Here is a 115,343-nt window from a genome sequence, read left to right on the forward strand (position 1 = left end):
CCCTCCGGACTCTTCACCGAGAAGCTCATCTCGGCCGGTTGGCGCGCCATGCCGATCCGTGCCAGCAACTTCAAGAAGTTGGGGTAGGTGCGATCGTTGAAGACGATAAAACCGGTGTCGATGGCATAGCTGCGGCCAGCCTGATTCACATCGACAGTGGCTGTATGCCCCCCCAGAGTCGGCGCCGCCTCGAACAGGGTGATGTCATGGAGTTTGTGGAGCAGAAAACCGGCGGTGAGCCCCGAGATCCCTGAACCGGCGATGGCGATCTTTTTCTTCATGAATGGCTTCCTTTCGATACGAGTGCGCGGCCAAGGCGCAGCCAGAGCCCCACCGGCAGCGCACCAAGCAGGCGCAGCAGCCAGATGAAACGGCGGGGAAAGTGGATTTGGTGACGACCGGCGGTCAGCCTGTCCATGATGGCGCGGGAGGCCTGCTCCACCGTCACCAGACAGGGCATGGGAAAATCATTTTTGGCGGTCAGCGGCGTCTGGACAAAGCCAGGGCGGATCAGAGTCACCCCGATCCCTTTGCTGGCCAAATCGAGGCGCAAGGTATCCGCCAGATAGTCGAGGGCCGCCTTTGAGGCGCCATAGGCCTCGGCTCGTGGCAGCGGCAGCCAGCTCACCGACGAGCTGACGATGGCCAGCCGTGACCCAGCCCCGAGCAACGGCAAGAAGGCGGCCAAAGCATGGCCGGTAGCGGTCAGATTGGTATCGATGACACGGGCAAACAGCTCGCTGTCAAACCCATCGCCGACATCCATGTACTCGCAGTTGCCTGCGTTGAGGATCAGCAGATCGAGGAATGGCAGCGTAGCAGCCACCCCGTTCATAGCGGCCAGATCCCGGGCATCGAACTGCAGCGGCGTGACACCGTGCAGCCCCAGCGCCTGCAGCCGTTCACCATCGCGGCCACAACCCCACACCTGCCAGCCTGCCCGCCGGTAATCCAGCGCCAGTTGACGACCTATGCCAGAGGTCGCGCCTGTAATAAGCACTCGGCCGCTCATGCGCCAAGCCTCATCTTGATAGTGCGCACCACGGGCCCGAGCAGCGGCAACTGCTCGTAGAGCATGGCGCCCAGGTCAAAATAGTCCCGGTGCTGGCACACCTTGCCCGCCTCGTCGAACTCGAGGCGGGTGGCCCCCTCCACCGTCACCGGCTCACCACCACGCAATCTGGGGTGAGAGAAGGTCATGGTCCAGCCGAGCCAGGCCTGCTGCCCTTGTTGCTGCTGACTGGTGATGACGAAACGGCAGTAGGCGAGGCGCTGATAGAGGGCGGCAAAATAGTCGCCAAGGGCAGCCAGCCCCTCGATACGGTGGGCCGGATCGGTAAAGACCACCTGTTCGGCATAGACCTCGGGCAAGCGGTGCAACTGCTGTTTGTCCAGTTGCTGATAGAGGCCAATAAAGCGGGCCAGCGGCTCGTTCATCCTATTTCTCCAGAGAGCGAAACATCTCGATGGCTCTCACCCGGGCAACGGCGTGATCCACCATGGGTGCCGGATAATCCTGTCGCCCCTTGAGTCGCAGCCAGTCGTGGGGCTGATGCACATAAGCGGCGGGAATATCGGCCAGTTCAGTTACCCAGGTACGGATAAACTCCCCTTGTGGATCAAATCGTTGCCCCTGAGTGGTGGGGTTGAACACCCGAAAATAGGGCGCCGCATCGGCACCTGTGCCCGCCGCCCACTGCCAGCCGCCGTTGTTGGCCGCCAGATCGCCATCGATGAGCCGACTCATGAAGTAATCCTCCCCGAGCCGCCAGTGGATGTGGAGATCCTTGGTGAGAAAGCTCGCCACTATCATCCGCAGCCGGTTGTGCATCCAGCCGGTGGCGTTGAGGCAGCGCATCGCCGCATCGACGATGGGGTAGCCAGTGCGCCCCTGGCACCAAGCGGCGAAGGCATCCGGGTCCCAGCTCCACGGCAAGGCCGCCGTCTCCGCCTTGAAAGGGCGATTCATCGAAAGAGTCGGGATCAGCACCAGCAGGTGGCGATAGAACTCGCGCCAGATGAGTTCATTGAGCCAGACAAAGCCGGGCTGGGCCTTGGACTGGGGCCGATAGCCAAGCCGCTGCTGGAGCGCCGCCACACACTGACGGGGACTGATGATGCCCGCCGCCAGATAGGGGGAGATCACGGACGTGCCCGCGATGGCAGGAAAATCCCGGGTCTCGCCATAGTCGAGCACCGCCTGCTCCAGAAAATCGTTCAAACGGCGCTGGGCTTCCGCCTCCCCCACTGGCCAGCGTGGATCAGGCGTCAGCTCGCCGAGCGCCTCATCAACCCACGCCCGCTCGGCCAGCGGCTGCCACGGCAGTGGCTCGCCCCGTGGCGCAGGAGCGCGATGAATGACAAACCCCTCCTCATCGAGTGCCTTGAGCCAGGCTCGGCTGAAAGGGGTGAAGACCTTGAACATCTCCCCCGACCCGGTCAGCACCCGCCCCGGCGGCAATACGCAACAGCCGTTGAGCCAGTGGCAGCCCACCGCCTGCTCTGCCTGCGCGGCGCTGACGGCATGATCGCGACGCTGCTCGTCGATCTCGATAGCCTGATTGGCATAGAGCTGGGTCACCCCCTGCTCGCGGCAGAGGTTTGCCAGCGCAGCGGGCACCTCGGCAAAAGTCTCCACTCGCAGCAGATGGAGCGGGATGCCGAGGGCCGCCAGCTCGCGGCCCAGCACATCGACCTGCGCCAACATAAAGCGCTGACGGACGGGTGCCATTTTGTGCTGCCGCCACTGGGTAGGAGAGATGATAAAGAGCGCGGCGACCGGTCCATCACCGGCGCAGGCATGCCGCAGCGCCGGGTTGTCGGCAAGGCGCAGATCGTTGCGAAACCAGACCAGTTTCATGACTTTTTCCTCCCGCGTCCGCTTGTGCCAGCAGCATCTGGGGCATCCGCCATCAGCTCGGCAAGGCTCGCCTGCCAGCAGTGTGCTTTAAGCCACTCATCGTCGTAGAGGCGCCCCAGCTCACCAAACAGGCGCGTGCCTACGGGCCACCCGGCGGCCAGCTCCTGTTTGCCAAGCCCGGCCCCCAGCAGCACCAGCCAGGGAGTGGCTGCACGTCCTTCCAGCAGGCTGGCATGGCGCGGCTCCACCGCCCCCAGCAGTTGCACCTCATAGCCCTGACCGATCAGCTCGTAGGCGGCCCAGACCAGATCGAGGGGGCCAACCTGTCCCCAGCTCGCCAGCGTGATCGGCACGCCCTTCTCCTGCTCGATCAGGTGGCGGGCGAAGCGGGTATGAAGCCAGCCCAGCCACACCTGTTGCAGCAACTCGCCATCGGGCCGCTCGCGCCACAGCCCCAGCAGCCGCTCCACCAGCGGTTGCAGTATCCGGCTGCGCACCAGCTCGAACGGGTAGCTTGCCAGCAGGTCGTTGAGCTCGGCCTCCGCCTTGCGCTGGTTGAAGGCGAGCAGCGCCTGACTGAACTGCTCCAGGGTTTGCTGCCAGTGATCGCTCACTGGCTCGGAATGGGGTTCGCTCAAGAGCCCCTTCACCTGCCCGATACTCACTCCTCGCTCCAACCAACTCAGGATCTCGCCGATCTGGCGAATATCCTGCTCGCTGTAAAGGCGGTGGCCCTTTTCGGTGCGGGCCGGTTGCACCAGACCGTAGCGGCGCTGCCAGGCACGCAGGGTCACGGCGTTGACGCCGGTGAGACGGGAGACCTCGCGAATGGGATAGATCCCCTCATCAGCGAGAGGAGCAACTTCTTGCGATAAATCAGACATGACAACGTCCATCAAACAGAGGGGTAAGGCTCCCCGGCGCAAACCATGCGCCGGGGCAACAGAACGGATTCAGAGCCCGTAACGCAATTTGAGCGTATCGGGGTGCGGATTCAGATAAACCTGCTCGGCGAGATAGGGATTGGGGTACTCGCGCAGGTAGTGGCGGATCAGGGTGAGCGGCACCAGCAAGGGGAATATGCCGGTGCGGTACTTGTCGATGGTATCGGCAAGCTCCTGCTTCTGGGCCGGGGTCAGCACCCGCTTGAAGTAGCCCTGCAGGTGCATCAGCACATTGGTGTGACTGCGGCGGTTGGCTCGCAGGGTCAGCGCCGTCATCAATCCCTTGATGTAGTTGTCGGCCACCTCCTGCAAATTGGTGGACTTGCCCAGATTGCCGAGCAGCTTGCCGAGGATGCGGTAGTGGGTGGTGGCATGGGAGAGCACCAGATACTTGTAGCGGGAGTGGAAGCGGATCAGCGCAGAGGCGGTAATGCCGCGGGCGCAGAGCTGCTGCCAGTCGTGGTAAGCGAAGACCCGCAGCACGAAATTCTCCCGCAGGATGGGGTCGCACAGGCGGCCATCTTCCTCTACTGGCAGCAGGGGGTTGGCCTCCATCAACGCCTTGGCAAAGAGGCCAATCCCCTCCTTGGCGCTCCCCTCGTTGTTGGCGCCATAGACCTTGACCCGCTCCATACCACAGCTGGGTGATTTGGCACAGAGGATGTAACCGGAGATAAAGTCGAGCTGGCGTGCTTTCTGCTCGCTGAAGGCAATCAGCTTTTCGGTGACATCGAAGCTACCGTTGCTCGCCTCGGCGCGGATCTCGCCGTGACGCTTGACCAACCGGATGGCGGCACGGGGCGCCCCGAGACCGATAGCCATCTCGGGACAGACGGGGTGGTAGTCAAAGTGAGCGCCAAGATCCCGTTCGCAGAAGCTGGAGCGCTTGTGGCCCCCATCGAAACGTACCTCTTGTCCCAGCAGGCAGGCACTGATACCGACTTTAATCTTGTACATGATGACGCTCCTTGTATAAGCATTGATTCAGTTATAGCAGTTATACAAAAAAATGAAAGTTGTATAACTATTTGCGACTGATACGACACAAGGAGAAAAAAGGGATCACCGGAAAAAGAAAAAACCCATGGCGAACGCCATGGGTAAAAAACAAGACACTACGGACTACGGGAAGGGGGATTAGAAGCTGTACTTCACACCCAGGCTGGAGATGGAACCTTTTTGCAGATCCCAGTTGCGATAGGTGTAATCGGCAGTCAGCGCCCAGTTCTGGTTGAGCTTGTAGGCACCGCCCACCTTGAAGTCGTGCATATCGTCGGTCATGTTGGCGTAGCGATAAGCGGTAGAGAGCTCGACATTGCCGATGTCGTAGCGCAGACCCACTTCACCGTACATGCTGCCGCTATCTTTGCGAGCAACAGCATCCCACCCTTTGTTAGCGATATCGCTGGCAAGTTCACGCTCCAGCATGTAGCCGGTCAAACCGGTTTCACCGTAGAGGTTCAGACCCGTGCTCAGCGGGGTAAATACACCGACACCGATGCTGGAGATCGACATGCTGTCGTTGCCGTTGCTGCGAGAGGTGTATTCAGTGCTGCCGCGACCATAGAAATTGGAGCCGAAGCTCTTGGAGAGATCCAGGCTCAGACCGCCAAAATCACGGGTTCCTTTACTGTCATTGCTGAAGGTACCGCTGAGATAGTCGGATTTGGTGTGCGCCCAGGTGGCGGAACCCTTGGCGTAGCTGAAGGCATCCTGCGCCATAACGGAAGTAGAGGCAAACCCGGCCAGAACCAGAAGAGAGACAGTTGCTTTTTTCATGATGATAACTCCATGTGATTGGGCCCGTTGCTAGCGAGCTGGTATGGAGTCATTGTGCGATCAGGTTCCCGGCTTGCCGAGCTACAAGCTGTTGCAGAACCATGTCAGATGTAAGCAGATATTGCAGGGGGTGTCAGCGGCAACAAATTGCCGGCCCACACGGTTTGCATGGGCCGGAACAACGCCAAATCAGCGGAAGACCACCTCGTCAATTTCGACCCGCACCAGCGGCTGACCGGTCAATCCGGCAGGACGGGGGATCTCGAGTGCCAGCGACGGACGGGCTTGCCCCTTGCGCAGATAGGTCTCCGGCAGACGATTCTCGGCAACCCAGAAGCGGGCCTCCTGACGGCTCAGCTGCACCCCGTCAGCACTGAACAGGGTCACCATGCCACGCACCCCGACTACATTGCGGGTACCGGTATTGCTCACCATAAAGGTCAGCGCCAGCGGGTCAGAGCCCTCGATCTTGTCCAGCTTGACCACCACACCGTCACGCGCCATCTGGGCAAGCAGTTCCGGATTGGCCTTGGCCTGATCGGTCAACACCGGGGCCGCGACGGCCACCACGGCCCCAGCCTTCCCATCAGCAGCCACGCCCTGTACGGACTCGGCCGGTTTGACCACCAGATACTCCCAGGTGAAGTCGTCGTTGAGCTGAACCTGCCGACCATCGGGCAGCGTCACCTGAGAAAGAGGGGCAGCCTGCGCCAATACGGGGGAGAGGCACAGGGCAATCAGCAGACGGGAGAAGGGTTTCATAGGGCGAAGCTCGGTAACGGGTGAAAGGGCAACAGTATAAACAGTCCCGTCGCCCCTTGCCTATGACAGCACTCACGTTCTGGCACCCGCATCGCTTGCCCGCAGGCTAGATGGCGAGATCGTGCCGCTCTTTCTGTGCCATATCCAGGGTCACCAGATCGAACTTGCTCCCCTTGAGGGCGGACAAAATATCCGATTGCATATCAAAGGCCTGCGCACGCTGATGCTCGGGCAGACGCACCCGGGCCAGGGTGGTGGAGCAGTCGCACAGGGTATGGAAAAAGACCTGTGCCTCGTCCAGCCCCATGTCGGCCAGCATCTGCTCGGCTTGATCCACCATTCGCAGATAACGCTGCTCAAGCTGCCGTGGATTGGTGAAGCGATTGCTGAGGCAACCGTTGCTCCCCTTGCCCCAACGACCGAGCTGACGCTTGTTGAAGCCGTAACGATAATCGCGGCGCATCAATCCGTTGTCGGCAAAAAACCAGATTGAGTTGGCAGGCAGAGACCCGAACTGGGCAAGATAATCATCACGCTCCTCCACCGCTGCCGGAACCAGCAACGGCAGATGAGCCCATTCCGGACGAGTCTGCACATACTCACCAATGCGGCGAACCGGGTCGATCAGCCCTTCAATATTTGGCAGGCGATCGCAAAAGACGATCTCGTCACTCTTGATGACCCAGTGATCGATACCGTAACGCTGGCAATAACGGCGGGCACGGGCCACTTCGCTGCGACTGCGGGTCGGATTATCGAGGGTAATTGCGTGGATTTTCACACCGGCAGCGCGGCACAGCTCGATGCTGTAGCAGGATTCCAACCGTCCCGAAAAAGAGACAACCAGCTCGTCAAAACTTGCCAGTCGCTCAATCAGCAGCTGTTCCCTGGCTTGAAAAGAGTGATCATATCCCTGATTCAGTACAACTACATTGGCACCCATTAAACAGCTCCGGATGATGAACAGGTGCAGTATTGTGCGGCAAACAAACTGAATAGACCCTTAAAGAGTCTGGTTAAAATTAAAACTTGATGATTATTTCCTGTGATTCTGCTGCTAAATCTTCATTTTGGGCGTCATAAATTCGTAATCTTGCTTGGTGAACCCGATGGGCTCGCAAGAAACCCTACGCCTGATCCAGTGAGGTGAAGGTCAGGCGTCCTCCCTCGCTGTCGGTCAGGCAGAGGCACTCTCCTTCTGCCTCAACACAGAGCTGATAACCGCTGCCATCCTTGCAGGCGATGATCAGGGTCGCCTCGGGATAGTGACTGAGCCAATTGCGAAACCGCCCATGCTCCATAGTGCTCCTACAGGGGCATCACCCCTTGCCGGCGGCGGGCAAACAGCCCAGCTCACCCAGTTGCTGGCGGCAACTCGCCGCGTCGGTAAAGACGATCCCCCTGATACCGAGGGCCTCGGCGGCCGCGATATTGGCGGGACTGTCATCGATGAAGAGACACTCTGCCGGTTTCAGATCGAACGACACCAGCAGATAGCGGTAGATATCCGGCTCCGGCTTCATCATCCGCACCCGCGCCGAGACCACCTTGCCGCTAAAGAAGCGCCAGAAATCCTGATGCTGTTCCAGCCAGTCGATGCTGGCATGACCCATGTTGGAGAGGGCATACAGGGTGTGCCCCGCCCCGTGCAGCTCGGCTATCAGGGTTAGCATAGCGGGATCTGGCTGCAGGGAGGCCGGAACGGCCTGTAAAATGGCCAGATTCTGTGCCGCCGAGAGGCCAGTGCGCGCTTGCGCTTCCCGGGCCATGGTGTGGAGCGACATGGTGCCTCTGTCTACCTCCAGCCAATCCGGGTGGTTAAAGAGCTGCTCGGCCAACTGTTCAGCCCCTTGCGGGCCACGCACGGAACGCACTATGCCTACCGGATCCCAGCTCACCACCACCCGTCCCAGATCGAAAATAATCGCCATCGTCTTTACCTCCCCCACTGGGTTTCAGTCATAAAAACAGAGTCAATAGAACATCGCTCATACGCCATTTTCTTAACCGGATACCCTGCCCCCATCCCCGCCCACGGGCAAGTTTTACTTGCATCAGACCGGCAAATCCCTTAATGGTTATGACGTTACTTCAAGGACACACCTATGCACGCACCATTCTTCTTTGCTTTCTCGTTTATCCGGCCCGCTTGAGGGAAGGCCTGTCGTCGTGTGAACAGAAAGCAAAGACGAATCGAGCCTCCCCTAGCGGAGGCTTTTTTTTGCATTAATATCAATCGATTACTTGGATAGGGAACAATCATGGCAACGCTCGACGAGATCAGACAAGACATCACCCGGTTGGATCAGGAGCTGCTTGCCCTGCTGGCGAAACGCAAGACCCTCAGCATCGAGGTCGCCCGTGCCAAGCAAGCCAACCCGCGCCCCATTCGTGACCACCAGCGGGAGCAGGAGCTGCTGGTCGCCCTGATCCAGAAAGGGCGCGTGCTTGGGTTGGATGCCCAGTACATCACCCGCATCTATCACACCATCATCGAGGACTCGGTGCTCTCCCAGCAGGCCTATCTGCAGAGCCTGCTCAACCCGGAGCAGCAGGAGCCGATGACCAGCGTAGCCTATCTGGGGCCGCGTGGTTCCTACTCCAGCCTGGCCGCCCGCAAATATCTGGCGCGCTACAAGGATCAGGTGATCGAGGTGAACTGCCAGAACTTCCGCGAAGTGCTGGATGCGGTGGAGTCAGGCCGCGCCGCCTTTGGCGTGCTGCCCATCGAGAACACCAGCTCGGGCTCCATCAACGAAGTCTATGACGTGATGCAGCACACCAGCCTCTCCATCGTCGGCGAGCTGACCTACCCCATTGAGCACTGCATTCTCACTGCCGTGCCGACCGAGCTGAGCCGCATCAAGACCTTCTATGCCCACCCGCAGGTGTTCCAGCAGTGCTCCCACTATCTGAGCAAATTGGAAGGGGCGCGCCACGAGATCTGCGACTCCTCCTCCAGTGCCATGATGAAGGTGAAAGAACTGGCCAGCCCGGAGGCCGCCGCCATCGGCAGCGCCGCCGGTGGCGAACTGTATGGTCTGGATGTGCTGGCCGAGCAGCTTGCCAACCAGAAAGAGAACTACAGCCGCTTCATCGTGGTGGCGCGCAAACCAATCGACGTGGCACCGCAGATCCCGGCCAAAACCACCCTCATAATGTCCACCTCCCAGAAGCCGGGTTCGCTGGTCGAGGCGTTGCTGGTACTGCGCAGCCACGAGATCAACATGACCAAACTGGAGTCCCGTCCGGTGCAGGGCAACCCGTGGGAAGAGATGTTCTATCTCGATGTCTCCGCCAACCTGCAGACCCCGGCGATGCAGGCCGCACTGGTGGAGCTGACCAAGATCACCCGCTATATCAAGGTGCTTGGCTGCTACCCGAGCGAGGATGTGAAACCCACCGCAGTGCCGCCGGTGCTGATGGGGAGCTAACCAGCCCACAACGACAAAAGGCGAGCACCCTGCTCGCCTTTTGTTTTGATGCCGGTTTTCACGGCAAGCCCATCAACTCAGAACTGACCGGCCATCAGCTGGTTGATGTTGTAGAGGGCACGGGTATCGAGCTCCATCTCGGTGGCATAGGTGTTACCGCGCGGATAAGAGGCAACCACCCGGGCACCACGCACCACACCGGCGACCGACACATCCAGCGAGTTGGAGGTCTGGGTCAGGTCACGATAGCTGCTCTGGCCGCGCACCTGCTGACCATTGAGCTGCTCGGCCAGCTCGCGATATGCATCCATCTTGGAAGCGCGAATGGCTTGCAGCATCTTCTCCGACTGGGAGGGACCGGGCTGGATGTCGATCACCGCATAGCCCACGGCCTTGAGCACCGGAAAATCATCGGGCTTGCCACCCTGGGTGTAATCCACCACCCGGTTGTAGCTGCAACCGGTGAGCAAGAGTGCCAACAGGCAACCAAACAGGATCTTCATGACTCGCTCCTCACGGGGTCAGATTGACCAGATGACCGCCCGACCGGGCCTGACTGTCACGCATCAGATAACCGCGATTGATCGATGCCCGACCAAACGAATTGTTGGCACCGAACAGATATTTTTGCGGGATCAGGCTCTGGGCCGTGGTCTCCACCATCTTGGTGCGCATGTCGATAACGCGGGCATTGACCAGAATTCCCTTGCTGTTGCGGCTGAAGGTGCCGACCAGAATGCGGGAGATCGGCAAACGGGAAGAGAGCTCCTTGTAGTTTCGGCTCAACACGAAGTCCCCCTGCGGCGTCACCTTGATACTGCCGGTCAGCTTGAAGTCCACCACCACCTCGCCGCGACGGTTGAGCTCGTAGATAAAGCTCTCCTCAATCTGCTGCCCCATCCAGTTGGTATCCTGCAGGGTGTCGAGATCAACGAAAGAGGCCACCGCGATAGGCTCGGTCAGGGTGGTCAGCGATTTGCGCTCCATCAGCTGATCGGTCATGCGCGCCACCAGCCAGTTGAGTTCCATCCCCTGCGCCGCCTGGCGGGGGTCACCCTGATCCCGATTGATAGGGTCGGAGCCACACCCGGTCAATGCCAGGGCAAGCGCCAACGCCGTGATGAGTTTGTTCATGGATACCTTTCCTGTATCTGCACCTGACTTATTATCGGACGCGCCGGACAAAGCTTGAGCCGGGAATGAGGCATGATTCTTGCTTTTTAATGGACATCGTCAGCGCCAACGTGCGCTGCCACTTGGAACGTGTTGTGATCCATGTCGGCCAGCAGGCGCCATTTCCTCAAAATGGCTCGGCGGCCCGCCAACTCAAGGTATCTGCTATGAAATTACCGCTGCTGTTGACCCTGCTGCTGGCCAGCCTGAGCGCCCGAGCCGAGCTTATCGAAGCGCAGGGCAGCGCCGCCATTCTGGGGGGCGATGAGGTCTATGCCCGCGAGCAGGCGACCCGCGACGCCCTGCGTCAGGCGCTGCTGGCCAGCGGCGCGGCCGTTTCCAGCGTCCAGCGTCTGGAAAATGGCAGCCTGCGCTCCGAGCAGATCCAGATCCGCTCCGGCGGCGACATTCGCCAGTATCGGCTCAAGCGGGAAGAGGTGCGCAACGGCCGCATGTATATCACGCTAGTGGCCGACATTCAGGCCGAGCGCCAGATCTGCCAGACCCAGCACTTCGCCAAGGATTTGACACTGGTGAGGCTGCGGATGCGCTACCCCGATCAGGCCAGCTACGGCGCCATGGACGACATGCCGGAAAACCTCTCACGCCGGCTGTTCGAAACCCTCGCCAACGCGCCGCAAGGGGTCGCGGTGCGCCAGTGGCTGGATGAAAACCTGCGCATCGATCCGCTGCATCTGCAACAGGGGGATCGCAGCGCTCTGGAAGAGATCAAGGCGCTCAGCCTGCGTACCGACAGCCAATATCTGGTGCTCGGCAGCATCGACGATCTCTCCATAGAGCCGCAGGGCAACCAGCTGACCAGCTGGTATGAGGATCCGGTGCGCAACTTTCGCATGCAGCTCTACCTGTTCGACGGTATCAACGGCAGTCTGATCAACCGCAAAGTTTACGAAGGGCGTGCCACCTGGACCTTTGGCAAGCGGGAACAGGTGGGCAGCAGCAGCGGCCAGTTCTGGCAGTCAAGTTATGGCCAGGAGGTCAACTACCAGTTGCAACAGGCGGCTCAGGATCTAGTGGCCCAGCTCATCTGCGCCCCGGTCACCGCCCGGGTGGTCGGCCAGAACGAACGCGGCCCCTACATCAATCTTGGGCGACGCAACGGTGTCAAACTTGGCGACCAGTTCCGCATCCAGCACAACGCCGACTTCATCGACCCCTACGGCAAGTCGCGCATGATGCGCAACCCGGCCGACGGCCTGTTCGAAGTAGTGCAGGTGTTCGACGACGGCGCCATCATCAGCAGTCAGAACAAATATTCACCATTCAACATCCAGAACGGGGATTTGGCAGTATTGGAATAGGAATCAAGGGTTTAAAAGGGAGTTGCTTCTTGTATAATGCCCGCCACAAGGCTCCCGTAGCTCAGTAGGATAGAGCGGTCCCCTCCTAAGGGACAGGCCACTGGTTCGACTCCAGTCGGGAGCGCCATATAAAACAAGGGGTTGGCATCATCATGATGCCAACCCCTTGGTCGTTTTTGGCGACAATGAATCCGACCATCCAACCGTAATGACCCTATCCTTTCTGCGTTCAGAGCATGCGCTCTCTGATAGACTGCTTCTCTTTGGCTTATCTTTGAGGGCCAAGCCCTGTTTCATCTTGCAAAGGAGTGTTGGATGTCCGGATGTTCCTGGTGGGATAGATCCACCGGTTTTGCACTGCTGACCATTGTGCTGTGGGCTTCACTGGCGGCGCTGACGTCACGGGTCACCAGCGTGTCACCACTGGTGCTGGTCGGGCTGGTGCTGTTTTTCTGCGGGGTCGGGGTCTTGCCGTTTTGGCGCCAATGGCGCGCTCGCCCTATTACCTGGCTGGTGACGGTTGCGGCATTGCTGCTCTACCATCTGCTGCTCTTTATGAGCTTTCGCCATGCCCCGGTGCTGGAGGCCAACCTCATCAACTACCTCTGGCCGCTCTGCATCATTCTGTTCACCCCGCTGTTGTTGCCCGGCCATCCACTCCATGCCCATCACCTGCTGGCTTGCGCCTTTGGTCTGGCGGGTTCCATGCTGGTGATGGTCGATGGCGAGCTGCAACTGCAGCAGGCCTATCTGCCGGGATACCTGTTGGCGCTCGGTGCAGCTGTCGTCTGGGGAGCCTACTCGGTATTATCACGCCGTCTGCCGCCAGCCCCCGCCGTGGTCACTGCGGCAGCCTGTCTGCCCGCGGGTTTGCTGGCGCTGCTGCTTGCCCGTCTGCTGGAGGGACCCCTGCCGCTCGCGCAGATCCCCACCAGGGACTGGAGCCTCATCATTGGGCTGGCGCTGGGCCCGATGGGGGCGGCCTTTGTGACCTGGTATCTGGCACTGCGAGACGGCGATCCACGCCGGATCGGTGCCCTTGCCTACCTGACACCGCTGCTGAGTACTTTGCTGTTAGTGGCATTGAACGGAGAAGAGCTGACCTCGCGCCATCTGCTGGCCGGTGCACTTATTATGGGAGGCGCCCTGCTCGGTATGCTGGGCCAACGCAACAGCGCTCAGGTATCCCCAGCCAGTTAAGCCGGCAAGATAGGGCTACCTGACCATACTGTCATAAAAACGCCATCATCCCTGTTTAGGCTCTGGCCACGCCCCCCCATGGTCTGTGCTGACAGGAATTACCCCGTGAAAATCGCCCATTACGCCACCCTATCCTCCCTTGTTTTGTTACTGGTTGCGGGAGGACAGGCGCTGGCCCTCTACCACGGCTGGCAACAGCTTGCCCGTACCAATCAGGCCCAGCATCAGCACGAGACGCTGCAACAACTGGTGACAGTGACCCTGCAAAACAGCCTGCGTGACTACCTCAACAGCGGCGATCCGCAACAACTGACCGCAGCGGAGAAAGTCAGCCAGCAAGCGCTCTCCTCGCTGGCCGCTCAGGATGATGCCGTGGCAGCCCCGCTCAGACAGCAACTCGAACAGATGGCGCAGCGCATCGCGCACGACTATCAGGCCGCAGGCAAGCTCTCGGGCAACAGCCAGCTGCTGCTGCAAAATGCTGAGAGTGAGCTGGGCAGCCAGGCCATGGCGCTGATCCGCTATGGGGAGCAAGGCGCCAGCACGGAACAATCTGCCGCGGCACAGCAATATCGCAGCGGCGCAGCCGAGATCCTGGCGGGCCTGCCGCGCCTCGCCCATTTGCGCCAAAGCTATATGGAGCAGGGCAATGAAAAGCTGCTCGAAGGGATCCGCTTCGAGCTGGAGGCACTGCAAAAACAGGCGCAAGCGCTGCAAGCCTTGCCGCTGCTCGGCCTGTATGAAGAGGCGCCCGCCGATGAGTTCACGCTGGGGGAGCCGGTGCGCAAGGAGCTGGGAGATCAACCGCGCAGCGAATTACGCTCGCTGCTGGGCCGCTATCCGCAGGAGCTGGCCAACAGCCGCACGGCGCTACAACAGCAACAGGCTGGCCGCCAGACCGTGCAGCAAGACATCATGGCGATGTTGCAAGCGACCAGACTGATGGGGGAACAACTTGCCCACGAACGGCAAGCCGTCAATAAGGAGCTGGCCACCATCCTCGGTACGCTGGCGCTCTGCCTAGTGGTTGTCGCCCTGCTGTTTGCGCTGGTGCAACGACGCTGGCTGCTCGCCCCCTTGTTGCGACTGCGCGGAGCCTTTCTGCAGCTCGATCAGACGGGGCAGGCCGAGCCGTTGCCTACCGGGCGCGATCGCAACGAGCTGGCCGATATTGTTGCCAGCTACAACCGGCTGATCGGTCGCCTGCAACTGGACCAACAACAGAAAGAGGGGCAGCTGTCTGCGGTATCCCTCAGTCTGCAAGGGATGGTCAGCCAGGTTGACGAGATCCACCACAGCACCCGCACCACCGAACAGGTGGTCGACGAGAGTGGTCAGATGATGGATGAGCTTAACCAGCTGGCCGGAGAGGTCCATCAGGTCGCCGCCGACATCGCCCAGCATGCCCACCATAACGAGCAGGCAATGAGCCAGAGCGAAGATCTGGTGGGGAGCATGCTGCACGCCACTCATCAGACCGGACTGGCAATTGACGAAAGTGATGAGGCGCTGCAAGCCCTTACCCGCTCGGTTGCCGATGTGACGGCCATTGTCGATGTGATCGGTCATATCGCTCAGCAGACCAACTTGCTGGCCCTCAACGCCGCCATCGAAGCGGCCCGCGCAGGGGAACAGGGACGCGGTTTTGCCGTGGTCGCCGATGAAGTGCGCCACCTCTCGGCTAATACCCAGCAATCCCTCAACCAGATCACCGATATTCTGGGGCGCCTGACCCAATCCGGCGAACAACTTGGCACTGTATTGAACCGGATCACCAGCGAATCAAGCCGCCAGCGGGCGCAGGCGGAACAACTGCGCCAGACCACCCAGGCAGTGCGGGAGATCGCCCGCAACACCGCAGTGATCGCCCTGCAGGGGGCCGACAACGCCAAAAGTCAGGAGCACAAGCTGGCCAGTTTTGCCGATCTGATCTCCCGTATCCATCAGCATGCCCGTCAGGTTAGTCAGCTCTCGGTGCAGGTCTCGTCCCATATCCACCATCAGGCGCAGCAGATCCCCCGCATCCTCGGCCAGCAAGGCTGACCCCTATTCGCCCCACATCTTTGCCAGATCACTTTCCCTCGACCAGAGGGAAAGTTTTTTTGTAGCACAAAATTATCTGTTATCGGCAGGTTAACTGACACCTCTTCCCCCGTACCGGATGAAAACCCGCACTGGCGCTGGCCGCAGCCTCAAGAAAACGCTCTCATCACCGTGATACCTGCCATGAGGCTGTTTACGACCTTGCCCATGATTATTTGCACTCGGTCATACTTTTGAAACGTTGAGGGAACTTTTCATTGATATTTCGCACCGCGAACGTACTCTTGAGGTTGTCCGATAGCCAAGAATCGGAACATAAAAAAACAACATGTGATGATCAGGACTGCCAACTACAGATGTGCCAAGACATCCGGGTTTGCAGGTAGCCAAGACAAGATTTTTTGCCCTTCGGGGTTTTGATTGCAATGCCAATACCGAGCGGTAGGCCCGATGCCAACTGCCGGAAAAAAAGCTAAGTCCATAAAATCAGGAGCAATAAAAATGGAAAAAGTGATCTTCAAGCGCGCCGCTTTGAGTGCCGCTGTGGTAGCCGCTCTGGTCGCCCCCGGTATGGCGTTGGCAGCTCAGGATATGATGAGCCCGGAATACGGCCAGTCCTATGAAACCTTCGTTAAAGACTCCAAACTGACCGGCGGTCTGTTCTACTTCCAGCGTGATCGTCAGCGCATCGATGGTGACCCGACTGCAGCCAAGAAAGAAGGCAAATACCAGTCCAACCTGAGCCATTCCACCGTTCAAGCCGCTCTTAACTTCAACTCCGGTTATGCCTGGGACACCGTAGGTCTGGATCTGGGCGGCTTCGGTGCCTATGACTTGGCCGTTACCGAAAATCACCCGGTCAACCAGGAAAACGAATTCTCCTTCGCTGGCCGTTCTTGGGGCAACAACGCCAAAGATGGCTCCCCTGAAGGTGGTTTCAGCCTCTCCAACGCAGCGATGAAGCTGAAATTCCTGGACGGCGGCATCACTGCCAAGGGTGGTTATACCCAGCTGTATGTCCCTGGCCAAATCGGTGTTAACTGGTCTTATCAGCCGGGTACCTATCGTGGTGGTCAAGTTGAAGGTAACTTCGGTGGCCTCTACCTGACCTACGCCATCGCTGACGAGTACAAGGCCCCCTGGTACAAAGAGACTCAGGTCTTCTCCCGTGCCAAAGCGTGGATGGATCCATTCGCTGATGAAAACGTCATCGACTACATCCACGGTATCGCAGCCCGTTACACCTTCGAAAATGGCACTGCAGTGACCGGTTCTTTCGGTCAGTCCGAAGGCTACATGGATAGCTACCACTTCAAACTGGCTCACAAGTTTGACGTACTGGGCGGCCTCTCCACCAGCTACCAGTTCTACGGTTCCGAGACCGAGACCTACACCAAGGGCGCTTCCCAGATCGAGACTTATGACGGTCTGGCATGGCAACAAGCTCTGACAGCCGCCTGGGGCATGGGCCCGTACGGCTTCCGTCTGGAAGGTCTGTGGACCAAGGCTGAAGGTGCGGAAGGCAACTACCTGCCCCGTCTGACCCGTGGCTACGCCAACTCCCAGGGTGCCAACGAAATTTGGTGGGACTCCCGCTCTGACTGGAACGCAAACAACGAGAAAGCACTGTTCTTCGGCGTGACCCGTTCTCTGGATGACCTGGTTGGTGCGCCTGGCTGGTCCGTCGGTGTATCCGGTGCTTACGGTTGGGATATCGAAACCGGTCAAGGCAAGAAAGCAGCCAACGGTGAAGATACCGAATGGGCAGCCAACTTCGATGTCACCTATACCGTGCAGGATGGCAAGCTGAAAGGCACCCTGTTCAAACTGCACTACACCGACTACAACAACGACATCAGCCAGGGCGGCGGTTGGACCGATTACCCCAACATCTTCGCCTCCGAGCACGACGTCAAGTTCCACATCATCATGCCGCTTACCTTCATGTAATCAGGCAATACGATGTCAGCAAACCGGGCCACTTGGCCCGGTTTTCTTTTTACCGGTTGGCAGGCTAACATGCGAGCCGGATAAGGATTTTACCCGCTCACCTGCCCACACGCTTTTGTCAGCAGTCACAAGGACGCCATCATGCCCCGTTTTGTTCTGATCACCGGTTGTTCCAGCGGTATTGGCCTCGCCGCCGCACAGGCGCTCGGGCAGCACGGTTTTACCGTGATCGCCTCGGCGCGCAAGGCGGAAGATGTGGCCCGTCTGCAGCAACAGGGATTGCTGGCAGTACAGCAGGATCTGGCGGACCCTGCTTCCATCGAGCTAGGTGCCAGTGCGGCGCTCCATCTGGCAGGCGGGCGCCTCTATGGCCTGTTCAACAATGGCGCTTATGGCCAACCCGGGGCGCTGGAAGATCTGCCCACCGAGGCGCTCAGGGAACAATTCAATACCAACCTGTTTGGCTGGCACCATCTGATCCGTCAGGTGCTGCCGCCGATGCTGGAGGCCAAAGAGGGGCGGATAGTGCAGAACAGCTCGGTACTGGGGCTGGTTGCCATGAAGTATCGCGGCGCCTATAACGCCAGCAAATTTGCACTGGAAGGTTATAGCGACACTCTGCGCCTCGAACTGGCGGGTAGCGGGGTACATATCAGCCTGATTGAACCGGGCCCCATCGATACCCGTTTTCGTGCCAATGCCCGCAGCGCCTTCCTGCGGCACATCGACCCGGCCCAGAGCCGTCATCAGTCGGCCTACCGCCAGACCCTGACGCGGCTGGAAAAAGAGGGGGCCACCAGCGGCTTTACCCTCCCAAGCGAAGCCTGCATCCCGCCGCTGCTCCATGCTCTGACCCACGCCCATCCCAAGGCACGCTATCCGGTGACCACTCCAACCCGGCTGTTTGCCTTCCTGCGACGGGTATTGCCCACTCGCTGGCTCGATAAACTGCTGGCCAAATCGGCCTGATCCCGTGATGGGCGACAAGCATCCTGCCGCCCGGATTGAGTTAGCTGTATAGCGGCGTCACCCGCCCCGCCAACCAGGTTGGTCCCTCTTTTCAATAGTGCTCGCCATTGCTGTAGTAGGCGCTCTTGACCAAAGGTATCACCTGCACCACCACATAGGTCTGCTCCCCCAGCACCCGTTTCAAATGGCACGTGATAAGGCGCGCGGCGGCGTCCTGCATCTCCTGCGGCCGCTCGAACCAGTGCAGCTCGACAAACGGAAAACCCGTCTCTGGCTCACCGTTGCGTATCCAGCAACTCTCCACCCGCTCCATGGTGACAAACTCCGGCTTGCCGCCGGTCAGCTCGCAAAGCTCGGCCAGCAGCGGGCCACTCACCTGTTGCAGGGTATCGAGCGCCACGGCGCGAAAACGAAGATGGGGCATGGCAAACCTCTTGGTTATCTGAAATGAGGACTTATCATAGGGGTTATTGTCAGCAAGAGAAGTCACCCGGCGCATATTAAGGATCCCCATGAGATTTCATCGCCCCCTCTTTGCCTTCCTGCTCTGCCTGCTGCTACCGCTGCACGCCTTTGCCGATCCCGCCTTCTATCGGGTGAGCAAGGGCAACCAGCAACACTGGCTGCTGGGCTCCATCCATGCGGGCAAGCCTGCCCTCTATCCGCTGCCCGAGCCGGTGGAGCGTGCCTGGCTGCAGAGTCGCGCACTGGTGATGGAGGTGGACATGAACAGAATCACGCCGGATCAGTGGCAACAGACCGGCTCCCTCACCCGACTGGTGGATGGCAAACCGCTCAAGGATCATCTGCCTGCCGAACTCTATCAACGCACCCTGATGGCGGGGGCCCGCTATGGCATCGACGAGGCGACCCTCGCCACCCTGCGCCCCTGGTTTGCCGCCATTACCCTGACCCAGGCCGCTATGGCCCGCTCCGACTTCAAGAGTGAACTCGGGATAGACCAGCACTTTGCCACCCGGGCCGCCAAAGAGGGCAAACCGGTGGTGGGCTTTGAAACCCTGCTGGAGCAGCTCGGTTATCTGGCCAGCGTGGGTGACAACCAGACCCTGATGCTCGCCAGCACCCTGGATGAGCTACCGATGCTGGAGAGTGGTTTCGCCGCCGTGATGAAGGCGTGGCAGCAGGGAGATGAGGCGACGCTGATCAATCTGCTCAAGGAGGAGATGGCCCCGCCCGCGCTACAAAGCTGGATGGAGCAGACCCTGCTGGCCGAGCGCAACCATAACTGGCTGAAGAAATGGTCCACCCTGCCCAACGAGAGCTTTATCGTGGTAGGCGCCCTGCACCTTTACGGCGAGCAGGGGTTGCTGGCGTTGCTGGAGCAGCAAGGGTGGCGCATTACCCCGCTCACCACACCGAGCCCTGTGCAGGCTCTGTCACAAGGAGTCCAGTGAGAACGATCACAGATCGAGCTGGTTATTAAACAACCTGCAAGGGAGTTGATCGGGATCATCCCGGACGGGGCAAAGAGGTATTTATCATGCCTGTCATCAACCGGGTGACAGGAGCAATAAAATGGACTTTTGGCTGGACCTGATGTTTGGCAACAGCGTGGGATTGATGTCGATGCTGGTGATTATCGGCACCTTCTTGCTCATCAGCTCTTACGCGGCCTACTTCATCTACAAGGTGATGCACTCGCAACCGCCTCATTCACAGCAACCCCATTCTCAACAGCCCAAAGAGGGAAAATAATCCTCTGACCACAGGCGGCAGCTCACACTGACCGCCTGTGCTGTTTTATGGTTCGCGACTGTGATTCCCGGGCCTGGCTGCACCAGTGTCCATGCTGGGTGCCCCTTATCCGCTCCCCCTTTCCCCGTTTTCTGTGCCGGTTACGACCGTTATAATGGCCCCCACTTTTTCTTATGGGGAGCCTGCCGTGTCTCATAACGACGAACTCTCGCTATTTATGAATGAAGTGGCCGACGTGCGGCCCATTCGCAGCGACAACATCCATCCCCATGCGGCCAAATCCGCCCCGACCGAGGCGCAGCTCGCTCGCCGTCAGGCTGCCACCGCCGAGCAACTCGCCCTCGACCACCTCACCATGGAGGCCATCGAGATGCGCGATCCGCACGAAATCGTCGGCTTCAAACGCGATGGGGTGCAGGAGGGGGTCTACAAGAAGCTGCGGCTCGGCAAATATGAGCTGCAGGCCAGCCTGGACTTGCACCAGAAAACCCTCAATGAGGCGCGCCAGACGCTGGTGCAGTTCATTGCGGATTGTGAACTCCGGGATATCCGCTGTCTGCTGATCCTGCACGGCAAGGGGGAGCGCAGCACCCCGCGCGCCCTGCTGAAAAGCTATGTCAGCGCCTGGTTGCCGCAACTGCCCGCCGTCATGGCGATCCACAGCGCCGAGCGTCGCCACGGCGGCAGCGGTGCTCTATACGTGCTGCTGCGTAAAAGCGAACGCAAAAAAGCGGAAAACCGCGAACGGCACCAAAAGCGGCTCGGCTAATCCGCGTTTCGCCCCCACGCCTTTGACCCACCTGCATGATGGTGGTCAACGATGCGGCGGTGGTGTTAGCATCGAACGGCCCCGATCATGCCAGGTACGGGGCGGCATACCATCAGGGACGATAACAAGGACAATCCCATGTCATATCAAAAGCTTGAACATCAGCAGCAGCAGATCCACCGCTTTAGCCACCTCGCCGCCATCTGCGGCTGGGATCAGGCGGCCATGATGCCGGAAGGGGGCAATGATGCCCGCGCCGAAGCGATGGCCGAACTCGGTCTGCTGATCCACCAGAAGCGCACCGCTCCCGAGCTGGGCGACTGGATTGCCAAGGCCGAGAGTGAGCCGCTGGATGAAGTGCAACGGGCCAACCTCGGCGAGATCAAGCGCCAGTGGCAAGATGCCAGCCTGCTGCCCGGTGAGCTGGTCGAAGCGCTGTCGCTCGCTGGCAGCAAGTGCGAGCACGCCTGGCGCAGCCAGCGCAAGAACAACGACTGGGCCGGTTTTGCCCCCAATCTCGAGGAGGTGGTGAAACTCTCCCGTGAAGTAGCGCAACTGCGGGCCGATGCGCTTGACGTGCGCCCCTACGACGCCATGCTGGCCCTCTATGAGCCGGGCATGACCAGTGCACGGCTCGATCAGATCTTCGGCGATCTCGCCAACTGGCTGCCGGCTCTTATCCAGACCGTGAGTGAACAGCAGAAGGGCGATGCCCTGCTGCTGCCGCAAGGCCCCTTCCCCATCCCGACCCAGCAGGCACTCGGTCAGGAGGTGATGGGACTGCTCGGCTTTGATTTCGCCCACGGCCGGCTCGATGTGAGCAGTCACCCCTTCTGCGGCGGCGTGCCGACCGACGTGCGGATCACTACCCGCTATAACGAGCAGGAGTTTGTCTCCAGCCTGATGGGCATAGTGCACGAGACCGGTCACGCCCGTTATGAGCAGGGGCTGCCGCGCCATCTGCTGGGTCAGCCGGTGGCCGAGGCCCGCTCCATGGCGATCCACGAGAGTCAGAGCCTGTTTTGCGAGATGCAGCTGGGGCATCATCCGGCCTTCCTCGCGCTGCTGGCACCACGCATTCGTCACCACTTCGGCGAACAGGCGGCGTTTGCGCCGGACAATCTGGCCAAGCTCTACAGCCGGGTCGAGCCGGGCTTTATCCGGGTCGATGCGGACGAGGTGACCTATCCGGCCCACGTTATTCTGCGCTACGAGCTGGAGCGCGATCTGGTTGAAGGGAAGATCGAGGTGGCCGACATCCCCGAGCTGTGGGATGCCAAGATGCAGCAGTGGCTGGGGCTCTCCACCAAGGGCAACTACCGCAATGGCTGCATGCAGGATATTCACTGGACCGACGGCTCGTTCGGCTACTTCCCGAGCTACACCCTGGGCGCCATGTATGCCGCCCAGCTGCGCTTTGCCCTCGAGAAAGAGCTGGGCAGCATGGGTGAGGTGATCGCGGCGGGCCGCCTGCCGGAAATCTTCGGCTGGCTCGGACGCAACATCTGGTCACAAGGGAGCCTGCACAGCACCGACGAGCTGGTGCGCCGCGCCACTGGTGAAGCGCTCAACCCGCACTGGCTGCGCCAGCATCTGGAACAGCGCTACCTGAAGTAATGAGCGCAGTAAGCTAACAGCAGAACGGGGCCCTTTTTAGTTGACCACTACAGGGCCCCGTTTTTATGGCGGTTCATTTTTATGGCGGTGTATGGCACAGCACGCCGTCACGGCAATGCTGTAAAAAGAGAAGGTTCAGAGGGGGTCCGGGGAACCCAGCAACTCGCGCAGTTGCAGGATATTGCCCTCCGGGTCGAAGGCGTTGCGCACCACAAAGCCGGGCCCTGTCCACTGCTGTGGCAGCAAACCGCCGCCGAGATCCGCCGCCTTCGCTTCCGCCCAGGCGAGGCTGGAGACGGTGAAGAACAGCTTGATGGCCCCCTCTTCCCGCAGTGCCGGCGGCCGCTTGATAACAACTTGCCCGGCATAAGGCTCGGGAATGGCGTGGATCAGCAGCTGGATATCGCTGTTTTCCAGCACCACCAACTGCTCATCCTGACTGCAGACCACCATCTGCAGCAAGGTACGGTAAAAGTGGGTCAGCAGGCCCGGATCCTTGGCATAGATCAGGGCACCGGCGCGAGCGGGGCCTGGCATGGAGCACTCCTCAACAGTGAACGGCTGGGTGGACAGATCTCCACCATCTCACAGTTGCGCGCCCCATTCGATCCTTTTTAGCGGCTCGCCAGCCTCACTGCACAAAGTGCCACTGCCGCAGTGCCAGTGTCGGCGGCGGCCCCTGATCTTCGCCCAAATCTGCCATGCCCAGCGCCTCGTCATAGTGCACACCGCCCGCGCCACTCTCGGTCAGGTGTTTTGCCCGCACCGCCCCGTACAGACCGCCACTTCCGCTGATCTTCATCTCGGTGAGCGGGGCATAGAGGGCGGCATAAAGCGGCGTATTGCCCGACAGCTTGATCCCATCCTTGCCGCTATAGGCGGAATAGATGGAGATAGCAGGCGTACCGCCAGCAGTCAGCCCCTGCTTGGCTGCCGTCACCTCGGCTCCGGCCCCGAGATCGACCTTGCCGCTGACGATCAGGGTCAGGCTGCTCCCCTCGCTCACCGTCAACTTGTTGCTGCCAGTCATGGTGAAATCCTTGTCGATCAGCAGCACCACATCCCCCTTGATGGTGAGACTGGCATCGGCCCCCATATTGAGGCTGTCGAGCTTGTAAACGGTCTGCTCCTTGCCAAACAGCTCCCCCTTGCCGGGTAGCGGCAGCCCGGGCTTATGCTGGTTGCTGCTGGTGACCGAGCCAGTGGCGGGATCCGTGGTCAGCACCATCTGCTGGGTGGCCCCAAGCGTCAACGGGCCATTAATAGGCAATGTTGCAGGGGGGAACGATTTGGGCAGCGCGGCCACATTGAGTGGGTCACACACCTGTCCGGCCACGGGTGGCAGCTTGGGGTGAGTGCGGTACTGGGGATCCAGATACTTCTGGTTCGCCTGATCTTTAAAAAAGCCAGCACCACCATAACTGAGTTTGCCGCTGTCGATGCTGGTACCCCAGTCCATGGAGACATTACCGTTGACCGCCACCTGACCACCGATGCGCCCCCCTTTCAGGGTCAAACTACCGCCCCCTTTCACATTGCCGGAGACCCGGACAATCTTGTCCGAAGAGGGGGAGATAATGACGTCACTCCCGGCATTCACGTTGCCTGAGATGGGAGAAGATCCGTTGAGGGTCACGGTACCTGTTGCCCGCACATCGCCCCAAATTGGCGAATTACCGTCGAGCACTACATTGGCCTTGTCACTGACGGTCGCCACCTTGGCATTCTGCTTAATGTTGGTGCCGCCATATTTGCCCTTGCGCGAGTCGTAGCTGTCGATAAAACCGCTACCGGAGAGGCTGAGCCCTTCGCATGCCACCACCGAGTCCTGAAAGATCAGATTGCCCGGCTCGCGCTTTAGGGCAAACAGGGCATTGAGGCTGGCATTTCCCTCCAGATAGCGGCCATGGCTCTGCAACGCCAGCTTGCTGCCGGCGGAGGCATCCAGCTGTTCGATGCTAAAGCGGCTGCCCGCCATGGCCCCTTCGCCCTTGCTTGGCACCTTCTGCACCAGCCGCTCCCACTCTATCCGCGGTTCGGCGCCAAGGGCCTGATGCAGGGCTCGATAACTCTCGTTCATCCCCTGCTCGGCACTGAGCTGCGCATTGATCTTCTTGTGAAAATTGCCGCTAAGGCGGGTCTGCAACTGGTTCTCCTGAATGCTGGTAAACACCAGCAGACTCGACAGCAGGCTCACTACCAGCACCACCAGCAGTACGGCTCCCCGCTGCCCCTGCAATCCCTTGTTCATCCCGCTCCCCCTGCTGTAGCGTTGGCACCGGATGTGGCCAACGCTGCTGCCCAGACCGCCTTGCGGCGGGCCACCTGCACCTCTACTCCCGGTGCCAGATAGCTCGGCAGCCCTTCGGGCAAGATGCGGATATTGACCAGTGCACCCTGCTGGCCGAATTCAAGATCCTGAAGATGGGCCAGCAACAGGCGCGGACCATCTCCGTCATCACAACTGAGCACCGGCGGTGTGAAGCGGTACTGCTCGGTAAAATCGGCGGTTTTCTGGTTGCCAAGGCAGGAGAGCACCTGACTGCCACCTTCCACCTTGAAAGCCAGCGTCAGACGATCAGGGGTGACGGCTATCAGCTGATCCGCCTGCTTGATGCTGTTGGTAAAGGTGAGGGTGGCAAAGCGCAGCACTTCGTTCGCCTGCTCCAGCGCCTTGCTCTGCTCGACCGTGCTCTTGATCGGGGCGTAACCGGCAAAAATCGCCAGCATCAGCATCAGACCGAGCACCATGGAGATCATCAGCTCGACGAGACTGACGCCTCGTTGCCGTGAGGGGACGCTTAGCATAAAGGCGGAAATCCTGCGTTCAGCTCCACCCGCTTGGCGCCGGAGACCCGCTCATCCTGCCACTCGATAGCGACCACAAAGTTGTCGCTATAACGGTTCGGTAGCACCAGCCGGTGGCCATCCTGCAGGGTGAAGCGGGCAAGAAAATCGGCCTGGGTGAACCGCTCGGGCTTGCGCTGCACTTCACACAACGAGCTCCAGATCTGCTCCACGCTGTTGCTAGCCTCGATCGTGGCCAGGGTGCTCTGCAAGCTGTAATGCGCCTGCTGCAACGAGACCACCTGCCCCTTGGCGAGACCGAGAAACACCATCACCGCCAACACCATGGAGACCATGATCTCCACCAGATTGAAGCCCTGCTGGCGGGCAAGTGCGGCGTGTCTCATGAGCAGCTCCCTTGCAGCAGCTGGCCGCTCGGGGCCACGCAGAGCACCCGCTGCTCACCGAGGCGATTGGCCAGAATGATCTCGGCGTGGCTGCTGCTGCCGGTTGGCGCGATCTGGATGGGGTCAAACGGCTTGATCACCACTCCGCCTGCAGGTGCTGCCGCCTGACGCAGCAACTTGCTGTCAGCCATCACCTCCCAGCCACCGTTCTCGGTGCCCTGCAGCACCACCGGCAGGGTCAGCTTGACCGCTTCACTGCGGGCAAAACGATAGGCAGACGCGAGTTCGGTCGCACTGCGATCGAGCCGTTCGGCCGCAAGGCGCTGACTCATGGAGGGCAACCCGACCAATAGCAAGATGGCGGCGATGCCGACCGTGATCATCAACTCAATCAGAGTAAATCCACGCACATTCATCTTATGATCCCCAGCAGTCATGGCGATTGGCCGCGCGATAACCGGTCTGATCGAGGGTCAGAGTGCCGCACTCATCCTGTTGTCGCGTCGTTGGAATGGCTTTGAGCAGGTAGTCGCCAGCATCTTGCTGGCTGTAGCTGAACTGGTAGAAATCCGTGTTGGAAGGGGTGGCAAACGTGTCGGGATAACGGCCCTGTTGGGTATAGATACGTTCGAGGGCGAGCGCCTGCTCCAGCAATTGCTGCTGCGCTTCGTAACGACGTCCCTGTTGCAGATAACCCTGATACGCTGGCAACGCGATGGCCGCGAGAATGCTGACAACCGTCATGGCGATCAACAACTCGATCAGACTAAACCCCCGGCAATGGGGCCATGCCTTACAGTCGTTCACTTATCATCCTTGGCAAGTGTTGTTGTTATTGGTCGGCCCTGGGCCGCAAATGCGATGACTTAATAATCATCAAAAATTAACTGACTCGATTGAACAACACAAAATCGCCACACTCAATGTAAAAAAGATAATTATGTGATCTATTATTAATTTTTAAGCAGTTTTCACCGCCACTAATCTCGCTAAGCAAATAAAGCTAGGCCAATCGACATCCGTTATGCCCCCTTCTGTCGAGCCGCGATACATGGACAACAACGGAGCGAAGAGTGAAACCCAACCGTGCAACGAAAGAGTAAAAAAACCTTTCGCCAATTTTTGCTATCCCTGTCCGTTTCTGGCTAGTCATGGCCCCCGAGCCCCCTTACTCTCTTGCCATCTATTCCAGCAAAGCCGCCAACACCATGAATGCAAAACCCAGCCCAGAGTCGTCACCGAATGAGGTGAGCAACACCCTCAGCCGCGAGCAGTGCCATGCCGCACGGCTCGCTCGCGACGCTCGCTTTGATGGCCGCTTCTTTACCGGCGTGCTCTCGACCGGCATCTACTGCCGGCCAGTCTGCCCGGCACGGCCACCGCACGAGCACAATGTGCGCTACTTCCAAAGCGCCGCAGCTGCCGAGCAGTATGGGCTGCGACCCTGCCTGCGCTGCCGCCCCGAGCTGGCCCCCGCCGCCCGTGGCGATCTGCCGGTTGAACTGGCTCGTCTGCTGGCGCGTATCGATCGCGGCGAGCTGGCAGACAGCACGCTCGCCGAACTGGCCGCGGAGAGCGGTATCAGTGAGCGCACCCTGCGCCGCCAGTTCGAGGCATACCTTGGCGCCTCACCAAAACAGGTGGAGCAGACGCGCCGCCTGCTGCTCGCGAAACGACTGCTGACCGAAACCGGGCTGCCCATCACCGACATCGCGTTTGCCGCTGGCTTTGCCAGCATCCGCCGCTTCAATGACGCTTGGCTCAACGCCTACGGACTGGCCCCGCGCACCCTGCGCCAACAAGAGGATCATGCGCCAGAGCACATGAGCGTGCAGCCGCGCGGCGCAACCCTGACGCTGCAACTGCCCTACCGCCCCCCGTATGACGTGGCGGCCATGCTGGCATTCTACCGGCTGCGAGCTATCCCCGGGCTGGAGCGGGTAGATGGCGAGGTGTATGAGCGACGCTACCGGGTCGGCGATCGGGTCGCGCTGGTGCGCATCGCGCAGGGCAAGGGGCACAGCCTGCAACTCACAGTCCATGATCTGCCGCTCGCAGCACTGCCCGATCTGCTCTATCGGGTGCGCAGGATGTGGGACCTCGATGCCGACATGCAGCGGATCGGCGATCAGCTCGGTCAGGATCCGCTACTGGGCCGTTTGCAGACACGCTGGCCCGGCGTGCGGCTGCCGGGTGGCTGGGACGAATACGAGGTGATGCTGCGCGCCATCGTCGGCCAACAGGTCTCGGTCAAGGGAGCCATCACCATACTCGGGCGACTGGTGGCGCGCACCGAGGCGCAATACGGGGTGGCGCAACTACCGACCCCCGCCCAGTTGTGCGAACTCGATCTCGACGGCATCGGCATGCCCGGCAGCCGCATTCGTACCCTGCGTGGCGTGGCGCAGGCGCTGGCCAGCGGCGAGCTGACCCTCACGACAGCCAGTGATGAGCATTTGCTGGCACTACCGGGCATAGGCCCCTGGACGGTCGCTTACTGGCGGCTGCGCTGCGGGATGGATACCGATGCCTTCCCCGCTTCCGATCTGGTGCTGCAAAAGGCACTCGGAGGCGGCACCAAGCTGCAGGTGAAGGAGGTGTTGACGCAAAGCGCAGCATGGCAGCCATGGCGCAGCTATGCGGCCAGCTGGCTGTGGCACGCCATGAGCGAAGCGCCCGATTTGCTGCTCCGTGCCACTGGCAACGAACAACAGCCAGATACCCAACAACAGGAGATAACCCCATGATCCGCTACGATATCCTGCCGACCCGCTGCGGCGATCTGCTGGTTGCCATCAACAAGCATGGTCTGGTGCATGTGGACTTTGTGGCGGGCCTGCGGGCACTGCCCGATATGAGTGGCTGGCAGCAAGATCACGAAGCGCTGGCTCCCTTCCTCGCCGAATTTGACGCCTATTTTGCCGGTCGCTTGCAGCGCTTCACCCTGCCCCTTGCCGCCCGTGGCACCGCCTTTCAGCAGGCGGTATGGCAAGCGCTGTGCAACATCCCCTACGGCGAGACCCGCAGCTACAGCGATATTGCCCGCGCCATCGGCAAACCCGATGCGGTGCGGGCGGTGGGTGCGGCGAATGGCCGCAATCCGCTCTCGATCATCGTCCCCTGCCATCGGGTGATCGGCCAAAACGGCAGCCTGACCGGCTATGCGGGGGGATTGGAGATCAAAAAAGCGCTGCTGGCGCTGGAGAGGGGCAATTAAAGGGAGGTGGGCGATTAAAGGAGTCTGAGTAGAGCGCCTGCGATAAAAAATTGCCCCTTTCCTGACTGAGAAAGGGGCTCATTGATCAGCGTTTCAGGCTGCCCATCACATGCATTTCGCAGCGGTTACAGTCAAAACGCAGGCGGAAGGTATCTTTACCCATCTTGAGCTCCAGCGGCTCGGCCTTGAGACCGGGCACCTCGTTTGGGCAGAGGTTCTGGCTATAGCGGATACAGTGTTTGGTGATCATCAGCACCACTTCCCGCTCCTCCTTGTTCGCCTCATAAGCGGGCGCGATGCGCTCCACCCCATGCTCGCGGAAGAACTGTTCGGCCGCGCTGTTCAGCACATTGCCAAGGTAGGAGAGACGGTGCTGGGGATAGCTGATATCCCGCAGGGCGATACGTCGCTCGGGGCGCTGGTAGCTGGCCACTCGCGCCACCTCCAGCGCGGCGATGCCGTCCCGGCGCAAACCGTTGAGCTGTGATGCGGCGATAAATAGCGGGTGAGTGAATGCCAACTCAATCTTGCGCGCCACAAACAGGGTATTGCCGAGTTTGCCAAGCTGATCCCGCGCCTGCTGCAGCGCCCGCTCCGGGTTGTCGGCAGGCTGTTTGTCACAAGGCAGGGTCACTGCGGCACTGATGCCCTGCTCGTCGGTGAGCGTGAGGCTCACGCCCTCATCGCACTCTGCCAGCACCATATCGACCCGGATGCGACGATCCGCGCTCGCCTTCTCCAGCATCTTGCTGAACGCCTGATCGTGGTTGCGGTAGATTTCTGTCCCCACCTTCAACCCCGGCATGCGTTCAGACAGGAGTAACTGCTTACCTTCGACCTTGTTGAGGCGCATCCCCACCAGCTCGTTGTTCGGCTTGAAGAAGCCGAGTCCGTCGCCGTTGTTGAGAGTGACCTGTTTGCCATCGATCTCGATACCGTCACGGGTCACCTTGGTGACACGCCCCAGCGGTTCACCCACATATTTCGGGCTCTTGGTGGAGTCGATCCCCTGCTGGCGGCCATGGAGGAAATAGTCGGTGCTGCCGCGGTTGAAGCTCTTCTTGGGGTCAGGCGTGAAGCTGTAGCTGCAACGACCCGCCGAAGCGGCCACCAGATCGCTGCGACTATCCAGAATGGCGTCGAGCTTCTGGCGATACCAGGCGGTAACGTTCTTGACGTAATCGAGCCCCTTGAGACGCCCCTCGATCTTGAAGGAGCGGATCCCCGCCTCGATCAAGGCCTCCAGGTTGTCGGTCTGATCCATATCCTTGAGTGACAGCAGGTGGCTGTCGGCCACCAGCACTTCACCATCCGGCTTTTGCAGTGAGCAGGGCAGGCGACAGAGCTGGGCACACTCGCCGCGGTTGGCACTGCGGCCGGTACGGGCATGGCTGATGTTGCACTGGCCACTGTAGGAGACGCAGAGCGCGCCGTGGATAAAGAACTCCAGCTGCACATTGGTCGCCGCACTGATCTCGCGGATCTGCGCAAGAGACAGTTCGCGCGCCAGCACCACCTGAGAGAAACCCACATCCTGCAGAAACTTCACCTTCTCTGGCGTACGGTTGTCGGTCTGGGTACTGGCATGGAGCGCGATGGGAGGCAAATCCAGCGCCAGCAGCCCCATATCCTGCACGATGAGCGCATCGGCACCGGCTTCGTAGATCTGGTGGGTCAGCCGCCGGGCCTGCTCCAGCTCATGATCGTGCAGCAGGGTGTTGAAGGCGACAAAGACCTGGGCGCCGAAACGGTGGGCGTGACGTGCCAGCGCTTCGATATCCTCGATGGAGTTGCCCGCCGCACTGCGGGCGCCAAAGGCAGGGCCACCAATGTAGACGGCATCGGCGCCATGGTTGATGGCTTCGATGCCGTAGGCGAGGTTCTTGGCCGGAGCCAGCAGCTCCAACCGGTTGTTGTGGCTTAACGGGTGCTTGTTCTGGTGCATGGTCTCGGGATCAGGGCGGACAGCAAATGGGCGCTACTCTAGCCCATTCACCGCCTGCGTGCCTTGATCCCGCTTAAGGTATCCGCAAAATGCAGGATTAGATAACCACCTTGAGTGCCAGTCCCAGCAGCACCAAGCCACTCACCTTATCGATCACAAAGGATTTGGCTTTAAGCCACGCCAGCACTGGCCCGCGCGAGAGCACCAGCGCCACCAGCACGTACCAGACGGCATCGATCCCGCCAGCGGTGAGCATCATGATGCCCCCTTCGCTCCAGCCGGTATCGGCCCGCACAAACTGACTGAACAGAGCGATGAAGAAGACCGCCAGCTGCGGGTTGAGGAAGGCCACCATAAAGCCTTCAAAGGCCCCCTGCCGACCGCGCAACTGATGTACCTCTTCATTCCCTTCTTCACTGGCTGGTTTTGCCAGCAGGGCTTTCACCCCGAGCCAGGCAAGAAATGCGGCGCCACCATAGCGGATCAGATCAAACAGGATCGGAGTCTGGGTGATCATGATGGAGAGGCCAAGCGCGGTGACCAGCGCATAGATACCAACACCGAGGCCGTGGCCAAGCGCGGTGGCGACGCCGTGCCCCTGCCCACCCTGCACAGTGTTGCGGATGATCAGCGCCAGACTCGGCCCCGGGCTGATGGCGCCCATCACGCAGATTGTGGCCAGTGCCAGCCAACTCGTCAGTTCCATGCATTTCCTCTTTATATGCTCGATATGATGACCTGCATTCAGGGTACGGGCTGAGCCATTATGCCAGTAGTGAAAGTTATGAATAGATTCCATAACCAATGGCTATGGCACCACACAACTGACTGCGGCTAACCGCCGAGACCGAGCAGCTTGCGACTCTCGCCGACGGTACGTTGCAGGTGATCCCGCAGGAATGGGTAGGCCAGCTCGCGAAACCAGCGGTGGGCCGGATCCTGATGGTGGCGCTGATGCCACAGCAGATGATACTGCTGGTCGCGGGTAGCAAATGGCAGATCGACAAAGGTGAGCTCATGGCCGCAGGAGAGCTGCCAGGCGATATGAGCAGGGGTGGTCATCAGGCAATCGGTGCGCAGCAACACCTCCACTGCCGCCTGAAAGAAGGGGACTCTGGCAAACCAGCGCCGACTCAGTCCCTGCGGCGCCAATACCTGCTCCACCGGGCTGTCCTTGTCGCCACCGCCACTCACCTGCAGGTGAGGCCAGGCGAGATAGTCATCGAGATTAAGCGTCTTGCCTGCCAACGGGTGGTGACGTCCCATCAGCACCGCCAGCCGATCTTCCCCCTGATGCAGACCGCGTATCTGCTCCGGTACCTGCTCGGTGATGGTAGAGACCAGATCCAGCTCGGACTGCCACAGCTGCGGCAGCTGACGTTTGTCCCACAGGCTGTACTCCAGCGCCGCCAACGGCGCCTCTTTGGCGAGCGCGGCACAGATATCGGGCAGGATATGCTGGGCCACATAATCGGAGGAGGCGAGCCGAAATACCCGCTCGCAGCGGCTCGGGTCAAACCCGGGGGCCTCGTAGAGCCGCTCCAGCGCACCGAGAGAATCCGCCAGCTGGGCGGCCAGCGCTTCGGCACGCGGCGTCAGCAGCCAGCGTTGCCCCTCCCGCACCAGCAACTCGTCGTCAAACTCGCTGCGCAACTGGGCAAGCTGCTTGCTGATGGAGGGCTGACTCAGGTGCAGCAGCTCGGCGGCGCGGCTGATATTACGGGTCTCCAGCAGTACCTTGAGGGTCGGCAACAAGTTGAGATTGGCTCTGAGCAAGGAGATACCCTCATCGGTGGTGAAACGCCTATCTTAGGGCAGAGGAGTCCCGCGTTTTAAGCAAAATTTCCAGCCATGCTCAGCACGTTGCAGCCCTTTGCGACCAGATGGCACAGCTGAGCCCCCCGCACATAACCATGACCACAAGATGACAGTGGTTGTCTCGTACGGCATAATTGCACGATTTTCCGCCCGCGGGCGATCCACTTTGAGAAGCGGTAACAAGATGAAATACGCCAATATCACCGGCTGGGGCAAATGCCTGCCTCCCTCTGTGCTGACCAACGACGACCTCAGCACCATCATGGATACGTCAGACGAGTGGATCTATCCGCGCACCGGCATCAAGGCCCGCCGGATCTCCCATGTCAGCACCTCGGATCTCGCCACCCTAGCCGGTCGCCGCGCACTGGCCTGCGCCGGTCTGGAAGCGAGCGATCTCGATGGCATCATCCTGGCTACCGCCACCCCGGACAACCTGCTGCCAAGCGCCGCCTCTGCGGTGCAAAAGAAGCTGGGCGCAGTCAACGCTGCCGTATTCGACCTCAACGCGGCCTGCACCGGTTTTGTCTACTCCCTCTCCGTCGCCACCTCGCTGGTGCAGACCGGCATGATGAAGAAGGTGCTGGTGATCGGCGCCGAGCGCCTCACCTACCTGCTGGACTGGGCACGCCGCGATACCGCCGTGCTGTTTGGCGACGGGGCAGGTGCCGTGGTGATCGAGGCAAGCGAACAGGAGTGTGGCCTGATCGCCAACAAGCTGGGCTGTGACAGCGAAGCCCGGGAGATCCTGCACGTACCGAACTTCGGTACTGATCGGGTGCGTTTTGCCGATATCGATGGGCTGTTCACCTTCAACTTCGAAGGTCCGGAGATCTTCAAACGCGCCGTACGCGGCATGGGTGAAGCCACCAGCACAGTGCTGGCGCAGGCCGGTATTGCGCCGGAGCAGGTCGACCTGATCGTGCCGCACCAGGCCAATATCCGCATCATCGAGACCCTCGCCAAGCGGATGAATGCGCCGATGGAGAAGGTGATGGTCAACATCGAAAACTATGGCAACACCTCCGCAGCCACTGTGCCCATCGCCCTGTGCGAAGCGCTGGAGCAGGGCCGCGTCAAGCCGAACTCCTATCTGCTGACCGCTGCCTTCGGTGCCGGTCTGACATGGGGAGCCGCCATCATCAAGTGGGGCGATCGCGTCACCCCCATCAAGGCGTGCGATGCTGAACTCCCCCCATGCGACAAGAGCGCGCTGGAGCTCATCGCCCACGCCGTGGAAGGTTGCCAGAAGGCTCACGCCAACGAGGCGTGATCCTCATCAGGAGCCTGAATCCTCAGGCTCCTTCTCTCCTTTTCATCCCCACCTAGCTCTTCCCCCCACTTCGCAAGCCACTTGATACGGCAATCGCTGATACAAACAACTCCGATTTGCAGCCAATTATTTTTTTTCCGCTAACCTTATTGTGCCAACTATAAATAAAGAAAAGAGCGTCAAGGGGCACCATGACTGTTTCGGTCCCGCGCCTTTACCTCTTACCAAATAATTGCACAGGGATAAGCTACGTATGGCACAACACAAAAGTGGCGTGAACACACCGCTTTGGGAACCGGTTTGCTGGATTTGCTGCATCGGGCTTGCTCTGCTGAGCTGCCTGTTGCTGCAGCTCGCCGATGCGCTGTCACCTCTCTACCTGCTGCTCAATGTGCTGGTTGGTATTGCCGCCGCGCTCTGGACATCGAGTCACTTCCACCAGCACACACTCCGACATCGTGCAGGAGAGGAACAAACCATCGCGACCGATCCTCTCGCCCACTCCATCATCGGGCTCGAACAGGTGTGTGAGAAGGCTCTACCTATCTGGTCCCAGCAAATTGAAAGCTCTCGTCAACAAACCGAAGCCGCGATGATTGACCTGACTCAACGCTTCAGCGGCTTGGCCAACAAGCTGGAAGAAGCAGTCAATGCTTCTCATCTGGCAGCCGGAGAACTGGGTGATGCCAATTCCCGTGGTATGGCAGGAGTCTTGAGCGAGAGCCAGCAGCAGCTCAATGAGGTAGTGGCCATCCTGCACTCCGCCCAAGCCAATCGGGACGCCATGCTGGGTGAGATAAAAAGCCTGACCACCTACACCATAGAGCTCAACACCATGGCCATGGATGTGGCCAAAATCGCCTCCCAGACCAACCTGCTGGCCCTCAACGCCGCCATTGAAGCGGCTCGTGCAGGGGAAGCAGGCCGTGGCTTTGCTGTGGTCGCTGATGAAGTGCGCAACCTCTCCCGCCTCTCCAGCGAAACCGCCCAGAAGATGACCGACAAGGTGGATACCATCAATACTGCTATCGGTCGCGCCTTCCAGATTGCCGAAAATGCTGCCGCACGGGATCACGCCTCGGCGCTCAATTCGGAGCAGACAATCGAACAGGTGCTGGCCCGTTTTCGCCATGCCACTGACAGCCTGGCGGAATCCGCCTCCCTGCTGCAAAACGAGAGCACCGATATCCATCGCGAAATCTCCAGCGTCATTGTCTCGCTGCAATTTCAAGACAGGGTCAGCCAGATCCTCAGCCACGTCAGACAAAACATGGAGAGCCTCTCCAGCCATCTGGTTGCTTCGGAGCAGAGCAGCAATGCGACAGGGCCAATCCAGATCGATGCCAATCGCTGGCTGGCAGAGATGGAACTCTCATACGCCACCGACGAACAGCGCAATATTCACCATGGTCGCACCACCCGTTCTGTCAACGCGCAACCAAGCAGCGCCGACATCACATTTTTCTAGGAGAGAGATATGGGCAAAACGATCCTGATCGTGGATGACTCGGCAACTATTCGCCAAGTCGTAGGCATGACCCTCAAGGGAGCCGGTTATGAGGTCATGGAAGCCTCTGACGGCAAAGATGCGCTCAACAAACTAGATGGCAAGAAGATCAACCTGATCATCAGTGACGTCAACATGCCGAACATGGATGGCATCACCTTCGTCAAAGAGGCCAAAAAGCTGGCCAACTACAAATTTACCCCTGTCATCATGCTAACTACCGAGTCTCAGGACAGCAAGAAGCAGGAGGGACAAGCCGCGGGAGCCAAAGCCTGGGTGGTCAAACCCTTCCAGCCCGAACAGATGCTGGCCGCAGTCGCCAAGCTCATCATGCCGTGATCCGGAGCGCATCATGCAACTACAGAGTGAGCTACTCGACAACAAGGTAGTGGTGACCATGCCGGATGAGATCACCATTTATACAGTCAGCGAGCTGAAAGATGCTCTCTCACCCTTATTGCATCAGGGGAACGAACTGGAGCTGAATCTGGCAGCGGTATCCGAGATAGACAGCGCCGGGCTGCAACTGCTGCTGGCAGCGAAGAAGACCGCTCTGCAGCAGGGCTCCTCCCTGGCGCTGGTCTGGCACAGCCATGTTGTGCTTGAACTGCTGGAGCTCTGCCAGCTCTCGGCCTTTTTTGGCGACCCCACCCTCATCACCCATGGCGAACGGCCCTGAGCCCCCATGACAAGGAGTCACCGTGAGCATCGATCTTGATCAGGCTTTACAAACCTATATCGCCGAGGCACGCGAGTTGCTTGAAGAGATGGAGTCAGCCCTTCTATCACTGGAATCTGACCCTGACAATAGCGAGCTGATTGGTGCCATCTTCCGTGCTGCTCATACCATCAAGGGGTCAGCTGGCCTGTTTGGTCTGCAACCCATCGTCGGGTTTACCCATATCGTCGAGGATCTGCTCGACCAGATCCGCAATCAGCAGCTCACCGTCACCTCTCCTCTGATCAAGGATCTGCTGGAGAGCTGTGACCACATCCAGACGCTCATCAGTGTCGTTGCAGAACAGGGCAGCACCTTAAGCGAGGGCGATGCCAACCAGGATGAACGGCTGAGGCTCACCCTCACCCGTCATCAGTGCGTCCCCCATGCCACGCTGCCAGATACTGTACATACGCCGGAACCCAAGATCGAAAAAGAGGGAGGGATTACCAGCTCCGCCTCCCTGTGGCATATATCCCTGCGTTTTGGTCCCGATGTGCTGCGCAATGGCATGGATCCGGCCGCATTTCTGCGCTATCTCGGCACACTAGGAATCATATGCTCGGTGGAGACCATCCATCAGGCGCTACCGGATTGGGAACAGTTCGATCCGGAGAATTGCTACCTCGGCTACGAGATAGACTTCGACTCGCAGGCAGATAAGGCAGCCATCAGCGATGTCTTTGAATTTGTCAGAGATGACTGCCAGATCACCATCTTGCCGCCCCACAGCAAGATCGCCGAGTTCATCAACCTGATCGAGTCGCTGCCTGAAGATAGCTCCATGTTGGGGCAGTTGCTGGTCAACACCGGCGCCCTGACGGCAGAGGAGTTAGCAAGCGGTCTGCAGGCACAACAAGCGACCCCGGCAGAACAAGCGCCCAAACTCGGGGAGATCCTGATTGCGCAGGGAGCTGTCAACGAAGCCGTCGTCGATGCCGCCCTGAAAAAACAGAACCAGACCAAGGAGAGCAAGAGCAAAGAGGGCCGTTACGTCAGGGTGCATGCCGACAAGCTGGACGATCTAATCAATCTGGTCGGGGAGTTGGTAGTCGCCAGTTCAGGAGCCAATCTGCTGGCCCAACGCACCCGCGAAAGCCAACTGCAGGAAGCCACCTCGGTCATTGCCATGCTGGTGGAAGAGATCCGCGACAGTGCACTGCGCCTGCGAATGGTGCCTATCGGCGATACCTTCAACCGCTTCCAGCGGGTGGTGCGCGATGTCAGTCAGGAACTGAACAAGGATATCACTCTGGTGATCTCCGGAGCCGAGACTGAACTGGACAAGTCGGTGGTAGAGAAGATCGGCGATCCGCTGATGCATCTGGTCAGAAACTCGATGGATCATGGCATTGAATCGGCAGAGCAACGGCTGCTGGCAGGCAAATCCCCCCGTGGCACCCTGAATCTCAATGCCTATCACGACTCCAACAGTATCGTCATCGAAATTCGGGATGATGGAGCTGGTCTCAACAAAGCCAGGATCCAGCAAAAAGCCATCGAGCGCGGTCTGATCAGCCCAACCACCACGCTGACGGATCAGGAGATATACAACCTGATCTTCGAGCCGGGGTTCTCTACCGCCGAGGCGATAACCAACCTCTCCGGTCGCGGGGTGGGCATGGATGTCGTCAAACGCAACATCACTGCCCTGCGCGGCACGGTCGATCTGGACAGCATCCCGGGAAAAGGAACCCGTGTGCAGATCCGCCTGCCGCTCACCCTTGCCATCATCGACGGCTTCCTGGTGCGAGTCTGCGACACCCACTACGTCATTCCCCTCGATATGGTGATCGAGTGCGTTGAATTGACCCAGAGTGCACTGTCCGATACCCAGGGTCGCAATTACATCAATTTGCGTGGCGAGGTGCTGCCCTTTATCCGCCTGCAACACTACTTCGATACCAATGGCAGCAAAGGAAGGCGCGAGAACATTGTCGTGGTCAGCCATGCAGGCAAAAAATCCGGACTGGTGGTGGATGAACTGCTGGGAGAATTCCAGACCGTCATCAAACCGTTGGGGAAATTGTTCCAGCGCCTGCAGGGCATTAGTGGTTCAACCATTCTGGGGGGGGGAGAGGTCGCCCTGATCCTCGACATTCCTTCGCTGATCCAGCACGCAATCACTCAGGAATCCTGTCAGCTCAACAGGTTGACAGTGTCGCGCAACCTGCCTCAATCCAGCATCAACTGAGGGGACCATCATGTTAAAAAATTCCACCATCAAATTGCGTCTTATCGTACTGCTCTGCATGCTCTGCCTGCTGCTGCTGGCCGTTGGCAGCCTCGGGTTATACAACATGCAGAGCAGCAATACCGGGTTGCAGCGCGTTTACAACGACAGGGTTGTTCCCCTCAAGCAGCTGAAGACTATCTCCGACAGCTATGCCGTCTCGATCATCGACAACCTCAACAAGGCCAATGCGGGGCTGATCCCGGCAGAAGAGGCTTTGAAGCAGATACAACAGGCCCAGCAGACAATCAAAAAAGAGTGGCATCACTACCAGTCCACCACTCTCACACCAGATGAACAGCGTTTGTCAGCCGAGGCGACAACCCTATTCAACGCGGCCGATACCGATATTGGCAAGCTGGAGAAATACCTCGCCACCCAGCACGGCATGATTACTGGCATGCTGAACACTTTTGACGGTGCCCTCTATGGCTCCATCGACCCGATAGGCAACAAAATCACCGAGCTGGTCAACCTGCAGCTCAATGTGGCCAAGTCGGAATATACCGCAGCGCAATCCTGGTATGACGTGATGCTGATAACCATGGCGGTGGTTATCGCGGTCGGCATTGCACTCGCAGCCTGGTTTGGCACCCTGCTGATCAAAAGCATCATCACCCCCATCGAACAGGCTCTGCGCGTGGCCAATAGTCTGGCCGATGGCAATCTGGATGTATCGATCCAGATAGACTCCAACGATGAAGCGGGTCAGCTCTTGATGGCGATGGATAACATGGTCAAGAAACTGGGGGCCTTGATCACGGATATCGAAACGCTGGTCACCGCCGCTGTCGAACAGGGCGACTTCAGCCACAAGATTGCGCTGGAAGATCGTCAAGGATATATCAAGCGGGTATCCGAGCTGCTGAATCGCCTCTCCCATGTGACAGATACCAGCCTGGAAGATGTGATGCGCATTGCCACCGCGCTCTCCAAGGGTGACCTGACCCAACGGATCGATGAGCCCTATCCAGGAATTTTTGGCCAGACCAAAGACGGCCTAAACCGGACCATCACTGCGCTGACCAATATCATCGAAGAGGTACGAAATGCCGCCGACAACCTGACCAATGCCTCCAATCAGGTGAGCAACACGGCGCAGGCATTGAGCCAAGCCACCAGCGAGCAAGCGGCCAGCGTTGAAGAGACCAGCGCCTCTATCGAGCAGATGAGCGCCAGCATCAATCAGAACACCGAGAACGCCAAGATCACCGACAGCATGGCCAGCAACTCGGTGTTGGAGGCCACCGAAGGGGGCCAATCCGTTCAACAGACGGTGACCGCCATGCAGCAAATCGCCAAGAAAGTCAGCATCATCGACGACATTGCCTACCAGACCAACCTGCTTGCCCTCAACGCCGCCATTGAGGCGGCTCGCGCCGGAGAGCATGGCAAAGGCTTCGCGGTGGTTGCTGCCGAGGTGAGAAAACTGGCAGAACGCAGCCAGATCGCTGCGCAGGAGATTGGCGAGCTCTCCTCCGACAGCGTCAGCAAGGCAGAGCGGGCTGGCAACCTGCTGGAGAGGATCGTCCCCTCCATTCGCAAGACCTCTGACCTGGTACAAGAGATCAATGCCGCCTCAGGTGAACAGGCCAGCGCAGCCAACCAGATCAGTCTGGCCATGAACCAGCTTAATCAGGTGACACAGCAGAATGCGGCCAGCAGCGAGGAGCTGGCGGCCACGGCCGAAGAGATGAGTTCACAAGCCAGCGAACTGCAGCAAACCATGGCCTTTTTTGCTCTGGAAAAAAGTGCACAGCTCAACACCAGGCCCCATGAAACTAGCCACAAGGGCATTCCTCCCAGAGGCAGTTTCATCGCCCCCCCACAACGGGCCAGCCAGCCCAATCAACCATCATCCCATTCCATTGATGACGCGGATTTTGTCCGCTTTTAACCGGAGGCGACCATGCATACATCCACCGACATCACGGTGCCATCAGCGGCCGCTGACGAGAGCAGTGGCGATGCCCAGTACCTGACATTTCTGATCAACAACGAGATGTTCGCCATCAATATTCTGGGGGTCAAAGAGATCATCGAATACGGCAATATCACTCCGGTTCCGATGATGCCGGGTTTTATTCGCGGCGTAATCAACCTCAGAGGAGCGGTAGTGTCGGTCGTAGACTTGAATGCCCGCTTTGGCAATGCACCTTCGGTCATCACTCGCCGCAGTTGCATCGTCATTATTGAGGGGGTGGCCCCGCAGGGCGATGAACCTGTAGGTCAGGATATTGGCGTTGTGGTGGATTCCGTATCGGAAGTACTGGGTATCCCACAAGCAGATATCGAGCCCCCACCCAGTTTTGGTGCCCGCATCCGGGCCGATTTCATCAGTGGCATGGGCAAGGTCAACGGCAAATTCGTCATCCTCATCGATACCGGGAAAGTGTTGTCACTCGATGAGATGGCTCAACTCAACGAACTGGCTCAGCCACAGGCAAGGTTGCCACAAGGCAACCTGCAACCCTCCTGAACAGGCCTCCATACACCACGACATGCAGCATAAGGAAACGCTCATGACCCAATCACTCTTAGGAAAACTCTTCGGAGACAATGCCACCGAAGTGAGACAGCGGACCCAGTTACTCGACGCAATAGGCCAGCTGCAACACGCAGTCCTGGCAGAGCAGGTTCCAGCACCACTCGATCTTTCCGGTATGGATAGCCCCTTGCGTGAAGTAGGACATGCCATCAACGAGGTGGTCACCTTGCTCAGTGACAAGCTGGAACAGAGCCGCAACGACATTAAAAAGAACCAAGTATTGCTCCATGAGAACCAGCTGGTTCGCAAAGCCCTCGACTGCGCCAGCACCAACGTGATGATTGCCGATACCAACCTCGACATTATCTATATGAATGAGGCTGTGACCGGCATGCTCAGTCAGGCTGAGACCGACATCAAGAAAGAGCTCTACAGCTTCAACGCCAATCAGCTGATGGGCGCCAACATCGACAGCTTTCATAAAAATCCCGGCCATCAGCGCGCCATGCTGGCCAAACTCAACAGCACCTACCGCACCCAGATACAGCTGGGGGGGCGCACCTTCTCCCTGATCGCCAATCCGGTCTTCAACGATACCGGAGAACGGTTGGGATCCGTGGTCGAATGGGCCGACAGAACCAAGGAGGTAATGATAGAGAAAGAGATGTCCGACATTGTGCAGGCCGTGATCAATGGCGAGCTGCACCGCAGGATGGAACTTGCTGGCAAGAGCGGCTTCTTTCAGGCGATGGGAGAAGGGATCAACCAGATTGCCGAAGTGATCGACAGCACCCTCAACGACGTCATCCGGGTCGTGCAATGTCTGGCAAAAGGTGACCTGACCCAACAGATTGAGGCGGACTACCCCGGCGTGTTTGGCACCACCAAGGATGCGCTCAACAAGACCATCGCTTCGCTCACCAATATCGTCACCGAAGTGCGCGGCGCCTCTGACAACCTCTCCAGTGCCGCCGAGCAGGTAAGCGCGACCGCCCAGTCGATCAGCCAATCCAGCAGTGAACAGGCCTCCAGCATGGAGGAGACCAGCGCTTCCATCGAGCAGATGAGCGCCAGCATCAACCAGAATACCGACAATGCCCAGGTCACCGATGGCATGGCCAGCAAGGCAGCCAAAGAGGCCGTAGAGGGAGGAGAAGCGGTCAAACTGACTGTGGATGCCATGAAACAGATCGCCAGACGGATTGGCATCATCGATGACATCGCCTACCAGACCAATCTGCTGGCTCTCAACGCAGCTATCGAAGCGGCGCGGGCAGGCGATCACGGCAAAGGCTTTGCCGTAGTGGCGGCGGAGGTGCGCAAACTGGCCGAACGCAGCCAGGTTGCAGCACAGGAGATTGGTGAGCTGGCCTCCAGCAGTGTCGAGATGGCGGAAAAAGCAGGTCGTTTGTTGGATCAGATGGTTCCTTCAATCAACAAGACCTCGGATCTGGTGCAGGAGATCAGTGCCGCTTCGGTTGAGCAATCCACCGGTGTCAGCCAGATAAACCAGGCCATGAACCAGCTGAGTCAGGTTACCCAGCAGAACGCTTCTTGCAGCGAAGAGCTGGCTGCCACAGCAGAAGAGATGAGCAGCCAGGCTGAACAGCTGCAACTGGCCATGGAGTTCTTTACCCTCGAGGTCCACGCCAAAGAAGGTAAAGCAGCCAGCTCGCATCTTCACCCCAATACCCGAGGTCGCTTCATGAACGAGAGCAATGCCAACAGTCGGGAACGAGCCGCCACAGCCCAACGCCCCATCGGCGATGGCGATTTTGTCCGGTTCTAGTCACGGGAGAGGCGTTGCCTCTCCCATCTCCGACAACACAGGTAGAGGGACAGTTTTTTGTATCAAACCCAGCTGCATGATGATGAGTTCTCCCGTTTCCAACGCTGGCTTCATCAAACGGCGGGGATAGAGCTGTCTCCTGCCAAGAAGGCGCTGGTGGCCAGCCGCCTGGCGAAACGGCTCTGCCACTATGAGCTTGATAGTTATGACGACTATTTCCAGCTCATCATGAACGATCGCAGCAGCGAACTGCAGCTGGCGCTTGATCTCCTTACCACCAACGAAACCTACTTTTTCAGGGAGCCCAAACACTTCGAGTTTCTGACGCGGGAGATAGTCTCAGCGCTCCCGCCCGAGCAACCACTGCGGGTCTGGAGCGCTGCCAGCTCATCCGGCGAGGAGCCCTACAGTCTGGCCATGACCCTCGCGGAAAAACGCAGCACCTTCAACTGGGAGATCCTGGCTTCCGATATCTCGTCCCGGGTGCTGGAACAGGCGATGAGCGGTCGCTACCCCATCGAGCGGGCGCAAAATATTCCACTGCCCTTTTTGATGAAATATTGCCTCAAGGGTGTGGGCCTGCAGGAGGGCATCTTCATCATCGATCGCAAGTTGCGGGACAAGGTGCAGTTCATGCAGATCAACCTCAATCAGGATCTGCCGGACATAGGCATGTTTGACGTCATCTTCATCAGAAACGTGATGATCTACTTCAACAAGGAGACCAAAGGGCAAGTATTGCAGCGGCTGGTACCCAGACTCAAACCCGGTGGCTACCTGCTGGTGAGCCACGCCGAGAGCCTGCATGGCCTGCACCACGGCCTGCAGCTTGTCTCTCCTTCCATCTATCAGAAGAGATAAGTCATGACTCGGGAGGTGATCCTGCAACCGGGAGAACTCTTTTTTGGCAAGGAGGATGTGGTGGTCAGAACCGTACTGGGCTCCTGTATTGCCATCACCTTGTGGCATCCGGAGCAGAAACAGGGAGGAATGTGTCACTACATGCTGCCAAGTCGGCGCAATCCCTCTGCCAAGCTGGATGGGCGCTATGCCGATGAGGCCCTCGCCTTGTTGCTGCAAGCGGCCAGTCACTATCCCGCCCCCATCCATGAATATGAGGCCAAGTTGTTCGGGGGTGGCAACATGTTTACCGAGCCTCAATACGCACAGAGCGACAACAATGTCGCCGCCAAAAATATTCAGGCAGCCTGGCAGCTGACCCGACACCTTGGCCTTGATATCAAGGCTCATCATCTTGGCCATAGCGGCCACCGAAGCTTGCTCTTTGAGCTCAGCAACGGCAGTGTCTGGCTCCGCCATCATCGTCTGCCACATCAACGGGAGTCGCGAGAATGAAGCAGATCCGGGTCATGCTGGTGGATGATTCCGCCGTGGTCAGACAGGTATTGCAAGCGGTGCTGGAGCAGGAGCCTGATATCCGGGTGATCGCCACAGCATCGGATCCCCTGTTTGCCCAGGAAAAACTGAAGAAAGAGTGGCCTGACGTCATCGTGCTCGATGTGGAGATGCCCCGAATGGATGGCATCACCTTTCTCACCAAGATCATGGCGGAGCATCCCACCCCGGTGGTGATCTGCTCCTCCCTCACCGAAAAGGGGGCCGAGACCACCTTGCAGGCAATGGCTGCCGGCGCGGTGGACATCATCACCAAGCCGACCATGGGGATAAAAAGCTTTCTGCAAGAATCTGCCCACGACCTGGCCATGGCAGTACGTGCTGCGGCCCAGGCCAATCTCAAGCGCGTGGGCAAGCCCTCATCTGTGCCGGTCAGCACCAAACTCAACGCGGATGCCATGCTGGCGCCCAACCAGCACGCCATGGCACAAACCACAGAGCGGCTCATCGCCATCGGCACCTCGACCGGCGGCACCCAGGCCCTGGAAGCCGTGCTGACTGCCTTGCCTCGGGTCAGCCCCGGCATTGTCATCGTGCAGCACATGCCGGAGAAATTTACCGCCATGTTTGCAGAACGCCTGAACGGGGTCTGCCAGATAGAAGTGCGGGAGGCGAGGAACAATGACCGGGTGATCCCAGGCCTGGCGCTGATTGCCCCCGGAGGCAAGCATATGCTGCTCAAGCGCAGCGGTGCCTACTATCACGTCGAGGTAGTCGACGGGCCTCTTATCAACCGCCATCGCCCCTCGGTGGATGTGCTGTTTCGCTCCGTCGCCAAATATGCCGGCAAGAATGCCACCGGCATCATCATGACCGGAATGGGGGATGACGGAGCCCGGGGATTGCGCGAGATGCTGGATGCGGGTGCCAACACCTATGCCCAGGATGAGGCCTCCTGCGTGGTCTTCGGCATGCCCAAGGAGGCGATCAAGCTGGGAGCAGCCCGCCATGTGCTCCCCTTGCAAGAGATGCAGTACGCTATCCTCGGCAAGTAATCCCTTATCGCGCGTTTTGACCATAAAAAAGTCCGGCTCCCCAAGGGGAGCCGGACTTTTTACATCAACCGGAACCGATCCGGTATCAGGCGAGCAGATTACTCTGCAGCAGGCGCTTCTTCAGCGGCCGGAGCGGCGTCAGCAGCAGGTGCAGCTGCTTCGATCGGAGCGTTCGCTTCCTTGATGGAGAGACGTACGCGGCCCTGACGGTCCACTTCCAGTACCTTCACCTTGACCACGTCACCGATGGTCAGGTGGTCAGCCACGTTCTGCACGCGAGCGTCGGTGATCTGGGAGATGTGTACCAGACCATCTTTGCCCGGCAGAATGTTGACGAATGCACCGAAATCGGCCAGACGAACAACTTTACCTTCATAGATGCGGTTCACTTCGATCTCGGCAGTGATGGCCTCGATGCGACGGATCGCTTCCATGGCGGCTTCGTTGGCCACGGCGGAGATACGTACAGTACCGTCATCATCCAGCTCGATGTTGGTGCCGGTCTCTTCGGTCAGCGCACGGATCACGGAACCACCCTTACCGATCACGTCCTTGATCTTCTCGGGATTGATCTTGATGGTGTGGATACGCGGTGCGAAATCGGAAATCTGGGCACGGGGAGCCTGGATAGCTTCGTCCATCACTTTCAGGATGTGCAGACGAGCGCCACGAGCTTGCTTCAGCGCAATCTCCATGATCTCTTTGGTGATGCCTTCGATCTTGATGTCCATCTGCAGCGCGGTCACACCTTCGGTGGTACCGGCTACTTTGAAGTCCATGTCGCCCAGGTGATCTTCGTCACCCAGAATGTCGGACAGCACGACGAAACCTTCTTCTTCCTTCACCAGACCCATGGCGATACCGGCAACGGAGGCCTTGATCGGCACACCGGCATCCATCAGCGCCAGAGAGGAACCACAGACAGACGCCATGGAGGAGGAGCCGTTGGATTCGGTGATTTCAGAGACCACGCGCACCACGTACGGGAACTCGGCGGCGCTCGGCATCACGGCAGCAACGCCGCGCTTGGCCAGACGGCCGTGACCGATTTCACGACGCTTCGGGCTACCCATCATGCCGGTCTCACCGACACAGTATGGCGGGAAGTTGTAGTGCAGCATGAAGCGATCGGCACGGTTGCCGGTCAGCTCGTCGATGTTCTGGGCGTCACGCTCGGTACCCAGAGTGGCGACCACGATGGCCTGAGTTTCACCACGGGTGAACAGGGCAGAACCGTGGGCACGGGGCAGAATACCGGTACCTACGCTCAGGGCGCGGATCATTTCCGGATCGCGACCATCGATACGCGGCTCACCACGTACTACGCGACCACGAACGATGCGGCTTTCCAGGCTGTGGAACTCTTCGCCGATCTTCTTGGCATCTTCTTCCACACCGGAAGCGATAACTTGCTCAACCACACGACCCTTGATGGCCGCGATAGTTTCGTAACGAACAGCCTTCTCGGTGATGCGGTAGGCTTCACCCAGCTCGGCGCTCGCCAGCTCGGCAACCTTGGCTTTCAGTGCTTCGTTGACGGCAGGCGGAGTCCAGTCCCACGGCTTGGTGCCGACGGCAGCGGCAAACTCGTTGATCGCATTGATCACGGTCTGCATCTGCTCGTGACCGTATACCACGGCGCCCAGCATGACCTCTTCGGAAAGGATGGCCGCTTCGGACTCAACCATCAGCACGGCATTGGCAGTACCGGCAACCACCAGATCCAGATCGCTCTGCGGCAGTTCGGTAGTGGTCGGGTTCAGCACATACTGACCGTTCATGTAACCCACGCGAGCAGCACCGATCGGGCCGCCAAACGGGATACCGGAGATGGCCAGTGCAGCAGAGGCACCGATCATGGCAACGATGTCGGGGGATACGGCCGGATTCACGGACATTACGGTCGCAACGACCTGAACCTCATTGAGGAAGCCTTCCGGGAACAGCGGACGAATAGGACGGTCGATCAGACGGGAGATGAGGGTCTCGCCTTCGCTCGGACGGCCTTCACGACGGAAGAAACCACCCGGGATACGACCAGCAGCATAGGTACGCTCCTGGTAGTTGACGGTCAGCGGGAAGAAATCACGGCCGTGATCGGCCTCTTTCTTGCCGACTACGGTCACAAATACGCAGGTATCGTCCATGCTGACCATAACGGCCGCAGTGGCTTGACGGGCCATCACACCGGTTTCCAGAGTGACGGTGTGTTGACCGTACTGGAATGACTTTACAATAGGATTCACGTGAATTTCCTTTTTTACAATTTGGCTCTTTAAATTCGCGCACAAGTATACTTGATTCGATGCAAAAGGTAAGCGGTGACGCGAATTCTGTGAGGCAGGCAACGGCTTGAAGAGCAATAAAAAAGGGGAACCTGACGGTTCCCCTTTTTCGCGAAATCTGATGGTCGATTAACGACGCAGACCCAGCTTGGCGATCAGAGCAGCATAACGCTCGGAATCTTTACGCTTCAGGTAGTCCAGCAGCTTACGACGCTGGGAAACCATGCGCAGCAGACCGCGACGACCGTGGTGGTCCTTGGAGTGCTCTTTGAAGTGACCTTGCAGATGGTTGATCTGGGCAGTCAGCAGGGCAACTTGCACTTCGGGGGAACCGGTGTCGTTGGCGCAACGAGCGTTGTCAGCAACGATTTGAGCTTTGATCTCAGCATTTAGAGACATGGTAATACTCCAGTAGAGTGTTTAAAGGTTCACAGCCAATCTCTAATTCAGCCGTGAAGTGAGGGCGGTATCATAATCGTCCCCGCCCCTTTTCGCAACGATAAAGAGGCGAAACGGGAAAGACGCGCTGATACCGCCTGAGGATCACTCCTCGTCGTGATAACGCACCAGCCGCTTGGGGGCAACGCGGCCATCATCATCAATCTCGCCAACCCCGATGAACTCGCGCTCCGGGCCGACCGTCATGCGAACCTGACCGCTTTGCGGCGCACCCGCCACCTGCACGGCCTGGCCCTGATTCACATAGGCAGCCACAACCGCCAGCATGTTCACCTCGGGCAAGCTTGCTACGGCGGTGTCCATCGGCAGCAACAGCGGATCCAGCTGCTCGCGCGGCGGGATGCTCTCGGCCTTGGCCTGCTCGAAGATGCACTCGAGTTGCTCCAGAGTCAGCATCCGTTCATACGGATAGCTGGCCACCTGGGTACGGCGCAACTGAGTCACGTGGGCACCACAGCCCAGCACTTCACCCAGATCATCCACCAGAGAGCGGATGTAGGTGCCTTTGCTGCAGTGCACTTCAAGGCGCACTTCATCACCTTCGAAGCTCAGCAGTTTGAGCTCGAATACGGTGATGGGACGGGCTTCCCGCTCGATCTCTATGCCTTCACGGGCATATTCGTAGAGCGGGCGGCCGTTGTGCTTGAGCGCGGAGTACATGGAGGGCACCTGCATGATGGGGCCACGGAACTGGTCCAGCGCCTCGATCAGGGTACCGACAGCCACGTTCACCGGACGGGTGGAGACCACCTCACCATCAGAGTCGCTGGTGTTGGTGCGCTCGCCCAGTTTGGCGGTCACCTCATAGCGCTTGTCCGCTTCCAGCAAATACTGGGAGAACTTGGTGGCCTCGCCGAGGCAGATCGGCAGCATGCCGGTCGCCAGCGGATCCAGTGCGCCGGTGTGACCGGCCTTGGCGGCGTTGTAGATGCGCTTGACCTTCTGCAACACATCGTTGGAGGTCAGGCCGGTCGGCTTGTCCAGCAGCAGAATGCCGTGCACATCACGGCCCTTGAAACGACGTCTTCGGGTCATCTCAGGCTTTATCCTCAGTCGTGTCATCCGGTGCGGATTCAGCTTCTTCGTCACGGCCGGATTCGGCCATGCGGCGCTTGTCTTCACGCACAGTGTTGGTCACCAGGTTGGAGAGACGCATCCCCTCGACCAGGGTCTGGTCGTAGTAGAAACGCAGCTCGGGCACCACGCGCAGACGCATGGCACTGCCCAGCAGACTACGGATATATCCGGCTGCTTCGGTCAGACCCTGCAAGCCTTCCTTGATGCGCTCGGCATCATTTTCCAGCTGCAAGAAGGTGACGTAAATTTTGGCATAGTTGAGGTCACGGGACACTTCCACATCGGAAACGGTCACCATGCCGATGCGCGGGTCTTTCACCTCGCGCTGCAGGATCAGCGCGATTTCACGCTGGATCTGCTGTCCGACCCGACGGGTCCGGCTGAATTCTCTGGCCATATTCTATCCTGCGATAAAAGGGGGCCGCGGCCCCCTATTTTGTCTAACTCTCGGCTTACAGAGTCCGTTGGATTTCAACAGTCTCGTAAACTTCGATCTGGTCGCCTTCGCGCACGTCGTTGTAGTTCTTGACCGCGATACCACACTCGTAGCCGTTGCGAACTTCGTTGACGTCATCCTTGAAGCGGCGCAGGGATTCCAGCTCACCTTCATAGATAACCACGTTGTCACGCAGAACGCGGATACGGTTGGAACGCTTGACCACACCTTCGGTAACCATACAGCCGGCAACGGCGCCGAACTTCGGAGACTTGAAGACGCTACGCACTTCAGCCAGACCGATGATTTCCTGACGATACTCAGGGGCCAGCTTGCCGCTCATGGCCTGCTTCACTTCGTCGATCAGGTCATAGATGACGGAGTAGTAACGCAGATCCAGGCTCTCGGATTCGATGACCTTGCGCGCAGATGCGTCGGCACGGACGTTGAAACCAACCAGGATGGCGCTGGAAGCAGCAGCCAGGGTCGCGTCGGTTTCGGTGATACCACCTACGCCGGAACCCACGATCTTCACCTTCACTTCGTCGGTGGAGAGTTTGACCAGCGCATCGCAGATCGCTTCCACAGAACCTTGTACGTCGGCCTTGATCACCACGTTCACTTCGGACACTTCGCCCTCGGTCATGTTGGCGAACATGTTTTCCAGCTTGGCCTTCTGCTGGCGAGCCAGCTTGACTTCGCGGAACTTGCCCTGACGATAGAGCGCCACTTCACGGGCTTTCTTCTCGTCACGGACAACGGTGGCTTCGTCACCGGCAGAGGGAACGCCGGACAGACCCAGAATTTCCACCGGCAGGGACGGGCCCGCTTCCTTGATCTCGCGACCCAGTTCGTCACGCATGGCGCGAACTCGGCCGTACTCGAGACCACACAGAACGATGTCGCCCTGACGCAGAGTACCTTCTTGTACCAGTACGGTCGCAACCGGACCACGACCTTTATCCAGGAAGGATTCGATCACGACGCCGTTGGCCATGCCATCAACCACCGCTTTCAGCTCCAGTACTTCAGCCTGGATCAGGATGGCTTCCAGCAGGTCGTCGATGCCTTCGCCAGACTTGGCGGACACGTGCACGAACTGGCAGTCTCCACCCCAATCTTCGGACATGACGTTGTAACGGGCCAGTTCGGTCTTGACGCGATCCGGATCCGCTTCCGGCTTGTCGATCTTGTTGACCGCAACAACCAGCGGCACACCGGCCGCCTTGGCGTGCTGGATAGCTTCGATGGTTTGCGGCATCACGCCGTCGTCAGCTGCAACAACCAGAACAACGATATCGGTCGCCTTGGCACCACGAGCACGCATGGAGGTAAACGCCGCGTGACCCGGAGTATCCAGGAAGGTGATCATGCCACTGTCAGTCTGGACGTGGTAAGCACCGATATGCTGGGTAATACCACCGGCTTCGCCAGCAGCAACCTTGGCTTTACGAATGTAGTCGAGCAGCGAGGTCTTACCATGGTCAACGTGACCCATGATGGTAACGACCGGTGCGCGCGGCTTGGCTTCGGAGGTCTCGTCACGATCGGACAGTACCGCCTCTTCCAGCTCGTTCTCACGACGCAGCACAACCTTGTGACCCATCTCCTCGGCGACCAGCTGAGCGGTCTCCTGGTCGATCACCTGGTTGATGGTGGCCATGGCACCCATCTTCATCATCACCTTGATGACTTCAACGCCCTTGACAGCCATCTTGTTGGCCAGCTCGGCCACAGTGATGGTCTCGCCGATGACGACATCGCGGTTCACCACGGCAGCCGGCTTGTTGAAACCGTGCTTCATGGCGTTCGGCATGGCAACCTTGCCGCGCTTGCCTTTACGGGCACGCGGGTTGCGAGAGTCGCGATCATCTTCACGACGACCGGCTTTCTTCGGTGCCTTGGCAGCTGCGGCAGTGCGGCGGCTGGTCTCTTCTTTCCGATCCAACTCGTCTTCTGCGGCTTGCGCGTGCTTGTTGGTGGTCAGATGGTAGTCGCTGCTCTCTTTGGCGCGAGCGGCTTCTTCTTCAGCCCAGCGGGCTGCGTTCTGTTCCGCCATGAGACGAGCCTCTTCGGCTTTCTTCGCGGCGAGTTCTTCAGCTTTTTTCAAAGCTGTTTGTTCCTGTTGGCGCTTCAGTTCTTCTGCTTCGCGCTTGGCCATCTTTTCTGCCTCTTGCTGAGCTGTGCTACTGGCTGCTTTGGCGGGCTGTGAAGCCTGTCGAGCCTTTGATTGTGCCTCGATCCGCGCCTTTTCCTCAGCTTCACGACGAGCTTGCTCAGCCTCACGGCGAGCCTTCTCTTCAGCTTCGAGGCGAGCCTTCTCTTCGGCCTCGCGACGAGCTTTTTCTTCTGCTTCCAAACGCGCTGTTTCCTCGGCTTCCGCCTGACGCTGTTCATCTTCCAGCGCCGAGCGTCTTACATAGGTGCGAGACTTGCGCACTTCTACCTGCACTTCCTTGTTCTTGCCGCCAGTCCCCTGAACACTGATGGTGCTCTTGGTCTTGCGCTGCAAGGTCATGCGGGCAGGAGCGGCGACCTCGTCACCTCCATGCTGTTTCTTCAGGTGTGCCAGCAGAGCCTGTTTCTCAGACTCGCTGACCATGTCGTCGGCCTTGCTCTTGCTGATACCGGCATCGACAAACTGCTGGAGAAGACGATCAACCGGTGTGTCGATGTCAGTGGCAAGTTGTTTGACTGATACTTCTGCCATTCATTTTCCTCCGTTTGATCTTACTCGGACTGCTCTTCTCCGAACCAACAGATATTGCGAGCAGCCATAATGAGCTCACCTGCCTTCTCGGCAGTCAGCCCTTCAATATCAGCAAGGTCATCGATACCTTGCTCAGCCAAATCTTCCAGGGTGCCCACGCCACGGCCCGCCAGAGCGTAAGCCAGTTCGCGGCTCAGACCGTTCAGATTGAGCAGCTCTTCGGACGGCTCAACGCCATCGAAAGACTCTTCTTTGGCCAGAGCCTTGGTAGTCAGGGCATCTTTGGCGCGCTTGCGCAGCTCTTCGACCATGTCTTCATCCAGACCGTCGATAGCCAGCAGCTCGTTGACCGGTACAAAGGCGATCTCTTCCAGGGTAGAGAAGCCCTCGTCCATCAGCAGACCGGCGAAATCGTCGTCGATGTCCAGGGTGCTGGTGAACAGGTTCATGATGCGGTCGTTTTCAGCCTGGTGCTTGGCACGCATGTCCTCAACGGTCATCACGTTCAGCTCCCAACCGGTCAGCTGGGAGGCCAGACGCACGTTCTGACCATTGCGACCGATGGCCTGAGCCAGGTTGGCAGCTTCCACGGCGATATCCATGGTGTGGTTGTCTTCATCAACGATGATGGAAGCCACATCGGCAGGTGCCATGGCATTGATCACGTACTGGGCCGGGTTGTCATCGTACAGCACGATGTCTGCACGCTCACCGCTCAGCTCGGCGGAGACAGCTTGCACACGGGCACCACGCATACCGATACAGGCACCGATCGGGTCGATACGACGATCGTTGGTCTTCACCGCGATCTTGGCGCGGGAACCCGGATCACGGGCAGCGCCCATGATTTCAATCATCTCTTCACCGATCTCCGGTACTTCGATACGGAACAGCTCTTTCAGGAAGTCCGGGCTGGAACGGCTGACAAACAGCTGGGAACCGCGGGCTTCCGGACGCACGGCATACAGCAGGCCACGGACACGATCGCCCGGGCGGAAGGTTTCACGCGGCAGCATGTCATCACGGAAGATCACGGCTTCAGCATTGCTGCCCAGATCCAGGATGACGTTGTCGCGGTTGCTCTTCTTGACTACACCACTGATGATGGTGCCTTCTTTATCTTTAAACTGATCAACTACTTGTGAACGCTCGGCTTCGCGCACTTTCTGCACAATAACCTGCTTGGCGGTCTGGGTAGTGATACGGTCGAAGGTCACAGAGTCGATCTGGTCTTCAACATACTCACCGATCTGGATATCGGGCTGATCAATCTGTGCCGCTTCCAGGGTGATTTCAGCATAGGGGTTCTCCATCGCGGCTTGATCCGCAATGACTACCCAGCGGCGATAAGTGTCGTAGTCACCGGTCTTGCGATCGATTTCGACCCGAACTTCAATCTCGCCTTCATATTTCTTCTTGGTCGCAGTCGCCAGCGCGGTTTCCAGAGCCTGGAAGATCTTCTCGCGGGGTACCGCTTTCTCGTTGGATACTGCGTCAACGACCAGCAAAATCTCTTTATTCATATCCGATAGCCTCGTTAACCAAAGTTCGGCACTATGTTCGCTTTTTGGATATTGGTGAAAGCCAACACGTCGTCCTTACCATCTACTGTCAGGGTGATCATGTCGCCTTGCACAGCTTTGATTACGCCTTTGAACTTGCGGCGGTTGTTTGTTGCCATCCGAAGCGTTACCGCCGCCTCTTGGCCAACGTATTTTTCGAAATGGGCAACCTTGAACAGGGGACGATCCAGGCCTGGGGAGGACACCTCGAGGTAGTACTCCTCGGTGATGGGATCTTCGACGTCCATGATGGCGCCAACCTGATGGCTGACTTCAGCACAGTTCTCGACAGTCACACCCTGCTCGCCGTCGATATAGACACGCAAGGTGGAGTGTTTACCCGCACGGATAAACTCAATACCCCAAAGTTCAAAACCCAAGGCAACGACCGGAGCCTCGAGCAGATCGGTCAAACGTTGTTCCAACGTAGCCAAAGTCACCCTCCGAAAAACAAAAAAAGGGCATAAAGCCCAGATAGATATCGATTCAGAGTAAATTGCACATAACAAAAAGCCCCGATGTCAAATCGGGGCTTGGCGCTTTACCCTGATTGTCGCCTCGCAGCGACCGCCTTCCTGAGCGTAGGAAATGCGTGAAATTTGGTTGCGGGGGCCGGATTTGAACCGACGACCTTCGGGTTATGAGCCCGACGAGCTACCATGCTGCTCCACCCCGCGTCCGAAATCGTGCGAGATTATAGCCACTTCACTCTCTCGATACAAGACTGACTGGCTATAATACACTCGGTTTCCCGAGCTCACTGCTTAATTGGTGCCGTGGGCGGGACTCGAACCCGCACACCCTAGAGCACTACCCCCTCAAGATAGCGTGTCTACCAATTCCACCACCACGGCAAAACTCTTACTCGGGAACGTCAGTATCTTTCTTCACTGGCGCTTTGGTCTGCTCAACCTGTTGGGTTTGTTGCAGATTTTCCCACTCACTACCCTGCTTTACCTTGTTGCTGGACATAGATCCAAGCACCAGGCTGATAACGAAAAACAGAGTAGCCAAAATTGCTGTTGTTCGGGTCAGGAAACTGCCTGAACCACCGGATCCGAATACTGTGTTCGATGCCCCTGCGCCGAAGGAGGCGCCCATATCAGCCCCTTTACCTTGCTGAATCATCACCAGACCAATCAGAGCCAGTGAAACCAGCAGATAAACGACTAAAAGAATCTCGTACATTTAACTTGCACCCTTTGCCGCTTCAACAATTCCTAAAAACGCATCGCTATCGAGGCTTGCTCCGCCAATCAGTCCGCCATCAATGTCGGGCTGTGCAAACAAATCTCTCGCGTTGCTCGGCGTTACGCTCCCACCATAGATGATTCTAACTTTCTCACCTATTACCGGAGTATCCTCCGCCAAGCGACCACGTATAAAGGAATGAACCTCTTGTGCCTGCTCGGGTGTGGCGCATTTACCTGTACCTACAGCCCAAATCGGCTCGTAGGCGATGATAGCATTATCGAAAGCCATCGCGCCATTTTTCTCTATGACGATATCCAGCTCTTCAGCGATCACCTCGAAGGCTCTTCTCGCCTGCCTCGCCGCACCTGATTCACCTAAACAGAGGATGGGAATCAAGCCTGCCGTTCTGGCTGCCGCAAACTTCTCTGCGACGATAAAACTGGTCTCACCAAAGAGACGCCTGCGCTCGGAGTGCCCTACCAATACGTAACGACACCCTGCCTCAACCAGCATCTGACACGAGATTTCTCCGGTGTAAGCGCCAGTAGCGTGCTGACTCACATTCTGAGCCCCCAACTTTATTACCTTCTGCTCATTGAGCAGTGAAGCGCTAAAGTCGAGATGCACATGGGAAGGACAGAGAACCACATCTACTTTTCCGTCAACGCCGTTCAGGCACTGACTCGTAAACTGCTCTAACTGCGACCTACTACCGTGCAACTTCCAGTTTGCTGCTACAAACGGCTTGCGATGTCCCATCGGCAACTCCCTTGCGAAAGCGGGGCTGATAATATCCAGTGGATGCTCAGCTGACAAGTGCTATTTTTAAATTTTTGAATCGTTTGAACAAGATACAACCAGGATGGCTAAAAAGCCGCCCTGGGTGTTCATTAAAACGCCGACTCAACCTGCTTGGCGATGCGCTGAGCCATGTCACGCACCTGCTGTTCATGCTCCCCTTCGACCATGACCCGGATCAGCGGTTCGGTACCTGATTTACGCAACAGTACGCGACCACGACCAGCCAGCTCCTGTTCCACCTTGGCAACCTCAGCCATGACAGCATCAGCGGCCAGCGGATCCTTGCCTTCGGCAAAACGAACATTCACCAGCACTTGCGGGAACTTGCTCATGCCGGAGCGCAGCTTGGCCAGCGGCATCTCGGCACTGCGCATGGCGGTAAGCACCTGCAAGGCGGCTACGATGCCATCACCCGTAGTGGTCTGATCCAGACAGATTATGTGGCCGGAGTTCTCGCCACCGATACGCCAGCCCTTCTCTTCCATCATCTCCAGCACATAGCGGTCACCCACTTTGGCACGGGCAAACGGAATGCCCAGGGTTTGCAGCGCCAGCTCCAGACCCATGTTGGCCATCAGGGTGCCGACGACACCGCCTTTGAGGCGACCATTGCGCAGGGCATCGCGCGCGATGATATAGAGCACTTCATCACCGTCGATGAGATAGCCGGTATGGTCAACCATGATCAGACGATCACCATCACCATCAAAGGCAACCCCCAGATCGGCCTTGCACTCCAGCACCTTGGCCACCAGAGCGTCAGGTGCAGTCGAACCGACACCATCGTTGATGTTGAGACCATCCGGGGCACAGCCCATGGTGATCACTTCGGCACCCAGTTCGCGGAAAACCGACGGCGCAATGTGGTAAGTGGCGCCGTGGCCACAGTCGACCACCATTTTCACCCCATCCAGATTCATGTGGGAGGGGAAGGTGCTCTTGCAGAATTCGATATAGCGACCGGCGGCATCATCAATGCGCACCGCTTTGCCAAGTTCGGCCGACTCGACACACTTGAGCTCGTGATCCAGCTCGGCTTCGATAGCCAGCTCGACATCATCAGGCAGCTTGGTGCCATCGGCGGAGAAGAACTTGATGCCGTTGTCATAGAAGGGGTTGTGGGAAGCGCTGATGACGATGCCAGCTTCGGCACGGAAAGTGCGAGTCAGGTAGGCAACCGCCGGCGTGGGCATGGGACCCATCAGAATGGCCTTGAGGCCTGCCGCAGAGAGCCCCGCTTCCAGCGCGGATTCCAGCATGTAACCGGAGATGCGGGTATCTTTTCCAATCAGCACCTTTTTGGTGCCCTTCTTGGAGAGCACCTTGCCGGCAGCCCAACCCAATTTCATTACAAAATCAGGAGTGATCGGGTATTCGCCAACCTTGCCACGCACACCATCGGTACCGAAATACTTTCTTGCCATTGTCTGTTCTCTTTATTATCTGGAAATAAAATCTTGTCCCGTCATTGCCAGCCAACCGACGCGCAATGCGTCGATGGTCTCCCTTACATCGTGTACCCTGATGATGCGAGCCCCATGCTGCATACCGATAAGGGCGCATGCCAGACTGCCCGCCAGACGCTCATCCACCGGACGGCCCAGCAAGTTGCCTATCATAGACTTTCGCGACATCCCCACCAATAGCGGCAAGCCATAATCAAGCAACTCCTGTTGAGCCGCCAACAGCTGATAGTTGTGTGCAAGGGTCTTGCCAAAGCCATATCCCGGATCCAGCAACAGCTCTTCACGACGGATCCCGACCGCCAGGCAAGCCGCAATACGCTCATCAAAGAAGGCGCGTACCTCCCCGATCAGGTCGTCATAGTGCGGCTCGACCTGCATGGTTCGCGGCTGACCTTGCATGTGCATCAGGCAGACAGGAACAGCAGCTTCGGCCGCGGCTTGCAGTGCTCCAGGTTCTTGCAGTGCCCGCACATCGTTGATCAGATGGGCACCCGCCTTGCAACCCTCCCGCATCACAGCAGCTTTGGAGGTATCGAGGGAGATCATCACATCCAGCTCACGGGCCATCTGCTCTACGACAGGAATGACCCTGTCCAGCTCCTCCTGCTCGCTCACATCGGGCGCACCAGGGCGGGTTGACTCGCCACCGATGTCGATGAGGGTCGCACCGTCAGAGACCATCTGGCGCGCATGGGCCATTGCCCGTTCAAACTGGTTGAAATTACCGCCATCGGAGAAGGAGTCGGGCGTCACATTGAGGATCCCCATCACATGGGGACGATCGAGGGAGAGGCTGAGCCCCTTGCTGGTTAACTGCATTTTCACATCCATCTGATAAAGAAAAACCCCGGGCAAGCCCGGGGTTTGGATAGTCACGATTATTTGGCCGGAGCGTCGTTGGCTTTGTCGATAGTGACATCCGCCACCGGTGCAGCCTCATCGGCAGGCTTGGCCTCGGCAGCCACGGTGGAACCGCCTTGCGGGGTATCACCGTGCTCGTCATGCCAGTTGCTCGGAGCACGCACCTCGCGACGCGCCATCAGATCATCGATCTGTTTGGCGTCGATGGTCTCGTACTTCATCAGCGCATCTTTCATGCTGTGCAACACGTCCATGTTATCCAGCAGGATCTGCTTGGAACGGGCGTAGTTGCGGTCGATGACCTGCTTGACCTCGGCATCGATGACACGCGCGGTATCGTCGGACATGTGCTTGGCCTTGGCCATGCTGCGACCGAGGAACACCTCACCATCTTCTTCCGCGTAGAGCATTGGGCCGAGACGCTCGGACATACCCCACTGGGTCACCATCTTGCGGGCGATGTCGGTGGCACGCTCGATATCGTTGGATGCACCAGTCGATACCTTCTCGGCACCGTAGATCAGCTCTTCTGCCAGACGACCGCCATAGAGACTGGAGATCATCGACTCCAGATGCTGCTTGGAGTGGCTCCAGCGATCCTGCTCCGGCAGATACATGGTCACACCCAGCGCACGACCACGCGGAATGATGGAGACCTTGTAAACCGGGTCATGATCCGGAACCAGACGACCAATGATGGCGTGACCGGCTTCGTGATACGCCGTCATCTCCTTCTCGGACTCTTTCATCACCATGGAGCGACGTTCCGCACCCATCATGATCTTGTCCTTGGCCTTCTCGAACTCGGCCATGGAGACCACTCGGCGGCTCTCACGGGCAGAGAAGAGGGCAGCTTCGTTGACCAGGTTCGCCAAATCCGCACCGGAGAAACCGGGGGTACCACGGGCAATCAGTGCCGGATTGACGTCATCCGCCAACGGAACTTTGCGCATGTGCACTTTCAGGATCTGCTCGCGACCACGGACATCCGGCAGACCGACCACCACCTGACGGTCGAAACGGCCCGGACGCAGCAGTGCCGGATCCAGTACGTCAGGACGGTTAGTGGCAGCAATGACGATGATGCCTTCGTTGCCTTCAAAACCATCCATCTCGACCAGCATCTGGTTAAGGGTCTGCTCACGTTCATCGTGACCACCGCCCAGACCGGCGCCACGCTGGCGACCGACCGCATCAATTTCATCGATGAAGATGATGCAGGGGGAGGATTTCTTGGCCTGTTCGAACATATCACGCACCCGAGAGGCACCGACACCGACGAACATCTCCACGAAATCGGAACCTGAGATGGTGAAGAACGGCACCTTGGCCTCGCCCGCAATAGCCTTGGCCAGCAAGGTCTTACCGGTACCGGGAGGACCAACCAGCAGCACACCGGTCGGGATCTTGCCACCCAGTTTCTGGAATTTGCTCGGGTCGCGCAGATAGTCGACCAGCTCCTTCACCTCTTCCTTGGCTTCATCACAACCTGCAACGTCAGCAAAGGTAGTCTTGATCTGATCTTCGCTCATCAGGCGAGCCTTGCTCTTGCCGAACGACATGGCACCTTTGCCACCGCCACCCTGCATCTGACGCATGAAGAAGACCCAGACACCGATCAGCAGCAGCATCGGGAACCAGGAGATGAAGATAGAGGTCAACAGAGACGGCTCTTCCGGCTTCTCACCCATCACTTTGACATTGTGATTGAGCATGTCGTTGAGCAGCTGGGGATCCGGCGCCGGGATGATGGTGGTGAATCGTTCACCAGTACGCTTGACGCCATTAATGACCTTACCGTCCATCCGCACTTCACGGATCTGCTCTTGGGTCACCTCTTTAACGAAGCTGGAATAGTCCAGCTGGCGACTGGTGGTATCGCTGGGGCTGAAGCTATTGAACACCGACATCAAAACGACGGCGATGACCAGCCACAGGATTAAGTTTTTCGCCATGTCACTCAAATCAGTAACCTCGCAGACTGACAGTTAACGATGAAGGTTAGGGTACTACAGTTTAAAACCGGTAGCCACAATGTAGACTTCCCGTGATCTGGCGCGGGATGAGTCTGGTTTACGAATTTTGACAGCGGAGAAAAGTTTACGAATTTCATTGAGATAGGCATCAAAGCCCTCTCCCTGAAACACCTTCACTACGAAACTGCCGTCACTACGCAATACCTGATTGCACATGTCCAGTGCCAGCTCGACCAGATACATGGCGCGAGCCTGATCCACCTGCTGGGTACCGCTCATGTTGGGCGCCATATCAGACATCACGACATCGACCTTGTCGGGACCCACTCGCTCCAGCAAGGCGCCGAGTACAGTTTCCTCCCGAAAGTCCCCTTGCAGGAAATCGACACCAGCAATCGGATCCATCGGCAAAATGTCACATGCGATGACGCGACCCGAATCACCAACCTGTTCAACCGCAAACTGGGACCAACCACCGGGGGCAGCTCCCAAATCCACTACGGTCATGCCATGTTTCAGCAAGCGATCCTTGCCCTGGATCTCGTCAATCTTGAAAACAGCACGAGAACGCAGGCCCATTTTCTGGGCTTTTTTGACGTATTGATCGTCGAAATGTTCTTTTAACCAGCGAGTTGAACTGGGGGAACGTTTTTTCTGGGTCATGATAATCGACTTTAAAAAACCACAAGGGTTATTAGTATTAAGGGCTAAGTGGGGGTAGAATACGCCCCTTTCAACCCTGACTTATGAAGAAATTGCGATGATTCTCAACAATAAACAGAAACAGTACCTCAAGGGCCTTGCCCATAGCCTCAAGCCTGTCGTCCTGCTGGGTCAGCATGGTCTGACCGAAGGTGTACTGGCCGAGATCGATCTGGCACTGAACCATCACGAGCTGATCAAGGTTAAGGTTGCCTCTGAAGATCGCGAAATGAAACAACTGGTTATGGATGCTATCGTCCGTGAAACCGGTTCAATCAAGGTGCAAAGCATGGGCCATGTGCTGACCATTTATCGTCAAGCCAACGAACCCAAAATCCAACTGCCCCGCAAGTAAAAGGAAAGAGCATCGCTCTTTCCTTATTCCACTTCTTCCCGAGTCGCTTGCCAAAGTAGTCGCAAAGCCCTTAACCTGCGATGAATACTTCCGGACACGCATTATGGCTCACCATCCTATTCTGACCGACGATGAGCTGGCCATGCTGCGGGACTTGGGGAGCAATCAGGACACCCATGTTCTGAGTGGTCACCTCGATGCCCCCATGCTTGGCTTGCTGCAAAAAGCCGAACACCTTGTACTCGAAGCCCGCTTCGCTGGCCATCAGCTGCGTTTTCCCCTGAGCTTTACCCAAGGGGAAGATGGCTTCGTCGAGCCCCGCTTATCTGCACCGGTCATCAGGGAGCTGGGGTTTGCCCAACCGCGCGCCTGGCGTCTCACCCAAAAAGCCAAGCTATGCAGCGAACTGGGCCTGTTTCAGGTACTCAGCCTCTCCCTCAACGGCCTCATCGTGGAAAATTTGCCAATCGACATGGTGGCCGATACCCCTATCAACGGCGAGCTCTGCATCGAGCAAGAGGACCCTCTTCCACTGCAGGGACGACTGGTAAGGCGCATCAAAGCCAATGCCGACCATGCCACCTGGGCACTGAGCTTTCAGATAAGCGAAAACAACATCGAACGGCTGCGCCACTGGTTGTTTCAGCGCCATCAGGACGCCTTTACCGAGGCGTATCTGTCCTGATTTTTATCAATAATCACATAGATAAATACAAACAGGGGAGCGCAAGCCCCCCTGTTTCATTGTCTGTAGCATTCGCTTAGATATAAGCGACTTCCAGCACTTCGTATTCCACATCGCCAGCAGGGGTCTTGACGATTGCAATATCGTCCACTTCCTTGCCAATCAGGGCGCGGGCAATGGGGGAGTTGACAGAGATGAGGTTCTGTTTGATATCAGCCTCATCATCACCCACGATTCGGTAGACCACCTCTTCCTCTGTCTCGCTCTTGAGCAGAGTCACCGTCGCGCCAAAAATCACGCGACCGTTGTTGGTCATCTTGGTGACATCGATCACCTGCGCATTGGAGAGCTTGGCTTCAATCTCCTGAATGCGGCCTTCACAGAACCCCTGCTGCTCGCGAGCGGCATGGTATTCGGCGTTTTCCTTCAGATCACCGTGCTCGCGGGCATCGGCAATCGCTTCGATAATCTGGGGACGAAGCTCGGTCTTGAGATAATCGAGCTCTTCGCGCAGCTTCTCAGCGCCGCGAACAGTCATCGGAGTATGATTCATAGTCGAAACCTGGGTTGCTTGAAAATAGAAACTGCGGCCATCTGCAAGGAGGCCGCAGCAATCGGTTCGGATGAGGCATCTTAATATGAAGCCAACACAAAATCCACGTCAGCCCCCTGATGCAGATCCCACTTGCGTCATCGACATTCCCCTCGCTTACTTCCCTTCCGGTACGGAAATGGGGGCCGAAACGGTCGGTTTGCCCTGCATGATGGCGATCTCCACCCGCCGGTTCATCCGACGATTTTCCGGGGTGGTATTGGGCACCAATGGCTGGGAATCCGCCATCCCCTGCACCACCAGTCGACCCTGATCAAAACCGGGGACCTTCAGCATCTGGTGCGCCACCGCCACCGCCCGTTGCGACGACAACTCCCAGTTGGATTGGAACAGCTCATCTTCGGTCGCCACGTTGTCGGTGTGACCGGAGATGGTGATTTCACCCGGCACATCCTTGAGCAGGGTCGCTACCTTGCGAATGACCGGCCAGAACTGGGGCTGCAGAAATGCCGAACCCGCCGGGAACGACGCTTTTTCCCTGATCCGGATGATGATCTGCTGGCCCAGCGCCTCAATTTCGATGGCACCGTCCTGGATCTGATCTTTCATCTGCTCGGCGAGGGCTTTGGCCAGGGTATTGGACTGTTCTTGCGCCTTCTTCGCATCCTGCGCGGTATCGCCCCCCGTCTGTTTGCCATCACTCTTGTCCTGACCACCTGCCTGATCCGACTCGCCGGGCAGAAACTCCAGTTCGGTCTGGGTCAGGTCGATGGTCTGCTGCATCACGGTATCAATCGGCGTGGGTTCCGGGCGACCGGGCCTGAACTCCTGGGCAATCACCGAGGTTCCCTTGGGAATATCTTTCACCTCAAGGATGTTCTGTACCCCGAATGCCTTGTCCATGGAACCGGCTATCTGCTTGAACTTCTGCACATCCATCTCGGCAAAGGAGAGCAACAGCACGAAGAAGCACATCAGCAGCGACATCAGGTCGGCAAAGGTTCCCATGTAACCAGGGAGACCTGGTGGTGGGCACTTGCAATCAGACATAGCGCCCCCTATTCGGTGCCAGTATTACGTTTGGACTGGTTCAGATAGTTTTGCAGCATGGACTGGATCACCCGCGGGTTCTGGCCATCCTGAATCCCCATAATGGCATCAAGGATCAGGGTACGACTGAGCTTCTCCTCCCCGCTGCGCAGCTCCAGCTTGTCGGCAATCGGGATCGCCAACATATTGGCCTCTATCGCACCGTACAGGGTGGTAAGCAAGGCCACCGCCATCGCCGGCCCGATCGACTTGGGGTCACTCATGTTGGCCAACATGGCCACCAGACCCACCAACGTACCTATCATCCCCATGGCAGGGCCCAGATCCCCAAGGGTACGGAAGACCTTGATGGCAATGACATGGCGCTCGGCTGTCAGGTCGATATCCTTTTCCATCACGGCACGCACCACTTCGGCATCGTGACCATCCACCAGCATATCGATCCCTTTTTTCATAAATGCATTGGGGATCTCTGCGGCCTCCAGCGCAAGAAAGCCCCCTTTGCGAGCCGCGTCAGCCAGTTCAACGGCTTTGGTAATCAGGTCTTCAAGCTTGTCGCCCTTGTACATAAAGGCTTTACCCGCCACCTTGAATGCCATCAGGAACTGGCCAAGGTTGAACTTCATCATGGCGATGAAGATTGAGCCCAATACAGTGATGTAGACCGATGGCATATCAACATACATGCTCATGGGGCCACCCAGCAGCATGCCGTACACCACCACCCCGAAACCCAGCACTATCCCTATCAGACTGCCTAGATCCACGTCCCTACTCCTGTCACCGGTTCTTATGCCTAATTATAGTTTGTTGAATTTTCTGCTATTGCGACCCTAGCGGCAAGCATACATCCACTGAGAATGATGGCTCATTATCGGCCAGTTTAGCGAGAGTTTGAGGGGGCGATGCTTTTCTGCCTCCCCCCTGTGGACGGTCGATGTTAATATAAGCCGTTTTTTTCAATCCCCGAGGATGGACATGGCCAGTAAAAAAATCGACCGCCTGAGTTTTGATGCCACTCTGGAAGAGCTGGAAACCATCGTTCATCAGCTGGAACAAGGTTCCCTACCCCTGGAAGAGGCTCTCAAGCAGTTCGAGCAGGGCGTTCATCTGGTTCGGGCCGGTCAGCAGAAGCTGGAGCTGGCCGAACAGAAGATCCAGATCCTGCTCAGTCAAGCCGATGGCAGTGATCAGCTCGCCCCCTTCCAGCCAGAACAAGGAGAGGAGTGAGTGGCGCTGGACCATTTTTCCCGTCTGCATCGTCAGCGTATTGACGACTGTCTGTCAGCACAACTTGAATCCTTGCCCGCCATGGCGCCACGCCTGCGCGATGCCATGAGTTATGGCCTGCTGCTGGGCGGCAAGCGGGTTCGCCCGTTTCTGGTCTACGCGGTCGGCGAGATGCTGGGCGTCAAGAGCGAACTGCTGGATGGCCCCGCGGCTGCCGTGGAGTGCATCCACGCCTACTCCCTGCTGCACGATGACCTGCCCGCCATGGATAACGACGACCTGCGTCGTGGTCAGCCAACCGTTCACAAGGCGTTTGACGAAGGAACCGCCATTCTGGCCGGTGATGCGCTGCAGACCCTGGCGTTCTCCATTCTCGCCGATCACCCCATGCCTGACTCCTTGATGGCCAACCGGGTGCGGATGCTGAGTACCCTCGCCCGCGCCTCCGGCTATCTGGGTATGTGTGGCGGCCAGGCGCTGGACCTGCAGGCCGAAGGGCGCCAGATCTCGCTCGCCGAACTGGAGCAGGTCCACCGCCACAAGACCGGTGCGCTGATTGAATGCGCCGTGGCGCTCGGCGCCCTGTGCAAAGCCGATGTCGATGACGCCACGCTGGCTGCACTGCAAACCTATGCCGCCGCGATTGGCCTCGCCTTTCAGGTGCAGGATGACATCCTCGACATCACAGGTGATACCGCCACCCTGGGCAAGCCACAAGGTTCTGACCTGGCGCTGGAGAAAAGTACCTATCCGGCCCTGCTCGGACTCGAAAATGCCCGTGAGCTGGCTCGCGAACTGCATGGGAAAGCCTTAACAGCCCTGCAATCCTTGCCCTACAATACCGACATTCTGGAAGCGTTTGCCGATTACATCATCGAGCGAACCCACTAAACGCTGGATAACAGTAACAATATGAGCGTTGATATTAGCAATTTCCCCAACCTGGCCCTCGCGGACACTCCGGTCGAGCTGCGTTCCTTGCCCAAAGATCGGCTGCCGGTGCTGTGCAACGAGCTGCGCGAATATCTGCTGCGCTCTGTCAGCCGCTCCAGCGGACACTTTGCCTCCGGTCTCGGCACGGTCGAACTGACCGTGGCCCTGCACTACGTCTACAACACCCCGTTCGATCGGCTGATCTGGGACGTGGGCCATCAGGCCTATCCCCACAAGATCCTGACCGGGCGCCGTGACCAGATCCACACCATCCGGCAAAAGGATGGTCTGCACCCCTTCCCCTGGCGTGGCGAGAGCGAGTACGACGTGCTCTCCGTCGGCCACTCCAGCACCTCCATCGGTGCCGCACTCGGTATGGCGGTTGCCGCCGAGAGTGAAGGGCTGGGTCGCAAGGTGGTGGCGGTGATCGGTGACGGTGCCATTACCGCAGGGATGGCCTTTGAAGCGCTCAACCACGCCGGCGATGTCCACAAGGACATGCTGGTGATCCTCAACGACAACGAGATGTCCATCTCAGAGAATGTCGGGGCGCTCAACAACCATCTGGCCCGGGTCATGTCAGGCAAGCTCTACACCACCATCCGCGAAGGCGGCAAGAAGGTGCTGGCGGGGCTGCCGCCGGTCAAGGAGCTGGCCAAGCGGGCCGAAGAGCACCTCAAGGGGATGGTGGTGCCCGGCACCCTGTTCGAGGAGTTCGGCTTCAACTATATCGGCCCCATCGACGGTCACGATATCGAGGCACTGGTCGAGACCCTGCGCAACATGCGCAACCTCAAGGGTCCGCAACTGCTGCACGTCAAAACCAAGAAGGGCAAGGGTTACGAGCCGGCGGAGAAAGACCCCATCGGTTATCACGCTGTGCCCAAGTTCAATCCTGACGATTGCTCCTTACCCAAGGCAAGCGGTGCCAAACCCACCTTCTCCGCCATCTTTGGCCAATGGCTGTGCGACATGGCCGCCAAAGACGAAAAGCTGGTCGGCATCACCCCCGCCATGCGCGAAGGCTCGGGGCTGGTGAAATTCAGCCAGCAGTATCCGGATCGCTACTTCGATGTGGCCATTGCCGAGCAGCATGCGGTCACTTTCGCCGCGGGTCTCGCCATCGCCGACAAGAAGCCGGTGGTGGCCATCTATTCGAGCTTCCTGCAGCGTGCCTACGATCAGGTGATCCACGACGTGGCGCTGCAAGATCTGCCGGTGCTGTTCGCCATCGACCGGGCCGGTCTGGTGGGCGCCGATGGCCCGACCCATCAGGGGGCGTTCGACATCAGCTTCCTGCGCACCGTGCCCAACATGGTGGTGATGACGCCATCTGACGAGAACGAGTGCCGCCAGATGCTCTATACCGGCTATCTCCATCAGGGCCCTGCCGCAGTGCGCTATCCGCGCGGCAGCAGCCTGAGCGACGCCCCCATCTCGTCAGAAATGCAGGCACTGGAGCTCGGCAAGGGACGTATCCTGCGAGAGGGCAAGGACACTGCCATTCTGGCGTTTGGCACCTTGCTGCACCACGCGAAAGCGGCCGCCGAAGCACTGGATGCCACTCTGGTGGACATGCGCTTTGTCAAACCGATGGATGAGGCGCTGGTGCTGTCGCTGGCGGCCAGCCACGATCACTTCGTCACCATCGAAGACAACGCCATCATGGGCGGCGCCGGTTCGGCGGTGAACGAACTGCTGATGCGCAGCAAGCAGTGCAAGCCGGTGCTCAACCTTGGCTTGCCGGATCGCTTCGTCGAACAGGGCACCCAGCAGGAGATCTATGCCCTGCTCGGTCTGGACGATGCAGGCATCCAGCGCAGCATCGAAAGCTGGCTGCAAGCCTGACCTGCTGCTAGTTAAAGAACATACAAGAAGGGCGCCTGATGGCGCCCTTCTTGTATCTTCACTTCTGACCGGAGTTAACCCTTGTAAATCTTCGGGTTAAATACATCCCGCAACCAGTCGCCCAGCAGGTTGATGACCAGCACCAGCACCACCAGACAGATACCCGGGAAGGCGGTGATCCACCAGGAGCCGGAGAAGATGTAGTTGAAGCCGACGCTGATAAGCGAACCGAGCGAGGGCTGATCGACCGGCATTCCCAGACCGAGGAAGGAGAGTGCCGCCTCGCTCATGATGGCGTTGGCCACCTGCACGGTGGAGATGACCAGAATGGGCGACAAACAGTTGGGCAGAATGTGGCGGAACATGATGCGCGGGGCGCGGAACCCCATCACCTTGGCCGCTTCCACATACTCCTTCTTCTTCTCCGCCAGCACAGAGGCGCGCACAGTACGGGCATACTGCGGCCACTCGGCGATCCCGATGATCACCACCAGCATCATGATGGCGAACTTCGAGTAGAACTCGGAGCCAAAGGTTGCCTGAAAGATAGCGGAGATGATGATCGCCACCATCATGGTGGAGAACGACAGCTGCACGTCGGCAAAACGCATCAGCAGGTTGTCGATACGACCACCGAAGTAACCGGCAATCAGACCGATGACGATACCAAGCACCAGCTGCAGCGCCACCGCAAACAGGCCGATGGTGAGGGAGATACGGGCACCATAGAGAATGGTGCTCCAGATATCCCGCCCCTGGTTGTCGGTACCGAGCCAGAAACGCTCCTCGCCGCCTTCGAGCCAGGAGGGAGGCAACTCGGCATCCATCAGATCAAAACTGGTCTGGTCATAGACGTTGTGCGGGGCGAGCCAGGGCGCCAGCAGCGCCGCCAGAACAAATACCACGAACACCGCAAAGCTGAACATGGCTACCTTGTCCCGCAGGAAGTAGTAGACGATGTCAGAGTTCTTGAAACGTGCCCAACGGCTTGGGCTTGCAGTTACAGCATTAGTCATGCGCTTACCCCTTGGCAGTCAGGTTAACGGTCGGGTTGATCAACCCGTAGAGCAGGTCGACCAGGGTATTGGTCACCACGAAGATCAGTCCCACGAAGATGACGTAGGCGGTGATGAGGGGCGTATCGACCCGGTGGATCGCCTCAAGGAACAGGAAGCCGGTGCCCGGCCACTGGAACACGCTCTCGGTCAGAATGGTGTAGGCCACCATGGTGCCGATCTGCACCCCGCCGACGGTAATAACCGGCAGCATGGTGTTCTTCAGAGCGTGCTGATAGTAGACCTTGTTGTTGTCCAGCCCCTTGGCACGGGCGAACTTGACGTATTCAGAGGAGAGCTGCTCCAGCATCTCGGAGCGCACCAGCCGGATAAACAGCGGCAACATGATGGAGGAGAGGGACACCGCCGGCAGGATCAGGTGCAGGATGCCATCCCAAGTGAAGAAACCCGACTCCCAGCCCAGCAGGTTACGGGTCTCGCCGCGGCCATAGGCCGGCAGCCAGCCCAGCTGGATGGAGAAGAGGTACATCAGCATGATGGCGGTCAAAAATACCGGGATCGAGATGCCGATACTGCTCCCCGCCATGATGATCTTGGTGGGAATGCTGTGCGGGCGGATCGCCGAATAAACACCAAGTGGAATGGAGACCACCACGATGATGAGCGCGGCAGCAAACACCAGCTCAAGGGTAGCCACCAACTTGTCGAGGATCACCTCGAGAGCAGGTCGCTTGAAGAAATAGGAGGTGCCCAAATCCCCATGCACCGCATTTTTCAAAAAGCGGCTGTATTTGATGAGGAAGGGATCGTTAAGGCCCATCTTCTCGCGCAACTCGTGACGCTGGGCTTCAGAGACGGATTGTCCCACCAGCTCGCGCAACGGGTCACCCAGGTTATCCTGGATGGAGAAGGCGACCAGGCTGATGACGAACATCACTATCACGGCCTGATAGAACCGTTTCAGCAGGAATGTAAACATGCTTGTCCTTCTACGTGGCCTGTGTCGTGGCACAGGCTTCTGTTAGTGGGCGGAGTGGCCAGCTGACCACCCCGCCCCGTCCTTCCTTGCGACGTTCTCTTACTTGCTGACCACCAGGTCACCCAGGTAAGGGAAGTTCATCACGTTGACCACTGGCTTGATGTCGACGTTCTTCTTGGCGCCATAGGCCAGATCTTCCCAGTGCAACGGCACGTAGGCAGCATCTTCGATCAGCATGGCTTCGACCTTTTTCAGCATCTCGGCACGCTTGGCCGGATCGGTCTCGGCGTTGGCATCCATCACCAGCTTGTCAGCTTCGGCGTTGGCGTAACCGGCGCAGTTGTACTGACCCATACCGGTCTTGGCGTCCTTGGTGAAGGTCAGGAACTCGAAGAAGTTCGCGGTATCTTCGGTGTCGGAGTGCCAGCCGATCAGCTGCATGTCTGCGGCGCACTTGTCAAACTCGGGCCAGTACTGGGCCACCGGCATGGTCTTCAGATCCACCTTGATGTTGATCTTGGCCAGCATGGCGGAGACAGCCTGGGCAATCTTGACGTCGTTGACGTAGCGGGCAGCCGGGGAGATGAAGGTCATCTTGAAGCCTTTCTCGTAACCGGCCTCCTTCATCAGCTCCTTGGCCTTGGCCAGATCATACTGGGGCACCAGCGCCTCGTTGTGACCGGCATAGCCTTTCGGGCTCAGCTGACCAGCAGGGGTACCGAAGCCCTTGTTGATCTTCTCGACGATACCCACCTGGTTGATGGCGTAGTTGATGGCCTGACGTACACGCTTGTCTTTCAGCGCCGGGTTGGTGTTCTGGTTCAGCTCGATGATGATGGCGCGGGTACCGGACAGGGTAACCAGCTGGGAGTCCTTGCCATTCTTCACACGCTCCAGATCGTTCGGCGCAACCGGATAGATCATGTCCACGTCGCCACCCAACAGGGCTGCAACACGGGTCGCATCTTCCTTGATCGGCACCACGGTCAGGTTCTCGACGTTACCCTTGGAAGCTTTATCCCAGTAGTTGGCGTTGCGGGCATAATCCAGCTTCACACCCTGCTCGCGGAACTTGACGGTGAACGGGCCAGTACCGGAGACGTGGGTAGAGGCATAGGAGTCGCCGTTTTTGACGATCTCGGCCTTGTCTTTGCCCGCTTCGGTCTTGCCGGTGTAGAACTTGGAGTCCATCGGGAAGATGTAGGTGACGGTCTGCAGCACCAGCGGGAACGGCTTGGCGGTAATCAGATCGACGGTGTAGTCATCGACTTTCTTCACTTCGCTGATGGGATCGAAGATCGCCTTGAAGTCGACGGAGGATTTCAGGCGGTTGACGGTCCACACCACGTCGTCAGCGGTGAAGTCATTACCGGAGTGGAACTTGACCCCTTTGCGCAGGTGGAAGCGGACGGTCTTGTCATCGACACGCTCGAACTTCTCGGCCAGACGGGGCTCGAACTGCAGGTCCTGGGTGTAACGCATCAGGGGATCGAATACCAGGTGCGACATCTCCAGGGTCTGACCGGAGAGCTGCTCCTGCGGATCCAGCGAAGTGGCGTCAGAAGCGACACCCACCTTGATATCAGCGGCTGAGACACTGAAGGCGAAACCGGCGGCAAACAGCGCCAGGGCAATCTTGGACAATCCTTTCTTCATCTTGTTCTCCATGCTTTTGGCTTTCTTATGACACTTTTTTTGACAAGCAGACCGGCGCACCGGCGCTCTCCTAGCTTGCGATTTCCAGCCCCTCGCGGGACATTCCCTTGAACTCCGGCATGAGGGAGATCAGCTTGCGGCTGTACTCATGCTCGGCATTGGTAAAGAGTTTCTCGGTCTCGGCCACTTCCACCAGATGACCGTGCTGCATCACCCCGATGCGGTCGCACATCTGGCGGATCACCGGCAGATCGTGGCTGATAAACAACATGGTGAGCTTGAGCTCCTGCTGCAGATCCTTGAGCAGGTTGAGGATCTGGGCCTGCACCGACACATCCAGCGCCGAGGTGGGCTCGTCGCAGATGAGGAAGCGGGGCCGGGTCGCCAGGGCGCGGGCAATGGAGATGCGCTGACGCTGGCCGCCGGAGAATTCGTGGGGATACTTGACCCCGGCACCGCGGCCAAGACCGACGTGATCCAGCAGATCGCCGACGATCCCCTCGATCTGGCTCTCGCTGCTCGCCAGCTGATGGAAGCGGATCGGCTCGGCAATGATGTCGCGTACCTTCATCCGCGGGTTCATCGAGGAATAGGGGTTCTGGAACACCATCTGCATCTGGCGACGCAACGGGCGACGCTCGCGCTCGCTCTTGAGAGCGGTCAGATCGATCCCCTCGAAGAAAATCTTGCCGGTATCAGGCGGATAGAGACCGGTGATGGCGCGGGCAATGGTCGATTTGCCGGAGCCGGACTCCCCCACCAGACCGAAGGTCTCCCCTTCGAAGATCTCGAAGCTGATGTTGTTGCAGGCACGTACATACTGGCGGCGGCTCGGGAAGATGGAGTCCTTGGTGACGAACTTCAGATCGACGTTCTCCACCCGCAGCAGCGCCCCTTCATAGGCACGCTCGTCCTGACTCTGGCCGAGCCAGTGGGTCTTGAGGTCGATATTGGTATCCGGCGCACTGGCATCCTCGATATAGGAGACCAGCGGGAAACGCACCAGCTTCACATCGGAGCGGGGTACCGCCGAGATGAGGCTGCGGGTATAGGGGTGATTGGGGCTGCCCAGCACCTGTTCGGTCAGGCCGAACTCCACCAGATCGCCGCGATACATCACAGCCACCTTGTCGGTAACGTTGGAGACCACGCCCATGTCATGGGTCACCAGCATGCAGCCCACCTGACGCTCTTTGCAGAGGGCGCGGATAAGCTGGAGGATCTGATCCTGAATGGAGACGTCGAGCGCCGTGGTCGGTTCATCGGCGATGATCAGCTCCGGATCGCAGGAGAGCGCAATGGCGATAACCACCCGCTGACGCATACCACCGGAAAACTGGTGCGGATACTGTTTGATGCGCAGCTCCGGCTGCGGAATACCCACCGCCCCCATCAGCTCCAGCGCCTTGGCAAAAGCAGCTTCACGAGAGAGGTCGGTATTGGCCAGAATGGTCTCCACCAGCTGATGCTCAACGGTGAACAGCGGGTTGAGGGAGGTCATGGGGTCCTGGAAGATGAACCCGATACGGGAGCCACGGATGGCCCGCATCTCGTTCTGGCTCTTGCCGGAGATGAGCTCGCCATTGAGATAGATATCACCGCGGGCGATGCGACCCGGCGGGCTCAGGAGATCGATAACGGCGTTGCCGATGGTGGACTTGCCGGCGCCGGATTCACCGACCACCCCGACAATCTCACCCTTTTCGATAGAGAAAGAGAGATCCTTCACCGCGGCCAGCACCCCGTAGCGGGAGGGATACTCGATCCGCAAGTTCTTTACTTCGAGCAAGGACATGTTTACCTCTGCGGGGGACATCCGTCCCAAATAATTCATCCGTAAATCAGCCGCAGATGCCGGTTGTTACCTTGGGCAATATTTGCTCAATCCATGAGGCAGCGAAACCAGCGATCCGGGCGGGTTTTTTGCATTTTTTTGGAATAACCCGCGAGTAACTTAGACGGTTTGACCACGGGTGTAAATGATTGAGTTATACAATTCCGCAATGTTTTGTGCAGATAACCACCAATTCGGCAGAGTTAAATGATGATTTTCATCACACAAATGGCCGGTGCGTCCGCACATCTATTGGTATCATTACTTTAATTTCAACAACAACGCAACAAGCAGCATTTATCACTATTTCCAAAACAATCACCAGCCCCGAATGAGTAGTGAATATTTATGTGAAATGGATGATAAACGGCAGCATATGCCGATGAATGAAAATTAAGCAGATATAAATCGGGGGATGTCAGAACGGTCATCCCCCAGAAGGTGGCTCTCAACCGAGCCAGAATGCCAGTAATTGCATACAAAACAGGGCGAACAGGCCGGCGATAAGATCGTCCAGCATGATGCCCAGGCCACCGTGGATCCGGCGATCAAACCAGGAGATGGGCCAGGGCTTGAGCACGTCAAACAACCGGAACAGCGCAAAGCCCGCCACCACCCACTCCCAGCCGGCAGGCGCGGCGATCATGGTAACGCCAAAACCGATCACCTCGTCCCAGACGATGGCGCCATGATCCGGCATACCGATGGCATCGGTGGCGCTCTGGCAGATACGGATCCCCACGACAAAACCCACCGCCAGCAAGGCGATAAACCAATAGGTCGGCAGCCCGCTCACCAGCAGGTAGAGCGGAATGGCCGCCAGGGTGCCCATGGTGCCCGGCGCCTTGGGGCTGAGACCGGAACCAAACCCCACCGCCAAAAAATGAAGCGGATTTTTCAGATCCAGTCGTGTCAGCTCGGGCTTTATCCTGAACAAACTCATGCGAAGTGATCCCACCCTTTCAGTTGCAGCTCGACCGCCTGGTCGCCACGCTGGTAGTCGATGCCCGGCTCGCCCGCCACGATGCGGCCGATACGGCTGAACTTGACCCCGCTGTGGGCCAGCGCCGTATCGAGCGCGCCGCGGTGCTCCTCCGGTACGGTAAAGCAGAGCTCGTAGTCATCGCCACCGGCCAGCGCCAGTTGCCACGCCTCCTGCTCGCTCACCGCATCCTGCAGCACCGGCGAGAGCGGAAGCAGATCGAGATCGATCTGGGCCCGCACGCCGGAGGCCTTGAGGATATGGCCGAGATCCGATGCCAGCCCGTCGGAGAGATCCAGCGCACTGCCCGCCAGTCCGCGCAGGGCCTGACCGGCCAGAATACGGGGATGGGGGTGGTCGAGCCGTGGCAGCACCGCAGCCAGCTGGTTCTCGTTGAGGGTGCGTTTGCCCAGCAGGTGGGAGAGCGCCAGCGCGGCATCTCCCAGAGTGCCGGTCACATAGATGCCGTCACCGGCTTTGGCACCGCTGCGCATCAGGGCTCGTCCGGCAGGCACCGATCCCTTCACCGAGATGGTGATGGAGAGCGGCCCGCGGGTCATGTCTCCGCCCACCAGCGCCACATTGTAGTACTCGGCCAGCTCCAGAAACCCTTCGGCAAACCCGGCAACCCAACCTTCGTTGATGGCGGGCAGGGTCAGCGCCAGCGACACCCAGCGCGGCTCGGCCCCCATAGCGGCGAGATCGGAGAGATTGACCGCCAGCGCCTTGTAGCCGAGATCCACCGGATCCATGTCGGGAAAGAAGTGTACGCCGCTCACCAGAGTGTCGGTGCTCACCGCCAGTTGGGTATCGGGGGGCAGGGTCAGTAGGGCACAGTCATCTCCAGGGCCCATCACCACGTCCTTGCGGGCGTGGGGGACCTTGAAGTACTTATCAATCAGCTCAAATTCACCCATACAGTAAAAAGCCAGCAATAAGCTGGCTCCTCTCTTAGATGCTGACGGACAGCAGGATCAACGCTTGTTCAGCGACTTGATCACCTTGTCCAGTACACCGTTGACAAACTTGTGGCTGTCATCGGCAGCAAAAGCTTTGGCCAGCTCGATCGCTTCGTTGATGACCACGCGCGGCGGTACATCATCACGACGGGTCAGCTCGTAGGTCGCCAGACGCAGGATCGCCTTGTCCACCATGTCCACTTCTTCCAGCGGACGGGAGAGGAAAGGTGCAAACACCTTGTCCAGCTCGCTGCAGTGGAGGGCTACCCCGAACAGCAGATCGCGGAAATAGTTCAGGTCTACACCCTTGGTGTCCTGATCGATCTTGAACTGCTCTTCGATGTCACCCACGTTAGCCTTGGTCATCTGCCACTGGTAGATGGCCTGGGTGGCGCAATGGCGGGCTTTACGGCGCTCAGACGGTTTCAATGTACTTCTCCTCGTTACACGTCCAGTTCTTTCAGGACGTTGATCATTTCGAGCGCTGCCAGTGCAGCCTCTGCACCCTTGTTACCCGCCTTGGTACCTGCACGCTCGATGGCTTGTTCAATGTTTTCAGTGGTCAGCACACCGAAGGCAACGGGAATTTCATATTCCATCATTACCTGGGCCATGCCCTTGCTGTTCTCGTTTGCCACCAGGTCGAAGTGGTAGGTGCCGCCACGGATGACAGTACCGACCGCCACGATGGCATCGTATTGACCACTCTTGGCCAGCTTCTTGATGACCAATGGCATTTCAACCGCGCCCGGCACTTTTACCAGTGTCAGGTTGCTGTCCTGCACTTGACCTTGACGCTTCAGTACGTCCACCGCGCCGTTCACCAGACTGTCGTTGATGAAGCTGTTGAAACGGGCAACAACAATAGCAACGCGCGCCTCAGGAGCGGCGATATTTCCTTCGATAACCTTCATTGGAAATCCTGTATCTGTGCAATCAAAAGGGCCGGAGTCAAAAGTGCGCACATTCTAGCACAACAGACCCACGACAAAAACCAGCTTCATAACTCCGACAAATTCCATCTATTAACTTTTTCCACAGCCAGTCAATAAGACCCATAATACTCCCCCCCCACAACCGCATCGTTCCAGTGCGGTAAAATAAAAACACACTGAAAGGAGTTCGAAATGTTGTATTTAAAACGTGCGGCATTGATATCTGCAATCATCGCAGCTATATCGCCTCACGCAAATAGCACACCACGCATTATTGGCGGCAGTGGTACTACCGCTCCCAGCTGGATGGTTGCCATTGGGGAAAATGTTAATGGAACATGGTTCAACTACTGTGGCGGTACTCTTATCGATCGTGAGTGGGTCGTCACAGCAGCCCATTGTGTAGAAAACCCGCAAGTAGGCAAGATGGAAGTCGTCATCGGCGTAACTGACTTGAGCAAATCCCATCAACGGACTTCGATTGATCAAGTTTTGATGAATACCGAATATCTGGTCAATCGCCTGAAATCCCTCGGTTTTGATATTCCAACCTTTGAAAAAGATATTGCCCTGCTGCACTTGGCAACACCCACAGCCAATGCTCCTATCACTGTGGCGCCATTAAATACCAAAGACACATGGGTTGGGCCAACTCAACTACGAACCTACGGTTATGGCGGCATCAATCCGCAGGCCACTATTGACAGTCCAGTACTGCAGACTATTGACCTCCCTTATCAAGGCGACAGGGACAGATGGTATGGAGACACAACCCTGAGCCATATCTTTGCCGGACAGACCGTGATGCAGGACTCCTGCAAAGGCGATAGCGGGGGGCCATTGGTTTATATGGGACAGCTGGTCGGCATCACTAGCTATGGGGCCTTTCCATGTGCTTCCGGAGCCGCAGGGGGATACACTTATGCACCTGCTTTGGCCGATTGGATAAACGAACAAAAACACAACATTACCATTACATCACTACGCGGACTGAATGTTCCGGCAAACCAGAGCCGCTGGGCAGAATATAGACTAGTCAACCGCACCATGTTCAACGCAACCCTGAGTGATCTGGTAACTACTGCACCTGGAATAGCCAATAACTGTAACGTTGAACTAAAACCGGGCCAAGATTGCACAATTCGCGTTCGTTTCGATGGCAAATACGCTGTTGACTCTATTCGTGCCGAAATCATTAGTATGAAAAGTACCATTGCTGGACGAGCTTCAACACTTGAAGCAGCACTTATAGGTATCACAACAAAAGAAGAACCAGCCCCCATCCCTGAACCTACACCGCAACCCGTCCAACCCTCCCAGCCGACAACCACATCAGGTAGTGGCGGTGGCGGCGGTGGTTCTATCGGTCTAGCAGCACTGTTACTAATACCAATAGCCTGGCTGCGGCGTCGCCGTTGAAACCAACGAAAAAAAGATGACGCCATGGCGTCATCTTTTTTATCCTACAAAGATTAATTACTCGCCGACGAACTCAACCACTTCCAGACCGAAACCACCGAGGGCATGGTACTTCTTCGGCGAGCTCAGCAGGCGCATCTTGCTTACACCAAGGGCCTTGAGGATCTGGGAACCGACGCCCACCCGGCGCGAGGTGCCCTGCCACTTGGCTCCTTCCGGTGCCAACCCCTTGTCGGCGGCTTCAAAACCCTTGACCCGGGCCAGCAGCTCGGCGCCGTGGGATTCCGCCCCCAAAATCACCAGCACCCCGCCTTCGTCGGCGATGCGGGCCATGGATTTGGGCAGCGGCCAGCTGCGGGCGGCGTGGCGGTCGGTCAGCAGCAGATCGCTCAGCACATCGTGCAGGTGCACCCGCACCAGGGTCGGCTGGTCGGCCTGCACCTCACCCTTTTTCAGGGCGAAGTGAACCTGATTGTCGATGGTGTCGCGGAAGGTGATGAGGTCGAACTCGCCAAACTCGGTCGGCAGCTTGCATTCGGCCACCTTCTCGACAGTGGTCTCGTGCTGGTTGCGGTACTCGATAAGGTCGGCGATGGTGCCGAGCTTGATGCCGTGCTCCTCGGCGAACACCTCCAGATCCGGACGGCGCGCCATGGTGCCATCTTCGTTGAGGATCTCGACGATGACGGCGGCAGGCTCGAAACCGGCCAGACGGGCCAGATCGCAGCCCGCTTCGGTGTGACCAGCACGGGTCAGCACGCCGCCATCCTGTGCCATCAGCGGGAAGATGTGGCCCGGCTGCACCAGATCGGCCGCCTTGGCATTGGGCGCCACAGCGGCCTGCACGGTCACCGCGCGATCGGCGGCGGAGATACCTGTGGTCACCCCTTCGGCCGCCTCGATGGAGACGGTGAAGGCGGTGGAGAACTGGGCATTGTTGCGATCCACCATCAGCGGCAGCGCCAATTGCTTGCAGCGATCCCGGGTCAGGGTCAGGCAGATGAGGCCACGGCCGTAGCGGGCCATGAAGTTGATATCCTCCGGACGGACGCAGGAGGCGGCCATGATGAGGTCCCCTTCGTTCTCCCTGTCTTCGTCATCCATCAGGATCACCATCTTGCCAGCCTTGATATCGGCAATGATTTCCTGGGTTGTGCTCAGCGCCATGGGCTACTCCATCAGTGTGCTTGGGGGTTGAGCCCGCAGGCTCAACGCAAATGCGTGTGTATGTTGCTCTAGATTGGGGCTAGCGGCTCCATTTCAATCAGAGCGGGATCACAGAAAATCGTTTTGGTGGCCAGATACAGAGCACACCGTCAGAGAAAACCGGCCTTGGCCAGCGTCTCCATGGTCAGGGTCGAGGCGCTGCTCTCCTGACTTTTTCCCATCATCAGCCGCTCCAGATAGCGGGCGATCTGATCCACCTCGAGGTTGACCTTGTGGCCCGGCTTCCAGCTGGCGATGGTGGTCTCCTGCGCGGTGTGGGGCACGATAGTCAGGCGGAAAAGGTCCCCCTGCACCGCGTTGACGGTCAGGCTGATGCCATCCACCGCAATGGAGCCCTTCTCGGCGATATAGCGGGAGAGCTCGCCCGGCGCCTTGATCCAGTATTCGATGGCGCGGCCGCTGCTGGAGACGCTTTTCACCTCCCCTACCCCATCCACATGGCCGGAGACCAGATGGCCGCCGAGGCGGGAGGTGGGCATCAGTGCCTTCTCGAGGTTGACCCGATCGCCCACCCTGGCGGCGGCAAAACCGGTGCGCGACAGGGTTTCCAGCGACACGTCAGCGATATAACTCTTGTCGCCCAGCGCCACCACGGTGAGGCAGACGCCGTTGGTGGCGATGGAGTCGCCCAGTTTGACGTCACTGAAGTCGAGATGCGGCGCATGAACGGTGAGGGCCATGTCGTCGCCCTGACGGCGCAGTTCGGCCAGGGTTCCCACCGCTTCGATAATTCCGGTAAACATGCAGATCACCTTGCTGATGACGGGGGCTGATTATGCCCCCTTGAACATTGATAAATCAGGCTATTTTGGCGGTAATGCGAATATCCGGCCCCACCATGCGCACATCCTTGATGGCAAGCTTGGGGGCCTGGAACAGCCGGGTCAGACCCGGCAGATGGAACAGGCCACGCCCTTCGTCACCCATCAGTTTGGGTGCCTGATAGAGCACCAGCTCATCCACCAGCCCTTTTTCCAGCAGAGCGCCGCACAGCCGCGGCCCCGCCTCGACCAGTACCGAGTTGACGTTCTGCTTGGCCAGCAGCATGAAGAGGCTGACCAGATCCAGCTTGCCATCCAGCAGCGGCAGCTCCAACTGCTGCACCCACTCGGGCCACTCGCCAGACGCCTTGTGACGGGCCAGCAGCACCGGGCTCTCGCTCTGGAACAGCGGCAAGTCGGGTGTGAGGCGGTTTTGCGAATCGACGATGACTCGCAGCGGCTGGCGCAGGGTCTCTTTGGGGTAGCTCGCCTTGACCAAGGGGGGCAGCTCGTCCCAGCGCACGGTCAGGGAAGCGCCATCGGCCAGCACGGTTTCGGCGCTGGAGAGCACCGCATCGTGGCGGGCCCGCAGTCGTTGCACATCGCGGCGCGCATCCGGGGAGGTAATCCACTGGCTCTCACCGCTCGCCATGGCGGTGCGGCCATCGAGGCTGGCTCCCAACTTGACGGTCACCCGCGGGAAGGCGGTACGCATCCGCTTGAAAAAGCCCGGGTTGAGCGCTTCCGCTTCGCTCGCCAGCAGGCCGAAATCGGTCTTGATCCCCGCTTCGGAGAGCATCCGCAGGCCACGCCCACCCACCTGGGGATTGGGATCGACCATGGCCGCCACCACCCGGGCCACGCCGGCGTTGATCAGCGCTTCGGCGCAGGGAGGGGTACGGCCATGGTGGGAGCAGGGTTCGAGGGTCACATAGGCGGTAGCACCACGGGCGTTGTCACCGGCGGCGCGCAGGGCATAGACCTCGGCATGGGGCTCGCCCGCCTTCTGATGCCACCCTTCGCCAACCACCACGCCATCTTTGACCAGCACGGCGCCGACGCAGGGGTTGGGGGCCGTGGTGTAACGGCCGCGGCGGGCCAGCTCGAGGGCCCGACTCATCCATTGGTAATCATCTTGACTAAACATCCGGGCTCCTTTGACAACACATCTCGACTTTACGCAGTATCGTAGGTTCGATTAGCGCAGCGTAATCGGACGCGGCAACATGGGTGAGAATGGCGGTTTACTTCTCCAGCTTGGCGATCTCTTCGCCGAACTCGCGAATATCTTCGAAGCTGCGATAGACGGAGGCAAAGCGGATATAGGCCACCTTGTCCAGACTCTTGAGCTCATCCATCACCAGATTGCCCACCAGCTCGGAGGCGACTTCACGCTCGCCGGTGGCACGCAGGCGGGATTTGATATGGTTGACCGCTTTTTCGATGGCCTCCATGCTCACCGGCCGCTTCTCCAGTGCCCGCAGGATGCCGGCACGCAGCTTGTCTTCGTTGAACGGCTCGCGGGAACCGTTGGACTTGATGACGCGGGGCATCACCAGCTCGGCCATCTCGAAGGTGGTAAAACGCTCGTGACAGAGCAAACACTCACGACGGCGGCGTACCTGATGGCCTTCTGCCACCAAGCGGGAATCGATCACCTTGGTATCAACCGCACTACAAAATGGGCAATGCATCGGACCTCCGGCGTTAATGGAACAGGGACCGGCCCGGCGGGCCAGGATCTAGGTCGGCCAGTGTAGCACGGCCATCCAAAACCGGTAAAAGCCAGAAAAAACAATGCCACCCGCAGGTGGCATTGGTCTCAAACCGGATGGTCTGACTTATCAGCCATAGACCGGGAAGCGGCGGCAGATATCCAGCACCTTCTCGCGCACGGTGGCCAGCACGGCATCGTTGTCGTGGTTGTCCAGTACGTCGCAGATCCAGTGGGTCAGCTCGATGGACTCGGCCTCCTTGAAACCGCGGCGGGTGATAGCCGGGGTACCAATCCGTACACCGGAGGTGACGAACGGGGAGCGCGGGTCGTTGGGCACGGAGTTCTTGTTGACGGTGATGTTGGCTTTGCCCAGCGCAGCGTCAGCATCCTTACCAGTCAGCTCGCGGCCGATCAGGTCAACCAGCATCAGGTGGTTGTCGGTACCGCCGGAGACGATCTTGTAACCGCGCTCGATAAAGGTCGCAGCCATCGCCTTGGCGTTTTTCACGACCTGAGCCTGATAGGTCTTAAACTCCGGCTCCAGCGCCTCTTTGAAGGCAACGGCTTTACCGGCGATGACGTGCATCAGCGGGCCACCCTGGCCACCCGGGAAGACGGCAGAGTTGAGCTTCTTGTAGAGCTCCTCGTCGTCAGCGGCGGAGAGGATCAGACCACCGCGCGGACCAGCCAGGGTCTTGTGAGTGGTGGAGGTAACCACGTGAGCGTGGGGAACCGGGTTCGGGTAGACGCCAGCGGCGATCAGGCCAGCCACGTGAGCCATGTCGACGAACAGGTAGGCACCGACCTTGTCGGCTATTTCGCGCATGCGTGCCCAGTCAACAATGCCGGAGTAGGCAGAGAAGCCACCGATCATCATCTTCGGCTTGTGCTCGACAGCCTGACGTTCCATGTCGTCGTAGTCGATCTTGCCGGACTCATCGATACCGTAGGGAATGATGTTGTAAAGCTTGCCGGAGAAGTTGACCGGAGAGCCGTGGGTCAGGTGACCGCCGTGGGCCAGGTTCATGCCCAGTACGGTGTCGCCCGGCTGCAGCAGAGCCATGTAAACGGCGCTGTTGGCCTGGGAGCCGGAGTGCGGCTGCACGTTGGCGTAGGTGGCCCCGAACAGCTCTTTGGCGCGCTCGATAGCCAAGGTTTCGACCACATCCACATACTCGCAACCACCGTAGTAACGCTTGGAGGGGTAACCTTCGGCGTACTTGTTGGTCAGCTGGGAGCCCTGGGCTTCCATGACACGGGGGCTGGTGTAGTTCTCAGACGCAATCAGCTCGATATGCTCTTCCTGACGACGGGTTTCGTCTGTGATGGCCTGCCACAATTGCGGATCATAATTGGCGATGGTCATGTCACGTTTCAACATCCGTTTCTCTCCTGAAAATCGTTTGCGCGTTAGGTGAAGTGGGCGCGGGCATTGTAACGTGAGCTGGATCAAAGAGACAGTCCAACCACCTAAAAAAATGTTGAATTTATGTTGTAAAAAACAAGATTCCCTCCCCGTTCAATACCCTGGCCGCCCCGCCAAACGGCACATTTTTCATCCCGCCGCGGGCGGGCAAAACCCGAAGGGGATCACAACGCCCTCTTTATCCATCCTGTAACATATTCATTCGAAACAAATTTAATGATGATGGAGCTGATTGCAGCCATGCATCCGAGGGGCTGCACCTAACCGGAGGAGTTCAAGATGGACCATCTGCTGACATTCGTGATCCTGGCGGTATTTTTTCTGTTCTACTGGGTCTACTACACCAGCCAACGCAAGCATGTCCACACCACCTCGTGGGATCAACTCCCCACCAAAGCCGACTATCTGGCGGCCCACCCTGAATCAGTCGATGGCGACATCATCTTCTGTTATCACTGCGGCCACCACGAGTTGCTGGAGGTAGGCATGGTGCACCTGACCGATTTTCGCCGGGAATGGGTCTGTGCCAAGTGCAAGCAGGTGCTGTTTCGCGAGAGCGAATAACGGCGCAGGGGCTGGCCCCCTCTGAACGTTGTGCATCGCCAGCAGGGCTCAGAACGGAGAATCCCTGTTGGCCACCAGCCACTGCTGCAACCCGCTCACCGCCGCGTCAAATTGCGCCCCGATTGCCGCAGGTTCACCACCTCCCGCCTCAAGAGCCGCACAGTGGTTGGCAAATTCGGTCAACCCAAGCGCCAGCGCACTCCCCTTGAACTTGTGCGCCAGCTGACGTTGCTCACTTCCCTCCCCCTGAGCCAACTTATCCACCAACACCCGCCCTTGCGACTCAAACAGCGCGACCAGCTGGCGGATCCGCGCCATGCCGAGCAGGGGCAGATCGGCATCCAGCACCGGATTGGCCCACTCGGGCTGGTTAGTCGAGGACGCGGCTGCAGATAATTGCACCTGTGGCTCGATAGAGGCCCCTTCTTGCCGAAACAGCTGATCGATGGAATTCGCCAGCACCGCCAGCCGCACCGGCTTGCCGACAAAATCGACAAACCCGGCGGCAAGGCAGTGGCGGATATCCTCCGGATACATCTGGGCCGAGATGGCGATGGCGGGCAGCGGCCGTTCATGCATCTCCTCACTGATGGCGGCCAGATCCTCGCGCAGAGTCATGCCGTCCATATCGGGCAGATTGATATCGAGCAGCGCCAGCTCGAAGGGGCGCTCGGTCACCAGCGCCAGTGCACTGCGACCGTCCTCCGCCAGGGTGACGCGATGGCCGAGGCGGGTCAGCATGCCGTGCGCCACCAGCCGATTGATCTCGTTATCCTCCACCAGCAGGATGTCGCGGGATTGGCCAAGGTGCAGCGGTTGCGCCTCGGCAGGCAGCTGGGCACTCGAACGCTGCAACGGCAAACTGAAGTTGAATTCACACCCCTTGTCCGGCTCGCTGGCAAGGATCAGCTCGCCCCCCATGGCGGCCACCAGCTTGCGGCTGATCGCCAGCCCCAGCCCGGTGCCGCCCTGATGGCCTATATCACGCTTGCGCTGGCGAAACGCCTCAAACACTGCCTCTTGCTCATCGGCCGGAATGCCGGGGCCGGTATCGCGCACCACGAAGCGGATGCAGGGCTCGGCGCAAGGTCCCTGACAGACAAGGGGCGCCACCGTCAGGGTAATCTGGCCACGGGCGGTAAACTTGACCGCATTGCCGAGCAAGTTGCCGAGCACCTGGCGCAGTTTGCCCAGATCCCCCTCGACCACAGGCGCCAGCCCGGGCGCATATTCCAGCGCCAGGGTGACCCCCTTGGCCGCAGCCTTTGGCCGGAACAGCGCGCTCAGCTCATCCACCAGCTGGAACAGGGGGAAGGGCTCGCGGCGCGCTTCCACATGGCCCGCCTCGATCTTGGAGTAGTCGAGAATGTCGTTGAGGATCTCCAGCAGGGATTCGCCGCTGTGCTCGATGGCGGCCAGATAGCGCTGCTGGGTATCGCTCAGGTGGGTATCTTCCAGCAGTGTCAGGCCACCCAGAATGCCGTTCATGGGGGTGCGGATCTCGTGGCTCATGGTGGCGAGAAACACCGATTTGGCGCGGTTGGCCTGTTCTGCCTCGGCGCGGGCCTGCCGCTGCTTCTCCACCTCCTCATTGAGCCGCTCGTTGGCGTGGCTGAGCTGGCCAGTGCGCTCCTCGACCCGCGACTCCAGCTCGCGCTGATAGCGGCCCAGCTCCACCGCATTGTCACGAAACACCTGCAGGGCCCGCCCCAGCTCCGCCAGCTCATCGCGCCCGGTACTGGCGATCGGCTCAAGGGGGGCCAGATCCCCGCGCGCCAACCGGCTCATCCCCGCCACCGCCCGTTGCAGTGGCCAGACGATCCGGCCGTAGACCATGCGCCACATCAGCAGCATCAGTAGTAGCAGGGTGAGCAGGCCAATGGCCATCAGCGCCTGTTCCAGCAGCCTGAGACGCTGGCTTAGCGCCTGCTGGCTCTGCCCCAGCGAATCGCGAGCACGGCTGACCAGCTCTCCGACCTGTTGGTTGAGGCTGCTCATCAGGGCTTCGTTGGCATTGGCCAGCACCCGCAGCGCCTCCCCCTTGCCGAGCCAGTCGCTGCGCAGTTGCACCAGCTTGTCACTCTGCGCCAGCACGGTCAGCGCCTGCTCCACCGCCTGACGACGTGCCGGATCGGTCACCGCCCCGGCCCGCAGTTGCAAGATGGCCAGCTCCCGCTGCCCCTCTTGCAATAGCGTTTGCAACTGTTCCTGCCGTTCGCTGCGCCACATCTCCTCGATGCGCTGCTGCTGCATCAGGGTGCGATGACGCAGCTCGGTCATCTGCTCCAGCCAGTCGAGATCCTGCTCCAGCAGGCGGTCCAGCGTCCGGGTCGCCTGCGCGCCTTGCTGTTGGTAGAGAGAACCCAATCCCGCCACCATCACGGTTTCGGCGTTCTCCATCTGGCTGCGCGCCAGCTCGGCGATCTGTCCGGCCGCCGCCACCAGACGGGCCCGCTGCGCCTCCCCTTGCGCCATCAGGGTCAACCGTTCCCCCACCAGCCAGCCCTGCTGACCCAGATTGCCGATGATGCTCTGACTGAGCTGATCGAGGCTTGTTGAACCCTGCCCACGGCCGAGTTGCGCCAGCACCTGCTGCAGCTGTTGCCCCTGCAGAGTGAGCAAGCGTCCCTGATGCTCCCGCTCCTGCTCGCTGGTTGCGGTGGCCAGCAGCCGTGACGCGCTCTGGATCTCGCCGCTGAGGCGAGAGAGCGTGCGGGCCAGCTCCTGATCGGCCAGAGTCTGCTGCACCCCTTGCTCCAGCTGGCGCAGATGGCTAAGCCCCACCCAGCCCAGCAGGGAGGCACTCAGGGTCAGCAACGCCATCAGGGAGAAGGCCAGCAGCAACTTGCCACCCAGGCCGGAAAAGATTCTCACGGGAAGTCCCTTGGTTGTGGTCGGCTTTGACCGGATAATATGGCCCAACACTTTAACAAAACCCCTGACCATGCGAAGCGTCTATCTCTCCCCGTTGTTGCTGATCTGGTTGCTAATGCTTCCCCGCGCCGCCCTCGCCTTTGCGGTCGATATCTGGCCCGGCGGCGAATTCAGCGGCCAGCCGCTGCGCCAGCAGTGGCAGGAACCCGCCGCCGCAAGCAAGCCGCTGACCCTCTGTGCCCTCTACCCCCATCTGCGCGACGCCTACTGGCTATCGGTCAATCAGGGCATGGTGGACGAAGCGAAGCGGCTGGGAGTCAAGTTGCAGATCCACGAAGCAGGGGGTTACGGTGCCCTCGCCGAGCAGCGCCAGCAGTTGCAGCGCTGCGTGCAGGAAGGGAGCGACGCCATCTTGCTCGGCGCGGTGAGCTATCAGGGCTTGCGCGAGGCAATCAAGGTCACGCCGCTGCCGCTCTTTGGACTGGTCAACGATCTGCCCAGCGGTCTGGTGCAGGCCAAGGTGGGGGTCTCCTGGTACCAGATGGGCTGGCAAATCGGCCACTGGCTGGCGCAGCGTCACCCCGCCGGCAGCAAGCCGGTCTCGGTCGCCCTTTTCCCCGGCCCGCAGGCAAGCGGCGGCAACAACTTCGTCGAGCCGGGCTTTGCCGATGCCATCAAGGGGAGCGCCATCAAGCTGGTCACCACCGAGCGCGGCGACAACAGCCGGGAAATCCAGCGCACGCTGGTGCAGCAGACGCTGGCCCGCTATCCCGACCTCGACTATCTGGTGGGGGGCGCCATCGCCGCCGAAGTAGCCGTCAACGAACTGTCACAGCGCCATCTCGACAGGCCCCGGGTGCTGAGCACCTACTTCAGCCACGGGGTACAGCGGGGCCTGCGCCGGGGCAAGATCTTGGCCGCCAACAGCGATCAGATGCGGCTGCAGGGGCGCCTTGCTGTCGCTCAGGCGGTCTGCCTGCTGCAACACCCTGATGCCAATGCCGAGCAGTACCCGCGGGTGATGGGGCCACCCATTCTGACGCTCTCTGCACCGCTGGCCGACCCCGCCGATTCCCTCTCGGATGGCGCTTTTCGTCCCGTCTATCGGGTCGAATAGCCGTTCCAAATCCGATTAGCCCACTCAAGGAGAAGAGATGAAAGAGTTACATGCCAGCTGCCTGTGCGGCGCCGTCGCCCTGACCCTGCCGGATCAGTTCGACTATATGGGGAACTGCCACTGCAGCGAATGCCGCAAGTTTTCAGGGGGAGATTACGCCTCGGTCGGCGGACTGGATGGCAACAAGGTCACCATTGTGAAGGGAGAAGAGGCCATCGGCCGCTACCGGAAATCGGCAGAGACCACCCTCGCCTTCTGTGGTCACTGCGGCTCCAGCCTGTTCAGCCAGAAGAGCAGCAGCGGCAAGATCAACCTGCGCCTCGGGGTACTGGACGATGTGCCGAGCCAGCGACCCGCGTTTCACATCTTTGTCGGCTCCAAGGCACCCTGGCACCAGATTGGCGACGACTGCCCGCAATTTGATACCCGCCCGCCGGTCTGATACCTCTCAAACAGGTCAAGGCCACCGCAACGGGGTCAGGAGGCTATCTCGCCGGCAAACAGATAGCCTTCACCATGGACGGTGACAAACAGCTGGGGATCCCGCGGATCCGCTTCCATCTTGCCGCGCAGCCGCCGGATCAACACGTCTATGGTGCGATCGCTCGGGCCATCGCCGCGATGGCTGATAAGGGTCAGGATCCGCTCCCGACTGAGCACCCGCCCGGCATGAGCGACAAAGGCCACCAACACTTCATATTCGGCCTTGGTCAGACGCACCGGCACCCCGTCCTTGCTGAGCTGGCGGCGGGGGATGTCAAAACGCCAGGGGCCAAAGCGCACCGCATCGTCCGCCACCGCAGGCTCGCTCGGCGCGGCGGCCGCCAGCGAGATCCGCCACAGCAGATTCTTGACCCGCACCAGCAGTTCCCTGAGCTCGAACGGCTTGGTGACATAGTCGTCGGCCCCCATCTCGAGGCCGACAATCCGGTCTACCGCATCACTGCGGCCGGTGACCAGAATGATCCCCACCGTGCTGCGCGCCCGCAGTTCACGGGTCAGCAGCAGACCATCTTCCCCCGGCAGGTTGATATCCAGCATCACCAGATCGACCGTCTGCACCGCCAGCACGGCGCGCATCTCCTGGCCGTTTTCGACCGCCGTCACCCGATAGCCCTCCCGCTCGAAATAGCCGGTCAGCTTCTCGCGGGTAACCGCATCATCTTCAACAACCAGAATGTGGTAGCTCATGGGCAGGGTTCACGATGGTCGACAAGGGAGGATTATTCTATTCACATTTTGTCATAAATACCCCTATTTCATTAATTTGTGGCGGCAACCCTGTTCACAACGCCTCCCTATCATGGCTCCCATCAAAAAAGTGATGTGAGAGAGCATGATGAAAAAACTGTGGCACTTCCTGCGCACCCCCAGCCGCCGCTGGTCGGTACTGGCGCTGCTTCTGGTGGGCGTCGGCGTCACCCTCGCGGGCACCGTCGGCCTGCACTACGGCTTTGAGAAAACCAGCAGCCTCGAATTCTGTATCTCCTGCCACTCCATGAAAGACACCGTCTATCCGGAGTACAAGGAGTCCATCCACTTCAAGAATGCCTCGGGGGTACAGGCGGTCTGTACCGACTGTCACCAGCCGAAGGATTTCGTCGGCAAGGTGGCCCGCAAGATGGAGGCGGCCAACGACCTCTATCAGGAGTACATAGGCCACAGCATCGACACCCGGGAGAAGTTCGAGGACCGGCGCCTGCATCTGGCCGAGAAGGTGTGGGCGCGGATGAGCAGCCAGAACTCCAAGACCTGCAAGTCCTGCCACAGCTACGACAACATGGATCACGCCAAGCAGTCCCCGGCGGCTGCGCTGGCGATGAAAGATGCGGCGGCGAAGAACATGAACTGCATCGAGTGCCACAAGGGCATCGCCCACGAACTTCCCAACATGGCGGGCGGCTTCCGGGCCACTTACGCCACCCTGGTCAACGACGCACAAGAGGCGCCAGCCACCGAGACCCTCTACAACCTGGGTGAAAAAGATCTCTATGCCAGCGAACAGAGCAGCGACCCGGTCGGCAAACTGCTGCCCGCCTCCCGTATCGACGTGGTGGACCGCAGCGGCGATCGCCTCAAGGTGACCATCGAAGGGTGGCGCGAGAGCGACGGCAAGGGCCGGGTGCTGAGCGAATACATGGGCAAGCGGGTCTTCGTCGCCACCATCCGTGACGAACTGAAAGCGAGCGAGAAAGTGCTCAAACAGGAGACCGACAGCGCCACCCATATCAAGTGGGAGCAGGTTCAGGTGCAGGCCTGGGTCGATGGCAAGGGCTTTGAGTCCTCGCTCAAGCCGATCTGGGATTACGCCGGCGAGATGTACAAATCCACCTGCAACTCCTGCCACAGCGCGCCGGATCCCGCTCACTTCACTGCCAACGGCTGGATCTCGGGGCTCAAGGCGATGTCTGCCTACTATCGCCTGAGCAAGGAAGAGGAGCGCACCCTGCTCAAATACCTGCAAAACCATGCCGCCGATACCGGTGGTCAGGGCAGCCACTAAGTCCGGATTCGAAAGAGGAATAACAAGATGATCAATATTTCCCGTCGTGGTTTTCTGGGTGGCTTGCTGGCCAGCGGTGCCTCTGCCCTGATAGGCCCCTCCCTGCTCGGTCGCGCCGTGATGGCCGCCGAGTCTGGCGACAAGCTGGTGCAGTCCGGCTCCCACTGGGGCGCCTTCCGTGCCCGGGTGGTCGATGGGCGCTGGGTCGAGACCCTGCCGTTCGAGCATGACAAGCACCCCACCGACATGCTCAAGGCCTTGAGTGAAGTGGTCTACAACCCCTCCCGCATCCGCTACCCCATGGTGCGACTGGACTGGCTACGCAAGGGCCACCAGTCCGACACCAGCGAACGCGGCCAAAACCGCTTCGTGCGGGTCACCTGGTCCCAGGCGCTCGATTTTTTCTATCACGAGCTGGAGCGGGTACAGAAGACCTATGGCCCGAGCGCCCTCTATGCCGGTCACTCCGGCTGGCAGTCGGTGGGCAAGTTGCACTCCGCTGGCGCCATGCTGGGACGCGCCATGAACCTGCACGGCACCTATCTGGCCAAGGCCGGTGACTACTCCACCGGTGCCGCCCAGGTGATCCTGCCCCACGTGGCGGGCGCTATGGAGGTGTATGAGCAGCAAACCTCCTGGCCGCTGGTGCTGGAACACAGCAAGACTATCGTCATCTGGGGCTCCGATCCCATCAAGAACCTGCAGGTGGGCTGGCTGGTGCCGGATCACAGCGTCTACGACTACTGGGCGCAGCTCAAAGAGAAGGTGGCCAAGGGCGAGATCCGGGTGATCAGTGTCGATCCGGTCAAATCCAAGACCCAGAAGTACCTCAATTGCGATCAGGTGACCCTGAATCCGCAAACCGACGTACCGCTGATGCTGGGCATCGCCCACACCCTCTACAGCGAGAAGCGCCACGACGAGGCGTTTCTGAAGAACTACACCACCGGCTTTGACAAGTTCCTGCCCTACCTGCTGGGCACCAGCGATGGTCAGGTGAAGGATGCCGAGTGGGCCGCCGCCATCTGTGGCGTACCAGCCGAGACCATCCGCGAGCTGGCCCGCGCCATGAGCAGCGGCCGCACCCAGCTTATCGGCGGCTGGTGTGTACAGCGCATGCACCACGGCGAGCAGTACGCCTGGATGCTGGTGGTACTGGCCTCGATGATTGGCCAGATCGGCCTGCCGGGGGGCGGTTACGGCTTTGGCTGGCACTACAACGGGGCGGGCACCATCACCTCCAGCGGCCCCATAATGTCCGGTTTCAGCTCGGTCATCCCCGGGGTCAAGCCGCTCCATGACGGCGACTGGAAGGGCTACTCCAAATACATTCCGGTGGCCCGTTTCGTCGACTGCATCCTCAATCCGGGCAAGCAGATCGCCTTCAACGGCCAGACCATCACCTACCCCCATATGAAGATGGCGGTGTTCTGCGGCAACAACCCGTTCCACCACCAGCAGGATCGCAACAAGATGGTCTCGGCCTGGCGCAAGCTGGAAACCGTGGTCAGCATCGATCACCAGTGGACCGCCAGCTGCCGTTTTGCCGATATCGTGCTGCCCGCCACCACAACTTATGAGCGGGATGACATCGAGCAGTGGGGCTCCCACTCCAACGCGGGCATTCTGGCCATGTACAAGGTGGTAGAGCCGCTGTTCGAGGCGCGGGATGACTACGACATCTTCGCCGATCTTTGCCGTCGCTTCGGTCGTGAGGCCGAGTTCACCGGCGGCAAGAGCAAGCTGGAGTGGATCCAGAGCATCTATGACGACGCCCGCCTGCAGGGTCGCGGCATCGGCATCCGTCTGCCCCGTTTCAGCCAGTTCTGGCACGGCGAGGGCTTCGTCACCTTCCCGGCGGGCCAGCCCTGGGTGCGCCACGAGTCGTTCCGTCAGGAGCCGGATCTGGAACCGCTCGGTACCCCGTCCGGCCTTATCGAGATCTACTCCAAGACCATCGCCGACTACGGCTATGGGGACTGTCCGGGCCATCCAGTCTGGATTGAACCCTACGAGCGTTCCCACGGCGGGCCGGGCAGCAAACAGTACCCGCTGCACCTGCAATCCTGCCACCCGGACAAGCGGCTGCACAGCCAGCTCTGCTCCTCCGACAACTACCGCGCCACCTACACGGTGCAGGGTCGCGAGCCTGTCTACATGAATCCGCAGGATGCCAAATCCCGCGGCCTCAAGGACGGCGATCTGGTGCGGGTGTTCAACGGTCGCGGTCAGGTATTGGCCGGGCTGGTGGTGAGCGATGACTACGCTCCCGGGGTGGTGCGCATTCAGGAAGGGGCCTGGTATGGCCCGCAAGAGGGCGGCAAGGTAGGGACTCTCTGTACCTACGGCGATCCCAACGTGCTGACCGCCGACATCGGCTCCTCCAGCCTGGCGCAGGCCACAACGGCCCATACCGCGCTGGTGGAGATCGAGAAGTTCCGCGGACAGGCACCGGCAGTCACTGCCTTCGGCGCGCCGGAATCGGCCAAGGGCATCGACCCCATGTTCCCGGCACTCTGACCCCTGGGGGACGAAAGCGCCCCCTTGAGTTTCCTTTATTTTTAAAGTCGTTAGAATCGGGAGCCATCAAGGCTCCCGATTGCCATCCACGGAGGAAAAATGCAGGAATTTATGGCTACCAGCGAACGCCGGGCCGAACTCTACTGGTGGTTCTCCACCCTGTTCGCCGCCGAACTCAGTGATGAGCAGATCGCCGAATATGACACCTATGATGTGCGAAGCTTCCTGAAAAGCCTCTCCACCCTGGATCCGATGCGCGAAGCCGTGGCCGAACTCAACGAGGCCATCGCTCGCCTGCTGGTGCGCCCGGATCGCCAGCTGGAACTAGCCGCCGACTTCGCTGGCCTGTTTCTGGTGGATCCCAAACAGGGCGCCCTGCCCTACGAATCGCTCTACCGTGGCGAGGCCAAGCTACTGATGCAGGCCCCGATGGCCGAGATGCAGACCCGCCTCGATCGCCTTGGTATCAATGTCAGCGATAAATACAAAGAGCCTGCCGACCATCTGGCCATCGAGCTGGATCTGATGGGCAATCTCATCATCCGCGCGGCGGAAGCCAAGAGTGCAGCCGAGCGGGAACGCTGGCTCGACGAGCAGGAAGCGCTGCTGCACGGCCATCTGCTGGGGTGGTTCGACAAGTTCGAAAGCGCTTGTCGCGCCGCCGACCGGTTTGGCTTTTACGGCGCCAGTGCCCGTCTGCTGGGGGTCTTCCTCAAGATGGATGCCAACTACCTCTCTCTGGTCAAACCGGCACCGTCCGCCGACTGAGCCCGCGATGAAGACAGCCCTGCTTCTGATTGCATGCTGGCTGCTGGCCCTGATCCCGCTGGATCAGGGCATTACTCCCCTGATTGCGCTGCTGTTCAACCCGGATCGCGAGCTCTACGGCACCGCCCAGCTCACCGGATTTGCCGGCATCCTGCTCACCCTCTACCTTGCCAATCTCGGCGTCGAGGTGGTGTTGCGCCGCCGCTTCCAGATCGCCGGCATGCTAGCGCTGCTGGCCGCCTGGATCGACTTCATCAACAGCAGCGGCAGCGAGTCGCACTTCCTGCTGCTCTATCTGCTTGCCCTCCCGTTCCATCTGCTCGGCTGGCTGGTACTGGTGCGCGGCATTCAGGCGTTTGGTCGCCAGAAGGGATAACCACTCGCCCCCTTTTCCCATCCTTTTTATCAGGTTTTTCTGCCTATTCTTGCCGTCAAAACAACCAGATAACTCCGCTTGACTCTCGGCCAAACAGTTCGTGCCATACTGACAACTGATGCAAGTGATAAAACAATCAATGCCGAGGTCATCATGGATGGGAAGCTTTTCAACGCCGACACCGAGGCAATGTTGACCCAGCTGTCAGATCACACCGTCCTGGAACAGCTGATGGATAATGCCCCTCTGGGCATCGGCGTCTTTGACTGCGAATTTCGCTACCGTAAAGTCAATCAGGTGCTGGCCGACATCAATGGCAAAAGCATCGAGGAGCATCAGGGCAAGCACCTCAGAGAGGTGGTTCCCAAGCTGGCACCGACCCTGGAGCCTATGTTTCAGCAGATCATGCGCAGCGGCATGCCCTACGTGGATATAGCCATCACGGGCCAAACCGCGGCGTACGACAACAGCTCACGCCGCTTTCAGGCCACCTACAGCCCGATGCGTGATGAGAAGGGAGAGCTGAACGGTATCCTCGCCATCGTGCGGGACATCACCGAGCAGTATGAAACCGAACAACGGCTGCAGCTGGCAATGCGAGCGGCCCAAATCGGGGTGTGGGAATGGCACGTGGCGGAGGACAGATTACTGTTCGACGGCCAAATTGAGCCGCTGCTGGGCATCGAGGCCAACCAATTCCACGGCGGGCTGCAAGCGTTCGTCGACTGCTTTGAACCGGAATCCGGCAGCCAGCTCAAAGCGGCCCTGCAAAGCCATGACCCCATCCATCTCACCCTGAGCTACCTCACCCCCCTCAAAGAGCGGCACTGGGTCGATATTCATGCCGACCATGTCCCCGCCACCGAGTCGGTCGGCCACCGGGTTATGGGGGTAATTCACAATGCTACCGCCCGCCGCCGTCAGGAGGAGCGACTCCATCAGGCCAACGTGGTATTCGATACCACGGCCGAGGGGATCATCATCCTCGACAGCGAGCACCATATTCTGTCGGTCAACCCGGCCTTCACCATGCTGACCCAATACAATGCCGAGGAGGTGATAGGCCGCACCCCGGATATCATCATGCATCCCAGGCGCTACACCGACCTCGACTATCCCTGGTATCACCTGCGCCCCGGCAACAACGCCTGGCATGGCGAGATGGTTTGTCTGCGCAAGGATGGCAGCTACTTCTCCTCCTGGCAGCAGATCAGCGCTGTCTATGACAACTTCAACAACACTACTCACTATGTGATCGCCCTCTCCGACATCAGCGCCATTCGCAAGGTGGAGGCCGAGCTGAATCACCTTGCCTATCACGATCCCCTGACCGAGCTGGGCAATCGTCATCTGTTGCAGGAGCGGCTAGCCCTTGAGCTGAAAACCGCGCAGCTCAATCGCAAACGGTTGGGGCTGCTCTTTATTGATCTGGATGGCTTCAAGCTGATCAACGACAGCCTGGGCCACGGAGTTGGCGATGAGCTGCTCAAGCGGCTGGCAGAGCGGATCCTCGGCTGCCTGCAACACAACGATCTGGCGACCCGCCTCGGGGGAGACGAGTTTCTGGTGCTGATCCCCTATCTGGAGGAGCCTGACGAGCTGGCAACCCTGGCCAATACCCTGCTGACAGTGTTGCGTGAACCGGTTGAGCTGGCCCATGAGCTGGTGGCGATCTCGGCAAGTATCGGTATCGCCATCTATCCCGATCATGCAGACAGCCCGGAAACCCTGGTAAGCGCCGCCGACAGCGCCATGTACGAGGCGAAAAGTCAGGGGCGCAACGGCTTCCAGTTCTACACCCCCTGCATGGCGGCTCGAGCCCGCGAGCGGATGCAGATTGAGCAGGGCCTGCTCAAGGCCCTGGAGCTCGAACAGCTCTGCATCTTCTATCAACCCATGACCAATCTGGCCAGCGGCCACCTGAGTGGACTGGAAGCCCTGCTGCGCTGGCAGCATCCCAATGAGGGGATGATAGCGCCGACCCGTTTTATTCCGGTGGCGGAGGAGTGCGGCCTGATAGAGAAAATTGGGGAATGGGTAATGCGCAACGCCTGTGAGCAGGGACAAAACTGGCTGGCCGCCGGACTGCCGGTGCCCCGCTTGTCGGTCAATGTGTCGGTGCGGGAGATGCGATCCCCGGGCTACGTTGAACGGGTCGCCGCCATTCTGGCCGAGACAGGATTTCCGCCAGAACGGCTCGAGATCGAGGTGACGGAGAGCATCATCCAGCGGGTCGAACAGAGTCTGGATCTCTTTACCCGCCTGAAAAATCTCGGCGTGCAGATTGCCATCGATGACTTTGGTACCGGCTTCTCGTCACTGAGTCTGCTCAAGACCCTGCCGATCGATCGCATCAAGATCGACCGGGCGTTTGTGCAGGCATTACCGGAAGACAAGAACAGTCGGGAGCTCTGCCGCACCATCATCAATCTGGCCGACAGTCTGGATATGGAGGTCACCGCCGAAGGGATTGAAACCAAGGCACAACACGCCTTCTTGCAATCACTCAACTGCGGCGAAGGACAGGGCTATCTGTTCAGCAAACCACTGCATGTAGAACAGATGCACGAACGCTTGGATTGCCAAAACGTTCAACATTAGCGATACCAAGGAAACAAACGGCCAATCAAACTATTTTCCAAACGTCAGGGTAGGAACACCACCATTATCCCGGTCATTGGCCATGCGAGTGAGCGGTGAGTCGCCAGAGTAACGGGATCCTGGCTCACTGAGGGAAAACTTGGTTCCCGACTTTTTGTCCTGCCATGCATGACCAAGCTGATCAGCAACCCGCTCCCGCACAGTCTGTGAAGGCTCCTGGTGGGTAATCGCAAACTCTTTGGGAGGCTTGTCTGCAAGAACAGTCGTATCAAACTGCCACAGGGATGCACAGAGCAATAGAGAAAACATAACTACCTCCATCCATCAAAGTCCTCCTTTTTACCGACTCACTGCGTGAGTGTCACCCATAACCCTGTAACCAAATGTTGCTGTCTATCCAAAAGTCTAATTGCCCCCATCAGCCAAAGGTATAAGTTGTTACTTAATTATTAAAAGTATGTATTCAAAGGAGTGAGTGATGAGCGAGAGCAAGGTCTACCCGGTCAAACCCCACATCAGCAGCAATGCACTGCTAGACAAGGGCGACTACGCCGCCATGTATCAGGCCTCCGTCGAGGATCCCGATACCTTCTGGGGAGAGCAGGGAAAAATTCTCGACTGGATGAAACCCTATACCAAGGTCAAGAACACCTCCTACGATCCGGGCCATGTCTCCATCAAGTGGTTTGAAGATGGCCAGCTCAACGTTTCTGCCAACTGTCTCGATCGCCATCTCGCCGAACGGGGTGACAAGGTCGCCATCATCTGGGAAGGGGACAACCCCGCCGAAGATCGTAAACTCACTTACCGCGAACTGCACAGCGAAGTGTGCAAGTTTGCCAACGTATTGAAAGCACAAGGGGTTCACCGCGGCGACGTGGTCTGCCTCTATATGCCCATGGTACCCGAAGCCGCCATCGCCATGTTGGCCTGTACCCGCATCGGCGCGGTACACAGTATTGTATTCGGCGGCTTCTCGCCGGAAGCGCTGGCCGGGCGCATCATCGACTCGGGCTCGCACATCGTGATCACCGCCGACGAGGGGCTGCGCGGTGGTCGTCCGGTGCAGCTCAAGAAGAATGTGGATGAAGCGCTCACCAACCCGGATACCCAGGTCAACAAGGTGATCGTGCTCAAGCGCACCGGTGGCAATGTTGCCTGGCACAACCATCGCGATGTGTGGTGGCACGAAGCGACCGCCGCCGTCAGCAGCGACTGCCCGCCCGAGGCGATGAACGCCGAAGATCCGCTCTTTATCCTCTATACCTCCGGCTCCACCGGCAAACCCAAGGGGGTGTTGCACACCACCGGCGGCTATCTGGTCTATGCCACCCTCACCTTCAAATATGTGTTCGACTACCACGAAGAGGATATCTACTGGTGTACCGCCGATGTGGGCTGGGTTACCGGTCACTCCTATCTGGTCTACGGGCCGCTTGCCAACGGCGCCACCACCATCATGTTCGAAGGGGTGCCCAACTACCCGGCCACCAACCGCATGAGTCAGGTGGTGGACAAGCACCAGGTCACCATCCTCTATACCGCCCCCACCGCCATCCGCGCCCTGATGGCCAAAGGCAACGAAGCGGTCACCGGCACCTCGCGCCAGAGCCTGCGCATCATGGGTTCGGTGGGTGAACCCATCAACCCGGAAGCCTGGGAGTGGTACTACCGCACCATTGGTGACGAGCGCTGCCCCATTGTCGATACCTGGTGGCAAACCGAAACCGGCGGCATCCTGATTACGCCGCTGCCCGGCGTCACCGACCTGAAACCGGGCTCGGCGACTCGTCCCTTCTTCGGGGTACAACCGGCGCTGGTCGACAACATGGGCGAACCGCTGGAAGGGGCCACCGAGGGCAACTTGGTGATCACCGACTCCTGGCCGGGTCAGATGCGCACCGTATTCGGCGATCACGAGCGGTTCGAGCAGACCTACTTCTCCACCTTCCCGGGCCGCTACTTCACCGGCGACGGTGCCCGTCGCGACGAGGACGGCTACTACTGGATCACCGGTCGGGTGGATGATGTACTGAACGTCTCCGGCCACCGCATGGGTACCGCCGAAATTGAATCGGCGCTGGTGGCCCATCCCAAGATCGCTGAAGCCGCGGTGGTGGGGGTGCCCCACGAGATCAAGGGTCAGGGTATCTATGCCTATGTCACCCTGATCGCCGGAGAAGAGCCGAGCCGTGAGCTGCACAAAGAGGTGAAGGAGTGGGTGCGCAAGGAGATTGGCGCCATCGCCACGCCGGATGTCATTCACTGGGCGGAGGGGTTGCCGAAGACCCGTTCCGGCAAGATCATGCGCCGCATCTTGCGCAAGATCGCCACCGGCGAGACCGACAGCCTGGGGGATATCTCCACCCTGGCGGATCCGGGGGTAGTAGACAAACTCATTCGCGAGAAGTCGGAAGCAGCCTGATCCCGCTTCGTTTGTTGCTCAACAAAGCCGGCCCTGTGCCGGCTTTGTCGTTTCTCATCCGCCAGCAAACAGCAAGGCGGTAGCTACGAAGCCTTGCCGACCGAAACGTGCAATAAATAGCCAGATGTAGAGATTAGACCAGTAAAATGCTGCTAATTTTCACGAAATCAATATAATTGCGAAATCTGTGTGCCAGGGCACACCGATTTGCGCAGAAAATGGCTAGATTTCTGGTAGTCCACAAGATAGCTGATAGATAGCAGCATTATCATCGAGGATGTACTCAATATGTCGCAAAATCACCGCATTCTCCTGCTCAACGGACCAAACCTGAATCTGCTGGGCAAACGGGAACCGGGTATCTACGGCAGCAAGACGCTTGATGAGATCGTCGCCGATCTGAAGCTTAACGCCAGCGAACTCGGTGTCACTCTGGAACATCTGCAATCCAACGCCGAACATGAGTTGGTCGGCCGCATCCATCAGGCCATGGGCCAGGTGGATTTTATCATCATCAATCCAGCCGCCTTCACACACACCAGCGTCGCCATTCGCGATGCACTGCTGGGTGTCACCATCCCTTTTATCGAGGTTCACCTGTCAAACGTCCATGCCAGGGAGCCGTTCCGTCATCACTCCTATCTGTCTGATGTCGCCAAAGGGGTCATTTGTGGTCTGGGGGCCGATGGCTACCAATTCGCTTTAACCGCGGCCGTGCACCATCTGCGCGCGGCTTGATAATCACTGATCAGATAAAGAAGAAAGAGAATGCTAATGGATATCCGCAAAATCAAGAAGCTGATTGAACTGGTTGAAGAGTCCGGCATCGCCGAACTGGAGATCTCCGAAGGTGAAGAGTCCGTTCGCATCAGCCGCAACTTCTCCGGTCAGGTGACCACCGCCATGCCGCAGATGATGATGCAGCAAGCCGCTCCGGTTGCCGCACCTGCCGCTGCCGCCCCGGTTGCCGCCGCACCGGCCGCAGATGCCGCCCCGAGCGGTCACCTGATGCGCTCCCCGATGGTTGGCTCCTTCTACCGCTCCTCCAGCCCGGATGCCAAGCCGTTCGCGGAAGTGGGTCAGCAAGTCAATGTCGGCGACACCCTGTGCATCGTCGAAGCCATGAAAATGATGAACCAAATCGAGTCTGACAAGGCCGGTGTGATCAAAGCGATCCTGGTTGAAAATGGTCAGGCCGTCGAATTTGACGAGCCGCTGTTCATCATCGAATAAGGGAAATCGCCACCCATGTTGGACAAAGTAGTCATCGCCAACCGCGGTGAAATTGCCCTGCGGATCCTGCGCGCCTGTAAAGAGCTCGGGATCAAGACAGTGGCCGTTCACTCCACCGCCGACCGGGAGCTCAAACATGTGCTGCTGGCCGACGAATCCATCTGTATCGGCAGACCGGCCAGTACCGAATCCTACCTCAACGTCCCGGCCATCATCGCCGCCGCCGAGGTAACCGGTGCCGTGGCCATCCACCCGGGTTACGGCTTCCTCTCCGAGAACGCCGATTTCGCCGAAGTGGTCGAAAAATCCGGCTTCATCTTCATCGGCCCGCGCGCCGAGACCATTCGCCTGATGGGTGACAAGGTCTCCGCCATCGAAGCGATGAAGAAAGCGGGCGTACCGTGTGTACCGGGCTCTGACGGCCCCGTCGATAACGACGCCAAGCACAACGCCGCCATTGCCAAACGCATCGGCTATCCGGTGATCATCAAGGCCGCCGGTGGCGGTGGTGGTCGCGGTATGCGCGTGGTGCGCAATGAAGCGGAACTGGCGGGCGCCATTGCCCTGACCAAATCCGAAGCGGGCCAGTTCTTTAAGAACGACATGGTCTACATGGAGAAGTACCTGGAAAACCCGCGCCACATCGAAATTCAGGTGTTGGCAGACGGCCAGGGCAACGCCCTCTATCTGGGCGAGCGTGACTGCTCCATGCAGCGTCGTCACCAGAAAGTGGTGGAAGAGGCGCCGGCCCCCGGCATCACCGCCGAAATGCGCAAGTTCATCGGCGAGCGTTGTGTGCGCGCCTGTATCGAGATCGGCTACCGCGGTGCGGGTACTTTCGAGTTCCTGTACGAGAACGGCGAGTTCTATTTCATCGAAATGAACACCCGTATTCAGGTTGAGCATCCGGTCACCGAGATGGTCACCGGTATCGATCTGATCAAGGAGCAACTGCGCATCGCCGCCGGTCAGCCCCTGTCGATCACCCAGCAGGATATCCGCATCCGTGGCCATGCCATCGAGTGCCGGATCAACGCCGAAGATCCGGCCACCTTCATGCCCTCTCCGGGTCTGGTTCAGCGCTTCCACGCGCCGGGTGGTCTGGGCGTGCGTTGGGACTCCCACATTTATGCCGGTTACAAGGTACCGCCCCACTACGATTCAATGATCGGCAAGCTGATCTGTTACGGCGAGAATCGTGACATTGCCATCGCCCGTATGCGTCATGCGCTGGACGAGCTGGTGGTGGAAGGGATCAAGACCAACGTACCGCTGCAAAAAGAGATCATGAAAGACGAAAACTTCCAGCACGGTGGCACCAATATCCACTATCTGCACAAGAAGTTGGGTCTGTAAGGATCGCTGATAGAGACCGGACTTCCGATGGAAGTCTGCTCCGCAAGGAGCCTCTGCTGAAAAAGGGCCATGGCGACATGGCCCTTTTTTGTTATCCTTGCGCCCCTCAAATTTGTCGGAGGCCAAGGTGAACCGTTTTGCTCTCGCCCGCCGGGAAGCAGCTTTCTGCCTGCTGCTGACCCTGTTCTACTTCTTTGCCTGGTATGGCACCGCCTATTTTATCCCGCCCCAGCTGGAGTTGTGGGGGCTGCCGTTGTGGTTCCTGCTCAGCTGCATGGTGATGCCACTGCTGTTCATTCTGCTCTGTGCCCTGATGGTGAACCGGCTGTTTGTGGAGATCCCCCTCGATACCCACTCCCCTTCCGGCAAGGAGTCATCCCATGAATCTTGAGTTGATGCTGCCGCTCGTCATCTATCTGGTGCTGGTGCTGGGGGTGGGTTTCTGGGCCAGCCGCCATCGCGCGCAAGGCAACTTCGTGCAGGAGTACTTCATCGGCAACCGCAGCATGGGCGGGCTGGTGCTGGCGATGACGCTAGTGGCTACCTACACCTCAGCCTCCTCCTTTATCGGCGGACCGGGCGCGGCCTACAAGATCGGTCTGGGCTGGGTGTTGCTGGCGATGATCCAGCTGCCCACCGTCTGGCTCACTCTGGGGGTGCTTGGCAAGAAGTTCGCCATCATCGCCCGCCGGGTCAATGCGGTGACCATCAACGACATGCTGTGGGCCCGCTACCAGAGCAAGGCTGTGGTGATCCTCGGCTCCATTACTATCATCCTCGCCTTTATCGCGACCATGGTGGTGCAGTTTATCGGCGGCGCTCGCCTGCTGGAGACCGCCACCGGCCTCTCCTACCAGCAGGGGTTGATGCTGTTTGCCAGCTGTGTGCTGCTCTACACCATCATCGGCGGCTTCCGCGCCGTGGTGATGACCGATGCCCTGCAGGGGATCATCATGCTGATCGGCACCGGCGCCTTGCTGGCGGGGATTTTAATTGCCGGTGACGGCCTGCCGAACCTCATCCACCAGCTCAGGGAGATCGACCCCAAGCTGGTGAGCCCGCAGGGGGCCGGCGACATGTTGACCCAGCCCTTTATGCTGAGCTTCTGGATCCTGGTCTGTGTCGGGGTGGTGGGGCTGCCCCACTCGGCATTGCGCTGCTTTGGCTATCGCGACAGCAAGGCGCTCCATCGCGGCATTCTGATCGGCACCGTGGTCAGCGCACTGCTGATGTTTGGCATGCATCTGGCGGGCGCCCTCGGCCGCGCCATCCTGCCCGGCATGGACAGCCCGGACAAGATCATGCCCTCCCTGATGATGGAAGTGCTGCCCCCCTGGCTGGCCGGGGTCTTTCTGGCGGCGCCGATGGCGGCCATCATGTCCACCATCGACTCCCAGCTGATCCAGGCTTCCGCCACTCTGGTGAAGGATCTCTATCTCAACTATCTGAGTCCAAAGCAGGAGAAGCTGGAAGTGCGCATTCCGCGCCTCTCCCTGCTCTGCACCCTGATCTTGGGCACCCTGGTACTGCTGGCGGCGCTGCAACCGCCCGAGATGATCATCTGGCTCAACCTGCTCGCCTTTGGCGGTCTGCAGGCGGTGTTCCTCTGGCCGCTGGTGCTCGGTCTCTACTGGTCACGGGCCAACGGCCCGGGCGCGCTGGCCAGCATGGTCAGCGGCATCGTCTGCTATGGGGTACTCAGTCAGTGGGGGATCAAGCTGGCTGGCCTGCACGCCATCGTGCCAAGCCTCACGCTGGCGCTGGTGGTCTTTATCACGGTGAGCCTGCTGACGGCACCGCCCTCGCGGGAAGTGCGCGAGCTTTTCGGGCAGAAATAATAAAAATATAAATTAGGGTTCCAAAACTATCCCCAAATAGGTGTTTTCCGGTTAAACTGTGCGCCAAGTCACAGAACGTAGCCGCTGTATGCCCGTTAAAGCCACTCGACAAGTCGTTACTCAAGCCCTGCAGCGGCTCGGTTATGCCCTGCTGCTGCCCGTCTCCATCCTGCCGATGGCGGCGTTGATCTACCGGCTTGGGCAACCCGACGTGCTCGATTTGGCGGTGCTCTCCCTCACCGGTCAGGCGATTTTCAGCCAGATGCCGCTTATCTATGCGGTGGCGATCGCCTTTGGCCTGAGTCGGCAGGAGCTGGGCGGGCAGACGCTGGCGGGAGCGGTCAACTTCCTGCTGCTCAGCACCGCCTTCAATACGCTGGCCCCCAACCTGCACGCCGACATGATCTGCGGCCTGCTGGCGGGACTCACCACCGCCATCATCTATCCCTGGGTACACCAGCAAACGCTGCCCCGCTGGCTGCAAATCGCCAGGGGCGAGTTTCCCAGCCTGCTGGCGTCGGCCTTGGCCTGCCTGCTGATCGCCATCCCCCTCTCGCTGCTGTGGCCGCCACTGGAGCGCGGGCTGACCCTGCTCACCTCCGAGCTGCTTACCACGCCGTTTGGCGCCTTCTGCTACGGCACCCTCAACCGCTTGTTAATCCCGCTCGGGCTGCATCAGGTATTGGGCAGCGTCATCGGCCTTGGCGAGAGCAACCTGCAGGCGCTGGCCACCGCCCAGCCCCTTCATGAAGGATATGTAGCCGGTCTTTACCCCATCATCATGTTCGGCCTGCCGGGTGCCTGTTTTGCCATCTGGCTGCACCGCCAGCGGATGCAGCGGCTGCCGCAGGGCGGGCTGCTGCTCACCCTGGCGCTCACCTCAGCACTGGTGGGTATCACTGAACCTATCGAATTTCTGTTCGCCTTTACCGCCCCCTGGCTGTTTCTCGCCCACGCCCTGCTGACCGGACTGTCACTGGCGGTCTGTAGCGGGCTGGGGATCAAGGTGGGCAGTTACTTCTCCGCCGGTCTGCTGGATCTGGTGCTGAGCTATCAGGCAGGGGAGCACAGCTTCTGGCTCATCCCGGTCGGTATCCTGTTTTTCGTTGCCTACACCCTGCTGTTCTATCAACTGCTGGAGCGCGCGCCCCTCAGTATGCCGAGCAAGCCCATCGCGGTGGAGCATCCGCGCCTTGCCAGTGTTGCCCCCTCAGACCCGCAGATGCTGGCGATCCAGTACCTCAAGGTGCTGGGCGGGATGGACAATCTGGTGGCGATGAGTGTCTGTATCACCCGCCTCAGCCTGCGGGTGCGCGATATTTCACTGGTGGATGAATCTCGCCTGCTGGGCCTCGGCTGCCTCTCCTGGATCCAGCTCAACGACCATCAGCTGGTGCTGGTGCTGGGTCCCAGCGCCAGCCTGATTGAAGGGCAGATCCGCATGCTGGCGGAGCGCCAGTCGGTCCCCCTCGGCCTCAAACCAAATCAGGAGTCGGCCAGCCAGAGCAGCTGGTAACTCAGGCAAACGGCAACCGCTCGGCCACGAAATCCATCAGGGTGCGCAGAGCGGGGGCCAGATGCTCCCGACTCGGATAGATTAGGTAGAACGGGTTGGCCGGAATGGGCTGATCCGGCAACACCTTCTGCAGCCGCCCCGCCGCCAAATCCCCTTCACAGACATGGTGTGGCAACAGGGCAATCCCCCCGTCATGGAGCGCCATCTCCCGCAGCGCCAGCAAGCTGTTGCTGACACAGGCCCCCTGCGGCCGCCAGCCACCCTCCTGCAATGGCCACACCGGCATGGCCGAATGCACCAGACAGGCATAACGGCCCAGCTCGCTCAGCTGTTGCGGCATGCCGTGGGCCGCCAGATAGGCGGGCGCTGCCACCAGATGACGCGCCACCTGCCCGACACGCCGACAGATGAGACTGGAGTCTTTCAGCGGCGCCGCCCGCAGCGCCAAATCATAACCTTCCCCCACCAGATCGAGCTGTTCATCGCTCAGGGTCAGTTCCAGCACCACTTCGGGATAGAGGGCGCGAAACTCAGCGAGGATCCGGCCAAGCAGCAGTGTGCCGGTCGCCTCGGGGGCGGTGATCCGCACCCGCCCCGCCGGGGCCGAGCGTAGCCGTGCCATCGCCAGATTGGCGCTGCGGGCCAGTGCCAGCAGCCCCTGACAGTGCTCCACATAGAGCTCCCCCTGCGGGGTCAGGCTCAACCTGCGAGTGGTACGCTGCAACAGCCGCACCCCGAGCTGGGATTCGAGCCGCGAGATCTTCTGGCTCACCGATGACTTGGGCATACCAAGCAGCTCGGCGGCTCGGGTAAAGCTTCCCTGCTCCACCACGGTGGCAAACAGTCCCATCAACTCCAGATCGACATTGTTCATATATTCAAACAGTCTTTACCAATTACCCATCTTAATCTTGATAATCAACCAGACTAGAGTGAGTGGCAATCCCGAACACAGCGATTTGAAAGGAAAAACCATGAAAGCCATTGCCCTGACTCACTATTTGCCAAGCGACCACCCCGACTGCTTCATCGCCGCCAACCTGCCCGATCCGGTTCCGGGCCCGCGGGATCTGCTGGTGCGGGTCACCGCCACCTCCGTCAATCCGGTGGATACCAAGGTGCGTTCCCCCAAGGCCAAAATTGAAAGCTCGCCCCGGGTACTGGGCTGGGATGCGGTGGGGGAAGTGATCGCCACCGGCAGCGAAGTCACCCTGTTCAAGGCGGGCGACCGGGTCTGGTATGCCGGCGATATCAGCCGTCCGGGCAGCAACAGCGCCCTGCAACTGGTGGATGAGCGCATCGCCGCGATCGCCCCCACCAGCTTGAGCGATGTGGAGGCCGCCGCCCTGCCGCTCACCGCCATCACCGCTTGGGAAACCCTGTTCGAGCGCTTCGCTCTTACCCGCGAAAGCCGTGGCAAACTGCTGATCATCGGCGGCGCCGGTGGCGTGGGCTCCATCGCCATCCAGCTGGCCCGCCAGCTCACCGACATGGAGGTGATTGCTACCGCCTCCCGCCCCGAGAGCCGTGAGTGGTGCCTCGAAATGGGCGCCCATCAGGTCGTGAACCACCACAAGTTGCAGGAGGAGCTGACCGCCCTTGGCATCACTCAGGTCGATGCCATCTTCTGCACCAACGCCACCGCCGAGCACTGGGCCACCATGGCAGGGCTGATCCGCCCGTTTGGCCATATCTGCACCATCGCCGAATCGAGCGAGCCGTGGGATCTCTCCCTGCTCAAGAGCAAGAGTGTCACCTTCAGCCAGGAGTTCATGTTCACCCGCTCCCTGTTCCAGACGCCGGACATGATCGAACAGCACCGCCTGCTCGGCCGGGTGGCGGCACTGGTCGATGAAGGGGTATTGCAGACCACCCTGACCAGAACCATCCCGTCACTGACCCCGGTCACGCTGGCTCAGGCCCATGCCGAGGTGGAAGCGGGCCGTATGGTTGGCAAGCTGGTGATCGACATGAGCGGCTTTGCCAACTAAGCCCTCAAACGCACCATGATGGGATAAGTTCACCAAGGAGATGCCCCAAACGGGCACAATCAGCGGCACTCATGACAGCCTGTGGCAGACCAACGTCCGACAATCAGCCAAAAAAGAGGCCATTTCGCGAGAAATGGCCTGAATACCTGAACATTGGGGTAACAATCACACACATATCCTTATGCAGGACATATTAGTCTTTGCATCTGGCGTGCCAACAGCAGCATGAATGCGCCAAAACGGCGTCAGCCCGTCCTTGAGCAAGGTGCCGACCTTGCTCTTTTTTTGTCTGGCAGACTGTTTACCAGGCAAACAAGTGCAGATAAAAAAATGCCACCCGAGGGTGGCAGTGAAAGATGACGGAACTTGAGCAAAGCGTTCAGCGAAAACCGGTCGTCTTCGCCTGCATAGAGCAATACAGGAACCGTGCCAATCCGGCAAAAGCCCCCGAATCCCTCCACGTCATGGGCAAACCACGACAGCACTGCCCCATGATGGTAGAATCTCGCGGTTTCACATTTATGAAGAGTCAACGCCATGCCCTGGATACAAATTCGAATCAACGCCACTGCCAAGACCGCAGACAAGGTGAGCAACATGCTGCTGGGGCGTGGAGCCCAGGCGGTGACCTTTATGGATGCCAAGGATGTGCCCGTCTACGAACCCATGCCCGGTGAAACCCCGCTCTGGGGCGAGACCGAAGTGATGGGTCTGTTCGATGCCGAAACCGATCCGGCTCCCACCATCGCCTTCTTCCAGCAGATCTTCGGCGAAAATGTCGGCTACAAGGTCGAGCAGCTGGAAGACAAGGACTGGGTGCGAGAGTGGATGGATCACTTCCACCCCATGCAGTTTGGCGAGCGCCTCTGGATCTGCCCGAGCTGGCGCGATGTGCCGAACCCCGATGCAGTTAACGTCATGCTGGATCCGGGTCTGGCCTTCGGTACCGGTACCCACCCCACCACCGCCCTTTGCCTGCAGTGGCTGGACGGGCTGGATCTGGCCGGTAAAACCGTGGTCGACTTTGGCTGTGGCTCCGGCATTCTCGGCATCGCCGCCCTGAAACTGGGTGCCGCCCGCGTCATCGGCATCGACATCGACCCGCAGGCCATTCAGGCCAGCCGCGACAACGCCGCGCGTAACGGCGTCGCCGACCAGATTGAGCTCTATCTGCCGGCCGACCAGCCGCAAGATGTCGAAGCGGACGTGGTGGTCGCCAACATCCTGGCCGGCCCGCTGCGCGAACTGGCACCGCTGATCGCCGGCCACGGCAAGCCGGGCAGCCTGATGGCCCTCTCCGGCGTGCTGGAAAGTCAGGCCCCGGAACTGGAAACTATCTACGGCCAGTGGTTCGAGATGGACCCGACCGCCGTCAAGGAGGAGTGGTGCCGCCTCTCTGGCCGCAAACACGGCTAAACATAGCTCCCACTCTCAAGGCGGCAAGTCAGCATCTTTATTAAACAAGAGCACCCACGGGTGCTCTTGTTGTTTCTCCCCCCTTTCCTACTCTGGGGGACGGTTCACGCTTCTCTGGCCAATGAGGGATTAACATCGTTCTTCCACATCATTGAGGCCCTGCCATGATCGAATACCAGAAGATGATTAGCAGCCAACAGTACAACTGCATGGCACCCGAGCTGGCCCAGTTGCGCCGGGAGGCGGCACGGCGCTATCGCCGTTTCAATCAGGCGGAAGAGGAGGCAGAGCAGCGGGCACTACTGGCGGAGCTGATTGGCGAACTGGCAGAGAATGCCTTTATCTGCCCGCCCCTCTACTGCACCTATGGCCGCCACATCCACCTGGGCAAGGACTCCTACATCAATATGGGGGCAACCCTGCTGGACAATGCCCCCATTCGCATCGGCGCCAACGTGATGATTGGACCAAACGTGCAGATCTATACCGCAGCCCATGCACTGGAGGCCGACGAACGGATTCAGGGCACAGAGACGGCGCTGCCGGTCACCATTGAAGACAAGGTCTGGATTGGGGGCGGCGCCATCTTGCTGCCCGGCGTCACCATAGGGCGGGAGGCGATCGTCGGCGCAGGCGCCGTAGTCACCAAAGATGTACCGGCCGGTGCTCGGGTAGTCGGCAACCCGGCCCGGATCCTGCCAGCCAAAAACAGGACATAAGGCTGCCAACCGGGCTGTATGATGATGCAACCATCAGCTCACAGTAACCCCGACACCCCATAAAAAAATAAAGCCCAATGTCACGAAGACGTTGGGCTGTTAAAAGGTGCTACGGAATTGCGACTCTCATCGCAGAAAAATTAGAAGGAGTGCCCTTCTAAACTGGCAGGGAGATATTAGCGAATGCGCAAACGTTTTACACAGTGAAATACAACAGGATTGCGAGATACATCGCACTATTTAAATAATTACCTGCTATGGCGCGCGAAGCCTCTTTGACCCATTTATTTTCCTCAATCACTCTGGTTACTATTCACGGTTAAACAGAAAAGCCCCGATTTCTCGAGGCTTTGCTTCTCTTAACCGCAACATGGCCGAGGAGTCAGAAACGGCGGACAAACTCATCGAGTGGCAGCTCGCGCAGTTTGCGTGCTTCCAGCATGGGAGTACCGAGGTAGAGGAAACCCACCAGCTGATCCTCTGCCGCCAGTCCCAATCCCTTGTTGATCTGCTCATCGAAGATAAACCAGCCGGAGCGCCAGATGCCGTTGAAACCCTGCGCCTGCGCCGCCATCTGCATCGCCATCAGGGCACAACCGGCAGAGAGCTCCTGCTCCAGTTTCGGCACCTTGGGGTGATCCTGATAACGGGTTGCCACTGCAACGATCAAAGGCGCCCGCAGCGGGGCTTCGCTGCACTTCTTGATGCTCTCTTCATCTTCACCGCGGGCACGGGCCGCCTCGGCCAGCAGTTTGCCCAGCCGCTCGCGCCCATCCCCTTCAAACAGAATGAACTGCCAGGGGGTCAGGGTACCGTGATCCGGCGCGCGCAGACCCGCCTTGAGGATATTGTCGAGCACCTCACCGCTCGGGGCGGGATCGGCGAGACGGCCACAGGAGTGGCGATTGAGCAACAGGGTGAGGGCATCCATGGGCAATTCCTTCTCTGGGGCAATGATGGCGCTACCTTAGCACAGCACCGAATGAAGAAAACCCTGAGGCTCAGGGGTTTATCGCACTATAAAGGGCAGGATGGCACAGCTGGCTAGATGATCGCAGCCAGCTCGGCCCCTTGCCGGATGGCGCGCTTGGCATCCAGCTCGGCAGCCACGTCGGCTCCGCCGATGATATGCACCGGCTTGCCTGCCGCCTGCAACCCGGCCTGCAGTTCTTTAAGGGGCTCCTGCCCGGCGCAGACGATAACCTGATCCACAGGCAGACACTGCTTGGTCTCGCCCACCTGAATGTGCAAGCCCTCGTCATCGATCCCCAGATATTGCACCCCGGAGAGCATCTGCACCTTGCGGTTCTTGAGCACGGTACGGTGGATCCAGCCGGTGGTTTTGCCAAGGCCGTCACCCACCTTGCTCTCCTTGCGCTGGAGCAGCCAGATCTGGCGCTCGGGGGCGTCGATTTCAGGAGCCGTGAGGCCACCGCGCTCGCCAAGCTGTTTGTCGATGCCCCACTCCTTGAGCCAGTGATCACGGTGCCCATCAGCATCCATCTCCACCTTCTTCTCTACCAGATACTCAGCCACATCGAAACCGATGCCGCCGGCACCGATCACCGCCACCTTCTGGCCGACCGGTTTGTGATCCCGCAATACATCGAGATAACTCATCACCTTGGGATGTTCGATGCCCGGAATATTGGGGGTGCGCGGACGAATACCGGTAGCGAGGATCACCTCGTCAAAACCGCCGCCGAGCAGGCTCTCGGCACTCTGGCGCTGGCCCAGATAGAGCTCGACGCCGCACTTCTCCAGCCGTTTGGCGAAATAGCGCAGGGTTTCGTGAAACTCCTCCTTGCCCGGGATCTGCTTGGCGAAGTTGAACTGGCCGCCGATTTCGCTGGCCTGATCGAACAGGCTCACCTGATGACCGCGCTCGGCAGCGTAGCAGGCAAATGCCAGCCCGGCCGGGCCCGCCCCCACCACCGCCAGTTTTTTGGGCTGGGGCACGCGGCCAAAGGTCAGCTCGGTCTCGAAACAGGCGCGGGGATTGACCAGACAGGAGGCGCGCTTCTGCTTGAACACATGGTCGAGGCAGGCTTGATTGCAGGCGATGCAGGTGTTGATCTCGTCCGCCCGGTTCTCGGCCGCCTTGATGACAAACTCCGGGTCCGCCAGGAAAGGGCGCGCCATGGAGACCATATCCGCCTCGCCACCCGCCAGAATCCGCTCGGCCACCTCGGGGGTGTTGATACGGTTGGTGGTAATGAGGGGCACCTTGAGGTGTTTTTTCAGCTCCGCTGTCACCCAGCTGAAGGCGCCGCGTGGCACGCTGGTGGCGATGGTGGGAATGCGCGCTTCATGCCAACCGATACCGGTGTTGATGAGGGTCACCCCCACAGCTTCCAGCGCTTTGCCAAGGGCAATCACCTCTTCCAGGGTCGAGCCCTGCTCCACCAGATCCAGCATGGAGAGGCGGAAGATAATGATGAAGTCGGTGCCGACCCGCTCGCGGATGGCGCGGACAATCTCCACCGGGAAGCGCATCCGGTTTTCGCTGCTGCCGCCCCAGCCATCGGTCCGTTTGTTGGTGCGCTCGCAGATGAACTGGTTGATGAGATAGCCTTCCGAGCCCATCACCTCGACGCCGTCATAACCGGCTGCCTTAGCCAGCGCTGCTGTAGCCGCGAAGTCGCGAATGGTGCCGCGGATCTGCCGCTCGCTCATGGCGCGCGGTTTGAACGGGGAGATGGGGGCCTTGAGGGCGCTCGGGGCCAGACTGAAGGGATGATAGGCGTAACGACCGGCATGGAGGATCTGCAGCGCTATCTTGCCCCCCTCCTGATGCACGGCGCTGGTCACCTTCTTGTGCTTGCTCACCTGCCAGGGAAAGCTCAGCTGAGAGCCGTGAGGCACCAGCCGACCGCGCAGATTGGGGGCAATGCCGCCGGTGACGATAAGGCCAACGCCACCACGGGCGCGCTCGGCATAAAAGGCAGCCAGCTTGTCAAAACCGCCCTTCTCCTCTTCGAGGCCGGTGTGCATGGAGCCCATCAACACACGGTTGCGCAGCTGGGTAAAACCGAGGTCAAGGGGCGTCAGCAGATGGGGATAGCGACTCATGATGCCTTCCTCTTTAAGGCCAGGGTGCATGGAACAACGCCCAACACCCGGTTGCGCAGCTGGGTAAAACCAAGATCGAGCGGGATCAGCAGGGTCGGATAGCGGCTCACGATGCCTCCAGTTAATTTTTTGTTATCAAACTGAGACTAGAGTAAAGAATCGAAAATTCTTTTTCAAACAAATGTTTGGACAATTTTTCAGCGAACAGCCGTGCCCTGAACGAAGATAGACGGGATCCGCCAGTCGGAAATGGCAATTTCGCCCGCAACTGGTTAATAATGGCTCTTCTCTACCCATTAACAGGGCGATAACGCGACTATGTCTATTTTCAAAGGTCTGGGTTGGTTGTTCCGCAGCCTGTGGCGCCTGCTCAATTTCACCCGGCTGATGCTGGTCAATCTGCTGTTTCTCATCGTAGTGCTGGTCATCGTCTTCAGCGTCAGCCAGAAAGAGGCACCCAAGGCGCCCATCGAAGGGGCGCTGACCCTCAATCTCAACGGCGTGCTGGTGGAGCAACGCACCCAGACAGATCCCACAGTCCAGTTGCTGCGCCAGATGGACAGCAGCGACGAGCAGCCGAGCGAGATCGTCCTCTCCGACCTGCTGTGGGCCATCAAGAGTGCCAAGGATGACGAGCGCATCAAGGCGCTGGTGATCAAGCCACAAGGGCTGCAGGGAGCCAACTTCACCAAACTGCAGGAGGTGGCGAGTGCCATCGACTCCTTCCGGGAGAGCGGCAAACCGGTGATCGCCATGGCCGACTTCTACACTCAGGGCCAGTACCTGCTGGCGGCCCACGCCGATCACGTGCTGCTCAACCAGAGCGGCGCCGTGGTGATCGAGGGGCTTGGTGTCTACCAGACCTACTTCAAGTCGGCGCTGGAGAAGCTCAACATCACCCCGCATGTATTCAAGGTCGGCACCTACAAATCCTTCGTCGAACCCTATACCCGCGACGAGATGTCTCCCGAGAGCAAAGAAGCAAACCAGCGCTGGCTGGATCAGCTGTGGCAATCCTATGTGGCCGATGTAGCCGAGCAGCGGGAGATCGAACCGGATGCCGTGGCACCGGGCAAGGAGCGCTTCCTCGAGCTGCTGCGCAAGGCCGGTGGCAATGCCGCCAACTACGCCCTCGACAACGGTCTGGTGGATCAGCTGGCCACCCGCGACGAGATGACCCAGGCGGTCATTAAAGAGGTGGGTGAAGCGGACGATCACGGCTGGAAAGGGGTCGGCCTGAAAGAGTATCTGGCTGCCATTCCGGAACAATATCCCCAGAGCGGCAAGGATGAGGTGGGTCTGGTGGTCGCCAGCGGCGCCATCATGGATGGCGTCCAGCCTGCCGGTACCATCGGCGGTGATAGCCTCTCCGACCTGCTGGCCGATGCCCGCCGCGATGACAAGGTCAAAGCCGTGGTCCTGCGGGTCGACAGCCCGGGCGGCAGCGCCTTCGCCGCCGAGCAGATCCGCGCCGAGCTGCTGGCTCTGAAACAGGCTGGCAAACCGGTAGTGGTCTCCATGGGCAGCTATGCCGCCTCCGGTGGCTACTGGATCTCCGCCGATGCGGACAAGATCTTCGCCTCCCCCACTACTCTCACCGGTTCCATCGGGGTATTCGGCATGTTCGCCACCATCGACAAGGCGTTGGCCCAGTTCGGGGTGCATACCGACGGGGTTGGCACCACAGATTACGTCGGCGTCGGCCCGACCCGCGCCCTGCCGGATCACGTCGGTCAGGCTATCCAGCTGAGCGTGGAAGATACCTACCAGCGCTTCATCGGTCTGGTCAGCAAGGGCCGCGGCCTGAGCCCGGAAGAGGCCGAAAAAGCGGCCGAAGGTCGGGTCTGGACCGGCGAAGATGCCAAAGCCCTGGGTCTGGTGGACGAGTTCGGCAATCTGGATGACGCCATCAAGGCCGCCGCCGAACTGGCCAACCTCAAGGAGTGGCAGGTGACCCCCATCGAGCAGGAGGAGTCCACCAAGGACAAGTTCCTGCGCCAGCTGTTTGACAGCAGTGCCCAAGTGCTGGCCCCCCAGTTGCAAAGCTGGCTGCCGGCAGGATTTGGCAAGGCATTGGTGGAAGTGAACCGCAGTCTCGACCCGCTCACCCGCTTCAACGATCCGCAAGGCACCTACGCCTTCTGCCCGGTCTGCGTGCAGTAAGCAAGCGGTGACTCCCCCATAAAAAACGGCGACCAGATGGTCGCCGTTTTCTTTATTCAGCCAGTGCGCGCGGCACCGCCAACTTGCTCAATCAGGGATTGAGACGGGTCGGCATACCGGTACGCTGTTCCAGCACCTGCTTGACCACGTTGGAGTCAGACTCGGCGTGAGCGATGAAGCGGGTGATAGCCGGTGTCATCGGGAGCGGCACGGAGGCGGTGGAGTTGAACTCCTCCTCGGTGCGCGACAGCGGCTCGTGTACTTCCATGTAGCGACCGCCATCCGGCTCGACCGTGGTCTTGACCGGCTGGTTGACGAACTGGACGCGGGTGCCGACCGGCACGTTGTCGAACAGATACTTGATGTCGTCAGCGCGCAGACGCACGCAACCGCTGCTTACCCGCAGACCGATACCGAAAGTGGCATTGGTGCCGTGGATGGCATAGAGGTTGCCAATGTAGAGGGCGTGCAGACCCATAGGGTTATCCGGACCGGCTGGCCAGACTGCCGGCAGAGTCTTGCCCTGGGCGGCATAGCGACGACGGATGTTCTCGGTCGGGGTCCAGGTCGGGTTGGCGCGCTTGCGCTCTACCTTGGTGATCCAGTTCTCCGGGGTGTTTACCCCCAGCTGACCGATGCCGATGGGCAGCACTTCCACCACGTTCTTCCCTTTCGGGTAGTAGTAGAGACGCATCTCGGCAACGTTGATGACGATCCCTTCGCGGGGCGCGTTGGGCAGGATCAGCTGGTGGGGGATGATCAGGGTGCTACCCGCTTTCGGCAGATAGGGATCAACACCCGGGTTGGCTTCCATGATGTTGGTCAGACCCAGCTGGAAGTCAGCAGCGATCTGCTCCAGCGGACGGTTGTCCGCAGGCACCACGTATTCCTGATTTTCACCGATCAGGCGGCTGTTGGCCGCAGGCAGACGGTACTCGACGGCGGCAGCCTGCTGGCTGACCAGCGCAAATGTGCATAAAAGGGCCGAAGCGGCAGTGCGAAGGGGATTCATAAAATTCCTGTGTGGTTTCCTGTACCAAATGGGCCGGGGGCCGTCTCATCCTCGGTCTGCCGGTGGCGGGTCAACCTGCCCCACGACGCCAATAACCGAGCGCGCATTCTTTCCTGAGTCGGCCAAAATTTCAACTTCCATATGTTGCTTTTCTTGTTAAAAGTAGCCGTTTTCGATGTGACGCTTATCAACAGGGCAAAAGCCACACTAGCAAGTCGCAGCAAAGTGAAAGATGAATGGCACGGCCCGCTTGGCAGCGAGCCACTCCAGCCCCAGTCAACCACAGCGCAGCGCCACCTTGCTTCACGGTTGCAGCAGTGGTTAAAACGTTTGTCGCATCCGGGGAGATAGACCAATGTCGACGGAGGCTCTTTATTGGGATGAAGAGGGATAAAACCGAGCGTCGGCCACCCGCCGGTGCTGGCAGCCACCATAAAAAAACCGCTCCGAAGAGCGGTTAATGGAGCCACCAGGCAACCATAAAAGGGACTACAGGTAGTTGTCATTGGAATTACTGGACGGCTGCCTCTCCGGTGCCATTCTGCTCTTTGAGGAAGCTGATCCACGGAGATGCACGACCGCTGACGTTGCCATTCTGAGCCGCCTGGGTGAAGGCGTTGAGGGCCTCCTTCGGCTTTTGTTGCTCAAAATAGGCGACACCGGTCAGGAACTTGAGATCCGCCCGCTGTTCACCATTGGCATTGGCTGCCGGTTTGGCGGCCAGCGCCACCAGATCCTGATAGCGTTTGCTCTGGATCATCATACGTGCCATTTTCAGCTGCAATTCAGCGCTCGGGGCCAGCTGGTAAGATTTGGCCAGGGTGTCGATGGCCGGATCCAGCTCCTTGGCCTGATGCCAGTAGTTGGCCAGGGTCTTGTAGTTGCTGGCGCTCTGCTCAATCACCCCATCCTTCATCCCCTTCTCCATCACCCGAGCGGCGCGATGGGGAATGCCGGTGAAGGCGAGGTAGTTGGCGAGGCGCTGCAGCTCGGCTGCCTCGGTCAGCATGCCGAGGTTGTAGGCCGACTCCAGCGCAGCCAGCGCCTTGGCATC

At 59.1% G+C, this 115,343-nt stretch carries 107 protein-coding genes, 3 tRNA genes, 1 pseudogene and 1 other annotated feature (2 of these 112 cut by a window edge); of the genes and pseudogenes, 49 read left to right on the top strand and 62 right to left on the bottom strand.

What is annotated here, in order from left to right; all coding sequences use genetic code 11:
- The 11 genes and pseudogenes from VF684_RS00525 to VF684_RS00575 form a co-directional block, all read right to left on the bottom strand.
- A protein-coding gene (locus tag VF684_RS00525; protein ID WP_376898898.1) for an NAD(P)/FAD-dependent oxidoreductase crosses the window boundary here: on the bottom strand, positions 1 to 281 show its 5' portion. 979 nt of this gene lie to the left of the window's left edge; only the first 281 of its 1,260 coding nucleotides appear in the window; its start codon is at positions 279 to 281; the stop codon falls past the left edge of the window.
- Positions 278 to 1,012, bottom strand: a complete 735-nt coding sequence (locus VF684_RS00530; RefSeq protein ID WP_376898900.1) for an SDR family NAD(P)-dependent oxidoreductase — start codon at positions 1,010 to 1,012, stop codon at positions 278 to 280. The genes VF684_RS00525 and VF684_RS00530 overlap by 4 nt, the downstream gene beginning before the upstream one ends.
- Positions 1,009 to 1,437: a nuclear transport factor 2 family protein gene (locus VF684_RS00535; RefSeq protein WP_005343652.1), complete on the bottom strand. Its 429-nt coding sequence runs from the start codon at positions 1,435 to 1,437 to the stop codon at positions 1,009 to 1,011. Before VF684_RS00535 ends, VF684_RS00530 begins: the two co-directional genes overlap by 4 nt.
- Before the next feature lies 1 nt (position 1,438).
- On the bottom strand, positions 1,439 to 2,860 hold the full coding sequence (gene phrB, locus VF684_RS00540; protein ID WP_376898902.1) for a deoxyribodipyrimidine photo-lyase: 1,422 nt from the start codon (positions 2,858 to 2,860) through the stop codon (positions 1,439 to 1,441).
- Positions 2,857 to 3,744: a MerR family transcriptional regulator gene (locus tag VF684_RS00545; RefSeq protein WP_201911520.1), complete on the bottom strand. Its 888-nt coding sequence runs from the start codon at positions 3,742 to 3,744 to the stop codon at positions 2,857 to 2,859. Before VF684_RS00545 ends, phrB begins: the two co-directional genes overlap by 4 nt.
- Before the next feature lie 69 nt (positions 3,745 to 3,813).
- The gene (locus tag VF684_RS00550) at positions 3,814 to 4,761 is read right to left on the bottom strand and encodes a YbgA family protein (RefSeq protein WP_040096502.1); all 948 of its coding nucleotides are present in this window, start codon (positions 4,759 to 4,761) and stop codon (positions 3,814 to 3,816) included.
- 180 nt (positions 4,762 to 4,941) lie between these two features.
- Positions 4,942 to 5,583 carry an outer membrane beta-barrel protein gene (locus VF684_RS00555; protein WP_108611962.1) on the bottom strand — a complete coding sequence of 214 codons (642 nt, stop codon included), beginning with the start codon at positions 5,581 to 5,583 and terminating at the stop codon, positions 4,942 to 4,944.
- A 189-nt stretch (positions 5,584 to 5,772) separates the two neighbouring features.
- Complete coding sequence (locus VF684_RS00560) at positions 5,773 to 6,345, bottom strand: DUF3157 family protein (protein ID WP_043819074.1); 573 nt, start codon at positions 6,343 to 6,345, stop codon at positions 5,773 to 5,775.
- 106 nt (positions 6,346 to 6,451) lie between these two features.
- Entirely contained in the window at positions 6,452 to 7,288 is an 837-nt protein-coding gene (locus VF684_RS00565; protein WP_019445107.1) for a hypothetical protein, read from the bottom strand.
- A gap of 79 nt (positions 7,289 to 7,367) precedes the next feature.
- Positions 7,368 to 7,646, bottom strand: a pseudogene (locus tag VF684_RS00570) (DUF6482 family protein).
- An 18-nt stretch (positions 7,647 to 7,664) separates the two neighbouring features.
- The gene (locus tag VF684_RS00575) at positions 7,665 to 8,276 is read right to left on the bottom strand and encodes an HAD family hydrolase (protein ID WP_257699513.1); all 612 of its coding nucleotides are present in this window, start codon (positions 8,274 to 8,276) and stop codon (positions 7,665 to 7,667) included.
- Positions 8,277 to 8,446: 170 nt separating this feature from the next.
- Positions 8,447 to 8,568: a sequence feature (Phe leader region), on the top strand.
- Positions 8,569 to 8,606: 38 nt separating this feature from the next.
- Between VF684_RS00575 and pheA the strand changes: the two genes are divergently transcribed.
- Entirely contained in the window at positions 8,607 to 9,779 is a 1,173-nt protein-coding gene (pheA, locus tag VF684_RS00580; protein WP_005343631.1) for a prephenate dehydratase, read from the top strand.
- A 77-nt stretch (positions 9,780 to 9,856) separates the two neighbouring features.
- Here the strand turns inward: pheA and VF684_RS00585 are convergent, their stop codons facing one another.
- A complete protein-coding gene (locus VF684_RS00585) occupies positions 9,857 to 10,282 on the bottom strand; it encodes an LPP20 family lipoprotein (protein ID WP_005349622.1) in 426 nt (141 codons plus the stop codon).
- Between the two features lie 10 nt (positions 10,283 to 10,292).
- Entirely contained in the window at positions 10,293 to 10,913 is a 621-nt protein-coding gene (locus tag VF684_RS00590; protein WP_021230339.1) for a FlgO family outer membrane protein, read from the bottom strand.
- A gap of 206 nt (positions 10,914 to 11,119) precedes the next feature.
- Between VF684_RS00590 and VF684_RS00595 the strand changes: the two genes are divergently transcribed.
- The 6 genes from VF684_RS00595 to VF684_RS00620 all read left to right on the top strand — a co-directional run bounded on the left by VF684_RS00595 (position 11,120) and on the right by VF684_RS00620 (position 18,436).
- Positions 11,120 to 12,274, top strand: coding sequence for a flagellar assembly protein FlgT (locus VF684_RS00595; RefSeq protein WP_376898906.1), 1,155 nt, complete (start codon positions 11,120 to 11,122; stop codon positions 12,272 to 12,274).
- A 50-nt stretch (positions 12,275 to 12,324) separates the two neighbouring features.
- A tRNA-Arg gene (locus VF684_RS00600) sits at positions 12,325 to 12,401 on the top strand.
- A 188-nt stretch (positions 12,402 to 12,589) separates the two neighbouring features.
- Positions 12,590 to 13,474, top strand: a complete 885-nt coding sequence (locus VF684_RS00605) for a DMT family transporter (RefSeq protein ID WP_139440005.1) — start codon at positions 12,590 to 12,592, stop codon at positions 13,472 to 13,474.
- A gap of 105 nt (positions 13,475 to 13,579) precedes the next feature.
- Positions 13,580 to 15,517, top strand: coding sequence for a methyl-accepting chemotaxis protein (locus VF684_RS00610; RefSeq protein WP_139440004.1), 1,938 nt, complete (start codon positions 13,580 to 13,582; stop codon positions 15,515 to 15,517).
- Positions 15,518 to 16,018: 501 nt separating this feature from the next.
- Positions 16,019 to 17,467 carry an OprD family outer membrane porin gene (locus tag VF684_RS00615; protein ID WP_005338723.1) on the top strand — a complete coding sequence of 483 codons (1,449 nt, stop codon included), beginning with the start codon at positions 16,019 to 16,021 and terminating at the stop codon, positions 17,465 to 17,467.
- Between the two features lie 141 nt (positions 17,468 to 17,608).
- Entirely contained in the window at positions 17,609 to 18,436 is an 828-nt protein-coding gene (locus VF684_RS00620; protein WP_376898909.1) for an SDR family oxidoreductase, read from the top strand.
- A gap of 91 nt (positions 18,437 to 18,527) precedes the next feature.
- Here VF684_RS00620 and VF684_RS00625 read toward each other — a convergent pair whose 3' ends face one another.
- Positions 18,528 to 18,860 (bottom strand): DUF1904 family protein, encoded by a 333-nt coding sequence (locus VF684_RS00625; RefSeq protein ID WP_139440003.1) that lies wholly within the window; start codon positions 18,858 to 18,860, stop codon positions 18,528 to 18,530.
- Between the two features lie 88 nt (positions 18,861 to 18,948).
- Between VF684_RS00625 and VF684_RS00630 the strand changes: the two genes are divergently transcribed.
- The 4 genes from VF684_RS00630 (at position 18,949) to VF684_RS00645 (ending at position 22,538) form a co-directional block, all read left to right on the top strand.
- The gene (locus tag VF684_RS00630) at positions 18,949 to 19,851 is read left to right on the top strand and encodes a TraB/GumN family protein (RefSeq protein ID WP_376898911.1); all 903 of its coding nucleotides are present in this window, start codon (positions 18,949 to 18,951) and stop codon (positions 19,849 to 19,851) included.
- Between the two features lie 121 nt (positions 19,852 to 19,972).
- Entirely contained in the window at positions 19,973 to 20,152 is a 180-nt protein-coding gene (locus tag VF684_RS00635) for a DUF3149 domain-containing protein (protein ID WP_005338733.1), read from the top strand.
- Between the two features lie 187 nt (positions 20,153 to 20,339).
- Positions 20,340 to 20,921 carry a DNA endonuclease SmrA gene (smrA, locus tag VF684_RS00640; RefSeq protein WP_139440001.1) on the top strand — a complete coding sequence of 194 codons (582 nt, stop codon included), beginning with the start codon at positions 20,340 to 20,342 and terminating at the stop codon, positions 20,919 to 20,921.
- Between the two features lie 138 nt (positions 20,922 to 21,059).
- Positions 21,060 to 22,538: a carboxypeptidase M32 gene (locus tag VF684_RS00645; RefSeq protein ID WP_376898913.1), complete on the top strand. Its 1,479-nt coding sequence runs from the start codon at positions 21,060 to 21,062 to the stop codon at positions 22,536 to 22,538.
- 135 nt (positions 22,539 to 22,673) lie between these two features.
- On the opposite strand, the gene VF684_RS00650 is transcribed toward VF684_RS00645, so the two are convergent.
- The 6 genes from VF684_RS00650 to VF684_RS00675 all read right to left on the bottom strand — a co-directional run bounded on the left by VF684_RS00650 (position 22,674) and on the right by VF684_RS00675 (position 26,539).
- Positions 22,674 to 23,075: a VOC family protein gene (locus VF684_RS00650; RefSeq protein WP_005338740.1), complete on the bottom strand. Its 402-nt coding sequence runs from the start codon at positions 23,073 to 23,075 to the stop codon at positions 22,674 to 22,676.
- 94 nt (positions 23,076 to 23,169) lie between these two features.
- The gene (locus VF684_RS00655) at positions 23,170 to 24,789 is read right to left on the bottom strand and encodes a DUF7305 domain-containing protein (protein WP_139439999.1); all 1,620 of its coding nucleotides are present in this window, start codon (positions 24,787 to 24,789) and stop codon (positions 23,170 to 23,172) included.
- Entirely contained in the window at positions 24,786 to 25,346 is a 561-nt protein-coding gene (locus VF684_RS00660; protein WP_005338746.1) for a PilW family protein, read from the bottom strand. The genes VF684_RS00655 and VF684_RS00660 overlap by 4 nt, the downstream gene beginning before the upstream one ends.
- A complete protein-coding gene (locus VF684_RS00665; RefSeq protein ID WP_005358533.1) occupies positions 25,340 to 25,732 on the bottom strand; it encodes a type IV pilus modification PilV family protein in 393 nt (130 codons plus the stop codon). Before VF684_RS00665 ends, VF684_RS00660 begins: the two co-directional genes overlap by 7 nt.
- Positions 25,729 to 26,148, bottom strand: a complete 420-nt coding sequence (locus tag VF684_RS00670; RefSeq protein WP_005338751.1) for a GspH/FimT family pseudopilin — start codon at positions 26,146 to 26,148, stop codon at positions 25,729 to 25,731. Before VF684_RS00670 ends, VF684_RS00665 begins: the two co-directional genes overlap by 4 nt.
- 1 nt (position 26,149) lies before the next feature.
- Complete coding sequence (locus VF684_RS00675) at positions 26,150 to 26,539, bottom strand: type IV pilin protein (protein WP_005343572.1); 390 nt, start codon at positions 26,537 to 26,539, stop codon at positions 26,150 to 26,152.
- A 401-nt stretch (positions 26,540 to 26,940) separates the two neighbouring features.
- Between VF684_RS00675 and VF684_RS00680 the strand changes: the two genes are divergently transcribed.
- Together VF684_RS00680 and VF684_RS00685 are read left to right on the top strand one after the other, a co-directional pair.
- Entirely contained in the window at positions 26,941 to 28,479 is a 1,539-nt protein-coding gene (locus tag VF684_RS00680) for an AlkA N-terminal domain-containing protein (RefSeq protein WP_139439997.1), read from the top strand.
- Positions 28,476 to 28,949 carry a methylated-DNA--[protein]-cysteine S-methyltransferase gene (locus VF684_RS00685; RefSeq protein ID WP_139439996.1) on the top strand — a complete coding sequence of 158 codons (474 nt, stop codon included), beginning with the start codon at positions 28,476 to 28,478 and terminating at the stop codon, positions 28,947 to 28,949. The genes VF684_RS00680 and VF684_RS00685 overlap by 4 nt, the downstream gene beginning before the upstream one ends.
- 85 nt (positions 28,950 to 29,034) lie before the next feature.
- Here VF684_RS00685 and VF684_RS00690 read toward each other — a convergent pair whose 3' ends face one another.
- The 3 genes from VF684_RS00690 to VF684_RS00700 all read right to left on the bottom strand — a co-directional run bounded on the left by VF684_RS00690 (position 29,035) and on the right by VF684_RS00700 (position 32,670).
- A complete protein-coding gene (locus tag VF684_RS00690) occupies positions 29,035 to 30,894 on the bottom strand; it encodes a peptidase U32 family protein (RefSeq protein ID WP_139439995.1) in 1,860 nt (619 codons plus the stop codon).
- Between the two features lie 97 nt (positions 30,895 to 30,991).
- Positions 30,992 to 31,600 carry a LysE family translocator gene (locus VF684_RS00695; RefSeq protein ID WP_162516135.1) on the bottom strand — a complete coding sequence of 203 codons (609 nt, stop codon included), beginning with the start codon at positions 31,598 to 31,600 and terminating at the stop codon, positions 30,992 to 30,994.
- 128 nt (positions 31,601 to 31,728) lie between these two features.
- Positions 31,729 to 32,670 carry a LysR family transcriptional regulator gene (locus tag VF684_RS00700; protein WP_139439993.1) on the bottom strand — a complete coding sequence of 314 codons (942 nt, stop codon included), beginning with the start codon at positions 32,668 to 32,670 and terminating at the stop codon, positions 31,729 to 31,731.
- 226 nt (positions 32,671 to 32,896) lie between these two features.
- Here VF684_RS00700 and VF684_RS00705 point away from each other — a divergent pair, with 226 nt between their 5' ends.
- The 11 genes from VF684_RS00705 to VF684_RS00755 all read left to right on the top strand — a co-directional run bounded on the left by VF684_RS00705 (position 32,897) and on the right by VF684_RS00755 (position 45,131).
- The gene (locus VF684_RS00705; RefSeq protein WP_021230362.1) at positions 32,897 to 33,985 is read left to right on the top strand and encodes a ketoacyl-ACP synthase III; all 1,089 of its coding nucleotides are present in this window, start codon (positions 32,897 to 32,899) and stop codon (positions 33,983 to 33,985) included.
- A 253-nt stretch (positions 33,986 to 34,238) separates the two neighbouring features.
- Positions 34,239 to 35,453, top strand: coding sequence for a methyl-accepting chemotaxis protein (locus VF684_RS00710; RefSeq protein WP_139439992.1), 1,215 nt, complete (start codon positions 34,239 to 34,241; stop codon positions 35,451 to 35,453).
- A gap of 9 nt (positions 35,454 to 35,462) precedes the next feature.
- Complete coding sequence (locus VF684_RS00715) at positions 35,463 to 35,831, top strand: response regulator (protein ID WP_005338778.1); 369 nt, start codon at positions 35,463 to 35,465, stop codon at positions 35,829 to 35,831.
- 13 nt (positions 35,832 to 35,844) lie between these two features.
- A complete protein-coding gene (locus VF684_RS00720) occupies positions 35,845 to 36,171 on the top strand; it encodes an STAS domain-containing protein (protein ID WP_005358513.1) in 327 nt (108 codons plus the stop codon).
- A 22-nt stretch (positions 36,172 to 36,193) separates the two neighbouring features.
- The gene (locus tag VF684_RS00725; protein WP_139439991.1) at positions 36,194 to 38,404 is read left to right on the top strand and encodes a chemotaxis protein CheA; all 2,211 of its coding nucleotides are present in this window, start codon (positions 36,194 to 36,196) and stop codon (positions 38,402 to 38,404) included.
- A gap of 10 nt (positions 38,405 to 38,414) precedes the next feature.
- On the top strand, positions 38,415 to 40,340 hold the full coding sequence (locus tag VF684_RS00730; RefSeq protein WP_376898918.1) for a HAMP domain-containing methyl-accepting chemotaxis protein: 1,926 nt from the start codon (positions 38,415 to 38,417) through the stop codon (positions 40,338 to 40,340).
- Between the two features lie 12 nt (positions 40,341 to 40,352).
- Entirely contained in the window at positions 40,353 to 40,922 is a 570-nt protein-coding gene (locus VF684_RS00735) for a chemotaxis protein CheW (protein WP_042080654.1), read from the top strand.
- A 43-nt stretch (positions 40,923 to 40,965) separates the two neighbouring features.
- On the top strand, positions 40,966 to 42,720 hold the full coding sequence (locus tag VF684_RS00740) for a methyl-accepting chemotaxis protein (RefSeq protein ID WP_139439989.1): 1,755 nt from the start codon (positions 40,966 to 40,968) through the stop codon (positions 42,718 to 42,720).
- A gap of 57 nt (positions 42,721 to 42,777) precedes the next feature.
- Complete coding sequence (locus tag VF684_RS00745) at positions 42,778 to 43,581, top strand: CheR family methyltransferase (RefSeq protein WP_040068586.1); 804 nt, start codon at positions 42,778 to 42,780, stop codon at positions 43,579 to 43,581.
- Between the two features lie 3 nt (positions 43,582 to 43,584).
- Positions 43,585 to 44,076, top strand: a complete 492-nt coding sequence (cheD, locus tag VF684_RS00750; protein ID WP_005338793.1) for a chemoreceptor glutamine deamidase CheD — start codon at positions 43,585 to 43,587, stop codon at positions 44,074 to 44,076.
- Complete coding sequence (locus tag VF684_RS00755) at positions 44,073 to 45,131, top strand: protein-glutamate methylesterase/protein-glutamine glutaminase (RefSeq protein ID WP_005338795.1); 1,059 nt, start codon at positions 44,073 to 44,075, stop codon at positions 45,129 to 45,131. Before cheD ends, VF684_RS00755 begins: the two co-directional genes overlap by 4 nt.
- Before the next feature lie 98 nt (positions 45,132 to 45,229).
- Here VF684_RS00755 and pnp read toward each other — a convergent pair whose 3' ends face one another.
- The 15 genes from pnp to rlmE all read right to left on the bottom strand — a co-directional run bounded on the left by pnp (position 45,230) and on the right by rlmE (position 60,621).
- Positions 45,230 to 47,377 (bottom strand): polyribonucleotide nucleotidyltransferase, encoded by a 2,148-nt coding sequence (pnp, locus tag VF684_RS00760; protein ID WP_139439988.1) that lies wholly within the window; start codon positions 47,375 to 47,377, stop codon positions 45,230 to 45,232.
- A 168-nt stretch (positions 47,378 to 47,545) separates the two neighbouring features.
- A complete protein-coding gene (rpsO, locus tag VF684_RS00765; protein ID WP_005338797.1) occupies positions 47,546 to 47,815 on the bottom strand; it encodes a 30S ribosomal protein S15 in 270 nt (89 codons plus the stop codon).
- Positions 47,816 to 47,959: 144 nt separating this feature from the next.
- Complete coding sequence (gene truB, locus VF684_RS00770; RefSeq protein ID WP_005338798.1) at positions 47,960 to 48,910, bottom strand: tRNA pseudouridine(55) synthase TruB; 951 nt, start codon at positions 48,908 to 48,910, stop codon at positions 47,960 to 47,962.
- Position 48,911: 1 nt separating this feature from the next.
- On the bottom strand, positions 48,912 to 49,349 hold the full coding sequence (rbfA, locus tag VF684_RS00775; RefSeq protein ID WP_005338799.1) for a 30S ribosome-binding factor RbfA: 438 nt from the start codon (positions 49,347 to 49,349) through the stop codon (positions 48,912 to 48,914).
- Between the two features lie 55 nt (positions 49,350 to 49,404).
- Positions 49,405 to 52,098: a translation initiation factor IF-2 gene (gene infB, locus VF684_RS00780; protein WP_005338806.1), complete on the bottom strand. Its 2,694-nt coding sequence runs from the start codon at positions 52,096 to 52,098 to the stop codon at positions 49,405 to 49,407.
- Positions 52,099 to 52,118: 20 nt separating this feature from the next.
- Positions 52,119 to 53,621, bottom strand: coding sequence for a transcription termination factor NusA (gene nusA, locus VF684_RS00785; RefSeq protein ID WP_257725709.1), 1,503 nt, complete (start codon positions 53,619 to 53,621; stop codon positions 52,119 to 52,121).
- 14 nt (positions 53,622 to 53,635) lie between these two features.
- Complete coding sequence (gene rimP / locus VF684_RS00790) at positions 53,636 to 54,094, bottom strand: ribosome maturation factor RimP (protein WP_005338809.1); 459 nt, start codon at positions 54,092 to 54,094, stop codon at positions 53,636 to 53,638.
- Between the two features lie 166 nt (positions 54,095 to 54,260).
- Positions 54,261 to 54,337, bottom strand: a tRNA-Met gene (locus tag VF684_RS00795).
- Between the two features lie 92 nt (positions 54,338 to 54,429).
- Positions 54,430 to 54,514, bottom strand: a tRNA-Leu gene (locus VF684_RS00800).
- Positions 54,515 to 54,521: 7 nt separating this feature from the next.
- Positions 54,522 to 54,848: a preprotein translocase subunit SecG gene (gene secG / locus VF684_RS00805; RefSeq protein WP_005338811.1), complete on the bottom strand. Its 327-nt coding sequence runs from the start codon at positions 54,846 to 54,848 to the stop codon at positions 54,522 to 54,524.
- A complete protein-coding gene (gene tpiA / locus VF684_RS00810; protein WP_201911529.1) occupies positions 54,849 to 55,613 on the bottom strand; it encodes a triose-phosphate isomerase in 765 nt (254 codons plus the stop codon).
- Positions 55,614 to 55,744: 131 nt separating this feature from the next.
- Positions 55,745 to 57,079 (bottom strand): phosphoglucosamine mutase, encoded by a 1,335-nt coding sequence (gene glmM, locus VF684_RS00815; protein WP_005338823.1) that lies wholly within the window; start codon positions 57,077 to 57,079, stop codon positions 55,745 to 55,747.
- Positions 57,080 to 57,094: 15 nt separating this feature from the next.
- Complete coding sequence (gene folP / locus VF684_RS00820; protein WP_107682539.1) at positions 57,095 to 57,940, bottom strand: dihydropteroate synthase; 846 nt, start codon at positions 57,938 to 57,940, stop codon at positions 57,095 to 57,097.
- 59 nt (positions 57,941 to 57,999) lie between these two features.
- Complete coding sequence (gene ftsH / locus VF684_RS00825; protein WP_005343537.1) at positions 58,000 to 59,946, bottom strand: ATP-dependent zinc metalloprotease FtsH; 1,947 nt, start codon at positions 59,944 to 59,946, stop codon at positions 58,000 to 58,002.
- Between the two features lie 45 nt (positions 59,947 to 59,991).
- The gene (rlmE, locus tag VF684_RS00830) at positions 59,992 to 60,621 is read right to left on the bottom strand and encodes a 23S rRNA (uridine(2552)-2'-O)-methyltransferase RlmE (protein WP_005338828.1); all 630 of its coding nucleotides are present in this window, start codon (positions 60,619 to 60,621) and stop codon (positions 59,992 to 59,994) included.
- A 97-nt stretch (positions 60,622 to 60,718) separates the two neighbouring features.
- On the opposite strand from rlmE, the gene yhbY reads away from it, so the two are divergent.
- Both yhbY and VF684_RS00840 read left to right on the top strand, forming a co-directional pair.
- Entirely contained in the window at positions 60,719 to 61,015 is a 297-nt protein-coding gene (gene yhbY, locus VF684_RS00835; RefSeq protein WP_005338829.1) for a ribosome assembly RNA-binding protein YhbY, read from the top strand.
- Between the two features lie 103 nt (positions 61,016 to 61,118).
- Positions 61,119 to 61,700, top strand: coding sequence for a PilZ domain-containing protein (locus VF684_RS00840; RefSeq protein WP_440173458.1), 582 nt, complete (start codon positions 61,119 to 61,121; stop codon positions 61,698 to 61,700).
- A 76-nt stretch (positions 61,701 to 61,776) separates the two neighbouring features.
- Here VF684_RS00840 and greA read toward each other — a convergent pair whose 3' ends face one another.
- The 3 genes from greA to pomA all read right to left on the bottom strand — a co-directional run bounded on the left by greA (position 61,777) and on the right by pomA (position 64,070).
- Positions 61,777 to 62,253 (bottom strand): transcription elongation factor GreA, encoded by a 477-nt coding sequence (gene greA / locus VF684_RS00845; protein WP_279489661.1) that lies wholly within the window; start codon positions 62,251 to 62,253, stop codon positions 61,777 to 61,779.
- Between the two features lie 156 nt (positions 62,254 to 62,409).
- Positions 62,410 to 63,303, bottom strand: coding sequence for a flagellar motor protein MotB (locus tag VF684_RS00850; protein ID WP_005349528.1), 894 nt, complete (start codon positions 63,301 to 63,303; stop codon positions 62,410 to 62,412).
- Positions 63,304 to 63,311: 8 nt separating this feature from the next.
- A complete protein-coding gene (gene pomA / locus VF684_RS00855; RefSeq protein WP_005349525.1) occupies positions 63,312 to 64,070 on the bottom strand; it encodes a flagellar motor protein PomA in 759 nt (252 codons plus the stop codon).
- Positions 64,071 to 64,281: 211 nt separating this feature from the next.
- Here pomA and xseB point away from each other — a divergent pair, with 211 nt between their 5' ends.
- From xseB to dxs, 3 genes are read left to right on the top strand one after another with little or no spacing between them, the layout of a single operon-like run.
- Positions 64,282 to 64,533 carry an exodeoxyribonuclease VII small subunit gene (gene xseB, locus VF684_RS00860; RefSeq protein WP_005338838.1) on the top strand — a complete coding sequence of 84 codons (252 nt, stop codon included), beginning with the start codon at positions 64,282 to 64,284 and terminating at the stop codon, positions 64,531 to 64,533.
- Complete coding sequence (gene ispA / locus VF684_RS00865; RefSeq protein WP_005349523.1) at positions 64,534 to 65,424, top strand: (2E,6E)-farnesyl diphosphate synthase; 891 nt, start codon at positions 64,534 to 64,536, stop codon at positions 65,422 to 65,424. It begins immediately after the preceding gene.
- 21 nt (positions 65,425 to 65,445) lie between these two features.
- On the top strand, positions 65,446 to 67,314 hold the full coding sequence (gene dxs / locus VF684_RS00870; protein ID WP_376898923.1) for a 1-deoxy-D-xylulose-5-phosphate synthase: 1,869 nt from the start codon (positions 65,446 to 65,448) through the stop codon (positions 67,312 to 67,314).
- A gap of 74 nt (positions 67,315 to 67,388) precedes the next feature.
- Here the strand turns inward: dxs and VF684_RS00875 are convergent, their stop codons facing one another.
- From VF684_RS00875 to ribH, 8 genes are all read right to left on the bottom strand, one after another.
- Entirely contained in the window at positions 67,389 to 68,330 is a 942-nt protein-coding gene (locus VF684_RS00875; RefSeq protein WP_019445927.1) for an ABC transporter permease, read from the bottom strand.
- Between the two features lie 4 nt (positions 68,331 to 68,334).
- Positions 68,335 to 69,309 (bottom strand): ABC transporter permease, encoded by a 975-nt coding sequence (locus VF684_RS00880; RefSeq protein WP_376898925.1) that lies wholly within the window; start codon positions 69,307 to 69,309, stop codon positions 68,335 to 68,337.
- 99 nt (positions 69,310 to 69,408) lie between these two features.
- Positions 69,409 to 70,965, bottom strand: coding sequence for an ABC transporter substrate-binding protein (locus VF684_RS00885; protein WP_042054176.1), 1,557 nt, complete (start codon positions 70,963 to 70,965; stop codon positions 69,409 to 69,411).
- A 70-nt stretch (positions 70,966 to 71,035) separates the two neighbouring features.
- Entirely contained in the window at positions 71,036 to 72,760 is a 1,725-nt protein-coding gene (locus tag VF684_RS00890) for a dipeptide ABC transporter ATP-binding protein (RefSeq protein WP_005358467.1), read from the bottom strand.
- Between the two features lie 487 nt (positions 72,761 to 73,247).
- Positions 73,248 to 73,742 carry a phosphatidylglycerophosphatase A family protein gene (locus VF684_RS00895; protein ID WP_021230380.1) on the bottom strand — a complete coding sequence of 165 codons (495 nt, stop codon included), beginning with the start codon at positions 73,740 to 73,742 and terminating at the stop codon, positions 73,248 to 73,250.
- Entirely contained in the window at positions 73,739 to 74,698 is a 960-nt protein-coding gene (gene thiL, locus VF684_RS00900) for a thiamine-phosphate kinase (protein ID WP_100654855.1), read from the bottom strand. The genes VF684_RS00895 and thiL overlap by 4 nt, the downstream gene beginning before the upstream one ends.
- 57 nt (positions 74,699 to 74,755) lie before the next feature.
- Complete coding sequence (nusB, locus tag VF684_RS00905; protein ID WP_005343514.1) at positions 74,756 to 75,169, bottom strand: transcription antitermination factor NusB; 414 nt, start codon at positions 75,167 to 75,169, stop codon at positions 74,756 to 74,758.
- Between the two features lie 14 nt (positions 75,170 to 75,183).
- Positions 75,184 to 75,654 carry a 6,7-dimethyl-8-ribityllumazine synthase gene (gene ribH / locus VF684_RS00910; protein WP_005338866.1) on the bottom strand — a complete coding sequence of 157 codons (471 nt, stop codon included), beginning with the start codon at positions 75,652 to 75,654 and terminating at the stop codon, positions 75,184 to 75,186.
- 213 nt (positions 75,655 to 75,867) lie between these two features.
- Between ribH and VF684_RS00915 the strand changes: the two genes are divergently transcribed.
- The gene (locus VF684_RS00915; protein ID WP_201911536.1) at positions 75,868 to 77,094 is read left to right on the top strand and encodes a S1 family peptidase; all 1,227 of its coding nucleotides are present in this window, start codon (positions 75,868 to 75,870) and stop codon (positions 77,092 to 77,094) included.
- Positions 77,095 to 77,151: 57 nt separating this feature from the next.
- Here the strand turns inward: VF684_RS00915 and ribBA are convergent, their stop codons facing one another.
- From ribBA to glyA, 5 genes are all read right to left on the bottom strand, one after another.
- Positions 77,152 to 78,261, bottom strand: a complete 1,110-nt coding sequence (gene ribBA, locus VF684_RS00920; RefSeq protein ID WP_139439982.1) for a bifunctional 3,4-dihydroxy-2-butanone-4-phosphate synthase/GTP cyclohydrolase II — start codon at positions 78,259 to 78,261, stop codon at positions 77,152 to 77,154.
- Positions 78,262 to 78,410: 149 nt separating this feature from the next.
- Positions 78,411 to 79,064 carry a riboflavin synthase gene (locus tag VF684_RS00925; protein WP_139439981.1) on the bottom strand — a complete coding sequence of 218 codons (654 nt, stop codon included), beginning with the start codon at positions 79,062 to 79,064 and terminating at the stop codon, positions 78,411 to 78,413.
- 55 nt (positions 79,065 to 79,119) lie between these two features.
- Complete coding sequence (gene ribD / locus VF684_RS00930; RefSeq protein ID WP_139439980.1) at positions 79,120 to 80,229, bottom strand: bifunctional diaminohydroxyphosphoribosylaminopyrimidine deaminase/5-amino-6-(5-phosphoribosylamino)uracil reductase RibD; 1,110 nt, start codon at positions 80,227 to 80,229, stop codon at positions 79,120 to 79,122.
- Between the two features lie 97 nt (positions 80,230 to 80,326).
- On the bottom strand, positions 80,327 to 80,776 hold the full coding sequence (gene nrdR / locus VF684_RS00935) for a transcriptional regulator NrdR (RefSeq protein WP_005338880.1): 450 nt from the start codon (positions 80,774 to 80,776) through the stop codon (positions 80,327 to 80,329).
- Between the two features lie 150 nt (positions 80,777 to 80,926).
- Complete coding sequence (glyA, locus tag VF684_RS00940; protein ID WP_040068624.1) at positions 80,927 to 82,180, bottom strand: serine hydroxymethyltransferase; 1,254 nt, start codon at positions 82,178 to 82,180, stop codon at positions 80,927 to 80,929.
- Positions 82,181 to 82,504: 324 nt separating this feature from the next.
- Between glyA and VF684_RS00945 the strand changes: the two genes are divergently transcribed.
- Positions 82,505 to 82,789 (top strand): hypothetical protein, encoded by a 285-nt coding sequence (locus tag VF684_RS00945; protein ID WP_376898930.1) that lies wholly within the window; start codon positions 82,505 to 82,507, stop codon positions 82,787 to 82,789.
- 48 nt (positions 82,790 to 82,837) lie between these two features.
- Here VF684_RS00945 and torS read toward each other — a convergent pair whose 3' ends face one another.
- On the bottom strand, positions 82,838 to 85,663 hold the full coding sequence (gene torS, locus VF684_RS00950) for a TMAO reductase system sensor histidine kinase/response regulator TorS (protein ID WP_376898932.1): 2,826 nt from the start codon (positions 85,661 to 85,663) through the stop codon (positions 82,838 to 82,840).
- Positions 85,664 to 85,733: 70 nt separating this feature from the next.
- On the opposite strand from torS, the gene torT reads away from it, so the two are divergent.
- The gene (gene torT / locus VF684_RS00955; protein WP_376898934.1) at positions 85,734 to 86,780 is read left to right on the top strand and encodes a TMAO reductase system periplasmic protein TorT; all 1,047 of its coding nucleotides are present in this window, start codon (positions 85,734 to 85,736) and stop codon (positions 86,778 to 86,780) included.
- 37 nt (positions 86,781 to 86,817) lie between these two features.
- A complete protein-coding gene (locus VF684_RS00960) occupies positions 86,818 to 87,222 on the top strand; it encodes a GFA family protein (protein ID WP_075115410.1) in 405 nt (134 codons plus the stop codon).
- 35 nt (positions 87,223 to 87,257) lie between these two features.
- Here the strand turns inward: VF684_RS00960 and torR are convergent, their stop codons facing one another.
- On the bottom strand, positions 87,258 to 87,971 hold the full coding sequence (gene torR / locus VF684_RS00965) for a two-component system response regulator TorR (RefSeq protein ID WP_376898936.1): 714 nt from the start codon (positions 87,969 to 87,971) through the stop codon (positions 87,258 to 87,260).
- A 145-nt stretch (positions 87,972 to 88,116) separates the two neighbouring features.
- Here torR and torC point away from each other — a divergent pair, with 145 nt between their 5' ends.
- From torC to VF684_RS00990, 5 genes are all read left to right on the top strand, one after another.
- On the top strand, positions 88,117 to 89,283 hold the full coding sequence (torC, locus tag VF684_RS00970; RefSeq protein WP_376898938.1) for a pentaheme c-type cytochrome TorC: 1,167 nt from the start codon (positions 88,117 to 88,119) through the stop codon (positions 89,281 to 89,283).
- Positions 89,284 to 89,310: 27 nt separating this feature from the next.
- A complete protein-coding gene (torA, locus tag VF684_RS00975) occupies positions 89,311 to 91,803 on the top strand; it encodes a trimethylamine-N-oxide reductase TorA (protein ID WP_216948082.1) in 2,493 nt (830 codons plus the stop codon).
- Between the two features lie 99 nt (positions 91,804 to 91,902).
- Entirely contained in the window at positions 91,903 to 92,571 is a 669-nt protein-coding gene (torD, locus tag VF684_RS00980) for a molecular chaperone TorD (protein ID WP_376898940.1), read from the top strand.
- A gap of 7 nt (positions 92,572 to 92,578) precedes the next feature.
- Complete coding sequence (locus VF684_RS00985) at positions 92,579 to 92,947, top strand: hypothetical protein (RefSeq protein WP_005349490.1); 369 nt, start codon at positions 92,579 to 92,581, stop codon at positions 92,945 to 92,947.
- A gap of 153 nt (positions 92,948 to 93,100) precedes the next feature.
- Positions 93,101 to 95,548, top strand: coding sequence for a sensor domain-containing protein (locus VF684_RS00990; RefSeq protein ID WP_440173470.1), 2,448 nt, complete (start codon positions 93,101 to 93,103; stop codon positions 95,546 to 95,548).
- A 30-nt stretch (positions 95,549 to 95,578) separates the two neighbouring features.
- On the opposite strand, the gene VF684_RS00995 is transcribed toward VF684_RS00990, so the two are convergent.
- Positions 95,579 to 95,857 (bottom strand): hypothetical protein, encoded by a 279-nt coding sequence (locus tag VF684_RS00995; protein ID WP_031227628.1) that lies wholly within the window; start codon positions 95,855 to 95,857, stop codon positions 95,579 to 95,581.
- A 169-nt stretch (positions 95,858 to 96,026) separates the two neighbouring features.
- Between VF684_RS00995 and acs the strand changes: the two genes are divergently transcribed.
- The 7 genes from acs (at position 96,027) to VF684_RS01030 (ending at position 103,916) form a co-directional block, all read left to right on the top strand.
- A complete protein-coding gene (acs, locus tag VF684_RS01000; RefSeq protein WP_257725702.1) occupies positions 96,027 to 97,973 on the top strand; it encodes an acetate--CoA ligase in 1,947 nt (648 codons plus the stop codon).
- Positions 97,974 to 98,261: 288 nt separating this feature from the next.
- Entirely contained in the window at positions 98,262 to 98,711 is a 450-nt protein-coding gene (gene aroQ / locus VF684_RS01005; RefSeq protein WP_257725701.1) for a type II 3-dehydroquinate dehydratase, read from the top strand.
- Positions 98,712 to 98,747: 36 nt separating this feature from the next.
- Complete coding sequence (accB, locus tag VF684_RS01010) at positions 98,748 to 99,206, top strand: acetyl-CoA carboxylase biotin carboxyl carrier protein (RefSeq protein ID WP_005338908.1); 459 nt, start codon at positions 98,748 to 98,750, stop codon at positions 99,204 to 99,206.
- Positions 99,207 to 99,221: 15 nt separating this feature from the next.
- On the top strand, positions 99,222 to 100,562 hold the full coding sequence (gene accC / locus VF684_RS01015) for an acetyl-CoA carboxylase biotin carboxylase subunit (RefSeq protein ID WP_005338910.1): 1,341 nt from the start codon (positions 99,222 to 99,224) through the stop codon (positions 100,560 to 100,562).
- 127 nt (positions 100,563 to 100,689) lie between these two features.
- Positions 100,690 to 100,953: a YhdT family protein gene (locus tag VF684_RS01020; RefSeq protein ID WP_047438157.1), complete on the top strand. Its 264-nt coding sequence runs from the start codon at positions 100,690 to 100,692 to the stop codon at positions 100,951 to 100,953.
- A complete protein-coding gene (gene panF / locus VF684_RS01025) occupies positions 100,943 to 102,400 on the top strand; it encodes a sodium/pantothenate symporter (protein ID WP_279465224.1) in 1,458 nt (485 codons plus the stop codon). Before VF684_RS01020 ends, panF begins: the two co-directional genes overlap by 11 nt.
- 88 nt (positions 102,401 to 102,488) lie before the next feature.
- Complete coding sequence (locus VF684_RS01030; protein WP_139443123.1) at positions 102,489 to 103,916, top strand: PTS transporter subunit EIIC; 1,428 nt, start codon at positions 102,489 to 102,491, stop codon at positions 103,914 to 103,916.
- Between the two features lies 1 nt (position 103,917).
- Here VF684_RS01030 and VF684_RS01035 read toward each other — a convergent pair whose 3' ends face one another.
- Complete coding sequence (locus tag VF684_RS01035; RefSeq protein WP_376898946.1) at positions 103,918 to 104,790, bottom strand: LysR family transcriptional regulator; 873 nt, start codon at positions 104,788 to 104,790, stop codon at positions 103,918 to 103,920.
- 100 nt (positions 104,791 to 104,890) lie between these two features.
- Between VF684_RS01035 and VF684_RS01040 the strand changes: the two genes are divergently transcribed.
- The 3 genes from VF684_RS01040 to VF684_RS01050 all read left to right on the top strand — a co-directional run bounded on the left by VF684_RS01040 (position 104,891) and on the right by VF684_RS01050 (position 108,042).
- The gene (locus VF684_RS01040) at positions 104,891 to 105,907 is read left to right on the top strand and encodes a zinc-binding alcohol dehydrogenase family protein (protein WP_201905690.1); all 1,017 of its coding nucleotides are present in this window, start codon (positions 104,891 to 104,893) and stop codon (positions 105,905 to 105,907) included.
- Positions 105,908 to 106,444: 537 nt separating this feature from the next.
- A complete protein-coding gene (prmA, locus tag VF684_RS01045; RefSeq protein WP_005349476.1) occupies positions 106,445 to 107,323 on the top strand; it encodes a 50S ribosomal protein L11 methyltransferase in 879 nt (292 codons plus the stop codon).
- A gap of 164 nt (positions 107,324 to 107,487) precedes the next feature.
- Entirely contained in the window at positions 107,488 to 108,042 is a 555-nt protein-coding gene (locus tag VF684_RS01050) for a sugar O-acetyltransferase (protein WP_257725698.1), read from the top strand.
- Between the two features lie 382 nt (positions 108,043 to 108,424).
- Here the strand turns inward: VF684_RS01050 and VF684_RS01055 are convergent, their stop codons facing one another.
- Positions 108,425 to 108,973 carry an NAD(P)H nitroreductase gene (locus VF684_RS01055; protein ID WP_257725697.1) on the bottom strand — a complete coding sequence of 183 codons (549 nt, stop codon included), beginning with the start codon at positions 108,971 to 108,973 and terminating at the stop codon, positions 108,425 to 108,427.
- 113 nt (positions 108,974 to 109,086) lie between these two features.
- Complete coding sequence (locus VF684_RS01060; RefSeq protein ID WP_103422102.1) at positions 109,087 to 111,114, bottom strand: NADPH-dependent 2,4-dienoyl-CoA reductase; 2,028 nt, start codon at positions 111,112 to 111,114, stop codon at positions 109,087 to 109,089.
- A 318-nt stretch (positions 111,115 to 111,432) separates the two neighbouring features.
- Here VF684_RS01060 and sppA point away from each other — a divergent pair, with 318 nt between their 5' ends.
- Positions 111,433 to 113,277 carry a signal peptide peptidase SppA gene (sppA, locus tag VF684_RS01065; protein WP_150997008.1) on the top strand — a complete coding sequence of 615 codons (1,845 nt, stop codon included), beginning with the start codon at positions 111,433 to 111,435 and terminating at the stop codon, positions 113,275 to 113,277.
- A gap of 91 nt (positions 113,278 to 113,368) precedes the next feature.
- On the opposite strand, the gene VF684_RS01070 is transcribed toward sppA, so the two are convergent.
- Entirely contained in the window at positions 113,369 to 114,289 is a 921-nt protein-coding gene (locus VF684_RS01070; RefSeq protein ID WP_005338927.1) for a L,D-transpeptidase family protein, read from the bottom strand.
- A gap of 511 nt (positions 114,290 to 114,800) precedes the next feature.
- Positions 114,801 to 115,343: the 3' end of a tetratricopeptide repeat protein gene (locus VF684_RS01075; RefSeq protein WP_376898951.1), read on the bottom strand. It continues 699 nt past the right edge of the window; the window shows 543 of its 1,242 coding nt (coding positions 700-1,242); its start codon lies off the right edge, out of view; it ends in the stop codon at positions 114,801 to 114,803.

Origin of the sequence: Aeromonas sp. Lyrl_2 (assembly GCF_051948815.1) — a bacterium.
Classification (GTDB): Bacteria; Pseudomonadota; Gammaproteobacteria; order Enterobacterales; family Aeromonadaceae; genus Aeromonas; species Aeromonas veronii.

Coding starts and splice junctions, on each gene's coding strand:
- truB (WP_005338798.1), bottom strand. CDS start 48,910: ATGACCCGAAGACGTCGTTTCAAGGGCCGTGATGTGCACGGCATTCTG.
- torD (WP_376898940.1), top strand. CDS start 91,903: ATGCAGGAATTTATGGCTACCAGCGAACGCCGGGCCGAACTCTACTGG.
- greA (WP_279489661.1), bottom strand. CDS start 62,253: ATGAATCATACTCCGATGACTGTTCGCGGCGCTGAGAAGCTGCGCGAA.
- acs (WP_257725702.1), top strand. CDS start 96,027: ATGAGCGAGAGCAAGGTCTACCCGGTCAAACCCCACATCAGCAGCAAT.
- VF684_RS00715 (WP_005338778.1), top strand. CDS start 35,463: ATGGGCAAAACGATCCTGATCGTGGATGACTCGGCAACTATTCGCCAA.
- VF684_RS00925 (WP_139439981.1), bottom strand. CDS start 79,064: ATGTTTACCGGAATTATCGAAGCGGTGGGAACCCTGGCCGAACTGCGC.
- infB (WP_005338806.1), bottom strand. CDS start 52,098: ATGGCAGAAGTATCAGTCAAACAACTTGCCACTGACATCGACACACCG.
- VF684_RS00530 (WP_376898900.1), bottom strand. CDS start 1,012: ATGAGCGGCCGAGTGCTTATTACAGGCGCGACCTCTGGCATAGGTCGT.
- accC (WP_005338910.1), top strand. CDS start 99,222: ATGTTGGACAAAGTAGTCATCGCCAACCGCGGTGAAATTGCCCTGCGG.
- torC (WP_376898938.1), top strand. CDS start 88,117: ATGATGAAAAAACTGTGGCACTTCCTGCGCACCCCCAGCCGCCGCTGG.
- VF684_RS00880 (WP_376898925.1), bottom strand. CDS start 69,309: ATGTTTACATTCCTGCTGAAACGGTTCTATCAGGCCGTGATAGTGATG.
- VF684_RS00730 (WP_376898918.1), top strand. CDS start 38,415: ATGTTAAAAAATTCCACCATCAAATTGCGTCTTATCGTACTGCTCTGC.
- VF684_RS01070 (WP_005338927.1), bottom strand. CDS start 114,289: ATGAATCCCCTTCGCACTGCCGCTTCGGCCCTTTTATGCACATTTGCG.
- VF684_RS00875 (WP_019445927.1), bottom strand. CDS start 68,330: ATGACTAATGCTGTAACTGCAAGCCCAAGCCGTTGGGCACGTTTCAAG.
- ribH (WP_005338866.1), bottom strand. CDS start 75,654: ATGAAGGTTATCGAAGGAAATATCGCCGCTCCTGAGGCGCGCGTTGCT.
- VF684_RS00550 (WP_040096502.1), bottom strand. CDS start 4,761: ATGTACAAGATTAAAGTCGGTATCAGTGCCTGCCTGCTGGGACAAGAG.
- VF684_RS01035 (WP_376898946.1), bottom strand. CDS start 104,790: ATGAACAATGTCGATCTGGAGTTGATGGGACTGTTTGCCACCGTGGTG.
- VF684_RS00995 (WP_031227628.1), bottom strand. CDS start 95,857: ATGTTTTCTCTATTGCTCTGTGCATCCCTGTGGCAGTTTGATACGACT.
- rlmE (WP_005338828.1), bottom strand. CDS start 60,621: ATGACCCAGAAAAAACGTTCCCCCAGTTCAACTCGCTGGTTAAAAGAA.
- VF684_RS00850 (WP_005349528.1), bottom strand. CDS start 63,303: ATGTCTGATTGCAAGTGCCCACCACCAGGTCTCCCTGGTTACATGGGA.
- VF684_RS00945 (WP_376898930.1), top strand. CDS start 82,505: ATGGACCATCTGCTGACATTCGTGATCCTGGCGGTATTTTTTCTGTTC.
- ribD (WP_139439980.1), bottom strand. CDS start 80,229: ATGTTTAGTCAAGATGATTACCAATGGATGAGTCGGGCCCTCGAGCTG.
- accB (WP_005338908.1), top strand. CDS start 98,748: ATGGATATCCGCAAAATCAAGAAGCTGATTGAACTGGTTGAAGAGTCC.
- secG (WP_005338811.1), bottom strand. CDS start 54,848: ATGTACGAGATTCTTTTAGTCGTTTATCTGCTGGTTTCACTGGCTCTG.
- VF684_RS00985 (WP_005349490.1), top strand. CDS start 92,579: ATGAAGACAGCCCTGCTTCTGATTGCATGCTGGCTGCTGGCCCTGATC.
- VF684_RS00625 (WP_139440003.1), bottom strand. CDS start 18,860: ATGCCCCATCTTCGTTTTCGCGCCGTGGCGCTCGATACCCTGCAACAG.
- VF684_RS01050 (WP_257725698.1), top strand. CDS start 107,488: ATGATCGAATACCAGAAGATGATTAGCAGCCAACAGTACAACTGCATG.
- torT (WP_376898934.1), top strand. CDS start 85,734: ATGCGAAGCGTCTATCTCTCCCCGTTGTTGCTGATCTGGTTGCTAATG.
- VF684_RS00755 (WP_005338795.1), top strand. CDS start 44,073: ATGAAGCAGATCCGGGTCATGCTGGTGGATGATTCCGCCGTGGTCAGA.
- VF684_RS01040 (WP_201905690.1), top strand. CDS start 104,891: ATGAAAGCCATTGCCCTGACTCACTATTTGCCAAGCGACCACCCCGAC.
- VF684_RS01055 (WP_257725697.1), bottom strand. CDS start 108,973: ATGGATGCCCTCACCCTGTTGCTCAATCGCCACTCCTGTGGCCGTCTC.
- dxs (WP_376898923.1), top strand. CDS start 65,446: ATGAGCGTTGATATTAGCAATTTCCCCAACCTGGCCCTCGCGGACACT.
- VF684_RS00655 (WP_139439999.1), bottom strand. CDS start 24,789: ATGAACAAGGGATTGCAGGGGCAGCGGGGAGCCGTACTGCTGGTGGTG.
- VF684_RS00635 (WP_005338733.1), top strand. CDS start 19,973: ATGGACTTTTGGCTGGACCTGATGTTTGGCAACAGCGTGGGATTGATG.
- VF684_RS00615 (WP_005338723.1), top strand. CDS start 16,019: ATGGAAAAAGTGATCTTCAAGCGCGCCGCTTTGAGTGCCGCTGTGGTA.
- sppA (WP_150997008.1), top strand. CDS start 111,433: ATGTCTATTTTCAAAGGTCTGGGTTGGTTGTTCCGCAGCCTGTGGCGC.
- VF684_RS00685 (WP_139439996.1), top strand. CDS start 28,476: ATGATCCGCTACGATATCCTGCCGACCCGCTGCGGCGATCTGCTGGTT.
- pheA (WP_005343631.1), top strand. CDS start 8,607: ATGGCAACGCTCGACGAGATCAGACAAGACATCACCCGGTTGGATCAG.
- VF684_RS00560 (WP_043819074.1), bottom strand. CDS start 6,345: ATGAAACCCTTCTCCCGTCTGCTGATTGCCCTGTGCCTCTCCCCCGTA.
- VF684_RS00915 (WP_201911536.1), top strand. CDS start 75,868: ATGTTGTATTTAAAACGTGCGGCATTGATATCTGCAATCATCGCAGCT.
- VF684_RS00645 (WP_376898913.1), top strand. CDS start 21,060: ATGTCATATCAAAAGCTTGAACATCAGCAGCAGCAGATCCACCGCTTT.
- VF684_RS00620 (WP_376898909.1), top strand. CDS start 17,609: ATGCCCCGTTTTGTTCTGATCACCGGTTGTTCCAGCGGTATTGGCCTC.
- VF684_RS00690 (WP_139439995.1), bottom strand. CDS start 30,894: ATGCACCAGAACAAGCACCCGTTAAGCCACAACAACCGGTTGGAGCTG.
- aroQ (WP_257725701.1), top strand. CDS start 98,262: ATGTCGCAAAATCACCGCATTCTCCTGCTCAACGGACCAAACCTGAAT.
- VF684_RS00555 (WP_108611962.1), bottom strand. CDS start 5,583: ATGAAAAAAGCAACTGTCTCTCTTCTGGTTCTGGCCGGGTTTGCCTCT.
- nusA (WP_257725709.1), bottom strand. CDS start 53,621: ATGAATAAAGAGATTTTGCTGGTCGTTGACGCAGTATCCAACGAGAAA.
- VF684_RS00595 (WP_376898906.1), top strand. CDS start 11,120: ATGAAATTACCGCTGCTGTTGACCCTGCTGCTGGCCAGCCTGAGCGCC.
- VF684_RS00565 (WP_019445107.1), bottom strand. CDS start 7,288: ATGGGTGCCAATGTAGTTGTACTGAATCAGGGATATGATCACTCTTTT.
- nrdR (WP_005338880.1), bottom strand. CDS start 80,776: ATGCATTGCCCATTTTGTAGTGCGGTTGATACCAAGGTGATCGATTCC.
- VF684_RS00885 (WP_042054176.1), bottom strand. CDS start 70,965: ATGAAGAAAGGATTGTCCAAGATTGCCCTGGCGCTGTTTGCCGCCGGT.
- phrB (WP_376898902.1), bottom strand. CDS start 2,860: ATGAAACTGGTCTGGTTTCGCAACGATCTGCGCCTTGCCGACAACCCG.
- torA (WP_216948082.1), top strand. CDS start 89,311: ATGATCAATATTTCCCGTCGTGGTTTTCTGGGTGGCTTGCTGGCCAGC.
- glmM (WP_005338823.1), bottom strand. CDS start 57,079: ATGGCAAGAAAGTATTTCGGTACCGATGGTGTGCGTGGCAAGGTTGGC.
- VF684_RS01060 (WP_103422102.1), bottom strand. CDS start 111,114: ATGAGTCGCTATCCCCATCTGCTGACGCCCCTTGACCTCGGTTTTACC.
- VF684_RS00990 (WP_440173470.1), top strand. CDS start 93,101: ATGGATGGGAAGCTTTTCAACGCCGACACCGAGGCAATGTTGACCCAG.
- VF684_RS00840 (WP_440173458.1), top strand. CDS start 61,119: ATGGCTCACCATCCTATTCTGACCGACGATGAGCTGGCCATGCTGCGG.
- VF684_RS00740 (WP_139439989.1), top strand. CDS start 40,966: ATGACCCAATCACTCTTAGGAAAACTCTTCGGAGACAATGCCACCGAA.
- folP (WP_107682539.1), bottom strand. CDS start 57,940: ATGCAGTTAACCAGCAAGGGGCTCAGCCTCTCCCTCGATCGTCCCCAT.
- VF684_RS00585 (WP_005349622.1), bottom strand. CDS start 10,282: ATGAAGATCCTGTTTGGTTGCCTGTTGGCACTCTTGCTCACCGGTTGC.
- ribBA (WP_139439982.1), bottom strand. CDS start 78,261: ATGGCGCTGAGCACAACCCAGGAAATCATTGCCGATATCAAGGCTGGC.
- xseB (WP_005338838.1), top strand. CDS start 64,282: ATGGCCAGTAAAAAAATCGACCGCCTGAGTTTTGATGCCACTCTGGAA.
- rbfA (WP_005338799.1), bottom strand. CDS start 49,349: ATGGCCAGAGAATTCAGCCGGACCCGTCGGGTCGGACAGCAGATCCAG.
- thiL (WP_100654855.1), bottom strand. CDS start 74,698: ATGGGTGAATTTGAGCTGATTGATAAGTACTTCAAGGTCCCCCACGCC.
- VF684_RS01030 (WP_139443123.1), top strand. CDS start 102,489: ATGCCCGTTAAAGCCACTCGACAAGTCGTTACTCAAGCCCTGCAGCGG.
- tpiA (WP_201911529.1), bottom strand. CDS start 55,613: ATGGGACATCGCAAGCCGTTTGTAGCAGCAAACTGGAAGTTGCACGGT.
- VF684_RS00735 (WP_042080654.1), top strand. CDS start 40,353: ATGCATACATCCACCGACATCACGGTGCCATCAGCGGCCGCTGACGAG.
- VF684_RS00895 (WP_021230380.1), bottom strand. CDS start 73,742: ATGAGTTTGTTCAGGATAAAGCCCGAGCTGACACGACTGGATCTGAAA.
- VF684_RS00545 (WP_201911520.1), bottom strand. CDS start 3,744: ATGTCTGATTTATCGCAAGAAGTTGCTCCTCTCGCTGATGAGGGGATC.
- VF684_RS00890 (WP_005358467.1), bottom strand. CDS start 72,760: ATGTCCTTGCTCGAAGTAAAGAACTTGCGGATCGAGTATCCCTCCCGC.
- rpsO (WP_005338797.1), bottom strand. CDS start 47,815: ATGTCTCTAAATGCTGAGATCAAAGCTCAAATCGTTGCTGACAACGCT.
- VF684_RS00960 (WP_075115410.1), top strand. CDS start 86,818: ATGAAAGAGTTACATGCCAGCTGCCTGTGCGGCGCCGTCGCCCTGACC.
- VF684_RS00720 (WP_005358513.1), top strand. CDS start 35,845: ATGCAACTACAGAGTGAGCTACTCGACAACAAGGTAGTGGTGACCATG.
- VF684_RS00705 (WP_021230362.1), top strand. CDS start 32,897: ATGAAATACGCCAATATCACCGGCTGGGGCAAATGCCTGCCTCCCTCT.
- VF684_RS00660 (WP_005338746.1), bottom strand. CDS start 25,346: ATGCTAAGCGTCCCCTCACGGCAACGAGGCGTCAGTCTCGTCGAGCTG.
- VF684_RS00590 (WP_021230339.1), bottom strand. CDS start 10,913: ATGAACAAACTCATCACGGCGTTGGCGCTTGCCCTGGCATTGACCGGG.
- VF684_RS00670 (WP_005338751.1), bottom strand. CDS start 26,148: ATGAATGTGCGTGGATTTACTCTGATTGAGTTGATGATCACGGTCGGC.
- VF684_RS00630 (WP_376898911.1), top strand. CDS start 18,949: ATGAGATTTCATCGCCCCCTCTTTGCCTTCCTGCTCTGCCTGCTGCTA.
- prmA (WP_005349476.1), top strand. CDS start 106,445: ATGCCCTGGATACAAATTCGAATCAACGCCACTGCCAAGACCGCAGAC.
- VF684_RS00650 (WP_005338740.1), bottom strand. CDS start 23,075: ATGCCAGGCCCCGCTCGCGCCGGTGCCCTGATCTATGCCAAGGATCCG.
- VF684_RS00680 (WP_139439997.1), top strand. CDS start 26,941: ATGAATGCAAAACCCAGCCCAGAGTCGTCACCGAATGAGGTGAGCAAC.
- VF684_RS00695 (WP_162516135.1), bottom strand. CDS start 31,600: ATGGAACTGACGAGTTGGCTGGCACTGGCCACAATCTGCGTGATGGGC.
- VF684_RS00710 (WP_139439992.1), top strand. CDS start 34,239: ATGGCACAACACAAAAGTGGCGTGAACACACCGCTTTGGGAACCGGTT.
- torR (WP_376898936.1), bottom strand. CDS start 87,971: ATGAGCTACCACATTCTGGTTGTTGAAGATGATGCGGTTACCCGCGAG.
- yhbY (WP_005338829.1), top strand. CDS start 60,719: ATGATTCTCAACAATAAACAGAAACAGTACCTCAAGGGCCTTGCCCAT.
- glyA (WP_040068624.1), bottom strand. CDS start 82,180: ATGTTGAAACGTGACATGACCATCGCCAATTATGATCCGCAATTGTGG.
- VF684_RS00665 (WP_005358533.1), bottom strand. CDS start 25,732: ATGAGACACGCCGCACTTGCCCGCCAGCAGGGCTTCAATCTGGTGGAG.
- VF684_RS00535 (WP_005343652.1), bottom strand. CDS start 1,437: ATGAACGAGCCGCTGGCCCGCTTTATTGGCCTCTATCAGCAACTGGAC.
- cheD (WP_005338793.1), top strand. CDS start 43,585: ATGACTCGGGAGGTGATCCTGCAACCGGGAGAACTCTTTTTTGGCAAG.
- VF684_RS00575 (WP_257699513.1), bottom strand. CDS start 8,276: ATGGCGATTATTTTCGATCTGGGACGGGTGGTGGTGAGCTGGGATCCG.
- VF684_RS00605 (WP_139440005.1), top strand. CDS start 12,590: ATGTCCGGATGTTCCTGGTGGGATAGATCCACCGGTTTTGCACTGCTG.
- panF (WP_279465224.1), top strand. CDS start 100,943: ATGAATCTTGAGTTGATGCTGCCGCTCGTCATCTATCTGGTGCTGGTG.